This is a genomic window from Chryseobacterium subflavum, assembly GCF_055762745.1.
Window position 1 is genome coordinate 648,364 of the sequence record NZ_JBVTMR010000003.1, and the last position, 115,343, is coordinate 763,706.

Below are 115,343 nucleotides of genomic sequence, written 5' to 3' on the forward strand. Positions count from 1 at the left end.
ATTATTCAGGCTAATAACTTTCTTGCCAATGTAAAGCTGGAAACCGGAGACCTCCCTCCTATTCTGGACATTGAAAAAATTCCAAAACGAAAAACCAATAAAAAACTGGTTGAAGACCTTAAGGTATGGTGTAAAATCATAGAAGAGACATACGGTACAAAACCCATTATCTATACTTACTACCATTATTATAAAGATTTTCTGAAAGGTGAATTCGACGGATATCCTCTGTGGCTGGCAAATTATAATGATGTACCCACTCCGTCTCCTGATGACGCTTGGGATTTCTGGCAATTTACTGAAAACGGAATCGTCCACGGAATCAATACTAAAGTTGACCTTGATATGTACAATGGTAGTTCCTGGTCTTTGAAAAGAATGACATTGGATTAATTATTTCCCCAAAAACTTCATCATATCTTCATTCAGCTGTTGAGCTTCTTCAAACGGCACAAAATGGGTTGCATTTTTGTATATCCTTAGTTTTGCATTCGGAATTTCTCTGGCGATCAATTCGGTATGGTCTTTTTTTATCACATCATTTTCACCCGCTATAACCAACACGGGATTATGGATTTTATGTAAAGATCCTGTACTGATGTTAGGTTCCTTGAGCATAATCTTTAAAATCCTGGTCTGATTAAACTTTTGAGGGTTATTTTCAATTTCTAAAACCTGAAGTTCTGTTTTCATATGGTCTACAAGACGCTTATCTACACCGTCAGGCTGAATGTTAGCTCCGATAATCACTAATTTGTTCACCCGTTCAGGGTATTTCAGAACAAACTCCAGGGCTGTATTCCCGCCATCACTCCAGCCTGCTATATGTATCTTTTCAAGTCCTAAATAATCAATCACCGCTTTAAGGTCATCGGCAAATCCCGAATAAGTCAAATCTTTTTTCGATGAATCTGTACTTTTTCCCTGACCTCTTGTATCTAAAGCAATAACCTTGTAATGTTTGGAAAGAACAGGAATCTGCTGATAAAAATCTTTAATACTTCCTGAATTTCCATGCAGCAGTACCAGTGGTTCTCCTTCACCATATACCTCATAGTATAAATCTGCATTTTTCACTTTAACTATTTTACCTATGTCCTGATTTTTACCATAACCTGATTGATCTGCCTCACCAAAATATTTGCTAAGGTCGGGAATCAGATCAGCAAGACTCTCATCCTCCAATTGTTCTTCCATGTTTTTTCCTGTTTTATCTACTTTTACATCGATATTTATCGCAGGAGCAGCTAAGGTTACTTTTTGCCATTCCCCGTAAAACTTCCTCAGGAAGCCTGTTCTGAAGAGAGCTGCACTGATATTCACTTTACCGTTAAACTCCTGTAAAAACTGAATTCCTATAAAAAATTTACCCTGTACCCAAATATTACGATCATCAACACTCAATGTATATGTTCCGGATTGTATCATATCTTCTGTAAGCTTTACTGTAATCTCTTCATTGAGGATGTTCTTGTCCGGAAAACCATTCTTTTCACTATAAATACTGTAACGCATTAACACGGGCCTGTCGGAAACATAGCTTGCAATATTCAGGTTGATATTCTTTATTTTTGATCTTTTGTTTGCATTAAATTCCAATGCTGTTTCACCCAAAAAGTCTTCCTTTTTAAATTGTGGATTTACAGAGTACATAACACTTTTCGTCTTTGTATTGACACTCCAGTTTTTATCTACTAACTTTTTAGGGGACAATTTCACTTCCCGGATATGCTGTACTTTTTCCTTTAAAAAAATCTTTTGTGTACTGTTTTTTATAAAATCCTGAAAACCTACTATATAACTATCATATCCCGGAACTTCTATCCTTATCTTTCCTGAAGTATTCGCCTTGGAAAGGTCAATAGAAAAATTACCTTTCTCATCGGAAATTACACCTATATTTTCTTTTTCAACTCCTATTTTAACATAAGGAATAGGCCGGTTTTCATCTCTCGAAAGGACAGTTCCTGAAATTATCTGGGCATTAGCAAACACCACACAGAATAGGAACAATAAGGAATTAAGTTTTTTCATGGTAAAGGTTTGACACAAAAATCTTTATTTACAGGATTAAAAGCTCATAACATTTTATTAAATTTTATCTTTGTTTAGTTAAATTTTTCAAAAGCAATACGATAAGCTATCACAGTAAGACCGTAGAGCTTTTATTTTATAATTCAACATGAGACAGACAATTCCCACCTACGATCTCAGTACGATCTCCGATCATGGTTTTATTGTGGAAAGAATCACGGACCGAATCAACAGTTCGGAGGATAATCTTTTAGATAAAGGAATCCACAGGGATAGTCATTATATCTTTACATTTCTCCAAACCGGATATGTAAAAATGATGGTGGATTTTAAAATCATTGAGGCTAAAAACGGACATATTTACTGTGTTTTACCTGGTCAGGTCCATCAGGGCCTTCTTATGAATAATGCTTGTGGATGGTTCATTGCTTTAAACGTTGACCTGGTTCCTGACTTTGTCCGCTCAGCTTTTGAAGAATATCTCGTGGATATTATGCCTTTACCTGTAAGCAATTCCGAGTCTGAAAAATTCAACAAATTGGCTCAGGTTCTTTTTGAATCATGCACAGAAGAGATGATGGCCACAAAAGAAAATTTCTTTATCATAAAATCTTTGCTTAATGCTTATACCGGAATGTTTGCTTCTCACTTTCTGAATGAAAGCTCTCATAAAAAACAAAAAGAAAACAGAACATTAGAGTTGGCCAGACAATTCAGGATCCTGGTAAGAAAAAATTTTATTACACAGAAAAGCGCATCTGGGTATGCAGAAATCATGAACATTTCACCAGGATATTTAACTGAGGTAATCAGCAAGGCAACAGGAAAATCTCCATCATACTGGATTCAACAGGAAGTTTTGATAGAAGCTAAAAGATTATTGTTTTTCACCAATTGCACGGTTAAAGAAATAGCCTATCAGCTGGGATATAATGATCATACTTACTTTTCACGTCTCTTTTCCAGATCGGAAGGAGTCTCTCCATTATCTTTCCGTAATAAAAGCAAAAAGTAATTCGTAAACCACGAATAGTCCAATCAATTCCATAAAATGGCCATTGATATTTTTGTCATTTGCAGCTTCCTTTGCAATAAAATATCATTATGTCTAGTTTACCAAAATGGATCAACGACGCTGTTGAAAATCTATTACCATCAAAATTTAAAGACTGTACCGTTACAAAAGCTACCTATATTTCAGATGATCTTAAACAGATAACTTTTGAAACCGACCTTTCAGATGTTTACTTTGAGCCTGCATATGCGGTAGGCTTCCGTATCAATGACCGGGATTTCAGAAACTATTCCCCTTTTCATTTTGATAAAGAAAAAGGAAATTTTGATATCCTTTTCCATGTACATGACACCCAAGCTGCAGGATGTCACTTCATCAACCAACTGACAGCCGGGGATTCTATTAAAATGATTATACCGCGTGGAAAAAGATTCTTTGATCATGAGGCTAAAATTCATTTTTCAATCGGAGATGAGACTTCCCTGGGAAGTTCAATTGCCATCCGGGAGGCCGCAGAAAAAACTTCAAAATCCTTTGTTTGCCTGCATGAGCTTGAAGATCCTTTAAGCCTTGAAAAACTTGATTTATACGGCTACTATACTTCTAAAAACAACTGGATGGCAATATTAAATCAAATCAATGAATTTCTCCACGAAGAGCGAAAAGCCATTGAAAACCAAGAAGTCACGTTTTATTTGACAGGAAACGGAAAAACGATGTCCTTTTTACGCAGATATCTGAAAGAAAAAGGTGTTCATTCCACCAATTTAAGATCACAGGCTTATTGGATCGAAGGTAAAAAAGGATTATAAATTAGCAAACAAAATCTGTCAGCCCTTTACCTCATTCAAAAAACCAAAGAAAATATTTTATCCGGTAAAACCTTCAATATTTCGTATTTTCGCGCTACGAAATCTTTATAGAAATGAATTACGTTGCTGCTGAAAACCTTACCAAATCTTACGGACTAAAAGTTTTATTCAAAAATATTTCTTTCAATATTAATGAAGGAGACAAAATAGCCATTGTTGCTAAAAACGGAAGTGGAAAATCTACCCTGCTCAAGATCCTTATGGGAAAAGAAATTGCAGATAGTGGAAATGTAATTATCAATAAAGATATACAGGTTGTTTTATTTGACCAGGAAATTGATTATGATCCGAAACTTACCATTGAGGAATTCATGATGACCCTTGATTCAGCTCCCATTACAGCGCTTAAAAATTATCATCAGTCACTCCACTCAACGGACCTTGATTTTATCGAAAAGGCTCTTGCGGATATGGAGGCCCATAAAGCCTGGGATCTGGAAAATGAGATGAAACAAATCCTTTCCCAACTTAAGATCACAAATCTCGAAGCCAGGATGGGAACACTTTCCGGAGGACAGATCAAGCGCGTTGCACTGGCCAAGCTTTTAACGGAAACCAGAGCAGAACATCGTCATACATTACTGATAATGGACGAGCCAACCAACCATTTGGATGTAGAAATGGTAGAGTGGCTTGAAAATTATCTTAATAAAGCCAAGATTACTTTACTGCTCGTAACCCACGACCGTTATTTCCTTGATAGTGTCTGCGGTATTATCTGGGAGATGGAAGACGGAAACCTTTATTTCCATAATGGTTCTTATGCTACCTATCTGGAAAATAAGATGATCAGAGAGGATAATCTTAATGCTACCATTGACAAGGCTAATAATCTTTACAGAAAAGAGCTGGAGTGGATGCGAAGACAGCCTAAGGCAAGAACCACGAAATCTAAAAGCAGAATTGATGCTTTTTACGAAACCGAAAAAGTAGCAAAAACAGACACTTCAAAACAAGGTCTGGAATTGGATTTTGAAATGAAACGCCTTGGGAATAAAATTCTAGAATTAAAGAATATAGATAAAAGTTTTGGTGAGAAGGTTTTACTAAAAGATTTTAGCTATTCTTTCCAACGTGGGGAGAAAGTTGGAATCGTAGGTAAAAACGGAGCGGGAAAATCTACTCTTTTAAATATTATCCAGGGGCTTGAAAAAGCAGATAAAGGAGAAATAGAAACAGGGGAAACCATTTCTTTTGGTTATTTTTCGCAAAAAGGGCTCACTTACAAAGAAGATGAGAGAGTCATTGACTTTATTAAAGAAATTGCCGAGTTCTATCCTTTAGCCAACGGAAAAAGTCTTTCGGCATCCCAGTTTTTAAGGTTGTTTTTATTTGATGATCAAACGCAATATTCTCCTATTTCAAAATTATCCGGTGGGGAAAAAAGAAGATTGCACCTGATGTATATCCTGTATCAGAATCCTAATTTTTTGATTTTTGATGAGCCTACGAATGATCTTGATCTTCCAACATTAACAGTCCTTGAAAACTTCCTTCAACAGTTCCAGGGATCTTTGATTATAGTTTCCCACGACAGATATTTCATGGACAGAATTGTAGATCATGTTTTGGCTTTTGAAGGCAATGGAAAAATCAGAGATTTTGTAGGGACCTTCTCAGAATACAGGGAAGCCAGAAGTCGCGAGGAAGCATTAGAAAAAAATACAGCTGTAAAGACTGAGCCGGTTAAGGAAACTGTTCCTGTAGTGGAAAATACACCACCTTCCAGTACGAAACGAAAATTAAGTTTCAAAGAGCAGAGGGAACTTGACACGATTGAAAAAGAAATGCCTGAACTTGAAGAACAGCGCTCCAAAATTCTGGACAAACTTAACAATGAAGTAGATTATGAGAAAATAGCTAAACTTTCTTCAGAGTTGGAAACGGTTTCAGAAAAACTGGAAAACCATGAAATGAGATGGCTGGAACTTCAGGAGCTCCTTTAAAATAAAAACGATGAGTTATGAATGAGTTCAAAGAGTTAGAGAGTAGGATAATTTTAGTGTTAAAGAATATCAACCATAAACTCTGAACTCATTCACAATTGATCTTTATAGTTTAATTACTTTTTCTTCTTTTGCACTTTCTAAAGAAGCATCAATGATTTTCATATTCTGAATGACTTCTTTTCCAGGAGATGGCAATCCATATCCAAACACGATATGTTCGTAAATCTGCTGATAGTAATTCATATAATCTCCAGCTTCACTTGAGGTAAGCACTCTTTCTGTTTCTGAACGATCATTCAAAAAGTTTAAAATTCCATCCGCTTCTTTCAAAGGCTGTGTCCAGTCTTTTCCGTATGTGGGGGTAGCGCCTGCTACCAATTCATTTTCCTGATTATCGGTTCTCTCCTGCAGGAAAGTTCCCCGGTCTCCATGAATGGTATAGGCATAATGGCCTTCTTTACTGAAAACAGAAGATTTAAGCCTTACTCTCAAAGCGTCTTTATAAAATAACAGAATCTCAAAATAATCGTTGGCAAACGTCGATCCTTTCATAGAAAATACATCTGCAAAAAGTTTTTCAGGATATCCAAAATATTGTACAGCCTGATCTACCAAATGAGCTCCTAAATCATGAAGTGACCCGGCTCCCAATTGATCGGGACTTTCTTTATGTTTTTTTCCGCTGGGTGTAGTGCGGAACCGGTCAAAACGAATCTCAACCTCTTTAATGTTTCCTAATTTTCCTTCATCCAGAATTTTTTGAACCTGTAAAAAATCCCGGTCGAATCTTCGGTTTTGGTATACACTAAGAAACAGTCCTTTTTCTTCAGCCAGCTGTACCAGTTCTTCCGCTTCAGAAACATTTACGGTAAAAGGTTTTTCCACAATAATGTTCTTACCCGCTTCCAATGCTTTTTTGGCATATTCATAATGTGTCTGAACCGGTGTATTGATAATGACCAGCTCTACATCTGCATGCTGAAGCATTTCTTCTACTGAACGGTAAATGGTTACTTCCGGATATTGATCCTTAGACTCTTCTTTACTTCTTTCAACCACAGCAGCAATAAAAAATCCCGGATGCTCCTTCAAAAAGGGTGCATGGAAAATTTTTCCACTCATTCCAAAGGCACAAAGCCCTGCTTTTACCAATTGCATATTATAATTTTTAACAAATATATTCATAAAAACTTCTCTATTCCCCTATCTAAAGGAACTATAGAAATAATCCATCTCACCAAGTCGGAAAATATGATTAAAATCATAAAACTATTTTTATCTATTCTAAACAAATACTTACATTTGCGGCTTATTTAAAACTGTTCTATATAAAAATAAAATGAAAAGACAATTACTTTCTTTAGGTCTTCTATTTACTGCTGTTTCAGTGAGTTCACAGATGAAAAATGCTGAAGCAGATACCATCAGAATTCAAACCATTGAGGACATCAATCTTCATAAAACAGGAAATCCTAACCAGGCAAGAACATTATCTACAAAATCAAACCTGACAGTAATGGAAAACCCTCAGCCCATAGCTATTGTAACTCATGAAATTATTGAGCAGCAACAAGCAAAGCAGCTAAGTGATGTTATTAAAAATGTGAATGGTATTTATTTGACATCTGCAAGAGGAGGATCTCAGGATAGCTTTGGAGGAAGAGGTTTTATATTTGGAAATGATAATATCTTCAAAAATGGAGCAAGAGTAAACAGTGGAGTTTTTCCTGAAGTAAGTGGACTTGAAAGAGTTGAAGTTTTAAAAGGTGCAAATGCTATGTTATATGGTAATGTAGGGCCAGGTGGAATTGTAAACCTTATAACTAAAAAACCAAGATTTGAATTTGGTGGATCTGTCGGATTAAACGGTGGAAGCTGGAATTCTTATAAACCTGTATTTGACATTTATGGACCTTTAAGCCAAAAGGTAGCCTTCAGAGTCAATGGAACTTATGAATATGCCGAAAGTTTCAGAGATATGGTAGAATCTAAAAAGCATTATTTCAACCCGTCTTTTGTTTTTAATTTGAGTGAAAACACACAACTAATTGTAGAGGGTGATTATTTATATCATAATTTCACTCCTGATTTTGGAATTGGAAGTGTTACTGATAAAACCACTGGAATATCCAGGTTAGCTACTGAAGTTGACCGCAGGAGTTTTTTAGGTGCCAACTGGCAATATCAAACCAACCAACAAGCCACTACAGACGTTGTTTTAAACCATCAATTGAACAGTAAATGGAGTCTAAATGCAGTTGCTTCTTACCAGAATTATACAAAAGATTATTTTTCAACAGAAAGAATTCAATGGCAGTATGAATCCGCAAAAGGAAATTTTGACCCATCCTGGAACAGAACTTTGGGAAGAAATTATACTGAACAAAATTATACTTCATTACAAGTTAACCTAAATGGAGAATTTAAAACCGGAAATATTATCCATAAGGTTCTATTTGGAGCAGATGGAGACTATGGTTTAGCTGATACTTATGCTTACAACTTTACTAATCCTACGAGCATTAACTATGGAACATTATATTTAAATAATTCTTCCACATGGTCTAATGAAGGTGTTATGCCTGAAACTTATAGATCATCAAGAAACAGAATAGCAACGAAAAGATTTGGTCTTTATGCACAAGACTTGATCAGCCTTAGCAAAGAGTTTAAAGTATTGGCAGGAATAAGATGGTCTTATTTAAAAAATGAAGATACAGAAGTAAAAGATTTCTTAAAAGGAACAGAAACGCCTACAGTAAACAGCGGTTTACAAGCTCATGCCTTATCGCCAAAAGTAGGATTAATCTATAATCCTAATGATAATTTATCTGTTTTTGCAACGTATACTAATTCATTCTCACCTAATTCAGGGTTTGATGTAAACAATCTATCTTTAAAAGCATCAACAATTGATCAATACGAAGTAGGGGTTAAGAAAAATTTATGGAACAATGCTATCGCTGTAAACTTAACAGCTTATCAAATAAATAACAGGGATGCTTACACATCTCCATATCTTGCAGATAATAAGGTGGCATTATATAAAGTATATGCCGGCAATATAAGAAGTAGAGGTGTTGAATTGGATATCACAGGAAACCCAACAAAATACCTGTCTTTAATAGGAGGTATTTCTTACAATAATACTGTGTATACAAAAACTCCAGATAACGGATTTGTTGAAGATCAAAGATTGGTAAGAACTCCTGCCCTTACAGCAAATGCGTCTATTTTTTATACCTTCACGGATTTTGCAAAAGGCCTGAAGCTAGGAGCTACAGCATTCTATACCGGAAAAAGACAAGCAGGCTGGAATGATGTAAAAGGGCAATTACAACAAACAAGAATGATTGATATCAACGGATTCACGACGGTTGATATAAGTGTCGGTTACAGTTGGAATAAGTTCTCTATTCAGGGTAAAGTGGGCAACCTGTTTGATGTCATAAACTACAATGTTCATGAGAATTATTCAGTGAATCCGATCACACCTAGAAACTATTATTTTACGTTGACTTACAGACTCTAGAATTCTTAATATAAAAATTCTTTCAATAAAAGTGGGAACTGCATTTTTGCAGTTTCCACTTTTGAAATTAAAAAAAATAAAAGCAAAACAATAAAATATGGATAAAATAAAAGATACCAGAAGTTTCATGAGGATTACGCATCGTTACTTAGGATACTTCCTTGCGGGAATTATGGCTGTTTATGCGATAAGCGGTGTATTGCTGGTTTACAGGGATACAGGCTTTTTAAAAAAGGAGAAAAATTACGACAAAATTGTAGCTAAAAACCTTTCTGAAAAGGAATTGGGAAAAGAATTAAAAATTAAAAACTTAGAAATCGAAAATAGAATCGGAAACATCGCATATTTCAAACAGGGAGCCTATAACCTGACAACCGGGGAGGCAAAATACGTAAAAAAAGAGCTGCCATTTGTCCTGGATAAAATGACAAAACTTCATAAATCCCAGTCAAAAGAGACACTATCACCTCTTAACACTTTTTTTGGAATTGCCCTATTCTTCTTTGTGATCTCAAGCTTCTGGATGTTTAATCCAAAAACAAAAGCATTCAAACGCGGAATGCTTTTTACTGCTCTAGGACTGGTTGTTTCCATTATATTACTTCTTGTCTAAAATTATATTTTATTCAATAAAACAAGGAAATTAATTTGATTTTCATTTTTCTTAATTTAACATTATTTTAGTAAAATTAGCTAAAAATGAGTACTATGGCACATTTATTGATTTTCACCACCCATAGAATAAATAAGCATTAATTATTAAAATTATAAATTATGAAAAAACTAATTTTAGCAGGAATAGTAGCGGTAGCAGGATTAACAACAACAGCCAATGCTCAGATTCAAAAAGGTAACTGGATGGTTGGTAGTAGTATTGTAGCTAGTAATTTTGGTCTTAATACGGGAGGAGGATATAACATCTCTTTACAACCGAAAGCGGCTTATTTCATTGAAGATAACGTAGCACTTGGAGGATATGTTGATTTAGGATTTAACAAAGTTGCAAAAGGATCACCAACAAACTTTGTGTACAAAGTAGGGGCTTTAGGTCGTTACTATGTATCACCAGGTGAAAAAGGTATAGATAATCTTTTACATCACGGACGTTGGTTCTTCGAAGGTAACGTTGGTATTGGAGGAACGTCTACCGAAGGAGGAAACTCTACCACTGGGTTAGATTTCGGTGCAGGTCCGGGATACTCTTACTTCATCACACCTAACATCGGTGTTGAAGGACTTGTTAAATACAATGGTGTTGCAGGTTTCGGTAAAAACGGTTTAACTTCTACCCTTACCTTCAACGTAGGATTTAGCATTTTCTTACCTACATCTAAAGGAAAACAAATCATAAACGACGTTAAAAACTAGTCGTTAAGAAAATTATTTTTCTTAAAAAAGATAAAAGCACCTCGAATAATTTCGAGGCGCTTTTCGTACAAATTAAAACTAAACTATAAAAAATCAAATAAATCATGTATTCGGTTGAGGCGTATATCTTAAATACGGCTTTATTTCTGTAACGCCTTTAGGAAAAATTTCCCGGGCTTCTTCTGTTGATATAGACGGTGGAATAATAACATCTTCTCCATTTTTCCAGTTTACAGGGGTAGCCACTTTATGGGAATCCACCAATTGAAGAGAGTCAAGAACCCTTATAATTTCATTAAAATTCCTTCCCGTAGAAGCAGGATAAGTTATAATCAAACGTACTTTTTTATCCGGATCAATGATAAGCAAAGAGCGTACGGTTGCAGTTGCTGAAGCATTAGGATGGATGAAATCATACAATTCCGAAATTTTCCTGTCTTTATCTGCAATAATAGGAAATTGCACATCCGTATTTTGAGTTTCATTAATATCCCGGATCCAGTTCTGATGGTCTTCTACTCCATCTACACTCAATGCAATTACTTTGGTTTTCCTTGCCTCAAATTCGGACTTTAGCTTTGATGTAAAGCCAAGCTCCGTAGTGCAAACCGGAGTATAATCTGCAGGATGCGAGAATAAAATCCCCCAGGAATCTCCCAGATAATTATAAAAGTCAAGATCACCGGCAGTAGTTTCTGCCTGAAAATTGGGTGCGGTATCTCCTAGTTTGATTGACATAACATTATCGTTTATTAGTCTACAAATTTAGTAGACTTTTTGAAACTGGCAAAATTTTTGATGAAAAATTACATATTAAATTAAAAAAAATTAATACATGGAGAAAATTGGTTTAAGCTATGTTGAAGTGGTCTACAGAGTTCTACAAAGCTGGTATTTAAAATTTGCAGAACTGACCCCTAAATTGATTGTGGGCATACTGGTTTTTTCTTTCTTCCTATTTTCAAGTAAATATTTAAGTAAACTTGCCGTAAAGCTCTTTCATAAATTATTTCCTAAAAGTGAAAAAGAAAGTTCATTGGTAACTTTACTGGCCGTATTCCGGTTTATCATTATGCTAATGGGTAGTTTTATTGCATTAGAAATAATGGGTTTCAGCAGTTTTCTATGGAAATTCATCGGAAGTCTGGGAGTTGCGGGGGTTATCGCCGGGGTTGCTTTAAAGGATCTGGTGTCCAGTATATTTTCAGGAATGCTTATCGGAATCGATAAAGCCTTTAAAGTAGGTGATTATGTATCTATCGGGAATAACTCAGGGACAGTACAGGAAATTGGTTTTCTGACAACAAAGATTATAACCGATGACGGTAAAAAGGTTTATATTCCCAATCAGGTCATTTTTAATTCTCCTTTTTCAAATATCACTGCTTCTCCGCAGAGAAGAATAATCCTAAATTTTGAAATTCCGGCTGATGAAGATATCAACAAGGCGCAAATGGGAATTCTGGAAGTAATAAAAGGATTAGAATATGTGGACAAACTGGATACTGCTGAGGTTGTATTTACCGATCTTAAACAAGGCATATTCAATTTACAGGCTAAATTCTGGATGACCATCGGAGCCAACATTACCCGCGTAAAGAGTGATGCATATATGAAGATCAAGCAACGTCTTGATTCGGATAACATCCTGTTAGTAACCCCGACCAGCATCAATATTACAGGAGGAGAAAGCAATAGCAGTCCTACATCAAATCAGGACAAATAGAAAATAAAAAAACCGCTTTTTCAAGCGGTTTAAATTTTTATAATAAGTAGCTAGCTTATGCTAATACTTCTTTTACTTTGTTAGCAGCTTCCTCTAAAGTAATTGCAGAGTGTACCGGAAGACCAGACTCGTCAATTAATTTCTTAGCTTCAACTGCATTGGTTCCCTGTAATCTCACGATCAATGGAACTGGTAGGCTTCCCATCGCTTTGTAAGCATCTACAACACCCTGAGCTACTCTATCACATCTTACGATACCTCCGAAGATATTGATTAAGATTGCTTTTACGTTCGGATCTCTTAAGATAATTCCGAAAGCAGTCTGTACTCTCTGAGCATCAGCAGTTCCTCCAACGTCAAGGAAGTTAGCAGGATTACCACCTGATAATTTAATGATATCCATAGTCGCCATCGCAAGACCCGCACCGTTTACCATACAAGCAACGTTACCATCTAATTTTACGAAGTTAAGACCAGCTTCACCAGCTTCAACATCCATTGGATCTTCTTCTCTGGTATCTCTTAGCTCAGCTAAATCTTTGTGACGGAACAATGAGTTGTCATCTAAAGTTACTTTAGCATCTACTGCGATAATTTTATTATCAGAAGTTTTTAAAACAGGGTTGATTTCGAAAAGAGAAGCATCAATTCCTGTATATGCGTTGTAAAGAGAACCGATGAATTTTACAAATTCTTTGAAAGCATTTCCTTCAAGACCTAAGTTGAAAGCAATCTTTCTAGCCTGGAAACCTTGAAGACCTAAAGCAGGATCAATGATTTCTTTGTGAATCAAATGAGGTGTTACTTCAGCAACATGTTCGATATCCATACCACCTTCAGTAGAATATACGATTGTATTTTTACCTTCAGCTCTGTCTAATAAAATAGAAACATAGAATTCTTTAGTTTCTGTTTCACCCGGATAATATACATCCTCTGCAACCAAAACAGAATTTACTTTTTTACCCTCAGCAGAAGTTTGTGGAGTTACCAACTGCATTCCGATGATGTTCTGAGCGTTTTCTTTAAGCTTATCCATGTTTGGAGAGAACTTTACACCACCACCTTTACCACGACCACCTGCGTGGATCTGAGCTTTTACTACCCACCCTTGAGCGCCAGTTTCAGCAGTTAGTTTTTCAGCAGCAGCTACAGCTTCATCTACGTTGTTTGCAACGAAACCACGTTGGATAGCTACTCCATACTTTGATAAAATCTCTTTTGATTGATACTCGTGAAGATTCATATTATTTTTATTATTTTATTTTAAATTATAAAGGTTGACAAATTTACTAAAAAGACATGGAAGTTCAAGATTCTAAGTCCAAAAATTAAATGGTAAGCACCTTGATTTTTAACAGGTCCTGATATTTTCTTTATTCTTCGGTTATTTTTTCTGATTGAGATCCTATAAAAGGGATTTTCGGAGCCAGGAAATATCCTGTTAAGCTCGCAAAAAGTATCGGAACAAAATAAGTAAATCCTGTTAAAGTCCCAAGAATAATAGTTGTACTCATAGGCGTCCTGGTCACACAAGCGTTAATTGCAGCCATGCAGCTTACAATTGCCAGTGTGGTATCTACTGATGGAAAAAGATGATGTATGATCAGCCCCAAAGTAGTTCCCACAAAAAACAAAGGGATAATGAACCCTCCTCTCCAGCCCGAAGTCACTGTGATTGCTATCGCTAATATTTTAAAGACCAGAATTAAAAGTAAAAAGTTCAGAGAAAAATTCCCTCCGATCAGCTCATTAACTTCATGGTGTCCGAAGTATCTGGTAATGGGAAAGTAAAACGCAATAATACCCAAAACAATTCCACCTACTAATGTTTTTACATAGATGGGAAAGTTTCTGTACTCGAAGACTTTTTTGAAAAACTTAACTACAAAAATAAACAGCCATCCTACAAATGTTGCAACAACAGCAAACATACAAGCGTACATAAAATCGTAAACTCCGGAATAGTGATACGCTTTCAGGTTCCATGTAGCACCTATCCCGAGATGAATAATCAATGCAAACATTACATAGCTGAAACAGCTTGCGACCAATGCAGGAATTATTGCTTTATAATATTCAACAGCATGTTTATGATGTAAAATTTCAAGTGAAAAAAGACTTCCACCGAGTGGTGCACCAAATAATGCAGTGAAACCGGATGCCATCCCTGCAATACTTAAAGATCTCAACTCCTCGCCCTTCAATCTGAAAATCTTCCCTAGCCAGGTTCCTGTAGATCCTGTTACCTGAACCAGGGGAGCTTCAGGCCCTAAACTACCTCCTGAAGCTACACAAAAAAGTGACGACAAGATCATGGAAGGGTTATTTTTAGGATCGAGCTTTCCTTTATTAAATCTGATATTATTAACAATCAGATGAATTTCACCCGGATCACCGATGAAGTGAATAACCAGACCGGCTAACAATCCGCAAACGGCCATTGTTGGAATCACCATCCAACCTTGATACTGAGCTAAAAAGTCAGTAAAATATTCTAATACAATCCAATACAGTCCAGCAATGACTCCACCTACCAATCCGGTAAAAGCCCACATAAAAAATGTCCGGCTGAATACAAATGGATTAAATCTGATGGGCTGATCTAAAAGATTAAACGTTCTGATTAACCTTCGCCTTCTGTTGATTTTCATTGCGTTTAGATCCTATTTTTAGCAAAATAAAAAATAAGCATTCCCCAGCTAAGGATCATTAACAGCCCTCCAAGTGGAGTAATCGGTCCCAGGAATTTCAGATTAGCTCCCAAATAGTCCTGCAAACTCAGGAAGTATATACTAAATGAAAACAGCATTGTTCCTGCAATCATCAAAATAGAAACCCATTTTTCTGAAGAGGTTTCAAATTTCAAAATAAATCCAATGATCAACAGAAAGAAAGCAGCATACATTTGATATCTTACTCCTGTTTCAAAACTTTCCAGCCTTTCAACTGACAATATTTTCTTTAAAGCGTGCGCACCGAACGCACCTAAAATAACCGATAACATGCCATAAACGGCACCAAATACTAAAGTAATTGTTTTCATTATATCAATTTATGAGATCAGATCTTCAATTAATCTGTCTTATTTATAGTTTAAAATTTTAAACACCAAAGACAAAGCTCCGATAGCTATTAACATCCAGGCCATATTTTTACTTCTTGCAAAACCGGGGTTCCGGGTTATTTTCAGAAAAATTCCGAAAACTAAAATAAATGCTGACAATATGATTCCAAACATATTATTGGGCTCTCATTCTGTTAAACTCTGTGATAACCTCATGATGGGTAACTGTTTTGTCTTTGAAATAGGTAACAAAATGCTGCTTTTCCTCTTCCGTTGCTCCCATCTGATTCAGAATATTCAATAAATGCATCTTCATATGTCCTTTCTGAATTCCCGTGGTCACTAACGAACGCAGTGCCCCGAAATTCTGTGCTAATCCTGAAACAGCAAGTATACTCATTAACTCCTGAGCAGATGGCTTACCAAGAAGAGCTAATGAAAACTTGACTAACGGATGGAGGTTAGTCAGTCCGCCAACAACACCTACAGATATAGGAAGATCGATCCAAAATCTGAAAATTCCGTTATCAGTGGTGCAATGAGTCAAAGACCTGTACTGACCGTCTTTTGCAGCGTAAGCGTGTGCACAGGCTTCTGTTGCTCTGAAGTCGTTTCCCGTAGCAATCACCACCGCATCCACTCCATTCATAATTCCTTTATTATGAGTGGTTGCACGGAACGGCTCAATTTCAGCAATCGTTACAGCCTGTTTAAATTTTCTGGCAAATTCTTCGTTGGAAATCCCGCTATCATCTTTAAGATCATCAATTTTACAAGAAACCTCAGCACGAACCACACAGTCGGGAGTAAAGTTGGAGAGAATATTCATTACGATCTGTAAAGAATCTTTTTCCTCTTTGGTAAAGTCTTCTTCTTTAGCAACTTCTTCTTTCAATGTTTTCCCAAATTGCTCCAGACAAGAATTTATAAAATTGGCTCCCATTGAATCCACTGTATCAAAACTTGCCTTCAATTGGAAGTAATGGGCCATGTCAGCAGTCTTATCCACCAGCTTAATATCCAGAATTCCACCACCACGATTTCTCATGTTAGCGGTTATTGCTTCCGTAGCCTCAAATAGTTTTTTCTTTAGTTTAAAATTAAAAAAATGCAATAGTTTATGAGATTCTCCATTAAAAATGAAGTGAGTATGCCCCAATTTTTCTGTATTAATAATGGTTGTTTTAAAACCTCCTTTATCGATCCAGAATTTGGCAGCCTTAGATGCAGCAGCCACTACAGAACTTTCTTCAACAGCCATCGGCAAAGCCACCAATTTTCCATCTATTAAAAAATTAGGTGCTATTCCGTAAGGCATATAAAAATTAGAGATCGTATTTTCCGAAAATTCATCATGAAGCTTCTGAAGTTCTGTATTATCGTTCCAGTATTGCTTTAATATTTTTTGATATTCCTGATCGCCGTCAAGATATTCATTGACTAGCCAGTCTATTTTCCCCTGTTTGGTCAATTTGGAAAAACCTTCAATCGGTTGATGATTCATAGTATAACTTTAAAGAACCGTAAATATACTGATTTTGATACTTTATTCTGTTGATAACTTTATGTTAAAAAGGGTGACATTTCTCAATTTTGGAATTACTTTTGAATTAAAATTCACAGAGTTAAATCGTCCTTATATCATAACATATGAACTTTGACCGCCTAAAAGAAAAACTCGAAATCCTTGCTGACGCAGCGAAATATGATGTTTCCTGCTCTTCCAGCGGAGGAACACGAAAAAATAAAAAAGGTGCTTTGGGAGACAGTTCCATAAGCGGGATTTGTCATACCTATACAGAAGACGGACGATGTGTCTCCCTGCTTAAAGTTCTTTTGACCAATCATTGTATTTATGATTGTGCATACTGTGTTTCAAGAAGCTCCAATGATATCAAAAGGGCAGCTTTTACGGTGGAAGAAGTAGTGGATCTTACCATTAACTTTTATCGGAGAAATTATATAGAAGGACTTTTTTTAAGTTCAGGCATTTTTAAAAATGCTGACACGACCATGGAACGTCTGGTGAGAGTTGCAAAAAAATTACGACTTGAAGAAAATTTCAATGGATATATTCACTTAAAATCCATTCCTGGAGCAAGCGATGAATTAATGCAGGAAGCAGCACTCTATGCGGACCGTCTGTCTGTCAATCTTGAAATTCCAACCGAAAGCGGACTCAAGCTACTCGCTCCTGAAAAAAACAGGGCCGACATGATAAGTCCTATGCGTTATATTCAGAAAGGGATATCCCAATATAATGATGAAAAAAAGATTTTCCGGAAAGTTCCGAAATTTGCACCAGCCGGTCAGTCGACCCAAATGATCGTAGGAGCTACCAATGAAAACGATCTTCAGATTATAAAAGTCGCGGATCATTTTTATAAAAATTACAACCTTAAAAGAGTCTATTATTCAGGGTATGTACCAGTACTAGAAGACAAAAGATTGCCTTCATTAACTACTGAAGTCCCAATGCTTAGAGAAAACAGATTGTATCAATCGGACTGGCTCATGAGATTTTACGGCTTTAAAGCAGAAGAAATTTTAGATCCCAATCTTCCTTTTCTCGATCTTGAAATTGACCCCAAATTAAGCTGGGCATTAAGACATCTTGATCAATTCCCTATCAATCTCCAGACAGCTGACTATCAAATGATTCTTCGAATTCCGGGAATTGGTGTAAAAACAGCTAAAAAAATAGTACAAGCAAGACGTTTTCAGATTTTAAACATGGATCATCTTAAGAAATTAGGAGCAGCTGTAAACAGAGCAAAATACTTTATTGACTTCAATGCAGGAAATGTTTTTTTGAAATATTTAACGAATCAAAATTTAAAGAAATTATTGATTGGAGGAAGCTCGTCGAAATTTCATAATAAATTTTCACAGCAACTTACCTTGTTTTAAAAAACAATGATTTTCTCCCTGTTTAAAGGCAAACTGTGATAAAAATCTCTAAAAAGTTTATAAATTTTACATCTCTATATTATTAAACTACCATATAAAATAAATGACTACCCTACTTTACGACGGAAGCTTTGACGGACTTTTAACTGCAGTGTTTGAAGTATTCGAATACCGTTATAAAGACGTTGAAATTTTCGGCAAAAATCAATATCATCAGGAAAACATTTTTGCAGAAACCCACGAAGTAGTCACTCAGACAGAAAAGGCAGAAAGAGTTTTCAAGAAGCTGGAAGAGAACATAGGGAGATCCGGAATCCATCAATTGCTGAAAGTTTTTCTATCAGAAGATCCGGAATCAGAAAGAATTATCCTTTCAGCCATACAATTATCTGTACAACATCCTCATGAAAATATTCTTCAGAATTATGCGGATAGTGATATTTTAAAAATATCGAAAATATGTAAATCCGTAGACAGAGAAAGGCATCGGATGACGGCATTTGTAAGGTTTGAGAAAATGCAGGATGGTGTTTTCTTTGCAAAAATAGATCCTGATTTCAACGTTATTCCCCTGATCAGAAAACATTTTAAAGATCGATATCAGGATCAAAAGTGGATGATTTATGACCTCAGAAGAAATTATGGAATTTTGTATGATCTTGAAAATTGTGACTTCTTTTATCCTGATGAAAAACTGGATCTTGATCAATATGAGCAAAAATTCCATGATGAAGAGAGCCAATATCAAAAATTATGGCAACGTTACTTTATAAAAACCAATATTACAGAAAGAAAAAATCTAAAGCTCCATATTCAGCATGTCCCGAAAAGGTACTGGAAGTACCTGACAGAAAAGAGGTAATGTAAAATAAAAACACCATAAGATGGCAGGAAAAACTTTATGTACAATTGCGTTAATCAGTATTATCAGCTGTATTCCTGATAAGAAAAGAAATGCAATATCTGAAATAGATAACGGGACAGGATCAGAAATTTTGGTTCATACCGATAAAAATACTATCAAAGAAAGATTTTCTGCACCTCAGGGATATGAATGGATTGATGAAAAACAGGAATCTTTCGGGTATTTTCTCGAAAATTTCACTTTAAAACCCTATAAAAGCAAGATACTTAGATATGACGGAAATCCAATATCTACCCAGCATCTGCATGAAGCAATTTTTGATATCGATACCGGAGATCAGGATCTTCAACAATGTGCAGATGCGGTGATCCGGCTAAGGGCAGAATATTTAGTTAAAAATAAAAGACAAGATGAAATTCAATTTCATTTTACAAATGGTGATCTGCTGAGCTGGAAAGATTATAAAAACGGAACACGGGCCTTTGTCAATGGCAATTCTGTTAATTTCAAAAAGACAGCCTCTTTCGATGACTCGCCTCAAAATTTCAGAAGTTATCTAAATCTGATCTTTAATTATGCAGGAACTATTTCATTAAATAAAGAAACAAAACCGGTTTTAAAAAGTGAGGATTTAAAAAGCGGAGACATTCTTATTACACCAGGAAGTCCTGGACATGTTGTATTGATAAGTGGCGCTTGCAGAAATAAAGAAGGGAAAAAGTTATTTTTACTAAGTGAAGGTTTCACTCCTGCCCAATCTATCCATGTTCTTTCCAATCCTTTTGATAAAAACAGATCTCCGTGGTACAACTTAGACGTAAAAGCTAACGAAACAAAAACTGCGAGATATATTTTTAAACCAACAAACTTTAGAAGTTTTTAACAATTTATATTCAAAAGTATTATCAACTTACTACTATAATCTGAACTTGTTTTTGTAAATTTGTGTTCGAAATTTTTTACTAGATGAAAGAAAGTGCTGTAAAAAAAATTGCAGTTCTTACTTCCGGAGGAGACTCCCCGGGTATGAATGCTGCATTAAGGGCGGTGGTAAGAACGGCAAATTATTATAATATCGAATGTTACGGAATAAGAGAAGGCTACAATGGGCTTATCAACGATGATTTCTTAAAAATGGGTCCTCGTTCCGTAAAAAATATAATCAACCAGGGCGGAACTATCCTAAAGTCCGCAAGATCCCAGGAATTCAGAACTAAAGAAGGACGTCAGAAAGCCTACAATAATTGCGTTAAACATGGTGTTGATGCAATTGTGTGTATTGGTGGAGATGGAACTTTCACAGGGGCGAAGATCTTCAATGAAGAATTTGGTATCAGAGTAATTGGTGTTCCGGGGACTATCGACAATGATATTTTCGGTACCGACAATACTATTGGATATGATACGGCTTTGAATACTGCCATGGAAGCTATTGATAAAATCCGTGATACAGCCACTTCTCACAACAGAGTATTCTTTGTTGAGGTTATGGGTCGTGATGCTGGGTTTATTGCATTAAACAGTGGACTGGCAACCGGAGCTTTGGATATCCTTATCCCTGAAAAAAAGGACAGTGTAGATGAGCTTTTTGCGACTTTCAGAAATGCTGAAAAAACCGGAAAAGCTTCCAGTATCGTAGTTGTTGCTGAGGGAGAGAAACTGGCGAATATTTATGAGCTGGCAGAGCAGACAAAACAGGAGTTTCCTGACTATGACATTCGTGTAGCTATTCTGGGACATATCCAGAGAGGAGGATCTCCGAGCTGTGCAGACAGGGTTCTTGCGAGCAGACTGGGATACGGAGCCGTGGTAGGATTAATGGAAGGTAAAACAAATGTAATGGCAGGAATGCGTTCTAACGATATGGTATACACTCCTATTGAAGAAGCCATTAAAAAACATAATGAAATCAATAAAGACCTTTTACTGATTTCAGAAATATTAGCAATCTAATTTTTATAATTGTAAAAATCAAAATATTATGTCAACAATTAAAGTAGGTATCAACGGGTTTGGTAGAATTGGACGTCTTGTTTTCAGAGCAATGACTGAAAGAGATAACATTGAGGTAGTAGGAATCAATGACCTTATCAATGCAGAATACATGGCTTACATGTTAAAATATGATTCTGTACACGGAATCTTTCCAGGAGAAGTATCTGTAGAAGGTAATGATCTTGTAGTAAATGGAAAGAAAATCAGAGTAACTGCTGAGAAAGATCCAAATAACCTGAAGTGGAATGAAATCGGAGCTGATTATATTGTAGAATCTACAGGTCTTTTCTTATCTAAAGATTCTGCTCAGGCTCACATTAATGCAGGTGCAAAAAAAGTAATCCTTTCCGCTCCTTCTAAAGATGATACTCCAATGTTCGTAATGGGTGTAAACCACAAAGAACTTACAGATGATATTAAAATCTTATCTAACGCTTCATGTACAACAAACTGTTTAGCGCCTTTAGCTAAAGTTATCCACGATAATTTTGGAATCGTTGAAGGTTTAATGACAACTGTTCACGCAACAACCGCTACTCAGAAAACTGTAGATGGTCCTTCAATGAAAGACTGGAGAGGAGGTAGAGCTGCATTGAATAATATTATTCCTTCTTCTACCGGTGCTGCTAAAGCTGTAGGAAAAGTAATTCCTTCATTGAACGGAAAACTTACAGGTATGTCTTTCAGAGTACCTACAGTAGACGTTTCTGTAGTTGACCTTACAGTAAGAATTGAAAAAGCTACTTCTTACGAAGAAATCTGCGCTACTATTAAGGCAGCTTCTGAAGGGGAACTAAAAGGAATCTTAGGATACACTGAAGATGCAGTTGTTTCTCAGGATTTCGTAGGTGATAAGAGAACTTCAATCTTCGACAAAGACGCAGGTATTATGCTTTCACCTAATTTCGTAAAGCTTGTTTCTTGGTATGACAACGAAATGGGTTATTCTAATAAATTAGTTGACATGCTTGTTCACGCTGCTTCTTTATAAGAATCAAACATTTAAAATAACACAAACCCCGCTCATGATGTGAGTGGGGTTTTTAGTTTACCATTTCCAAACAACTAATAAAGAAAGTATAAACCATTATTTTCCTGAAAACATTTCCTTTCCGTATTCAAACTTAAAATACAATTATTAAAAACCAAATAAAAACAAAATAATATATTATTTTATGCTTATTTTAGTTAAATAAATTAATGCATTTTACAAATAAAATTAATTACCATAACAGATAATCAAAATAAAATTTCTCAAACAGTTTTGAAAATCAAGTTTTCAGGGTTATTAGTTTATAACAAATTTTGCATTTTTTTCAACACAAAAAAATCCCCCTTTAGGGGTATTTTTAAGAAAATATTAACTATCTAAAAAAGACTATTTTCATGAAAGACGCTGAAAAAAAACATCCCTTGATTGAAGTTTGGGAAAGATATCCCGCTACAAGAAAGGAAAAAAAAGAAATACTGAAGACGCCCCCTATCGAACGTATCATTGGTGAGATGTTTGCAATCGGAGAATTTTATTATTATGTATTAAATCTTACAAACAGTACCCTCTCTCATCATCATGAAAATATTTTAAAATTACATGGTTTAAAAAAAAATCCTGAAAACCTTAAAGAAGTCATAGATCTCACACATCCTGAAGACATTCCTTTTGTAATAAAAGCGGAACAGGCCGTTGTATCTAAAATGATTGAAATTGGCCCGGAACATCATCTCTACTTAAAATCGAGTTACTGCTTCAGGATGAAGACTGCAAAAGGAAATTATGAGTTGTTCCATCACCAGGCTATTCCTACCCTAGAGGATGAAAATGGGAACCTCGTACAATCCATTAATATACATACCAACATTAATCATATAACAAAGCAAAATCCTTATACCGTCCTGATTTCAGGGATTGGCCCCAGAGCCGATTTTCACCAGATGACAATAGACAATCCCTCCTCATCAACCCATCAGACACTCGAAAATCTCACCAAAAGGGAAGTAGAGATCCTTTCTCTGATTGCAAAAGGATATTCGGGAACAGAAATATCCGAAATGCTTATTTTATCTCAGCATACTGTCCGTTCTCATCGAAAAAACATCCTTACAAAAACCAATTCAAGAAATGGTAAAGAGCTTTTGAAAAAGGCTTTTGAATGGGGCATTATATAACTATTATAAAAAGATATATTTGAAGTAAACATATACTCTCCATGCTGATAAATCTCACAGAGGTATTTCGGCGTAAAACTTGTACTTTTATAATTGATGGAAAGATCAATCGTACATCCCCGTTTTAAAAATTCACCTCATTTCAAAGATTTCTGGCAAAAGGGTAACGGAAAACTGCTTATTGAATTTTCCGGTGCAGAAGTGAGTTTCAGCGAATTTGAGCAATTTTCTCCCTATTATTATCACGTTGACGAAACCGGTGACCAGGTGGTAAAAGATGTCTATTTTACTAAAAAATTTCACGAAGCTACAAGGGAAATCGAGAAATACATCAGAAATGGAGTTTCTGAAAACGATCAGGTTCCGGACAGTGTTAAAAGACTTTTCAAAGAAGTTCAGAAAAAACCTGAATGGCTAAATGAAGAATTGCTGAAAAGTGGCGCTGAGCTTTGTATGCGAAGCGGACTAGATGCCCTCATCTCTCTTAGGGATTATTGCTTGATCGGAGGTTATGATTACTCCTACCTGAATAAACCCCTTATTGTAACAGAAGCATTGAAAAAAGGAGCCGTAAAACGTCTTTCTGAAACATTGGATTTCTGGGTGAATGTAACCCGTTACCATGCCCTGGATATTCATGCCAAAGGCTATGGATTTGCTATAAAAACACGTCTTATTCATTCATATGCAAGACTTTCGATCAAAAAGCATTATGCTGATTGGGATACGGAAAACTGGGGAGAACCTATCAACTCCTGGGATATGATGGCCACCTATATAGGTTTTAGTTTGGTTTTTCTTCACAGCTTAAAAAAACTGGGCAATAGCTTTTCAAATGAAGAGGAGCTTGGTATTTTTCACCTATGGAAATATGTCGGTTATTTGCTGGGCATTCCCGAACACCTCCTTCTTGATCATAAAAAACAGGCTACGGAATATTTTTACCTATGGTCATCCATCCAGCCTCCTTCGGATAAAGACTCTGTACTCCTTGCCCATTCATTACTCGATGAATCCCTGGAGAATCCTATATTAAAGTTCAGCTTTCAAAGAAGAAATCTACGGTATCTTCATATTTGCTGCACCTGGTTTTTACTGGACGATGAGGTTTGTAAGCGATTGAATATTCCTGATGTCTCCAATAAAAAAGTTTTCCCTCAGGTAAAAAAAGCAACTAATATTATATATAATACTTTAGTAGGACGAAAAGCAAGAATTGAAGCGGGTAATAAAAAACACCTTAAAGTTCTGGAAGACTATTTAAGAATAACATCGGGCTCCAACTTCCATTAAGTTGATCTGCTTTTTTAGTTTGCTATTATTTCATTCATAATAAGATAGGCACTATTTTACCAAACAGAATTATTGTTTTTTTAACTTTAAAAAGACGCTTTGAAATTGAAAAATATTAGCTTTTGATTCCAAAATTATGTACTTTTGAGAAATTATTTTTTAGAAATGAGTAACATTGACGATAAGAAAAAAGCACTGGCTCTAGTGCTTGATAAATTAGATAAAACATACGGAAAAGGAACTGTAATGACTTTGGGAGATAATTCTGTTGATAATACAATAGAAGTTATTCCTTCCGGATCCTTAGGATTAGACATTGCATTGGGAGTAGGAGGATATCCAAGAGGAAGAATCATTGAGATTTATGGACCTGAATCTTCCGGTAAAACAACTTTAACACTTCACGCTATTGCAGAAGCTCAAAAAGCAGGTGGAATTGCAGCATTTATTGATGCAGAGCACGCTTTCGACAGAACTTATGCTGCAAAATTAGGAATAGATTTAGAAAACCTTATTATATCTCAACCGGACAATGGTGAACAAGCCCTGGAAATTGCGGACAACCTTATCCGTTCAGGAGCGATTGATATTGTAGTAATCGACTCAGTTGCCGCTCTTACTCCTAAAGCAGAAATTGAAGGAGAAATGGGTGATTCCAAAATGGGTCTGCATGCAAGATTAATGTCTCAGGCATTAAGAAAACTAACTGCAACAATTTCAAAAACAAAATGTACCGTAATTTTCATCAACCAGCTGAGAGAGAAAATTGGTGTAATGTTTGGAAACCCTGAAACGACAACCGGTGGTAATGCCTTGAAATTTTATGCTTCAGTAAGAGTAGATATCAGAAAGGCAAGTGCACCGATCAAAAATGGTGACGAAGCAATCGGAAGTCGTGTAAAAGTAAAGATTGTTAAAAATAAAGTAGCCCCTCCATTCAAACAAGCTGAATTTGACATCATGTACGGAGAAGGAGTTTCTAAAACAGGAGAAATTCTTGATCAGGCTGTAGAGCTAGGAGTGGTAAAGAAAAGCGGTTCATGGTTCAGCTATGATGAAACAAAATTAGGACAAGGCCGTGATGCGGTAAAAGACGTTCTTAAAGACAATCCTGAACTTTCTGAAGAACTGGAGAATAAAATTAAAGAAGAATTGAAAAATAAATCAAAATAATTTTTCAAATCAAAATCAATAACAAAGACAGCCTTCAAGCTGTCTTTTGTTTTTACTCTATTTCCTACCCTCACAAGTGAGAAATACTCTTTGGCGCGCCGGTATTTTTGTAAGATATTGATGAGATTTACTAAAAAAATCTTTTAATCTTTTAATCTTTTAATCTTTTAATCTTTTAATAAAAAAAATCGGCGGAACATTTCGTCCGCCGATTTTTTATCGTTAAGGTTTATCATCCGTCAGTTCAAAGCCCCAATCTTTTCCTTTTTGGGTTGCAGAGACTCCTTTTGTCATCCATACCGGAGCTTTAGCTCCTTTAAGATAATAATCAAAAAACTGCTGCTCGCGGATTTGTATATCTTTCCTGTTCTGTCGTTTTACAAGATTATGGTCGTCACCATTATAGTTAAGAAGCCAAACGGGTTTTCCCAGACGTCGTAATGCCGTAAACATTTCAATTCCCTGATACCATGGAACTGCTCCATCTTTATCATTACTCATAATGACTACCGGAGTTTTCACCTTATTAATCGTGAAAAGCGGTGAATTTTTAATGTAAAGATCTGGTGCCTCCCAAAGATTTTTCCCTAATCTGCTCTGTGATTTTTCATACTGAAACTGCCTGTTCATTCCTGAGGTCCATCTGATCCCTCCATATGCAGAGGTCATATTGACAACAGGAGCACCACTCCACGCAGCAGTATACATATCTGTGTGAGCAATAAGGTAAGCAACCTGATAACCGCCCCAGCTTTGTCCTTGGATTCCGATTTTAGTACCGTCTACCCATGAATTCTGCTTTAATTTTTCAACTCCGGAATTAATATATTCCATTGCGGATTCCCCCGGAAAACCATCGGTATATGAAATATCCGGTGTAAAAACCAAATATCCGTTGCTCACAAAGTAAGAAATATTTAATCTTGATGGTGTCGGAGCAGGAGCAACATAACGGTTCAGATTGTCCGAAAGCTTCTCATAGAAGTAAACAATCATAGGATATTTCTTGTTGGGATTGAAATCTTCAGGCTTGTACAAAACTCCTGTAGATGAATTGCCTTTTGGTGTTGTCCAGTTGACCAATTCATTCGTCCCCCAATTATAAAGAGCTTGCTGTGGGTTTGTATTGCTTAATTTTTGTTGTTCCAAGAAATCTGATGTTGCGAAAATATCAGGCGATTCTGTATAGGATTCTTTTACCAAAATATATTCTTCCGCATTTTTAGCTTTTTGAATGCTTCGATACCCCCAGACATTTTCCATTTGGATTTTTACAGGATCAGCGTCTGACTGAATGGTTGTTCTGAAAATTCCGTTTGCTTTGGATGTATTATCAAAAGCTGATAAATAAATGGAAGATTTCCGGTTCAGGCTTTTTACATCTTTATCTAAATCGTATGTGTCGAATGTTATTTTATGTTTGCGCCCGAAGCCATTCGTGATATTCCTTGGCTTTTTTGAGCCGTTCAGGAAGAATTCCCAAAGATCGTAGCGATCTCTTATAATTACAGATTCATCTTTATCCGTCCATGATGCGATACCATAAGAATTTGGAAAATCCGGCATATCAAATTCTTCATCAACAAAAGAAACCGGCAACCCGCTATTGAGAGGAAGAGTTTGTTTTGTTTTAATATTGTAACTCAACCACATTCCTTTTTCTTTGTTGAAAATCACAAGAAATTTTCCAAGCGGAGATATGGCAACTGCCCCGTCAAGATTTTTTATAATTTCTGTTCTTTCGCCCGTCTTATTATCAATCAGAAAATAGGTTTTCTTTGTAGAGCCTTCCCATTGAGAGGAAATACGGTTATTGATACTGGTAATCCCTAATGCAAATTCAGCATTTCCTTCGTTCACCAATCTTAAAGTATCTAAATCTTCTCCATCAATATTTCTGAAGAAACCAGGCTTTTCTGTCTGCATTACTGCGGCATAGGATTTCTTCAGATCGTTTTTTAATTCTTTTAACTGTACCGTCTGAAGATAATCATCTTTATAATTCCAGATGTCCACAACAGCATGATTGTTGGCAATCATCGCAGTATCTTTTGCAACAGGTTTTGGCGCAACACCGAAATACAATTGTTTTCCGTTTTTGCTGAATAAAGGCAACCTGTTTTCAGAAACTACCCAATTCTTTTTCATCTGTTCATTTTCATTGCTTATAACCTCCTTCTTATTTCCTTTAAAATTAAAGTAATACAGCTGATATAATTTCACCAGGTCATTTTGTGCAGAAGCAGTTCCCACAAATGCCAGTTGGTCTCCTTCTTCATCGAAAGACAACTGTGAAAAATCGCCCTCCATTTCTGAAACCTTAGATACAGTCCCTTTTTGCAGATCAACTATCTGTACGGTTTGAAATGCATATTTCTTTGGCTTTGATTTGTCAGTTTCTTTTTTATCTGCAGATTTTTCACTCTCAGAATCCTTATCTTCTTTTTTCTCTTTTTTAGCCTTTTCTTCCGGCTTTTTAGTTACAAAAACCAGTTGTCTTCCGTTTTTACTGAACTCATAACGCACTACATTATCATATGTTGTACTTTTTCCATCCAATAAATTCCGTACCACCAATTGTAATGGTTTTACATTTTTATCTTCATCATTATTTTCATCTCCATCTTCTTTATCAGAAGCATCATCCGAGGATTTATCTTTTGTATTTTCCAAAAGGTATGCAACAAAAGAACCTGCTTTTTCAGGAACTTTAAATGATTTCACATTAGGAATTTTCTCAGTTTTATCATTGAGAAAATCAACTATTGCAAGACTATCTTTCGTTAATTTATTTTTTTTCAGCTTTTTATCTTTTACCGCCTTTATATCTTTATACTGTGGACGGATTTGAAAAACAGCAAACCTGGAATCATTGGTAAAATCCAATTTTGTTGCTCTTGCAAACTTCTTTGAGGTTTTATTTTTAACTGAGTGCAGAAAAAGGTTAGAATTTCCCTCCTGAGCATCTACGGAATAGGCAATCCATTTTCCATCATTTGAAATTTTTTTTGTCCCGATATTTTGCCAGCTGTCGTAAACGGAATGATCTAGAGGTTTTTTCTGTCCATACATAAAACAGGTCATGATGAGCAGAATAAAAACTGTACATTTCAACTTCATTTTTTTAATAATTTTAAAGATTTAAAAGTAAGATATTTCTTTGACAAAATTACATGAAGCTCCTGTTTCATTATAAGTTCAAGAGTGTCATTCTGTCACTTTCTTCCTCATGGTATTTTTTTTGAGAAGAATTATGCAAATCAAAACTAAATTATTATGACTAAAGGAAATATTAATGTTTCTGTGGAAAATATTTTTCCACTTATCAAGAAATTTCTTTACAGTGATCACGAAATATTTTTAAGAGAATTAATTTCCAATGCCACTGATGCTACTCTAAAATTAAAACACTTAACAAGCATTGGTGAAGCTAAGGTGGAATATGGAAATCCTAAACTTGAAGTAAAAATCAATAAGGAAGAAAAGACTCTTCATATTATTGATCAGGGGATAGGAATGACGGCCGAAGAAGTCGAAAAGTATATTAATCAGGTGGCTTTTTCAGGTGCCGAAGAATTCTTGGAAAAATATAAAGACAGTGCAAAAGATTCAGGAATTATCGGACATTTCGGTCTTGGATTCTACTCTGCTTTCATGGTTGCTGAGAAGGTAGAGATTCTTACAAAATCTTACCGAGATGAACCTGCTGTTCGTTGGATATGTGACGGAAGCCCTGAATTTACACTTGAAGAAACTACAGATAAAACTGAAAGAGGAACCGAAATTATCCTTCATATCGCAGAAGATTCAACCGAATTTCTGGAGGAATCAAAAATCCGCGAGTTACTATTAAAATATAATAAATTCATGCCTGTTCCGATTAAGTTTGGAACAAAGACCCACACTCTCCCATTACCGGAAGGTGCTCCGGAAGATGCTGTTGCTGAAACAGAGGAAGTGGACAATATCATCAACAACCCGAATCCGGCATGGACAATTGCTCCTACTGATCTCACGAAAGAGGATTATGTAAAGTTCTACCACGAATTGTATCCAATGCAATTTGAAGAACCCTTATTCAATATTCACCTGAATGTTGATTATCCTTTCAATCTGACAGGGATATTATTTTTCCCAAAGCTGGCTAACAACCTGAATATTGAAAAAGATAAAATCCAGCTGTATCAGAATCAGGTATTTGTTACCGATGAAGTAAAAGGAATTGTTCCGGACTTCTTAATGCTTCTTCGTGGTGTCATTGATTCTCCTGATATTCCATTGAATGTTTCACGTTCTTATCTGCAGGCTGACGGTGCTGTAAAAAAGATTTCTTCTTATATTACTAAAAAAGTAGCAGATAAAATGGCTTCCCTTATCAATGAAAGCCGTGAAGACTATGAGAAAAAATGGAATGATATCAAGATCGTAATTGAATACGGAATGATCTCTGAAGAGAAATTCTATGAAAAATCCGATAAGTTTTCTTTATATCCTACAGTTGATGGAACTTACTTCCTATGGAATGAATTGACTGAAAAAATCAAACCTGCACAAACTGATAAAGATGGTAACCTGATCATTCTTTATGCTTCCAACGCAGATGAGCAACATAGCTATATCCAGTCTGCAAAAGATAAAGGGTACGAAGTGCTTCTTTTAGATTCTCCTATTGTACCTCACCTTATTCAAAAGCTGGAAAGTACTAAAGAAAAGGTTTCATTTGTAAGAGTAGATGCGGATCACGTTAACAATCTGATCAAAAAAGATGAACCTGTAATCTCCAAGCTTAATGATTCTGAAAAGGAATCATTGAAAAAGAATGTAGAGGAAACCATCAGTGATGCAAAATTCACGGTTCAACTGGAAGACTTAGACAGTACGGATGCTCCTTTTACGATTACACAGCCTGAATTTATGCGAAGAATGAAAGATATGCAGGCAACAGGCGGAGGTGGAATGTTTGGAATGGGAGGCTTCCCTGAAATGTATAATCTGGTAGTAAACTCTAACAGTGAATTCGCTGGTCAAATCTTAAAAACAGAAAACCATGAAGAGAAAGCAAGCCTTATTAAATACGCTTTAGATCTTGCAAAACTTTCTCAGAATTTATTGAAAGGAAAAGATCTTACAGATTTCATCCAAAGAAGTTACAAGCAGCTTGAAAAATAAAATAACAAAAGCGATACAGATCATCTGTATCGCTTTTTCTTATAAGACTATTCTATAATATTTGTCTAAATCCTAGTTAGTTCTTAGAAAACTAAGCTTCATCCTTGATCGCTTATTCTATACCATTTTTATTTTCTGATCTGTTCGATTTAAAGATTGCTAAAACAAGCATTATCATCAAAAGAATTACCTGAACAAAAAAGTACCTATCTTCCTTATCAAATAATTGAATAGTTGAAATAACTATTAAAAAAGTATAAGCAATAACAGCATTTTTATTACGTTCCCTCCAGGCTGACATAATAAGGATAAAGAAAATTATAAAAGAGATACATTCAAAAATGATACGCCATATACTATCCCTTGTAAACAGTGGAGTAAGTATTAACATAATCATTACTATTATTATAATATACTTATTAAATTTCATATTCTATCTTTATGGTTTCCCTCCCTCTCTTACGCAACCTCGATAATCTGTTTCTGCATCTGAATTACACACAATCATATTAGTAGTAGCTACTGCTCCTCCAATTACAGCCCCCGTTCCTCCTGAAAAAATCCCTACTAAAGCAGCTCCTCCCATTGTTATTGCATAATTCCTCATACATCTATTTGATGCTTTAACAAAACCTGCCTGACAGTCTTTTCCATTTGCCATACGAGTACTTTCATCATAATTCAATTGCAAATCTACCTCATTTGTCAGCATCCTTGTTCTTTCTTCTTCTGTATATTTTGAATAAAAATCAGCATTAGATTCTCTGAAGGCTAAACTATTATCATTCATTTTCTCATACATAGAGATCAATTCCCTGCTTCTTCCAATTTTTGCAGAATTATAAAGACTTTCAAGTTCTTCTACGGTCTTAACCCTATCAATTCCCGACTGAATCAATGAAAAATCTGCGTCTTTTTCATTATCCAACAGATTCTTGATTTCCGACTGAATGCTGAGCTGGGTAGATACATAATCTGATAAAGTTCCGGAATCTGATCTCGCAGTTCTTAAAACATTTTTTTGAATTGTCTTTGTGCTGGAATTCTGTCCCGTTGATAAATCTTCGTTTGAAGAACATGCCTGAAAAATCAGCAGGAATAGCACTCCTGCCATAAGTAATTTTTTTCTCATTGTGTTGTTTTTTTATTTGTTGTACTCCAAAACTATAAAAGTCAAAACATTCAAAATGCATAATCCTGTTGCAGATTTTTTGCATTTTTCATGTACAACACAGATACAAATTTGTGTGATTTTTTGCATATTTGTATAAAAATGCGAGATGCAAAAAGAAAAGCTACGATCAATCAGAAAGAAAAAGGGATATACTCAGCAACAAATTGCTGATATCATTGCTACGGATGTTTCCAATTACAGCAGAAAAGAAAGTGGAGATGTAAAAATCGTAAGGGCTGAATGGGAAAAGATTGCTAATTTCCTCGATGTTACTATGGAGGACATTTATGAAGAAGATGACGCCCAAATTGTTGTCAATAATGATCATCCAGTATTTAACGACAGTTCTGCATCGGGAGTGTATCAATATAACAACAATACGATTCCACTTTCCATTGTTGAAAACCTTCAGGAATATATTTCTTTATTAAAAGCCGAGAACCAGAAATTACAGGCAGAAATAAAAACGCTGAAAGCAAGAAAGTAAATTCTACAATTCACTTAAAGGATCCCAAAAAAGTTTCTTGAAATTTTTAATTCTAAAATTTTCAACCACAATACCCTCTGCTTCCAGCTTAGGCTGAAATTCTTTTACAGATAAAACTCCTGAACTGGAAATTACCCTATGGGCAGGAACATCTTTTGGGCATCCACCCATAGCCTTTCCAACATGACGTGAATGATTGGGATATCCTACTGCTTTTGCAATGGCTCCATAAGAAGATACTCGCCCTTTGGGAATAAGCTTTGTAATTTCATAAACCTGTTGTTTAAAAATTTCGTCCATACACGATCATTTATATTGGTTAAAATAATTGCATCATTTTTGAATGATAATAATTTCAATGATGTTTCTCATTAAAATTATAAAGTTATGAAAAAATCATTTTTCCGCATTCTGAATGCGATCAATAAAAAGATCTTACCCAAATTAAGCGATAAGGATCCTTCTTCATTAACGAAGTTACAAAAAGGAATTCTTGCATACCGTTATTTTGTGCTTATTAATTCTATGGATTAAATTCTATAAAAAGGAAAGCTTTTATATTTTGTTAAGCCCGATATGACCAATCAATTTCTGAAGCCTCGGAACTTTTAATGATTTTAGCTATTTTAGAATAATTTTTTTAACATCTAAAAAATAAAAAACGCTCCATAATATGAAGCGTTTTTCTTATTTTATGATCCAGGATATCCCGGAAATTTCATCTTAAGAATTCTCAAGAATATAGGAGAACATTAATGGTGCACAGATCGTTGCATCACTTTCAACGATGAACTTAGGTGTTGTAATATCCAGTTTACCCCAAGTGATTTTTTCATTTGGAACTGCTCCGGAATATGAACCGTACGATGTTGTAGAATCGGAAATCTGGCAGAAATAAGACCAAAACGGTACATCATGCATCTCCATATCCTGATATAGCATCGGTACTACACAAATTGGGAAATCTCCTGCGATTCCTCCTCCAATCTGGAAGAATCCTACACCTTTCCCTCCTGAATTTTTAGTATACCAATCAGCAAGATACATCATGTATTCAATTCCTGATTTCATTGTTGTTGCTTTAAGCTCTCCTTTTATACAGTAGGATGCAAAAATATTTCCCATTGTGGAATCTTCCCATCCCGGAACAACAATCGGAAGATTTTTTTCTGCAGCAGCAATCATCCATGAGTTTTCTCTTGGAATCTCATAATACTGCTCCAAAACTCCAGAAAGGATCATTTTGTACATATATTCATGTGGGAAGTATCTTTCTCCTTTAGAGTCAGCGTCTTTCCAAATCTCCACAATATGCTTCTGCAACCTTCTGAATGCTTCTTCTTCAGGGATACATGTATCTGTAACTCTGTTTAATCCTCTTTCCAATAAGTCCCATTCTTCCTGTGGCGTAAGATCTCGGTAATGCGGAACTCTTTCATAATGAGAATGCGCAACCAGGTTCATTAAGTCTTCTTCCAAGTTTGCTCCGGTACAAGAAATAAAGTCTACTTTATCCTGACGGATCATCTCAGCAAGAATCTTTCCTAATTCAGCAGTAGACATTGCTCCCGCTAAAGTTATCATCATTTTTCCGCCATCTTTAAGATGCGCAACATAACCTTTTGATGCATCCACCAATGCAGCTGCATTGAAGTGCAGGTAATATTTCTCTATAAATTCAGAAATTGGCTTGTTCATTTATTTTGATTTTTGCAAAGATAAAACTTAAAATCGGAATGTAGCGGCAGCACTCAGAGAAAGTCTTGTTAATCCTTCCTTTTGATCATCCTCCAGCTTAAAAGATCTTCCGTTAATTGTCATTTTGCTTAATGTACCGGCTGTAAGACCGATTTTAGGACCAATAAAAAAGTTATTCAAGACTGCATATTGGTAAGCAAAATTAGCTTCCAATCCCAAATTTGACCCCGTTCCTTTAACGCTACCGGTTTTTGTTGTATAGGTAATAGCTCCCAGTGCAACATCATAATAGAATTTATGTTTAAACTCATCGTTAAAGTTAGAATACATAAATGCTGGTCCAAAGAAATTGATATTGTCTTTGGTGCTAACATATCCTGAAATAGTTTGCCCATTATTATCTCTTACGGTAATTCTTCCATCACTGGATGCACTGTAATTGGAATATTTTAATCCTAAATGTATATTCCCCTTCACGTTATAATAAGCAGAAACATCAAAATTCATCCCGCTTTTTAACCCTTTAATGTAGTTTCTTGTATCCCCTGAAATATTCGATGGAGTTTTTGCTACCCTCCATGCATATCCCACGGATGGAATGATTGAAAATTTTTGTTGTGCCATGGACATAGCAGTAATCGAAAACATCCCTAAAAGTGTAATTTTTTTTATCATTTGTTTTAAATTTCGGCAAAAATAACATTTTTTCCGAAGTGCACAATCAGAATTTAAAACGTCTGTTTTCCTTTTTGTCTGAGAGTTTCTTTTTATTATCAAGCCTTTTCTGCTTTTGACCTTTGGAAGGTTTGGTTGCGAGTCTTTTCTTAGGAATTATTAAAGCTTTATTTACAATTTCTATAATTTTTTCAACTGCTTTATTTTTATTCATCAATTGAGTTCTACTCTCAGAAACCGTCAAAAACATCAAGCCTTCTGCATTGATTCTGTTTTTTAATTTATTTTGAATTAAAACTTTTTCATCTTCAGTAAAAAACTCAGATCCGTTTACATTCCAAAGTACGGTGACAGATGTTTCCACCTTATTTACATTCTGACCTCCCGCTCCACTGCTCCTGGAAGTTCTATAGCTTAGTTCTTTTGAAAAATCTTTCATGGTTTTGAAACAAGGGTTATAGATAAAAATTTCACGACAGCATTTTCATTAATTCTAGCCGGTTCACCTTACCATTCGGAGTCCTCGGTACTTCGTCCACAAAAATAATTTCTTTAGGTTTATGAAAGTTTTTTTCAAATGGTATTTGTGAAATCCTCTCAATCAATTTTTCCGAACGTTGCCCTTCGATAACCAATACTAATCTCTGGCCTAAAATTTCATCTTTTAATCCTAAAAATAAAACTTCGTTTGCAATTTCTTTTTTGACCAATCCTTCCAGTTCTTCAGGAAAAATTTTAGCCCCTCCGGAATTAATTACATTATCAATACGTCCTAAAAATCTGAACTGATTATAATTTTTAATTTCAACTAAGTCATTAGTTTGCAGGACCTCACTGTTGACATCCGGAGCAAATATCCGGAGACATCCCCGATCATCTTTAGAGATTTCAACATGTTCAAAAGCGGTAAAGTAATCTTCAGCCTTTGGCGACAGTTGCTTTAAGGCAATATGGGATAAAGTTTCTGACATTCCATAGGTTTCAAATATGTTTGTATTGAGGTGTGATATCCTTTTTTTCAGGCTCTCTGAGACGGATGCTCCACCAATGATCAGGTTCTTTATAAGGTGAAGTTTATCCACAGAGTTTTCCACCTGTAGAGGAGTCATTGCACAAAAATCTATTTCTGCAGTAATTTCTTCAAGTGGCTGTAAAGATGGTTCTTCCACAAGCAGCTTCATCTTTCTCTCAAAGGAGCGAACTACCATCATCTTACCTGAGATATATTCTACAGGTAAACAGAGCAAAGCCGTATCTCCTTCTTTTAACTGTAAAAAGTTACACGTCATCACTGCTGAATTCATCATTTTCCTTTTTTCAATTTCAAAAACTTTAGGCGCTCCTGTTGATCCTGAAGTTTGGACATCAACTGTTTCCGAACCGGAAGTCCATTTTTCCAAAAAAAGAATGACTTTTTTTTCGAATTCCGTATGTGGATATAAGTTATTAATTTTGAGATTATTGAAATCTATCACCATGTTTTCCGCAAATAAAATGTGATGTAAATGTAAAAAAAAGTTTAAAAAGTTCTTGTATGTAGAGAAAAAAGCTTTAAATTTGCACCACTAAAAACAACACAGACCCATGGTGTAGCGGTAACACTACTGATTTTGGTTCAGTCATCTGGGGTTCGAATCCCTGTGGGTCTACAACCACTCTTTCTTAAGAGTGGTTTTTTTATTATATATGTTTAAAATCCCATTAATAAAATACTAGTACACAACTACTTATTATTTCAGGATGTATTAAAATGATTTTTTTATGCCAGATTTTTGTGTATCAAGAAAAAATTTATAAATTTGCACCACAAAAAATAACACAGACCCATGGTGTAGCGGTAACACTACTGATTTTGGTTCAGTCATCTGGGGTTCGAATCCCTGTGGGTCTACAAGCCACTCTTAAAAAGAGTGGCTTTTGTTTTTCTATTATTGATCAAAATTTTTGGATAACAAACGTAACATATCCATCAAACAGCCATACTCTTAGATAAATTTTAATTTACCACTTAATATTGTCTGAAAAGCACAAAGAGACTTTAAATAAATACCCCTGATCTAATAGATCAGGGGTATTTATTTAATATTATTATCATTATTTAGCCAATTCTCCGGCAGGTTGTTGTTGGGTTACACAATGTACCATCCCACCATTTTCATATAGGTTTCTAACATCAATTCCAATCACTTTTCTAGTAGGATACTGATCCTGAATAATTTTGTTTGCTACTTTATCATTGGGGTCACCATAATTTGGAACGAGAACAATTTTATTGGCCACGTAATAGTTTACATACGAGCCCTTTTCATCCAGTTGTTTACCATAAGCTGTTTTCACCTTGTTTTTTGTAGCAGGCACATAAACTTTTTTATATTCTTTTCCCTCCACGTTTGTGGCAGTATACAATGTATTGATATCTTTATCCGACAGCCCCATTTCTGCAAGATCCTCTTCATCCATCGTAATCATGGTATCCTTGTCTATAAACTTCATAAATCCATCAATGTGCATATCAGTAACATCCAGTCCTGTAACGCCATCCAACCAAATCACCTTTGATACTCCATAATAGGTTTTAAACATTTCCTCAGCCTCCTGCTGTGTTATCCCTTTTGTCCTTACCGAACCTTTTTTCTGGCTGATCACGGAACTTTTACATGCCATTAAAACCCCATCTCCATCAGTTTCTATTGCACCTCCCTCATTTACCATTTCTTCATTCAGATCTATAACCTTTGCCCCGATGTCTTTTCCGATACGTTGTGGAATTTCATCACAATTTTCAAAATCAAACTTTTCTCCCCAACCATTAAATCCCCAATCTTCGATCAGGAGGTGTCTTTTATTATCTTTCACGAAAATAGGTCCATTATCCCTGATCCATACATCATCTGTAGGATAGATCTTAAAATCAATATTTTTCATCGGTATGGCATTCTCCTCTAAAATATTTAAAATCCTTTTCTTCTCTACCTCATCATAAGCAATAATATGGACCTTCTCATTAACCTGTAAAGCTTTGGTCATATCAATCCATGTCTGCTCGACCCTTTCCCTGTAAGCCTTACCATGCTGGTGATGATGTGGCCACTGTAGCCATGTTCCTTCGTGAAGGGATGACTCTTCCGGGAAATAATACGTTTGTGACATACAAAACACTGAGTTTAATGTTAAAAAAAATGCAAAAAATTTATTATTCATATTATTAAAATTTCTTTCCTATAAATATTCCAAAGTCAATTGTGGTTTCAAAATTATTTCCGGTCTGAGAAACGGTACTTCCGATTCCGAACTGCATCTTCTTTTGGGTTTCTATTCCCAATCTGATGACCTGATTACTCATCTGATGCTCCTTAATGCTAAAATCAGAATCTATAATCAACATACTATACAGGCTAAACCGCTCATTAATCCTGGGTGTATATTCCATTAATGTATAAAGCCCGAATCCCATTTCTTTCCCATCGAAAGAATAAGTCAGCGCCGGATATAAATTAATTCCAAAATCTCCTTTCTCTTTAATAAAGGCAAATCCAAGCGAAGGCATTACATCTTCAGCAGATACATGAACTCCCCCTGAAATTCCCCAGTTTCTTCCTATATAATAATTAAGATTCTGATATAACTCTGCATTCCATTTCTTTGACTCATATTCGTAGGAAACTGTACCTGAAGCGAAATAATTCCATTTTGTCTTAAAATCCTTATCAAAAATCCCTAAAACTTCTGTTTCCTTGATACCTGCATAACCTTGTACTGAAATTTGAGCTGTTGCTCCATATGAAAACAGAAAAGCTACGGGAAATACTATTTTTTTCATCATTATTGTTTTCTAAAGTCTTTACTTATAAATCATCTTTGTTATTGATGACTGCAAAATTATATCGTTAAAAAACAAAAAATTGTCCTAAAAGGACAACCTCATGAATACAACGGAAAATAAATGTGTGTAATAATTTCTCCTGTTGGGGACTGTGTATATTCTTCTATAACATCGGAATTATCCAGCATAAACAAAGACTCCGTCAGCCAAAATCTATAAAAAATCCTGTACGTTTCCAGAATACTATCAAAGCTTCCGTAATGGGTAAATTTGATATACTTGCCTCCAAAAATTTCTTTCTTTTGAAATCCTGATATCCCGGAAGAAATATGTGTTATACCTGCTCCGTATCTGCAGTGAGGTACGCTCGTAATAAGGGGCTGATCCCGAATAATCCCATAGGCAGAACCAGAAATTTCATTTTCATTCTCAATACTTTCCCACAGATCATTAATTTCCTGATTATTATAATCCATAGCTTTAATAAACCTACAGTATACAGAAACCGGATCTTTATATCTTATTTCATGTGGCAGATTTCCTTGGGTATTACCAATAAACTGACTAAACATTTCCTGTTTATTTTTCCTGGCTACTGCCGGTGAAATATGATATTGTTGTTTAAAAGCTTTAGAAAAGGATTGAATATTAAAATAACCAATTTGCCAGGCAATGTCAGAAATTGTATCGGTTGTATATATTAGCTTTTTATAAGCATTCTCAAGGCGGAGCCGTTTTTGAAATCCGGAAATGGTTTCATTAAAAATCCTAAAAAAGATCCTTTGGAAATTCCTATAGGAATAATGAGACATGCTCTCTATTTCATAAGCCGTGATCTCTCTGTCAAAGTTTTCCTCAATGAGGTCTACAATCTTTTGTATTTCACCAAAATGATTATGCATGAATGTATTTTATAAATTCAAATGGGTTTTTCAATTTATACAAAATGCCAGCCACATATGAATTAATAACCCTATGAATTTAGTAAAAACATCTTCACAAAAAAGGACAGATAAATATCCATCCTTTTTTATATTTTCTGTAAAAAAGCTAGCTGTTTTTAGGCTTGTACAATTTAAACAGTATGAAGAGGAAAATCAACCACACCGGGATCAGGATAACCTGGATCTCCATTCCTGTAATGCTCATTAAAACTAAAATAGCCAACAGGAAAAAGATGCATATGTAATTCGATACAGGATAAAATATAGAAGGAAATTTGGTTTTTGTTCCTGATTTATTTTTCTCAGTTCTAAATTTTAAATGGGTGTAACATATCATGAGCCAGTTGATGATAAGAGTGGAAACTACTAAGGCCATCAGATATTCAAATGCTTTTTCCGGAACCAGCTTGTTGATGATAATACAGATCCCAGCAAAACATGAGGAAACAAGGATTGCATTGGTAGGCACACTATTCTTATTTAATTTTGTAAGAAATTTGGGTGCATTTCCTTGTTGCGCTAATCCAAAAAGCATTCTGCTGTTACTGTAAACACTGCTGTTATAAACTGATAAAGCTGCGGTTAAAACAATCAGATTAAGAATATTTGCTATGAGAACATTAAAGTGTATTACTTTTCCAAAGATGGTAAATTCAAATCCATTCAGATTTTGGAAAACCATGACAAACGGGCTTGTTCCTTCTGTAATTTCTCTCCATGGACTTAGTGAAAAGAGAATAACCAATGCCCCCACATAAAAAATTAAAATTCTGTAAATAACCTGATTGGTAGCTTTAGGAATCGTTTTTTCCGGACTTTTAGCTTCTGCAGCAGTAATTCCAATTAATTCCAATCCTCCAAAGGAAAACATGATCATGGCCATTGCCGCAAAAAGTCCGGAATATCCATTTTCTGTTTTATTAAAAAAACCTTTTGGAAAAAATCCTCCGTCATTCCACAGATTTGAAATACTTGCCTTATCTCCTCCGGTACCACTAATCAATAAGTAAATACCAAAAACAATCATTCCTATAATTGCAACTACCTTTATAATAGAAAACCAGAATTCAGTTTCTCCGTACACTTTTACAGAGGCAAGGTTTAACGCATTAATGACGATAAAAAAGAACAAACTGGAAACCCAGAGCGGAATTTCAGGCCACCAAAAATGGATATAGTGTCCGATGGCTGTAAGTTCTGCCATACTCACCAGAATATAGAGAATCCAATAGTTCCAGCCTGAAGCAAACCCCGGAAAATTTCCCCAATATTTGTATGCAAAATGACTAAAGCTTCCGGACACAGGTTCCTGAACTACCATTTCACCAAGTTGGCGCATAATAAAAAATGCAATGATCCCTGCTAATGCATACCCTAAGATAACGGAAGGGCCGGCTAAAACAGCTGCAGGACCAATACCGAGAAAGAGACCGGTACCTATAGCTCCACCGAGAGCAATTAATTGAATATGTCTGTTGGTTAATCCCCTAACCAGATTCCCATCATTAGGTCCGGTTTTTTGTTCGTTGTTCATACAATGAATTAAGCCCTAAATATATAAAACTTTAAGAAATTTGCTTCTATAAAGCAGCATGAACATTCAAATCATTCAGTTTTAAAGAATTAAAAAGTAAAATACTCTGTTTTCTTACAGATATTCTTCCGGAACCGAAATATTATTCTTTTTCATATATTCCAAAAGAGACTGGTATTTGTCTTCATAATCATCCATTCCGCATTTATGTGAAATGCTGCAGATATCCGAAGGCTTAATTTCCAGAATCTGCGAGATTTTATTTAAGATATCCAGATTGATCTTCACTTTAGAATTCTCAATATCCGAATAAGCCTTTTGTGAAATCCCCATTTCAAAAGCCATATACTCCTGTGTCAAATCTTTAGTTCGTCTGATTTTCCTGATGTTCTGACCGCATACTTTCATTGTATTTGTTTTAGTAGTTTTTGGTATAGTTTAGAAGGATATCTACTAGCCTCTAACAAAGTTAATAAATACCTTTGGCAAAACATTATACACGTTACATGATATTTATTTCTTAATGGAATTTAGCTTCACAAATAAGAGCTGATCACTTATTAATGATAAATATTTTTCTCTACAACAACTATTGGAATTATGGAGACGCAAAAATTTAATTATGACAATACCATTGTCAGAGCATTTCTCTATGCTACTATCGCATTTGGTCTGGTCGGTTTTTTACTGGGACTTACGGCAGCACTAATGCTTTTCTACCCTGAGCTACCTGAATTTTTATTCGGAACCGATGACACAACGATTCAGAGTTTACGAAGCGGCAATATCCAGGGGCTGATCAATACACAGGGAGCAATGGGATTCGGAAGAATACGGATGCTGCATACGAGTGCCGTAATTTTTGCCTTTGTATGTAATTCATTTTTCTGTGGTGCCTATTACAGTATGCAGCGTTTACTAAAAACCAGAATGTATAGCGATACACTTTCGTGGATCCATTTCTGGTCTTGGCAGATTATGATTATCAGTGTGGTTATTACATTCCTGATGGGAATCAATACTTCAAAAGAATATGCGGAACACGAATGGCCAATTGATATATTAATTGCTTTCTCATGGATCATTTTTGGGTTCAATATGTTTGGAACCATTGCCAAAAGACGGGTACGACACCTTTATGTAGCCATCTGGTTTTATATTGCTACATGGATTGCTGTTGCCATGCTTCATATTTTTAATAACTTAGAAGTTCCGTTATCTTTCACAAGCTGGAAATCTTATTCTGTATATTCAGGAGTAAAAGATGCCCTTGTCCAGTGGTGGTATGGTCACAATGCAGTAGCATTCGTATTAACAACTCCGGTTTTAGGACTGATGTATTATTTCATGCCTAAGGCTGCTAACCGTCCTGTATTCTCATATAAACTGTCTATTATCCATTTCTGGTCTCTGATATTTGTCTACCTGTGGGCAGGTCCTCACCACCTTCAGTATACGGCACTTCCTGCATGGGCACAGGCAGTAGGAACCGGGTTCTCTATCATGCTTATCGCTCCGTCATGGGGAGGAATGCTTAACGGTCTTCTTACTTTAAGAGGAGCATGGGATAAAGTAAGAGAAAATCCTATCCTTAAGTTCTTTGTAGTCGCTGTGACCTGTTACGGAATGGCAACATTTGAAGGACCGCTTTTAGCCACAAAATCTTTAAATAAAATCGGACATTACACGGACTGGGTAATCGGGCACGTACATTTAGGTGCATTGGGATGGAATGGTTTTATGGCATTTGGAGTTATTTATTATCTGATTCCAATTATGTGGAGAACGGAACTCTGGTCTAAAAAACTGGCTAACTGGCACTTCTGGCTGGGGACTTTAGGAATTATTTTCTATGCAGTACCAATGTATATTTCAGGATTTACTCAAGGTTTGATGTGGAAACAATTCAACCCGGACGGAACCCTATTGTGGAAGAACTGGCTGGATACGGTAACTGCAATCATTCCTTATTTCAAAATGAGATTTATTGGAGGTATCCTTTACCTTTCCGGCGCCATATTAATGGTTGTGAATGTTATTAAGACCATTAAGGCCGGATCATTCCAAAGAGAAGTTCCTGCAGAAGCTCCTGCTTTAGCAAATATCGGAAGCCAGAGAAAGGAAGGTGAAGGCGCTCACCTTTGGCTTGAAAGAACACCAAAATTACTTTCTATATTGGCTTTCATTGTAATTTCAGTTGGCGGATTGGTAGAAATAGTCCCTACCCTTACCATTAAGAGCAATTTACCACAGATTACGGCAGTAAAACCTTATTCTCCTTTGGAGCTGGAAGGTAGGGATCTCTATATCCGTGAGGGATGTAATTCATGTCATTCCCAAATGATCAGGCCTTTCCGTGATGAGGTAATGAGATTTGACGGTAAAAACGGGCAATACTCTAAAGCAGGTGAGTTCGTGTATGACAGACCGTTTTTATGGGGTTCAAAAAGAACAGGACCTGATCTCCACCGGGAGGGAAGCCGAAACCCTGACTCATGGCATTTCAAACATATGTACAATCCAAGAATTACATCTGCAGGATCCATTATGCCTCGTTTTCCATGGCTGATCACCAACAAACTTGACCGCTCTGAAATGATCAGCAAGATGGAACTGATGAAAAATACTTTTGACATCCCTTACACAAAAGCGGAAATAGATTCGGCAAACCAATGGGCAGATCATCAGTCCCAGGCTATTGTAAAAAGAATTTATTCGGAGGCAACAGACGTAAGAGACCAGGTTCAGAAAGATAAAGCAGCAAAAGGCTCTGCCTTTATCCCGCTTGAACAGAGAGAAATTATAGCAATGATAGCCTATCTCCAGAGATTAGGTACTGATATTAAAACCACGGACATTAAAACAGCAAGTGCGGATTAATTATTAAATACATGTAAAAATGAAAACACGGACACCCATTTCTATATACATCATTGTAACCGTAGCATTAACAGTTATGGCATTCGAAATGTTTGCTCACGATTCCGGTTATTTCAGTTCCCCATTCTTCTGGGCATTATTACTGATTGCCACCATTCTCCTTTTGATCATGAACTCGATTGGAGATCTGGTGGAAAATGAAAAATTCAGCAGATTGAGTTCGTATGAAAAACAAGAATACCTTAGGGATAAAAGTACTCCTTATTTTCAGAAACTCTGGAATTCTGCTTTTAAAAAGCAATCACAAACTGAGGAAAAAGACATTCTCATCGATCATGGTTTCGACGGAATTACGGAACTGGATAATTCATTACCCAAATGGTGGATCGGACTATTTTATTTCGGAATTATTTTCTGTGCTGTTTATATGCTGGCTTTCGCCTTTACTGATTATGCACATCCGGATGCAGAATATGATAAAGAGACTAAAGTAATGCTGGCTTCCATTGAAGAATACGAAAAAAATGCTCCCACCATTAATCTGGAAACAGCAAAATACAGCGCTGATAACATCGCAGAAGGTGAGCAACTTTTTAAAACCAATTGTGTAACCTGCCATGGTGATGGTGGCAGAGGAGGTATTGGTCCCAATTTAACGGATACATACTGGATCAATATTAAAGAAAAAAGCCTGTTTAAAAATGTTTTCTGGATGCTTGAGAATGGTTCACCGAACAATCCAGCTATGAGGCCATTTATTAAAGAAGGGACAATTACCGGAAGGGATGCTGAAAAAATTGCCGCTTATGTTTATCACATCAATCAGGAAACCACACCCATTACTGTTACTCAGGGTGGCGCTGCATCCCAAGGTGAAGAAGTAAAATGGGAGAATAATAATCAGTAAAAATATAAACTAAACTTTTCAACTATGTCTCGCCCCCTTTTGAAAACTAACTAACATTATATTATTTTCGATACCTTTTTCATACTTGAAAATAAACAAAAGGGGGCTTTTTTAAAGAAAAAAATCAATCCTTGCTTTGGCTGTTGTCTCAATTATTCACTTCACTTCGACACAACTAAAATTCCATAAATGGCAGCCAAGGCAGGATTTTTGCATTCTCCAGAGGGTACCACACCAGGTAATTTTTTAAATAGTATTAATTATCTTTGTTCTAAACCCTATCACATTTGAAACTGAAAATCAATAAAAGAAAACTCCTAAGACGCACTGCCATTACCATTATATCGATATTGGTATTTCTTACCTTACTTATTTTAAGCTTGAGACTTCCGGCAGTTCAAAACTTCATCAAAGACAAACTTATTGTTTATCTTGAGAAAAAAATCAAAACAAAAGTAAGCCTTGAAAGGGTCTATATAGGTTTCCCTAACAGCCTGGTTATGGAAAATCTTTATTTAAAGGGGCAGAATATTGATACACTTCTTGCTGTAAAGAAACTCGATGTAGGCCTGAACATGCTTAAACTTATTAATTCTACAGCAGATATTACTTCTGTTGATCTTGAAGGGGTACAGGCCAACGTGGTAAGAAAAAAAGACGGAAAATTCAATTTTGATTATATTATCGATGCCTTTGCCACTTCTGATAAAGAAGAAAGTCCTTCGAAACCGTTTATTATTTCATTGGATAAAATCAAATTAAAAGATATCGGGGTTACTTTTAATGACCAGCAATCCCGAAACGATATTAAATTATATTTTAAATCTTTTGACACCAGGGTAAAAACTTTTGATTTAAATAAAAATAGCTACGCCGTTAATGATATCAACCTCGATGGACTGAAGCTCAAATTAAAGCAGGATATTGTAGAAGAGGTTTCAAAAAAAGTTGAAAAGAAAGTAGATTCTCTTAACCAGAAAAAATCAATGAGTATTGGATTAAGAGGAATTAAGCTGACAAATTTTGATATAGATTATGGGGATGACAATACCAAAACCTTTGCAAAAATTGTATTTAAAGAATTAAGTACTAAGGTCAATAAGCTGGATCTTGATAACAACTCTTACAACGTAGCCAATCTGTTTCTTTCCGGAGCAGATATTAATGCCAATCTTTATCTGCCGGCTCAAAACGCCAATCCCAAAAACTCAAAAGAAGAGCCTAAGCCTTCTGCGAATGCTGAAAAAGCAATGAAAATACTTTTGGGGAAGATGGTTTTGAACGATGTGAAAGTAGCATACAATAATACCGCGATTACTCCTACAAAGCAGGGAATGGATTTTAACCATCTTAATTTTTCAAAAATGAATGTGGAGGTCCGTAGTTTCAAGATGGAAAACAATACGTTTGCAGGAACTGTAAGCTCTGCGGAAATTAAGGAAAGTCGTGGGCTGGATATACAGAAATTCAATACAGATTTTGTATATGGTGAAAGACAGGCCTATCTGAAAGACCTTTATTTGCAGACTTCAAAAACAATTCTAAGGGATGAGGTTGTTTTGGAGTATAATTCAATCGAACAACTCAGTTCAAACCTAGGCGCAGTAAAAATATCAGCTAACATTAAAGATTCCAAAGTAGGATTTGCCGATATTTTAAATCTGGTTCCAACTTTAAGGACAACGGTTCCGTTTAATAAATATCCTAATGCAATACTTGCAGTTAATGCAAATGTAAAAGGAAATGTAAATGATCTGCTGATCCAGAATTTTAAATTATCAGGGCTTGATCAACTAAGGGTTTCGGCATCAGGAAGAATTAAAAACGCCATGAATCCCGATCAGTTATATTATGATCTGAAAATTGGCGAACTGTCATCTTCTGCAAAAACAATCTTTAACCTGGTACCTAAAAATACTATTCCATCAAATATTTCCCTTCCATCAAATTTCAGCATCAAAGGGGCAGCGAAAGGAACCACGAAGATGGTTGATACCAACCTCAACCTGTATTCCACTCTCGGAAATGCTGCAGTTATTGCCAAGGTGGATATGCGCAGAAAAAATCAGGAACTCTATGATGTAAAGGCTAATTTGCAGGGAATACAGGTGGGAAAAATTATACAGAATAAGGACATTGGCTCGGTTACAGCACAAATCTCTGCAAAAGGAGAAAGTTTTGACTTCAAAAAAGCAAAAGCAGATCTTAAAGGACATGTTGCTTCAGCAACCTACAAAGGATACCAGTACCGAGATATGAACCTGACCGGAAAAATTGATAATGGAGCTTATAATATCCTATTGGATTCTAATGATCCTAATGCCAACCTGAAATTAACAGCCTCGGGAATATATAATGAAAAAAATCCTACGGTAAAGGTTAATGGAAATATTATCAAAGTAGATCTCAATAAACTAGGCTTCTACGATAAACAAATGATTATCGGTGGAAAAATAGAGGGTGACTTTACGAATCTGGATCCAGATCATCTTAATGGTTATCTGAATCTCCAAAATTTCGCGTTCTCGGATACCAAAGAAGTTTATCCTGTTCAGGAAGTAACGCTGAAAGCAAGTTCGGCAAATGATTCAACAAGCATTGTCCTCAATTCTCAGATTGCTGATGTCGAGCTCAAAGGAAAATACAGGTTAACGCAGATCTTCGGATCTTTGGCTCAGACCATTAACCAGTATTACCAGTTTCAGAAACCTGATAAATCTCAAAAGATCGATGCAGGGCAATATTTTACCTTTAATGCAAAAATTAAAAATGATGATCTGATCAGAAAGTTTGTTCCGGATCTTAAAAGTTTTGAAACAATCAATTTAGCTGGAAATTATAATGCTGACTCCCATAAAATTGAAATCGACGGACAAATTCCTCAATTACTATATGGTGAAAACTCCATTGAAAATGCCTCACTTAAAGTAACGAATGAAAACGAAGCCCTGCAATATAATTTGAATGTTGCCGGATTGAAAAGCTCAAGTTTTGCTTTAAATAAAATAAATATTGGCGGAGATATTTCTGACAACACTATTAATTATAACATCACGACCAAAGATCAGAAAGATGTGACGCAATTCCTGATAGCCGGAAATGCCAAATCACTGAATGACATTACAGAAATCTCGTTAAATCCAAACGGCCTCAAATTAAATTATAATGACTGGACCGTTGCGGAAGGAAATAAAATACAGATCAGTAGCAAAGGAATTGTAGCAGATAACTTCAGACTTTCCAACACGGGAAGCGAAATTTCCCTTCAGTCCGAAAGCACATCTCCTAACAGCCCTTTAAATATTTCATTAAAGGATTTCAAGATAGAAACAATCACAGAGATCGTTAAAAAGGATTCTCTACTGGCGAAGGGAACGATCAACGGTACAGCTCAGTTAAGGGATCTTACAAAGGACATGACATTTACCTCAGACCTCAACGTTTCTGATCTTTATGTATTTGGAAATCCAATCGGGAACCTTGCTGTAAAGGTTAACAGTACTTCACCTAAGCTTTTAAATGCCAATATCGCATTATCAGGCAATGATAATGATGTAAAGATCATTGGAGATTATAATACATCATCAAGCACATTTGATTTAGACATGGCTATCAATAAGCTTCAGATGAAAAGTGCCCAAGGCTTCTCAATGAATGCCATTACCAATACGGAAGGATACCTTTCCGGAAATCTTAAGATTACAGGAAGTACGGATAAGCCTAATATCCTCGGTAAGGTAAAATTTAATAATGTTGGGCTTGAGATAGCAAAGACGGGAAGTGATTTCAGAAAACTGAATGATGAGATCGATTTTACCAGCCGTGGAATTGAGTTCAATCAATTTAAAGTGAATGATAAGGATGGAAATGCACTTGTCGTAGACGGGCAGGTCCTTACACAAACCTATAGAGACTTCGGCTTCAATCTTGATGTAAACGCTAAAGATTTTAAGGTTGTAAGTTCTGAAAAATCCAATGATGCCATGATGTACGGGATTCTTGCTATCGACGCAGGACTGCATATCCGTGGTAATCTGGATCTTCCGAAAGTAGATGGAAGATTAGCCGTGGCGGATAATACTGATTTTACATTTGTCCTTCCTCAATCCAGCCCGTCATTGCAGGAAAGAGATGGAATCGTGGAGTTTGTAGATCAGGATCAGGTGGTTTTAAACAAAACAATCAAAGCTGACTCTTTGAAAGCTCAGAGCCGCATTAAAGGCATGGATGTAAGTGTCAATATCGAAGTAAGTAAAGAAGCAAAAATGTCAATTGTTATTGATAAGGCCAATGGTGATTTTGTAAAACTGCAGGGAGAGGCGGAACTCACCGGAGGCATTGATCCATCCGGAAAAACTACCCTTGTGGGTGTTTATCAGGTGGAAAAAGGATCTTATGAGCTTTCTGTAAGTGTACTTAAGAGAAAATTTGATATTCAGAAAGGGAGTACCATTACCTGGACAGGAGAGCCTACTGCAGCCATTATGGATATTACGGCCATTTATAAAACCGAAACGGCTCCGATTGACCTAGTTGAGCAACAATTCACGGGCGATGCTGCTACATTGAATCAATTCAAACAAAGAATTCCTTTCAATACGTTGTTAAAAATGAAAGGTGAATTACTGAAACCACAGATTACATTTGACATCACTACAGATAAGAAAAATAATGCTGTTTCATCTACTGTAACTGATGCAGTTGATCAGAAACTTACCCAGCTCAGAACCCAGGAATCGGAAATGAATAAACAGGTCTTCGCTTTGTTATTATTGAACCGTTTTATTGGAGAGAATCCATTCCAAAGCAGCGCAGGAATGTCTGCGGAAGCAATGGCAAGACAAAGTGTAAGTAAAATCCTTTCGCAGCAACTGAATAACCTGGCTTCAGGACTTATTAAAGGAGTTGATCTGAATTTTGGGCTGGAATCTTCCGAAGATTATTCTACCGGGCAGAAAAATACAAGAACCGACCTCAACGTAGATATTAGTAAAAAGCTACTAAACGATCGTCTTAAAGTAACGGTGGGAAGCAATTTTGGCCTGGAAGGTGATGCCAGACAAAATGAGAACACAACCAATATCGCAGGAAATGTTACTGTGGATTACAGTCTTTCCAAAGATGGCAGATATATGCTGAGGGCTTATCGTAAAGATGAATATCAGGTAGCCCTGCAAGGACAAATTATTGAAACAGGTGTCGGTTTTATTATTACATTGGATTATGACCGATTCCGGGATATTTTCAGGAAATCAAAACAGGACAAACCAAAAAAAGAAAATAAAAATAACCAAGTGGTAGAGTTTAAATAAATGGGAAATACATTCAAAATATATCTTACATCTTTATGTGCATCGGGATTCGCTGCCATTTCATTTTCGTGTAGCAATACAAAGTTTCTGAAGGAAGGACAAATGCTATACACCCGTGGTGAAGTAAAAATTGAAAATGATACCATCTCCAAAAAAGAGAAAAAAGAACTTCAGGCCGCTTTGGAAGAAAATCTGGTTCCCAAACCTAATTCAACCATTCTGGGTCTACGACCTAGGTTATATTTTTATAATATTGCCAGAGAACCTAAAAAAGAAAAAGGATTCAATTACTGGCTTAAATATAAGGTGGGTGAGAAACCTGTATTATTAGGAGACGTTGACCGTGAATTCAATAAAGACATTATTGTTAATTACTCAGAGAATAAAGGATATTTTAATGCTAAAGCCACTTATGATACCATTTCCAAGAACAAGAAAGCAAAAGTCATTTATACGTTAAAACCAGGAGCCCAATATCTGATCAGCAACGTAAAATTTCAAAAAGATTCTACTCTGGTTAATCGCGAAATTCAAAATTTAAAAGATAAAAGCTTACTGAAAAGTGGAAACCCATTCGATCTTGGTGTTATTAAGTCGGAACGTGACAGGATTGATAACGGATTGAAGGAAAAAGGATTTTATTATTTTCATCCTGATAATATTATTGTTCAGGCAGACAGTACAGTAGCCAAAAATCATAAGGTTGAGCTTAATGTAAAATTAAAAGATGATACACCTGAACTTGCAACACAACAGTTCGGTATCGATAAGGTTATTGTATTCCCCAATTATAATCTTCAGGATGTAAAGCAAGGAAAATACAGTGTCCCTATGAATCCGGATTCACTATCAAAATATGTTTATGATGATATCTACGTTATAGATCCGCAGCATAAATTCAAACCTAAGATCTTTGACAGAGCATTATATTTTAAAAAAGGAGATCTTTATAACCGGACAAATCATAACCTTTCATTAAACAGGCTGATTAGTTTAGGGGTTTTTAAGTTTGTGAAAAATGAGTTTATCGTTTCGGATTCTTTGCAACACAAATTTGATGCATATTACCTGTTAACACCTCGGGAAGTACAATCTTTACGCCTTGAGGCTTTAGGGAGAACCAATTCAGCAAGCTACGCGGGTAGTGAGCTCAACTTAAACTGGACCCACAGAAATTTTTTCAAAGGTGCTGAACAATTCAAAGCATCTGTATACGGAGCATTTGATGTACAGATGGGAGGGCAATCCGAAGCTAAGAATATGTATCGGGCGGGAGCCAATGTACAGTTGTCAATTCCTAGAATTGTCGCTCCTTTCCGCTTTAATTCTTCGAGTGCTTTTGTTCCAAGAACAAATATCAGTTTAGGATATGAATTCCAGAACCGTACGCAATATTACACATTGAACAACTTTACAGCATCTTTCGGCTATGTATGGAAGGAAAATGCTCGCAAAGAACATGATCTGAAAGTGATTGATATTACGTTGGTTTCCCCTGCCAATGTCACTGAATTATATAACACAGAGAGTGACAATTATCCTTATTTAAAAAGAGTGGTTGAAAAACAACTTATTTTTGGTCCTACCTACTCTTACACTTATACTAATACAATGTTGCCAAAAGCCAATACTATCTACTATAAAGGTACGCTAGATTTGGCGGGAAACATTACAGGTTTAGTTACCGGAGCTAATGCTAAAAAGGGTAAGCAAAAAGAAATCTTCGGTGTGCCATTCAGCCAATATGTAAAGATGGAAAATGATTTTAGATTCTATCACAAGTTCTCCGAGAAAACCAATTTTGCATCAAGAATTATTGCAGGTATAGCCTATCCTTACGGAAACTCACAGGAAATTCCATTTTCCAGACAGTTTTTTGTGGGAGGAAGTAACAGTATCAGAGCATTTAGGGCGAGAACTCTAGGTCCTGGTAGTTATGATCCAAGGAATTTAAACTCGAATTTTGCATTCGATCAGTCTGGGGATATTAAACTGGAGATGAATGCTGAGTATCGGGCTAATCTTTATAAGTTTCTAAATGTTGCAGCATTTGTAGACGCGGGAAATGTGTGGTTAATTAATGACAAAAAAAATCAGAGACCAGGAGGAAAATTCTCCAAAGATTTTTTAAGCGAAATAGCTGTAGGTGCAGGAGTTGGCCTAAGACTTGATTTCTCTATTTTAATTCTAAGGCTCGATTTAGCAATGCCGATACGTGTTCCTTATTATGAAAAGGGGGACCGATGGACTTTTAACAGAATTAATTTCGGGGACAGCAGCTGGAGAAAAGATAATCTTGTATTAAATATAGCAATCGGATATCCATTTTAATATGATCAATAATATAAAATTTTTCTGGGAAGTTTTAAAAGAAACGTTTAGTGAATGGAATAGTTCAACCGCATCAAGGGATTCGGCAAGCTTAGCTTATTACGCTATTTTTTCAATCCCGGGACTATTAATTATTATTATCTGGATAGCCGGAAACTTTTTTGGTGAAGAAGCCATCCGCGGGCAGATCAGTACTCAAATCAGCGGATTAATGGGGGAAGATGTTGCTAAAAGTGTAGAAAATATGATTGCCGGAGCATTGATCGATAAGCAGAATATTTTCATGAAAGCAGTGGGGATCGGTTCTTTGGTTTTTGGTTCTACTACTTTATTTTTTCAGCTGCAACATTCGTTAAACACTCTTTGGGATGTTCAATCAGCGCCCAAAAAAGCATTGATCAAATTCCTTCTTGATAGAGCGAACTCACTTGGAATGATCCTTATTCTTGGATTTTTATTAATGATCACGATGATTCTTTCATCAGCGATTAGCCTTTTTAATACATGGATCACCAATTATTTCGGGTTCGAGACGTATATGCTGGTTGAACTGGTCAATTTTGCCGTTGGCTTTGCACTCGTTATGCTTCTATTTGCTTTGATGTTCAAATTTCTCCCGGATGTACAGATCAGCTGGAAACCCGTATGGAAAGGTGCAATTTTAACAACTATTTTATTTACATTGGGTAAATTTTTATTAAGCCTGTACTTCAGTAATTTCAAACCGACTTCGACCTTTGGAACGGCAGGAACCGTGATCCTTATTATGATGTGGATTAATTATTCCTGTATGTTGATATTTTTCGGAGCTGAATTCACTAAAGTATACTCTTACAAAAAAGGCTATAAAATTGTTCCTTCCAAACATGCCAAATGGAGTGATGCAAAATTATATGAAGACAGTCACAGAGATGTATCAAAACAAAACCAACAAACTTAATAAAAAAGCCTCCCGAATCCGGAAGGCTTATATTTTACATTCTGTTTACGGTTCCTATTCCCAGTAACCCTAAAGATTTTTTTATAGTTTTTGCCGTCAGATCAGATAAATTTAAACGGGTTTGTTTTAAATCTCCTTCTTCAAGTTTTACAATCGGTGTACTTTGATTCTGATAAAATGAATTATAAGATTTTACCAAATCGTAAACATAATTAGCGACAAGAGCAGGACTTAATGCCTCGGCAGCTCTTTCTACAATAGTTTTATAATTCGCCAGTAACATGATTAGCTCTTTTTCAAATTCATTCAGCTCTACTGCAGAAGCTTCTTTATATTCATAGTTAGCTTTTGACAATAAGGACTGAATACGGGCATATGTATACTGAATGAATGGTCCCGTGTTTCCATTGAAATCAACACTATCCGCCGGATTAAATAGCATTTTTTTCTTTGGATCTACTTTAAGCATAAAATACTTCAATGCACCTAACCCAACAGTTTCATAAGAAGATTCTTTTTCTTGATCCGAAAGCGTTTCAAGTTTTCCTAATTCCTGAGCCTTTGATTTAGCTGTTTCGTACATTTCCTGCATCAGATCATCAGCATCCACTACAGTTCCTTCACGGGATTTCATTTTTCCTTCCGGAAGTTCCACCATTCCATATGATAAGTGGAACAGCTGATCAGCCCACACATAACCCAGTTTTTTCAATATCTTGAACAACACCTGGAAGTGATAATCCTGCTCATTCCCTACAGTATAAATTAGTTTCTGAATATCATTCTGCTTGAATCGTTCTACTGCGGTTCCCAAATCCTGAGTCATATAAACTGATGTTCCATCCGAACGCAATAAAAGCTTTTGATCCAATCCCTCATCCGTCAAGTCACACCAAACCGATCCGTCTTCTTTCTGATACAAAATCCCTTTATCAAGTCCTTCCTGAATAAGATCTTTACCTAAAATATAAGTATTGCTTTCGTATTGAACCTGGTCAAAATCAACTCCCAATCTTTTATAGGTTTCATTAAAACCTTTATAAACCCAGCTGTTCATTTCTGCCCATAAACTTCTTACCTTCTCATCACCATTTTCCCAATCCTGCAACATTTTTTGAGCTTCTTTCATCAAAGGAGCTTCTTTTTTAGCCTGATCCTCTCCTATTCCCTGTTCTACAAGATCAGAGATTTCTTTTTTATAGTTTTTATCAAATTCTACATAATAGTTTCCAACGAACTTATCTCCCTTGGTATGAGTGGTCTCAGGAGTTTCTCCATTTCCAAATTTTTCCCAAGCCAGCATTGATTTACAAATATGGATTCCCCTGTCATTAATGATCTGCGACTTGATCACATCATATCCGGCCTCCTTTAAAATCTGGGCCACAGAAAACCCTAACAAATTATTTCTGATATGCCCCAGGTGAAGAGGTTTATTGGTGTTTGGCGAAGAATATTCTACCATAACTGTAGCATTTTTCTTATCAATATTTGAAAAGTCTTCACTTATTGATTTGAACTGATCTACAAAGAATTGGTTTTTAACCTTTACGTTCAAAAATCCTTTAATAACGTTAAAGCTTTCAAACAAGTCGGTCTGTGCAGTAAGTGATTCTCCCAATTCTACTCCGATACTTTCAGGATTTTTTTTCAACTGCTTTACCAATGGAAAAGTGACAATTGTAAAATCTCCCTCATATTCAGTTTTATTTTCCTGAACTTCAAGGTTGATATCTTTCAATTGATATACATTCAAAATGACCTCCGAAAGTTTTTCCTCTATTATATCTTTAATATTCATGTAATTATTTTTATTTTTCCGCTATAATACTAGCTGTAACAAATCATGAGCAAATGAAACACTTCTGAGGTGATTCATTTCAAAATTTTGAAGTACAAATATACGGAAATAAAAAAACCGCCCGAAGGCGGCCTAACATGAATGTGAAATATATTAAGGTGTTAAAATTTATCCCAGAATAACTTTGTTTGTAACTGATCTCCTCCAATTGCAGCTGCTGCCTGATTATAATTACTTCCATTCAAAGTAGTTTCACGTACAGGATAAGTAAACCTGTTTGGCACAGGTGCTTTTGTTGCTGCAGGTAATCTTAAAGCAGGAGCATCATATTTTCTCCATACAGTCCAAGCTTCGAATCCTCTATTATACATCGCAATCCAGAATTGCTTACCAATTTTTTGCTTCCATGTGCCAGATGCTGTAGCATAATTTACATTAGCCTTAGCAAGATAAGCCGCTATATCCACAGAATCTATGCCCCAGTACTGCATATTTGCAGTAATCGCTTGTGTATAATAAGCCGCTGCAGGTAAAGGGACATTATAGCCTCTCTCTTTCGCTTCAGCAAGTAGAAATGAGATTTCGGAATAATCCATTAAATCTCCTTTAAGGTCAGGATTAAAAAAAACTTTCCCGATATGGCTGTAATCTGTATAGGTATTAAAACTTCCATAAATACCTCCAACATAAGGAGTTTTATTATTGTCAAAAAATACATTCCTTCTTGGGTCCTGTAAATCATTTAGGTAGTCTACCAAGGTATCCGCAGGAACAAAGTCCTGTCTTCCGCTTAAAACCAGATCAGCATACAATGGATTAGCATTAGCAATATTACTTTCGTACCTTAGAATAAAGTTATCCTGATTAGAAGAGATGAGCCCCTGTGTGAAAGCGGCTTCTGCTTCTGTCTTTGATAATGAAGGATCGGCATCTGCTATTCTCATAGCAAGTTTGAATCTTATTGAAGCAGCTAATTTTTTCCATTTGGTATGGTCTCCATCAAAAACAAAATCTTTTTCAAAACCAGTCGACTTAGGATCAATATCGCTATAAGCTTTTGTTATCTTTAATAACAGGTCTTTATAAATAGTAAAAGCATCATCATAAGCAGGCAAAGTTCCTTCTACCCCTTGTAATGCTTGTGAGTAAGGAACATTTCCAAATAGATCAACCAATTGCTGCCACGTATAAACCTCAATGATTGAAATGTAGGCAGTCTGATTTTTTTTCTGTCCCAATGTAAGTTTAGGATCTTTATTAATAGATTCCTTGGCTTGCTTTAAATTATAAAGAACTTTAGTATAAAGAATGTTCCAATGATTATCCGGAATACTTCTGTTTCTTATACTATAATTGGTTTCATCAACATATTGAGTCTGTGTCCATTGCTGAGCAAACAACCGGAATACATTTCGATTAACATTGGTATTACCCATTTGATCAAAAAGGCTTTTCACCCCATTTGTAAAAAGAAAACTCCCGGGAACTTCTGCTGGATTTTTCGGATCTTTATTTAAATTTTCGTAGTCTTCATTAGTACATGAAAACAGGGATAAGCTTAAGAATGAGCCTATAATTATTTTTTTCATTTTCTTAACTTTAAAATTCAACTTTTATACTTGCACCAATTTCTCTCATAGATGGATGTGCTCCATTTTGAAAACCTAATGCATTTCCTGAACTCATTAAGGCTTCGGGATCGGCGTACGGTAAATTCTTATGAATAATCCATAGATTCCGTCCAATTAAAGAAAGTGTCATGCTGTCAATGAAAGAATTTCCAAAAGTTTCTTTAGGTAATTTATAGGAAATTGTTACATTTCTAAGTTTTACAAATGAGCCATCATAAACATGCATTGCCTCTGGTCCACCATAGTAGCCATATGGATTTCTATAGTTTGTAAAGCCAGCCCTTATATCATTAGGTATTCCGTCAGCCTTCACTCCTGGCAAAATAACTCCACCTCCATTTGCAAGAGTATTTCTTAAAGGATTACCCAGATCATTAAGTCCTGCTGTTTCTTTGTACAATCCTGTAGCAAGACCAAACGCCATATCTTGCGAATACACATCACCTCCCTTCTTCACATCAATTAAAAAGCTTAAACTTAAATTTTTATACCGGATTGTATTGATAATACTTCCTCTCCAATCCGGCACTGCATCACCAATTTTTTCTTGTGGATTTGTGCTTATCATATATTTACCATTACTATCAACTACACGTTGCCCATTTAGGTAAACATAATTAGTTCCTCTGATAGTCCCAGTAGATTCTCCCAACATTGCTCCGGAAGTAACATTCCACATTGAAGCAAATGGTAAGAAATCTGTTTCTCCATAAATCTTAGTAACCTTTGATTTGTTTTTAGACCAGTTGGCAGTAACTTCCCAGGAAAATTTAGTAGTTTTTATTGGGACAACAGTTAACCTTGCTTCAATACCTCTGTTTTGAATATCACCTGCATTTATCCATCTGCTTGTAAAACCTGATGCTCCTGAAATATTGGTTGGGGTAATCAGATCCTTGGTTTTCTGTTGGTAAACCGAAACATCAAAACTTATTCTATTTTTAAAGAAACCCATTTCTAAACCTGCTTCCATCTCATCCAGCATTTCAGGTTTTAGATTTGGATTTGCCGCTACATCTCTTGCACTTGCATTGAAAGAACCGTTAAATGCAGGATTAAAAGCATAAGTATTTAATAAATTATAAGGTCCTGTATCATTCCCTACCACTGCATAATTTAATCGAACTTTACCAAAGCTAATTTTATTTTTACTAGCTAAAAGTTCAGAAAAAACAAAGCTTACAGAACCGGAAGGATACCAATATGTATTGTTACTAATCGGCAAGGTTGATGATCTATCTCTTCTAATAGATCCGTCTAAGAATAACATATTTTTATATCCTAAACTAGCCTGGGCAAAGATTCCGTCAACACTTTTATTTTCATCGAAATCGCCAACATTCACTTCTGTCAAGGGCTCCGCACTGTTTGTGATAGAATATAACCCAGGCACCTTTAGGCCTCCATTGGTTAGTCCTGAATTACCATACCTTCCGTTTCTTCTAAGATTAAAACCTACATTTCCATTCAGGCTAAAATCTGCTCCCAAATTTTTATTAATGTTTAAAATAGCATCATAATTCATTTCATAAACCTTGTGGGTCATAAAATAATATTCACCTTTACCTCCGTTACTGCGACGCCCCTGATTAGATGAACCGGTTGCTACTCTTTCCTGCCTAAGCTCGTCGAAAGTATCAAATGCATATCTTCCCATAAAACTTATCCAATCAGTAATCTTATAGTTAAATCCAAAGTTTCCGAAATATCTATTTCTTGTATCTGACTGATAATTCTGGTTTCTGTTAAAGAAATAATTATCAGTATATCCTACTTCTTGCTTTGTATAATCTTTAATATTCCAGGTTATATTTTGACCTGTAAGGTTGTAGGCTTCTCTTTGCTTATCCATGTCTACAGACATATTCCACCACTGCCTGAATCCCTGCATAGGATTTCTGGATTCATATCCTGTGTATACTCTTCCCCTCCCGTTAGTATTTATATAATTTATATTACCAAAAATATTAAGCTTCTCTGTAAAATTATAGTCCGCGGAAAAGTCAATTGTATTTTTTCTTATTTCGCTATTATCCAAAGCTCCCTCTTGTAGAAAATTGGTATACCCCAATCTATATTTTCCTTTTTCATTTCCTGCAGAAAAGGCAATGGAATTTTGATATGTTGCTGCAGTATTCCAGATCGAATTAGGATCTTTGCCTGCTACCCAGGGAGTAGGCTTAAGATATCCCGGTAATTGAGGATATTGGGAATCCCAATTATAAACATAAAGATTAGGATCAAAACGGGTTCCGAAAGAAGCATCATCATAGGTGTAAACAATATTATTCTCCACAACACCATTCCCTTTAATGTCACCACTATAAAAAGAATTCCCTGTATAGCCACCACCATATTCATGTTGATACTTTGGAAGTGTAGACTTATCTACAAATCCTAAAGTTGTTGAGCTGTTAAATTCTATTCCAATTTTTTTGCTCTTTCTTCCCTTTTTTGTCGTAATCATGACCACACCATTCATCCCCCTTGATCCGTACAAAGCACTTGCCGCCGCACCTTTCAATACATTGACACTTTCAATATCATTAGCATTAAGATCTGCTAATCCATTGGAATAATCATACCCTCCACCTCCGGAGCCAATCCCACTTTGATTAAATGTTTCATTATTAATTGGTGTTCCATCAATTACAATTAATGCCTGATTACTTGAGGTTAATGATTTAATGCCCCGTATAACCATATTGGTGGATCCTCCCATTGTGCCAGACTGAGTAATGTTTAAACCTGCAACTTGTCCTGCTAATGCATCTGAGACATTAGCTACAGGTACTGCGGAAATCTGGTCTCCCTTCACTTCCTGTGTTGAATATCCTAAGGATTTTTTCTCTCTTTTAATTCCAAGAGCGGTAACAACAACTCCTTCAATGTTTTGTGTTCTTACTGTATCACTTTTCCCTTTTTGTGCATATGATACAGCTAGGGATGAAGACAATATAAGTAAGAGAACACCAGCAGTAGTTTTCTTCATATATAATTAATTTTTTAGCCTCACAAATTTGTTAAACTTTAATTAACAAGACAAAAGAAAACGACACAAAATTACCGATTACTCAAAAACAATGAAATTAATCCATTATTTTGTTAATATTTTAAACCAAAAATTAGCAAATAAATAAATATAAGTAAGCTAAAAATTAGCATATCCCAGTAAAAAAGAATATCAAATTGGATATATACACTACAAAAAGAGCGAATATTAACATCTTTTATTTTAAAATAGTTATAATCTGGCAATATGATTTACATCTTGTATGTTTATTACTATTAATTGGTAAAAAATGAAATGGCCGGGATAAATCCCGACCATTTTGACACAAAGTATTGTTTAATATGAATCTTAAATATATTATTAAAACTTGTCCCAGAATAATTTTGTAGTTGCTTTATCGCCACCAATTTTATTCGCAGCTGCCTTCACATTTGCACCGTTTAATACATATTCCTGATCGGAATAAGGCATTCTGTATGGTACAGAAGACAAGTTTGATTTTGGAGGGTTCACAAGAATTGGATTATCTAAGCGTCTTGTAAAGTTCCAACTGGCAAATCCTTTATTAAACATGGCAATCCATGCCTGAACTCCAATCGATTGCTTCCAGTTAGCCGCATTGTAAGGATTAATTGCCAGATATGTTGCTATATTAGCAGTACTAACACCATTCTCTCTTAAAGATTCTGTAACAGCAGCTGTATAAAGATCTACTGCTGTACCCCCAGCTGAATAATTTCTGGCAGCTGCTTCCGCTTTAAGAAAAGCAACTTCTGCATAGCTCAATAAATTCGACGAAGCAGTTGCAGATCTAAAATAGGGACCTAATTGAGAAAAATTAGTATATGGATCATTTAACTCACCAAAAACACCTCCTTTATAAGCACCTGCAACTTTTGTAAACCATACATCCATTCTTGGATCTGATAAGTTTTTCATCGTATTCACTACCAATTCGCTAGGTAAGAAGTCATTTCTGTTGGAAGCCACTAAATTATCAAATACGGGATTTGAAAAAGTATTTCCATCATATTTAAACTTGTAGGCTTCATCATCTGAAGAAATAACACCACTAGCAATTGCAGATTCAACCGTAGTTTTTGATAATGTAGGATCAACATCTGCTAAATTCATCCCTAATCTTAGTTTAATAGAATTAGCAAATTTTTTCCATTTGGCCATGTTACCTCCGTAAACCAGATCAGCATAACCAGTAGATGCAGGCTTTATGGTAGCTGTAACAGCATCGATTCTGTTAATCAAATCAAGATAAATTGTTTTCGCGTCATCATATTTCGGAGTTAGAATTTCATCAGGCTTAAATGCTTCTGAATAAGGAACATCACCATATGTATCCACCAAATTTTCCCAGATAAAAATCTCTTCAATTTCCAGCGTTGCTAGTTTATTTGTTCTGATATCGTCTGTCTCCACCTCGTTTTTCAGATTCAATTTTGCTTGTCTCAGGTTATTAATACTGTAAACATACATCCTATTAAAATGGTTACGAGGCTGATTACGAGTCACTAAATTATACTGAGTTTCATCTGGATATTGAGTTTCAGCCCACTGCTGTGTAAAAAATCTGTAATTATTAAAATTTACACTTGGATTATCCATATAGTAGGAAGACTGATACATTGCAGTAGCTAGCAAATTATCAGATGGAAGAACTGAAGGATGCTTAGGATCATCGTTAAGAGACGTTAAATCACTTTGACATGAACTTAAAGTCAACCCAATACATACAGATACCAAACCTAGTTTTATAATATTTTTCATTTGTAAAGTAATTTAGAATTTAAATGTTACATTAACACCAATATCTCTTGTTGTTGGCATCGAACCGATAGACCACCCATAAGAGTTAAGGCCTCCACCTACCATCGCCTCAGGATCAGCATATGGCAAATTCTTGTGAATAATCCACAAATTCCTTCCAACTATTGAAATTTTAGCATCATAGATTTTAGTCCCTGCTAACAGAGATTTAGGAAGCATATATCCGATGCTTGCTTCTCTTAGCTTGATGAAAGATCCATCATAAACAAAGGCGCTTGCCGGTTGTGTTTTGTATCCCATAGATCCATTGTTATCAACCGGCGATAAAGCAATAGTATTTGGGCTGCCATCAGGAAGAACTCCCGGCAGAACAATAGGCTTATCCCTGTAATCTCCGACAGCTGTTTCTTTATAAAGACCTGAAGAAAGGCCGTAATACATATCCGTTGAAAATACATCACCTCCTTTTCGCATATCGATCAAGAAACTCAAGGAGAATCCTTTATAACTGAAGCTATTTCTAATTCCTCCAATCCAATCAGGTGTAGTGTTACCAATAATCTGATTAGGATTTTGTAAATATTTACCTGTTTTAGGATCAATAACTTTTTGTCCGTTTAAATATGTGTAATCAGCACCAACCAAGGTGCCCCAAGCTTCTCCTTCTCTTGCATTTAAAGAAACACCACCCTGGAAACTATTTACTAAAAGATTAGAAATTCCTGGATATATACTTACAACCTGGTTCTTATTTTTTGACCAGTTTGCATCAATATTCCATGTAAAATCTTTAGATTTTATTGGAACCAATCCTAGCTGTACTTCAACTCCACTATTATCAATTCTACCTGCATTGAATACTTTACCTAAATACCCAATAGCTGCCGATGTAGGAAGTGGTGAAAGAATCTGATTTATAGTTCTTGTTTTATAGTAAGCAAAGTCAAGCGTTATTCTATCCTTTAAAAAATGAGCTTCTGTTCCGATCTCAAATTCTTTAGCTCTTTGAGGTTGTAAATTAAGAAAAGGCTGATTGATAATCGGATTATATATTCCTATTCCAGATAAGATTCCAGAGGCTCTATAATTATTAACTAATTGATAAGGATCTGCCGTACCTCCTACCTCTGCGTAGTTTGCTCTTAATTTCCAAAAGTTCATCCAGTTTTTCGTATTAAGAATTTCCGACATGATTAAAGAGCCGGTTACTGAAGGGTAATTATATACATTATTACCAGCTAATAATGTTGAACTCTGATCTATTCTCCATGTTGCATCCACGTAGAATTTTTTATAAAAATCAAATGAAGCAGTAACGTATCCTGAATTAGTTTGTGTGGTATATTCAGTTTCATCTGATGCTAATGGTGATTTTTTGGAATTTGATAATGCATAGATCCCAGCAACGATTAATCCTCCCTCTGTTGAAGCATACACAGAATTATAGTAATTTCTTCGAATATTTCCACCCACAACCCCGGAAACATTAATATTATCAGTTATATCAAATTTATAATTTACCATTAAATCATAATTGGTCTCTGTTCTTAGCACATCACGTCTCGCGTAACCTGAACCAATAGAATTATTTGATTGCCCGAAAGCCTGTGGTAAAGATCCAACAGCTAATCTATTCTCTGCTAAAAGATTTGATCTGTCATATGAAACCTTTCCAGTAATAGAAATATTATCTAATAAATCATAATTTAACTGTGCGTAAGTAAAGTTTCTATATCTTTTATCTGATGTATAATTTTGATAGGCCTGGAAATATGGGTTATTCCAATATGCAGGTCGTCCATCAGCGGCTGATTTTCTACTCCAGGTAACATTTCCATAATTATTTGCAGCACTGGCAACACTAGGATCAACATTTGCAAAATAAGCCCTTTCTAGATCGGTCACATCTACGTTAGTTTGCCACCATTGTCTGAAACCTGTTGCTGTATTATTTGAATATCCTGTAATACTTCTACCTTTAGTATCCTGCAAAGTCATTGTAGAATAAAAAGTGGAATGCAATTTTGGAGTCAGATCGTAATTAATTTTTAGGGAAAGATTATTTTTGTTGAGATGAGAGTTAGGCATTAACCCATCGGACATCATATTTTCGTAGGTAAAGCTTATGTTTTTCCCCTTTTGTCCTTTTTCCAGTGTTACGCTATTAATGTATGTGGCAGGGTTCTCGAAAAATTTAATAGGTCCATTTTTTGCAGCCACCCATGGTGTCGCTTTTTTATAGTTAGGAGAAGTTGGATCAAAAGAATCCCATTGGTAAACCATTAGATTAGGGTCAAATTTTGGCCCCCATGATGCATCAGCTCCATAATTAGCATTATTAAGACCATCTGCTGCCTGCGATCCAAACTTTTGAGAATAACCTGCTCCATATCTTGTCTGATATTCAGGGAAGGTGGATTTATCAATAAATCCTACTTGTATAGCAGATGAAAGTGTAATTCCCCAAGACCCATCATCCTTTCCTTTTCCATTTTTGGTTGTGATAACAATAACCCCATTTAATCCTCTTTCTCCATATAATGCGGACGCTGCTGCTCCTTTTAATACATTAATCGATTCGATGTCATCCTGATTGATATCAGAAAGAGCATTACCATAATCAATATTTTTTTCCTGAGTATTGGAGTTATTAACAGGCGATCCGTCAATAACAATTAACGGGTTACCTCCTCCTAATGTTTTCATCCCTCTGATAAGCAGGTTGGAGGACCCTCCAAAATTATTATTGGTAGTAACGTTAAGACCAGCTACTTTTCCAGATAGCTGAGCTGCAATATTACCCGTATTTGTAGTACCATCGGAGAGTGCACTCGCTTTAATCTCCTGGGAAGCATACCCCAAAGACTTTTTCTCTCTCTTAATACCCAAGGCAGTCACAACGACTCCCTCAATGTCCTGGGTCTTTACCGTATCATTCTTCTTCTTTTGCTGAGCGTTTATAACAGCTAGGGATGAAGATAACACCAGTATAAGGATACCCGTAGTTACTTTCTTCATATCAAATTATTTTTAGCGTTACAAATTTGTAAAACTTTTTCTACAACACAAAAGAAATAGACGAAAAAGTAACGATTAGACAAAAATTAACAAAAATTAATGAATAGAAAAATGCCAAATATGTTAAAAACATGCATTTTAACAAAATATAGATAATTATAACATGTATTAATTACAAAAATAGAATCAGTCTATTAAAAAGCCATACTAAATCATTAATTGGTGATATTTATGTATGAAAAAATTCAAAATAAATACACAAACAACTGTATATCATATATTTAAGAAAGAACAAAAAATAAACACTAATCTTTATAAGCTATATATTAAGTACTCATTATGAAGTAATCAAACGATAATTATTATGCATTACATAATTTATTTTTCTCCCTATAACCTTAAATAATTCATCATTCTCTGAAATTTAGAATAAAAAAAACATTATAGTTTAAATCAGATCAGATGATTTGTAAAAAAAATAGCCGGAATAAATTCCAGCTATTTATCTATTGCATTTCTTAGTTTAAAATTTATCCCAGAAAAGTTTTGTTGTAAGCCTGTCACCGCCAATTGCAGCACTTGCTGCAGCGTAGTTCGTACCATTGGTTGTCGCCTCTGCAGCCGGATACTGAAGTCTTACCGGTACTTTTCCATTAGCATTTGGAATTGCAGTTGCAGGCGCAATCAACTGTGGATAATCTAATCTTCTATAGAAATTCCACGAAGTTACTGCTTGATTATACATAGCTACCCACGCCTGCTCACCAATAGACTTCTTCCAGTTGGACGCATCATAAGGATGAGCAGCTATATATGCAGCTGCGTCAGCACCCACACCCCATTCAGTAAAGGAAGCAGTGATTGCTTCACCATATAAAGTAGCAGGATTTCCTCCTATACCCCATCTTGCAGCAGCTTCAGCGAGATAGAAGGCAACCTCTGTATAGCTTAAAATAACACCAGGAGTAGTTGCAGTATAGGCAAATTCACCAGCATTCGAGAATTCAGAAAACTCACCAGGTGCCCCAATAACCTGACCTACATAATTACCATCAACATCAGTATAGTACTTAGCAATTCTCGCATCATTAGAATTATTCATATAATCTACCAACGTTTTACCTGCAATAAAGTCATCTCTTGAGCCTGTTTCTTGAAACATAGGGTTCTCATTTGGAGATGCTGCTAAATATTGAAATTTACAATCATCCAGAGAAGAAGCCAGTACTCCACCAGTAATCGCCTTGTTAACTGTTGATTGAGCCAAGGCAGGATTAACATCAGCAAGAGCAATTCCCAACTTTAAAAGCAGCGAATTTCCAAACTTTTTCCATTGCGCGTTATTCCCTTTATAAAAGATATCTCCGGAAGCAAACGAACTCCCTCCAACAACTAAATTACTTAAATCACTTTCTAATTTACTTATCAGAGAAGAATAAATATCAGATGCTTTATCATATTTAGGAAGAGGATATACATCAATATTTAAAGCTTGCGTATAAGGAATATCTCCGTAAGTATCAACCAATACCTGATAAGTATAGATCTTCATCATATCCACTATAGCTAGTTGATTTGTTTTTTTTGCAGGCCAGGTAGACAATTCCGAAGGTGGTGGTACATATGCTTTAATTATCTGCTCTGCCTGGTCTAAATTTTTCAAAACATTTACATAGTTATCAGTCCAGACATTATTGGATACATTCCGATTGGTAAAATCATAATTACTTTCATTCACATAAATCGTTTCCTGCCAATATTGCATCGTCAATCTGAAATTATTCTCATTTACACTTGGCGTATTCATGTAATCACTAAGTTCTTTTTGTGCAAAAGTAACTAAAGACTCCTGAGTCGTATTATAAGCTGCATGTGGATCCAAATTTACATCATCTCCCGTTGTACATCCTACAAATAAAAGAGCTAATATTGGTGTTATTATATATTTTTTCATATTCTTTAAAAATTAACTTTTACATTAAACGAAATGTTTCTTGTTGCTGGCATAGGACCAGATTGATACCCTTGAATATTACCTGAAGACAGCCCTGCTTCCGGATCTGAATATGGTAAATTCTTATGCATAATCCATAGATTATTCCCAATTAAACTCACTGACATTCCCTGTATAAATTTAGAATTGAAAAAATCTTTATCAAATCTATAGGTGATAGAAACCTCTCTTAATTTTATAAAGCTGGCATCATAAACAAAAGCAGCTCCCGGAAGATCTGTTCCCAGTACCTGGCTTGATTGTGATTTATCCAATCTTATTGTATTTGGAATATAGCTACCTGGGTTATTAGGATCTTGCATTACACCTGGTAGTATGACCCCTCCACCATTTGCTAAAGTATTTCGAATTGGATTTCCAAGATCATTTATTCCTACAGAATCAGGATAAACACCTGTTCCATATCCATAGAACTGATCTAATGAATATACCTTACCTCCTTTTTTCCAATCAATTAAAAAACTTAATGAAAAGTTCTTATAGCTAATTGTATTATTCAAACCTGCAGTCCACTTAGCCTGAAAACTTCCCTGATTATATGTCGGCGTATCCGTAACTAAATAAGCTCCATTTGCACCAACAATTGGTTGTCCATTCGAATCTCTCACATAATCAGAAGTCCAGATTGAGCCATAATCTCCATTTAAAGGAGCATTAATACTTACACCGCCCTGTGATCTACCCATCGTTATATTTTCAATTCCCGGGCTAAGAGCCGTAACTTTTGTCCATGGATTTGACCAGTTTAAATTAAGATCCCATGAAAAATTACTTGTTTTAAGTGGTGTTGCATTAATGGATACTTCAAAACCTTTTGTCGTTAATTCTCCTGCATTTTGAGTTTTAGCAATAGCTCCGTTTGCAAAAGATACTGGTAAAGGTAAAATTTGATCGAAGGCTTTATTACGGAACCAGGCAACATCAAAGCCTAGACGGTTTTTAAACATTCTTGCCTCAATTCCGAATTCTATATTTTTCAAACTCTGAGACCTCAATTCAAAATTTCTTAACGTTGTATTGTATGCATAAACAGGAATATCTCCATAAGAAGGCTGGCTGAAATATCTATTCAACAGTTGATCAGCTTGAGTATCTGAACCCACTTCAGCATAAGCAGCTCGAATCTTACCAAAGTTAAGCCATTTAGCATTGATAAGATTAGAAAATACAACACTGGCAGATAATGATGGATACCAGTACACTGCATCATTTTCAGGCAATGCCGTAGACTGATCTCTCCTGTATGTCCCTTCTAAATAATAGGTATTTTTATAACCTAATGAAATCTGAGCAAAAGCACCATAAACATATTTGGAAACATCTGAAATCAATGGTCTAACTGGGGAAGATGCTGAATTGGCGATTGTATAAATACCTGGAATGTATAATCCTCCTGAGGTCGATTGTTGATTTGAATATACTTTCTGAACATTAATATTTCCTCCTAACAACGCATTAATATTGAAATCATCGGTAATATTCTTTTTATAGGTACCAATGAAATCATAATTTGTTTCAGAAAATTTATATTGACTTGTGGCATAACCTGAAGGTTGATCAACAGTCCCATTGAGTCCAAAATCATTTCCAATATAAGACCCTACAGCTTTCCTATCTTCCGTTATCATTGTATAACCATCTCTTCCCATACGGAACAGTAAATTGATGTCCTTTGTAACATCATAATTTAAACTAAAATTTCCAGCAAACCTATCTCTTGAATCATTCTGATAATTCTGGTATCGCTGAAAATAAGGGTTATCCCAAAAAGCCGGAGTTAAGTCCGTAATACTTTTCATGTTCCAAGTATAATTTTTATACGATCCCATATAGAGATTTCGCAAATCATTTATATCAACATTTGTTGGCCACCACTGTCTAAAATTGGTCATAATATTATCATTATACCCCGTAGTATTACGCCCAACTGTCTTTTGAGTTACATAATTTGCATAAAAATTTGCCGTTAGCTTATCTGTGAGTTTGTATGATGCATTTCCACTAAAGTTATTTTTTATCAGTGAGCTATTAGGCATAATATCTGTGGCATCAGTATTTGCATAACTCAATCGGTAAGTTGCTTTTTCGTCACCTCCACTAAAGGAAAGGGTATTTACATAATTGGTTCCGGTATTAAAAAATTTAATAGGACCATTTTTTGCGATTTGCCAAGGGGTTCTTTGTCCTTCAGTTGGAGAACCTGGTATAAATGCACCATATTGCCAAACCATGGAACCATCATATGCTGATCCGTAAGAAGCATCATTTCCGAAAACAACCCTTGGACTTCCCTGATATAAAGCACTGCTAAAACTGTTACCTGTATAACCTTGCCCATACTGTGTTTGGTATTTAGGGAAAGTAGATCTGTCAACCGTTGACATAGTAATGGAACTTGAGAACTCCATTCCTATACCTTCCTTATTTTTCTTTCCTCTTTTAGTTGTGATAATAATAGCTCCATTTTGGGCCCTGGAACCATAAAGAGCAGTCGCTGCAGCTCCTTTAAGGACATTTAAAGTTTCTATATCATTTGGATTAATATCCGCAACTGAGCTTCCGTAATCATACCCACCGCCACCAGTCGCCTGATTGGCCGTGTTTATATTTTTATTTAAGATAGGAACCCCGTCTACAACGAAAAGAGCCTGATTATCACCTAAGAGCGATTTATAACCTCTTGTAACAACGTTTATAGACCCCCCAAAGTTTGTACTCTGTTTGATTTCCAGACCTGCTACTTTACCCGATAAGTTGTTTAGGAAGTTGGTGGTAGGATTTTTATTTACAGCATCTCCTTTTACTTCTTGAGTTGCATAACCGAGAGATTTCTTTTCTCTTTTGATACCGAGGGCTGTCACTACAACACCTTCAATATCTTGCGTTCTTACAGTGTCACTTTTCTTTTGCTGAGCATTGGCAACAGCTATAGATGAGGACAATACCATAATCAGAACACCTGATGTTATTTTCTTCATATTAAATTGATTTTTGTGATAATACAAATTTGTAAAACTTTCTTAACAACACAAAAGAAAATAGTAAAAAATTAACAATACTTCAATAATCAATAAAAATAAACATCATTAAATAGTTAATTTTTGTTAAAAATTAACTATTTAATAAAAACCACTTAACCAATAGCTCAAATAATTATTGAAATACAACAAGTCTACAAAAACACTATACTAAATCAATAAAAAGTGATATAAATGGAATAAAAACACAAGAAATACAAAATAACTATTTAATAAACAAATACTTATAAAACAATTAGAAAAAATAAAAAAAAGAGTAATACAATTTAAAAGATAGAAAAATAAGCAATCATACAGATCCAATGATTTGCATAATAATATTTTTTTTCAATTAATTTATTAATATTAGCATAAATTATGAAAATAATAAACTAAAAAAACCGCCAAAAGGCGGTTTTAAATATATCAAAAAATGTTCTTAAATTAATTTTGATTCCAGAATGGAGTATATTGATTCTTAACAAATACTTGTGCACTTGTAATATTTGGTACATGCGCGGAGTTTGCAGCATATTCAGAGAATGGATATACTAATCTGTAAGGCTTGTTAGGGTACTGTGCTGTTGTTGCCATTGGCGTGTACGGATATCCTGTTCTATTGTATTCAATAAACATTTCTGTAGGATTAATATTCGTTAAAGCAATCCATTTTTGCGTCATAATAGCCTCCAACTTCTGAGCATCACTACCCATCCACCCAAGTCCTGGCCTTGTACTAATGCCAGTTAAATAAGTTGCCATCTGACTAGTATTTGCTCCTAACCAGTTTGCATTTGATGTAATTGCATCAGTAAATTTAGCTTGACCTACTATTCCAGTAAAAATGGTAGGCCAACGAAGAGCTGCTTCAGCTTGCAGTAAATCACTCTCTGCTTTGGAAAAGAGTACTCCCCCTCTCGCATTATTATTAGTAAGTATCGTAAGCCAAGAAGTTGTAGCAGCAGAAGTAAAGTTACCTACTCCTAATTTAGAAGTATTAACATTATTAACTGGCACACCCGGTTGCCCAGGTATATTCCCTTGTCTAATCCCTTTTAAACCAACAAAAGGATTCCCATTTGCGTCAACAGAATTTACATTCGTAAACAATCTACTTCTTCTAGGATCTTTAAGCCCCGTAAACTTTGCATAATCACTGCTATTCAAAATAACATTTCCTTCTAATGCATTTGCCATATGCTCGGAGACAACTATAAAACTATAGTTCTGTACTGATGTATTTGCCGAAGTCCTAGCCCACGTAAGAACATAAGGATTCATTTGATCATCATTTCCAGAAGAGTATCCAGGATTAACAGTCACTTCCGATTCAATAAATCCACCATGCTGATCCGGATTCGAAGGCGAAGTTCTAGCAGCAAGCGCTTGCAATTTCTGGTTTCTATAAGTCTGCAAATCTCCCGTAACTTTAGACATCCTAATCAAAAGCCTCAGCATTACTGTATTAGAAAATCCTTTCCATTTATCCATATCTCCTTTAAAAACTATATCAGGAGCAGTTATTGGCAAAGCATCTGGATGCGCCGCATCCAGCAGAGCATTAGCTTCTTCTAGTTTAGAAATTAAGCTTTTGTAGATATCTACATCATTATCATACACTGGCGAGGTATTTACCTGTCCTTTGAAAGCCTCACTATAAGGAGCATCTCCATACAAATCTACAATATACTGCATATAGTATGCCTTCATAATTTTAGCAACAGCAATATAATTATCTTGTTTATGATCAGGATTTGCAAATTTTTCCATCTGGTCGAAATTAGCAATCCTAGGATACAATCCCCAGATTCCAGTATAAAAAGTATTATCTACACTATTAAGATTAAATTCTCTCTGAAAAGGACTGGTGAAAGTATAAGCATTTCCAGCCCAGCTGTTCATCATTAAATTACCAAACTGCACCATTGTACCAGCCTGAGTTCTATAAGCAGTACTAATAGCACCTGGAAGCATAAGTTCCGGAGTAATATCTTCCGCTTGAATTGCATTCGGATTGTCATTGACATCCAAATAATCATTGGAACAAGAGGTTGCTGTAAGACCTAATGCTGCAACTAAAAGTATTGTTAAAAATTTATTATTCTTCATGTTATTCAAAAATTAAAAAGTTACATTTAGGTTAAAACCAAAATTTCTTATACTAGGATACTGTCCATTAAGAGCAATACCAGCTGCATTTCCAGAAGTTGAAGCCGTTTCAGGATCTGAATAATTTCTGTTATCCTTAGCATAAATGAAGAAAGGATTTCTTGCATAAACACCAATTGATAGCGAATTAACAAATGTGTTGCTTAAGATTGATTTTGGAAGGTCATAACTTAAGGCAATTTCTCTTACTTTTAATGCCGTCCCATCAACAACAAATTCTTCCCCAACAGACCTGTATGGCCCAGTGAAATACGCATTTACACCAGTATATGAAGGATCATTACCTACCGGCGTTGTATTAGGAACATACTGCCCATTCACTAACTGAACAGAATTCGGAACCACATACCCTTTTGATCTGTCAAAATCAGCAGTTTTCTCCGATGAACCCATACTTCCTAATAATGACTTATTGAAAGCAACAAAGCTATTCCCAGTTCTATAATCAGCCACCGCACTCAAGGTTATTCCTTTAAATTTGAATGAAGTACTAAATCCTAAAATATAATCCGGATTTACTTTACCTAATACTTCAAAAGTAGAAGTCGCCAAAGGAGTACCGTTTGCATTTACTATAATATTTCCATTAGGATCTCTTTGATATTTAGTTCCCTTAATTACCGGGAAATTTTCTCCTTTAACAGCAAAAATACCCACACCAGGCGTTCCATAGGTTGATAATGCTACTTCATCAGCACCATCAGCCAATCCTAAGATCTTAGTTTCATAAGTAGTATAAGACCCTCTTACTTTCCATTCAAAATCTTTCGTTTTGAATGGCGTAAATCCTAAATCCAATTCAAACCCCTGGTTTCTGCTATTCCCAATATTATCTTGGAATGCTACAATACCAGAAGCTAGAGAGGTAGTAATTGTTGTAATCAAGTTATCTGTATCATTTCTATATACGGAGCCATCAAAGGTAATACGATCATTAAATAATCCTAAGGACAATGACGCCTCTTTAGATTTAAGGAATTCAGGCTGAATCCCTTGATTATATAAAGTTGTAGCTGGTAGATAAGATGATAAACTATTAAAAGGATATCCAGTCGGGAAAACCCCAACACGATCCAATCCATAAACAGGCACAGTTCCCGCGTTACCCACTTTACTATAAGATAAACTCACTTTAGCATAATTCAACACCTTTCCTTTAATGGAGGCAAACGCTTTAGTAGGAATGAATGATGCACCGAAAGAATAGTATGGGTAACCTTTATTACTAAAGCCCAATTTCTCTTTGTTAGGACCTACCGGATTTTGACTTAAAACAGAGTTTTTCTCATATCTGAAAGTAGAGTTGAAATATAAGAAATCTTTGTAGCCCAAATCCAAGTTAGCAAACCAAGCATAAGATCTTTGCTGGTTCTTACTATTATCAAGGTTATAAAATTTATCCGGCTGTAGTACATTATTAATATGATACCAACCTGGTACCTGCAAATTCTTACCCCCAACAGAAGTTATTGAAGAAGAAGTATCCTGAATATTATGCCCAACATTAAATTTCAAGTTCAGATCATCAGTAAGGTCATAATTAAAATTAGCCATCAAATCTCCATAATATCTAAAGCTAGATGCAACGCTTTTATAATATTCAGAAACAACCGGCTCCGGACCATAATCTGTAGGATGGGTTCCGTCGATAGGAGTTCCAGTTCCGTCATATAATCTATCGTATGCGAAATCATTTAAATGACTTTCCGTTACAGTAGACCCCATTACCGCAGTCCCAGCATAAGTAAAGGATACATGATCATTTAATTTATATTCTAAATTAATCAAACCAGAAAATGTTCTGTCTTTTGTATCCGTTCTATCATTTTCAATTGTCCAATATGGATTAGTTGCATATATTGTATAACTGGCATCCGGTAAAGCATTTTTAAATTGCCTTACGTCTACATTGGTAGGAGTTTGTATTAACTGACCATATAAACCCGAGGAAGTTGTTGATGTTTTCAAGTCCAGGTAATTGATATTACCATCAATTCTAAATTTACCAAGCTGCTTACCTGCTTTAAAAATAAAATTATTTCTTTTCAAATTATCACGCTCAACTACGAAGTCATTTTCCGCTCTGTTTAATGACAAGAAAGCATAAGAATCAGCTCCACCAGCTGTAACCGATAGTCCATTCTGGATCAGTACACCTGTTTTAAAAAACTTGCCAATATGATTATTCTTTGGACTAAAAGTCTCAGTCTTCCAAACATTATTAGCATCAGGCATACCCACTATTAAAGTCTGACCTCCTAATGCTGATGAATAAGCAGGCCCCCAGTTAGAGTTCTCATAAGGAGTCCAGTTTGTTCCCCCAAAATCAGTAGTGTCAAATGTATCACCAGGATACCCTTGTCCATATTGCTTTTGGTAAATAGGCAGTTTAAAAACAGAAGAAAAGTCTATTGAGTTAGTAAGACTAAATTGAAGTTTTTCTGATCTACTTCCTTTCTTGGTAGTAACAACAATTACCCCATTACTTCCTTTTTCACCATAAAGAGCTGCTCCTTGCATCCCTTTGATAATATTCATATTATCAATGATTTCAGGAGGTAAATTTTGCAATATCCCTAATGTAGAAATTACACCATCTATAACAACTAATGCCTGGTTATTTCCAGAAATTGATCTAGGCCCTCTTAAAACAACTCTAGTAGTTGAGTTTACCGAATTATTCGTTGTATTAATTTGTAAACCAGATACTTTACCTGTGAGAGATTGCACTGCATTCGGGTTATTCGCCTGTGTAATCTCCGCATTATTTACAACCTGATTAGCAGATGTAATCGCATCCTGTCTTTTCTTTAATCCAAGAGCTCCGGTCACAACGACTTCCCGTATGTCCTGAGTTCTTATAGTGTCAGTCTGCTTTTTTTGCGCGTTCACGACCATAAAAGAGGAAGTAAGAACTATAGCCAAAACACTTGTAGTTAATTTCTTCATATTTAAACTGATTATTTTTTTTATTAAATGCAAATATGTAAAACTTTCTTAAAATAACCAAATAAATTGTTAAAAAGATTTAAAATAATAAATGATCAAATACACATATGAATTATATTTAAAGATTTAATAAAATTAAGCTAAATTTAACATAAATCACTAATTCGTGTTATTTTTTAAATATGATAAAAATTTTATAACTCAACTAGAAATATTAAATAAATAAGATAAATATACTGCCATTTACACATATTGCCCCAAAATATATTTTTCTTTATTTTTACAAAATATTATAGTGTTTTATATATTATTTTAATGGATTTATTACAAAGTTGGTCAGAGAGTTACATAGAAGCAGGATGTGATGAAGTTGGAAGGGGGTGCTTGTCAGGGCCTGTGGTTGCTGCAGCTGTCATCTTAGACCACAGCTTCAAACAAAGCTTAGTAAATGATTCTAAAAAATTGAATTTTAAAACCAGAATGGATCTGGATAATTATATAAAAGATAATGTTAAAGATTATGCTATCGCAGAATTACCTCCAGCATTCATTGACTTACACAACATTCTTAATGCCAGCATCCATGCAATGCATCTGGCATTAGATAAATTAACAACAAGACCGGAACTAATTCTGGTGGACGGAAACAAGTTCCATCCTTATAATTATATTCCACATCAGTGCATCATTAAAGGAGATTCTAAAATCCTTTCAATTGCTGCAGCTTCTATCTTAGCTAAAAATTACAGAGACCAGCTGATGATTAAATTACATGATGAGTTTCCCGAATACGGATGGGATACTAATTTTGGATATGCTACTAAAAAACATCAGGACGCACTTATAAAATTTGGCCCCACAGTACACCACAGGCAATCTTTCAGACTTAAATATGATTAAAGAGGTGCAATAAAAAAGAGGTGCAAATAATTTGCACCTCTTTTTTATTATCATGATAAGATTATTTCTTCTTATTTCTCTGTTGTTCCTGAGCTCTTTGTTGTTCCTGAGCCTTCTCCATCATCTCCCGCATTCTTTTCTGGAATTTACCTTCAGTTTTTGGTTTTTCCTTATTCGCCTGGATCTGGGCATGAATTTTCTTTTCATCCAGGATCACATATTTAATAACAAGGATAATCAAGATGTTAATTGCATTGGATACAAAGTAATACCATGAAAGACCAGATGCAGAAGTATTCAGGAAAAATAAAAATGTAATTGGGAAAATGTACATTAATACTTTCATATTTGGCATTCCCTCCTGTTGAGGTTGCTGGATATTTCCTGATGTCATGATAGTATAGATTAAAATTACCACCGTACACGCTAAAGCAAAAACACTCAAATGATCTCCCAGGAAAGGAACTTTAAATGGTAATCTGATTAAATCATCATAAGCGGTCAAATCTTTTGCAAACCAGAAACCTTTTCCTCTTAAATCAATAAAGTTCGGGAAGAAACGGAATAATGCATAGAAAATAGGAATCTGTACCAACGCCGGCAAACAACCCGCCATTTGATTAACACCAGCCTTTCTGTAAATTTCCATTGTAGCTTGTTGCTTCTTCATCGGATCCGCATCCTTTAACTTCGCATTAGCCTCATCAATTTCAGGACGAATTACCCTCATCATAGCACTCAATTTATGTTGCTTGTACATAATTGGCGATAGGATAAGTTTAACAATGATCGTCATAAAGAAGATCACCCAGCCTGCTGTTAATCCCCAAGATGCAATAATATTATACATTGGCATGAAGAAATAGCGGTTCATCCCACCGATAAATGACCAACCCAAAGGTAATATCTCATCAAAGTTTTTATCATATGATTTTAATAACGGTAAATCTAATGGCATAAAATACCATGTAAAATCCTGATTCAATTCACTCCCTGTCATCTGAACAAATCCTTCATAGTTGAATTTCTTCAAATATTCACCCTCTTCTATTGATTCCTGATTTCCTTTACTTTGTGTAAATCCGTTTTTAGCTTCAATCACAGAAGAGAAGAATTGCTGTTTTACACCAATCCAGTTAAGAGTTTCTTTCTCTTCTTCCATGGTCGTTCTTCCATCATAATCATAGCTCTTATAGTTATTAAATGCATAAGAAAATTCTGAGTGGGATTGTTCCTGAGCTCTACCTTTTTCTAAATTTCTCACATTATAATTCCAAAGAAAATCAGCCTTGGTATCAGAAGTTACTGAAGCCAACCCCTGAGTTCTTACTTTAAAGTCTAATGTATATTTAGGAAGTAATGTATAAATAAACTGAATAACAGCACCATTGTAATTAGCTGTCATCGTTACAGCATTTCCATTCACTGTCGGAGAGAAAACCAGGTCTTTCGTATTAATAACCTTACCCGTTTTATCCTTAAACTGAAAACCGTAGTTTGAGTTATTCTTATTGATTAAATAAAGAGGGAGATCAGCCTGATCACTTTTGTGATCATACGCTTTGTATTTTAAAAGTTCTACTTTAGAAACTTGCCCTCCCAAGCTGGAAAATTCCAATTTCAATTCATTATTTCCTAAAGTAGAAACCTGAATAGCGTTAGGAGTTACATTTGGATTGATATTACTTGCCTGAGTTTGTTTTACGGCAGTTTTTACCTGTTCAGTTTTTTGTTGCTGAGCTTTCAACTGTTCCTCTTTCTGCTGTTTATTCTGAAAATAAAACATGAATCCGAAGAGAACCAAACATAAAACCGCAAAACTAATCATTTGACTTTTATCGAGTCCGTTGTTCTGTTGCATTTTGATTTTATTAAAATTATTTTTTCATAATCCACCGTAAAATTCAACATTAAATTCCACCCTGGATTTCGAGCTGACAAAAATACTGATTTTTTATCAAAACTCTATCTTTTACTCTATTACAATATGATAAACTCAGGCTGATAATAATCAACCTGAGTTTAAATATGACGTTTAATCGATATAAATTCCTTTATTTCTTCTCACATGCTTTAATAAAAGCTCTGAATAACGGATGCGGTGTTGCAACCGTACTCTTATATTCAGGATGATACTGCACTCCTACATAGAACGGATGATCATTAAGCTCAAGAGCTTCAACCAGTCCGGTTTCAGGATTAGTACCTGTTGCAAAGAATCCGTTTTTTTCAAATTCTTGTAAATAATCACTGTTGAATTCATAACGGTGACGGTGTCTTTCAGCTATATTCTTACTTCCATAGATATTGGAAAGTTTAGAGTTATTCTTCACAGAACACTTCCAAGAACCAAGACGCATCGTTCCTCCTTTATCAACAACATTCTTTTGCTCTTCCATTAAAGAAATCACAGGATGCTCTGTAGCAGTATCAAATTCCATAGAATTTGCTTTAGAATACCCTAAAATATTTCGTGCAAATTCAATAGTCATAATCTGCATTCCTAAACAAATTCCCAACATAGGAATTTTATTTTCTCTTGCATATTGAGCTGTCAATACTTTACCTTCAATACCTCTGTCTCCAAAACCAGGAGCAATAAGAATTCCATTAACTCCTTTTAAAGTTTCTTTGATATTTTCCTGGGTGATATCCCCACTATAAACCCATCTCACTTTTACTTCCGTCTCAAGATCTGCTCCGGCATGCTTAAATGCTTCAGCGATAGAAATGTAAGAATCCTGAAGAGAAACATATTTACCTACTAAAGCAATTTCAACAGTCTTTTTTGGATTCTGGAATTTCTTAAGGAAACTCTTCCAATCTTTAAGATCCGCTTCTTTATCACTCTTAAGATCCAATTCTTTTAGAACTACATCATCAAAGTTCTGTTTCTGAAGGTACATAGGGACTTCATAAATAGTTTCCAAATCTTTGCACTCAATTACATTATCCAAAGGAACATTACAGAACTGAGCTAATTTAGCTCTCTGATCTTTTGGTATTTTATGCTCTGTTCTGCAAACCAAAACATCTGCCATAATTCCGCTTTCCATCAATTGACGTACGGAATGCTGAGATGGTTTTGTCTTTAATTCTCCACTGGAAGCCAGATATGGCAACAGGGTTAAGTGAATTACCATAGAATTCTTTTCTCCCAATTCCCATTTTAGCTGACGTACAGTTTCAATGTATGGCAAAGATTCGATATCCCCTACAGTTCCTCCGATTTCAGTAATAATGATATCGTAGTTCTGCTTGGATAAAATTTTAATCCTACGTTTGATTTCGTTAGTGATATGAGGAATTACCTGAACTGTTTTTCCTAAAAAGTCGCCTTTTCTTTCTTTTTCAATTACAGTCTGGTAGATTTTTCCTGTAGTAACGTTGTTGTTTTGAGAAGTGGGAGCATCTAAGTATCGCTCGTAATGACCTAAATCCAGATCCGTCTCCGCACCATCTTCGGTTACATAGCATTCTCCGTGTTCATAAGGATTCAAAGTTCCTGGGTCAATATTAATATAAGGATCTAGTTTTTGGATCGTTACATTAAAACCGCGTGATTTCAGCAATAGTCCCAGAGAAGCAGAAACAATTCCTTTTCCCAAAGATGAAGTTACACCTCCTGTCACAAAGATGTATTTAGTATTCTTTTTACTCATTAGATTAGGTTTGTGCAAAGTTATGGGAAAAAGAAATACGAGGCAATTTATTTGCTAAGAAATAAAAAAAAGGTTCCTCAAAATTACTTGAGAAACCTGTAACCAAACCAAATTATATTTAAAAAAATTATTGCTTTATTAATTCAAAATACAAATTAACATCTACATCCTTTGCAACACCCGCTCCTGTTGGATCATATTTAATATTATAATCTAAACGGTTTACTGTAAATTTTGTTTGAAAGCCTAAAATTTCTTTCCCTTGCTGATTTTTTGTTACACCACCATACGTTACCGGAATGCTGATTTCTTTTGTCACATCTTTAATGGTAAGTTTTCCTTTAAGGATGTAGGTATTATTTTTATCTTTCGTAATAGATCCGCTTTCGAATGTCATGGTCGGAAATTTCTCTGCATCGAAGAAGTCTGCACTTTTCAAATGCTTATCTCTCATTTCAACGCCTGTGTTTACCGATCCGGTTACCACATTAAAATTGAAGGTTGCCTTATCCAGATCTTTCCCTGAAGAAACCACTGTACCATCGAATTTATCAAATCTTCCTTGCACAAAACTAATCCCCATATGCTTGATATTGAAGTTAACTGAAGAATGCATAGGATCTACTTTCCAGGTTGATTGTGCAAAGCCTGCGATGCTTAAAAAAGCAAACATAAAAGCTAATAGTATCTTTTTCATTGTAATATATTTTATTTTTTACCCATCAAAGATAAAGTGATAAACCCATTCATCTCTTGACCTATGATAATTTTTTCTTTGATTTTATTTTCACATACATAAAATGAATAGCAATAACAATCAGAAAAACGACAACTGCATTCATATACAAAAGTACATTCAGAAGTTTCGCGTTTGTTTTTTCAGAAAAATAAGTGAAAGGATTAGTTCCTGATATCATCAGCATAAAAAGATAGAGTACTTCAAATAAAATAGCAATCCTAACCACCGATTGATATGTGCTTTTAAATAGGATAACCGTTACAAGTCCCACTCCGCTGCTTATTATACACCCAATAAGAACAGCCAACGAAAGCATTCCAAAATCACCGCCGGGTAAATGCAAATATCCTACGAGCCAATCTGCAAGCCATGTAGTAAGGATTGTCATTATAAAGAATATAACCACGCTTTTTATTAAAATATTTTTCATACTAGAAAATTAACCAAAAATTCAGAAGTAAAATTCAAAAAAAATTTTGAACTTCGCAGTATGGCAAAACTTAAAACAGCATATTTCTGTCAAAACTGCGGAACCCAATACTCACAATGGATGGGTCAATGCAAAAACTGCGGGCAATGGAATACATTAGTTGAAGAGGTCGTGGAAAAGGTATCCAGCAGAAGTCTTCCTTCCTCGAAAACAAAGCAACACGTCATTAATATCATTGAAGTTGAAGCAATTGAAGAACCCAGGATTAAAACACCCTCCGAGGAGCTCAACCGGGTAATGGGAGGTGGAATTGTTTTAGGTTCTGTTACTTTGATCGGAGGAGAGCCGGGAATCGGAAAATCGACATTGCTTTTACAGCTGGCATTAAAAATGAAGAAGAAAATATTTTATGTTTCAGGAGAAGAAAGCGCCTCACAGATTAAAATGAGAGCAGACCGGTTATCTGAAGTTCAAAACCCAAATTGCTTCCTTTACACCGAAACTTCACTGGAAAAAATATTACATGAAGCCAAAAAATTAGAGCCTGATTTTATCATTATCGACTCCATTCAAACTTTACAGTCCCAATTGATAGAAAGCTCACCGGGAACCGTTTCCCAAATCAGAGAATGTTCGAATGAGATCATTAAATATGCTAAAGAGAACAATACTCCAGTTTTTCTGGTAGGTCATATTACTAAAGACGGACAGATTGCCGGTCCAAAGGTTTTGGAACATATGGTAGATGTAGTTTTAAATTTCGATGGGGATAGAAATCATCTTTTCAGATTATTACGGGCTAATAAAAACCGTTTTGGCTCCACCTCGGAAATTGGAATCTATGAAATGATTTCCCAGGGTTTAAAAGAGATCAAAAATCCATCTGAAATTTTAATTACAAAAAAATTCGAGGAGCTTTCCGGAAACTCCGTAGCTGTAACGCTTGAGGGAAATCGCCCTATGTTATTGGAGATTCAGGCACTGGTAAGCACGGCTGTTTATGGAACACCTCAGAGGAGTTCTACCGGATTTGATGCTAAAAGATTGAATATGTTGCTTGCCGTATTGGAGAAGAGAGCCGGATTTCAGCTTGGTGCTAAAGACGTTTTTCTCAACATTACAGGAGGAATAAAGACAGATGACCCGGCCCTTGATCTCGCTGTAGTAGCCTCTATCCTTTCATCTAATGAAGACATTGCAATATCCGAACATTTTTGTTTTGCCGGGGAAATCGGACTTAGCGGCGAAATCAGACCTGTTGCTCAAATTGAACAACGCATCTCGGAAGCTGAAAAATTGGGATATGAAAAGATCTTTGTCTCCAACCTCAACAAAATACCTAAAAGAAAATTCGGGATTAAAATTGAGGAAGTCAGTAAAATTGAAGATTTCCATGAACGAATCTTTTAATTAAAAGACAGTCCTAAAACATCCTTATTTAAATTTACCAAGAAAACGTACTAGTTTCCAATTTATCGCCAAAATCCAGGCAGGGATTAAATAAACATCATCACTCTTTATCAATATGAATATTCGATAGAGAGTGATGATGTTATTAAAAACAATCTTCAACCGTGGTTTCTTAGATCAATTTAATAGCAACAAAGCGCTGAAATTAAATATTTCGCAGAAATTTCTATCATCCATTGAAAAAAAATCACCACATGTTGATATTTTATATATATTTGTATATCACCATACTAAATCACATAAAATGAAAACAAAATTCACTATTTTCGTGTTGTTTTGCGCCGGCATGCTATTTGGGCAAAACAAAATTTTTCAAACAGCTATTAATGAGAATAATTTAAAAAGTAACCAAAAAGTAAGCAGGGAGCTATCCTCTTCTTATTTAGTTACAAAATACTATTCCCAAGCTCCCTTTAATTTAAAATCCGATTTACAAATCAACCTCCCGACCGGTAAAGAGATCACAGCCAAATTCAGCCGTTCTTTAACGTACAGCAATAAGAGTGAATCTTATATTTACACTATTGAAAATGATCCCAAAGCCGAACTTGTACTTTCACAATATGATCGCGTGGTAACAGGAATGTACGCTTCAGGCACAGGTGAAAAAGTAATATTCCACCAAACTGATGCAAACGTTTTTGCATTATCCGAAGTGAGCGATTCGACAATCCTCAATCAGGACTCGATTGATGATTATGTAATGGACAAAAACGAAAACTTTAATAAAGCAAATTCCAACGTTTGCTTATCAACAACCCCTGTATGCTCTGCTACCAGAGTAGATGTGATGGTAGTTTTCACTACCGCAGCAAAAAACGCATGGGGCGGGCTTTCACAGAGTAATTCGTTTGTAGCAACTGCTATCACCAATTTCAATACTGCATTAACCAATTCCGGGGTTTCCAATGTCACCATTAATCTTGTATACTCAGGAGAGATCAGCTACACTGAATCCGGAAGTTTGAGTACGGATCTTCCAAGGCTCAGAAATAATAATGATGGGTATATGGATGATGTACATACACTAAGAACCACCTATGGAGCGGATCTATGCGCTTTAGTTACCTCAACACCAACTAACACTTGCGGCTTAGGCTATGTAAATACAAGTTCTACCAACTACAGCAGTAATTCAGGGTTTTGTGTAAGCCTATACAATTGTGCTGTATCCAACTACTCACTTGCCCACGAACTTGGACACAATATGGGATTAAGACATGACTGGTACGTAGACACCAGCACCACACCATGTGATCATCATCATGGATACACCAATAAAAAAGCAATAGATCTTGGAACTTCGAGCACTTCTTCTCAAAGATGGAGAACTATAATGGCTTATAATGATGAATGTTCCTCTAAAGGATTCAACTGCACCAGAATCAACAGGTGGGCAAATCCGGACATTAACTACAATAGTGATCCTACGGGGGTAGCAATAGGAAACACCAAGCCGGCTAATGAAGCTTTTGGATTTGCACGTTTCGCTTGTGTCGTTTCTAATTTTATGCCTGAAACACAATCTTTCCTCGCCACAAAGGAAGCTATTCATGAAACACAAGAGTTCTTACTATATCCTAATCCTGCTCATGATATGATTCAGATTTCAGGAAACAGAACCGGCAAGTATTCTTTTAAAGTATACAATTCTGCAGGCCAAAACGTAATATCAACTACGGAAACTACCATCCACCTCAAAGGATTAACTTCCGGAGAGTACTTCCTAAGTATTTATGATGACAAAAATTCTTTGATAGAAAGTAAAAAGTTTATTGTTAGATAATTTCTTTTAAATAGTTAGTTTATAAACCTTCAAATACCTTAACTTTATTTGAAGGTTTTATTTTTATAACCTGATATCCTATGAATTATTTAGCACATTCTTTTCTCTCTTTTACAGATCAGCAAATTGTCGGACAGTTTCTCGAAGATTTCATCAGAAACAAAGAGCGGTTCTCATTTCCAAAAGAAATTCAGGATGGGATTACCTTACACCGAGCTATCGATACCTTTACAGACTCCCATCCGGCTATTCATGAAGCTAAAAAAATATTCAGCCCTTTGGTTAGACTATATGCAGGAGCATTTGTAGATGTATCTATGGATCATTTTCTGGCTAATGACTTTACTCTTAACTCACTGCAAGGCTGGAAAAACCATTCCCTCCGGGTTTACAAGGCTCTTAATGAAAATCAAGAATGGCTTCCTGAAAATTTTAAGAGAATGTTAGTAAAGATGGAAACAGAAGATTGGCTATATAATTACAGAGAAGATTGGGGAATAAAATTCAGCATTCAAAATGTTCTTAATAAAGCACAATATCTGGAGAAAGATATTCCTGTATTCGAAGCATTTTTAAAAAATAAAGATCTTCTTCAGGAATGTTACAATAATTTTTTTCCGGATTTGCTTGAGCACACAAGAGGAATCAATACCCTATTACAAATAGACAAATAACGCTTAAAATAAAAAAGCACTTACGTGAGTAAGCGCTTAATAATCTTCTGTATTTCGCTAAAAATAATTTGATATGAAGATTATATTTTAATTAGTCAATTTTATTGCCAAAATGTTACAAACAAACATTTGTTAGTTACAAAATAAAAACATTTATCCCATTTATGCAAAGAAAAACTAATATTGAAATCCATACAAAAAAGCACTTACCATTAAGATAAGCGCTATATATATGTCGAATTTGTGTTGTTAGAATTTTTTGTGCCTGATCCTATCCGGAGTTTGTGGGAACTATTTCTCCAAATAGCAATAAAATAAAAATATAATGTTCTGTTTTACTATTTCCAATTTTTATAATTACGTTGAATCCATCGATAGCCCAATTGTGTCATTTGGAGGATTACCTATTTTCAGAATCCGGGTTAAATAATCTTTTGCTTCATCTGCATAAAAAACACCTGATGTCTTTATTGTATTAACCCCTACTTGTTCTTTAATTAAAGTACATGCGGGATAAAAATGCAAAAAAAAATTACTTTCTTTATTTTCCATATGCAATATTGTTATTTCTAACAACTAAGAATTAATACAATTTTTAAAACTTCTTTAAATCCAATGCAAAATATATAATATATATAATTTTATAAAAAATTAACATATCTAAACCCTATCAAATATAAAAAAAATTATTTAATAAACACACATAAAGATCAAATATTAAAAAATATTAATAATATTAATTAGTCACTATTAATAGATTTAACAAAATATAGAAAATCCTTAATTTGCAAATATTTAAGACCTTTAAATATCTAAAATAAATGTTAAAAAAAATAAAAATCCTTTATTTTAATATTTCTCAAATATATAAATTTAATATTTATCACGCAATGGTGTATTAATTTTCATCAAAAAAGAATATTATTAGAAAAAATACACATGTACAATTACATATACACTTGAAAGCGTATTAAATACATCATTGGAACTGTTGATACAGATATCGATTGGGATAGGATAATTTTTCACTTTTCCTTTTCCCATTCAAAATAATATGGACAATGTTGATCTGATCATCAAACAGATTATACAAAAAACTAACTGCAGCTTCAACTTTCTTAGGCATATTAACAGATTCCGTTTCCAAAAAAATATTCACAGACTCATTATCCTCTTCATATCCCAGATAATTTACCCTTAAGAACTTACCGTCGGACTTTAGTTTCAGATATTCTGCACTATAATTTTTTAAAGCGTCATCTAACTGAACCTTATAATTCGGATCATTAAAGTGGAAAGACTTGTTGTATTTTTTACCTAGGGCATTTTCCAGATCATCCAGAAAAAAACGCCCGGTAACCTCGAATGTCTTTGATTTTGTATTATAATTGATTTCAACGGAACCTACATGATAGGGATGCTTTATAATAGTAAAAGAATACAAAAAAACAAGAGGAATAAACAGTATCCACAAACCTTTCATAAAAACAGACTTAATTATTTTTCGAAATTAATCATTATTTTCGTACGTTTTACAGTACATTATATCATGCAGGACTTTTTATTCTATTTAAAACTTGGTTGGGAACATATCATTTCTTTAGATGCGCTTGATCACCAACTTTTTGTTTTAGCTTTAATTGCGGTTTATTCTTATAAGGATCTCAAGAAAATTCTAATCCTGGTGACAGCATTCACAATAGGTCATTCCATAACATTAGCATTAAGTATCCTTGATATAGTAAGAGTGCCTTCAAATTGGGTAGAGTTTTTAATTCCGCTAACAATAGTCCTTACAGCATTAGGTAATATTATTATGAAGAATAAAAAGCAGGCCCTGGACAAAACAAATTATTACCTGGCTTTATTTTTCGGACTTATTCACGGAATGGGATTTGCCAATACTGCAAGAGTGATGATTGCAAAAAGCCAGAGTATTGCGATTCCTCTTTTAGGATTTAATATTGGTTTGGAAGTAGGACAGATTGTAATTGTTTGTGCTATTTTAATCTTGCTGTTTATTGCATTAACATTATTCAAAATTAATAGAAAAGATTGGATACTCTTTATATCGTCCGGTGTTTTTGCCCTGGCATTAAAAATGACAATAGAAAGAATTCCATTTTAAGACTTATTGATTGATATTTTTTCAAGTAGTTATTGTTATATTTGAAAATTATTAAATCATTTCGGTCATGAGACTAAAAGTAACCCTACTTTCTGTATTCACATTTGCAGGTTTAGCAGCCCAAAATATTCAAAATAACCCGGGAAGTAATCACGGAAATAAGTTTGAACAATTAGGAACCATTTTACCTACTCCAAATATTTATAGAACTGCTTCCGGATCTCCGGGACATGGTTACTGGCAAAACAGAGCAGATTATAATATTTCCGCCTATCTGGACGAGGATAAAAGAAACCTGAAGGGCTCCGAAACGATTACTTATTATAACAATTCTCCTGACGACTTAGATTATATATGGTTACAATTGGACGAGAACGAGGCATCAAGTATCAACAAAGCCAATTATCCTACTTCTACAACCCTTCCTAAAACCATAAATGACCAGAAGTTAAAGATAACGGAACTTCCGGAAAAGGACAATGGTTACGGCGTTCATCTGGAAAAAGTAACCGACGAAACCGGTAATGCATTACGGTATACTGTAAACAAAACCATGATGCGTATTGATTTGCCTAAAATCCTGAAAAAAGGAGAAAAATTCACGTTAAAAATAGACTGGAATTACAATATCACCAACAGAATTAAAATGGGTGGCCGTGGTGGTTATGAAAACTTTCCTGAAGATGGAAATGATTTGTACACAATGACACAATGGTATCCAAGGATGTGTGTGTACAGTGATTTTCATGGATGGCAGAATCACCAGTTTACAGGAAGAGGAGAATTCGCCCTGGCCTTTGGAAATTTTAAAGTTTCAATGAATGTTCCTGCAGATCATGTTGTAGGAGGTACCGGAGAGTGTAAGAATTATGAACAGGTATTATCTTCAGACCAACTATCCCGATATAGAAAAGCCCAAAGCTCATCAGAGCCTGTAGAAATTGTAACGCTCGATGAAGCGAAGAAAGCAGAAAAAAACAGATCGAAACAAAGAAAAACCTGGGTTTTTGAAGCCAATAATGTAAGGGATTTCGCATGGACGTCATCCCGAAAGTTCATCTGGGATGGAATGGGCGTGGTAATACCGGAAAACAATAATAAGGTAATGGCTATGAGCTTCTATGGAAAAGAGGCTTACGGACTTTACAGAAAATTCTCTACAAAAGCTGTTGCACACACAATAAAAACTTATTCGGAATTCACTATCCCCTACCCTTATCCGGTTGCTCAGTCTGTAGAAGCGGCAAATGGTATGGAATATCCTATGATCTGTTTCAATTTTGGAAGAACTGAGAAAGATGGAACTTACTCAGAAGGAACAAAAAATGGTATGATCGGAGTAATCATCCATGAGGTGGGACATAATTTCTTCCCCATGATCATTAACTCGGATGAAAGACAGTGGACCTGGATGGACGAAGGATTGAACACCTTCACAGAATATCTTACGGAAGAAAGATGGGATAACAAGTTCCCTTCAAAACGTGGACCGGCGTGGACTATTGTGGATTACATGAAATTACCAAAAGATCAGCTGGAGCCTATTATGAGTAACTCTGAAAACATTGTTCAGTTTGGCCCTAATGCCTACTCAAAACCGGCAACTGGCCTGAATATCCTTCGTGAAACCATTATGGGCAGAGAACTTTTTGATAAGGCCTATAAAACTTATGCAAAAAGATGGGCTTTTAAACACCCGGAACCTGCCGATTTCTTCAGAACAATGGAGGATGCAAGCGGAGAAGATCTGGATTGGTTCTGGAGAGGATGGTTTTACGGGACAGATCCTGTTGACATAGCTATTGATAAGGTAACTATTGCCACTCCCGATTTAGAGGCCGTACCTGCACCTAAAGAAGTAAAGTACAAAGTCGACAAGGCTCTTGTTAATGACTTTGAAGACCTTTCCAAAATCAGAAACAGAGAAGATAAAAATATTACGTTCTATGTAGACAAGGATAAAGAAGCTCAGGATTTCTACTATCGTTACGATCGTGGCCAGGAAAAAGTGGATCAGAATAAAGAATATTCCCTTACACAGGACAATGATATGGCTCTTGATAAACAGCAAAAAGAAAAGTTCAAAAACATTCAAGCTTATCAAATTGACTTCATAAACAAAGGAGGACTGGTGATGCCAATCATTCTGGAATTTACTTTTGAAGATGGAACGAAATTATACGATAAATCTTCCGCTCAGATCTGGAGGCTCAACGAACAAAAGGCCACAAAGACTTATTATTTTGAGAAAAAATTAAAATCTATTCAGCTGGACCCAATGCGTGAAACAGCAGATATTGACACTTCAAATAATTTCTGGAGCAATGATGGTAGTACGTCTGAGACTTCCAGATTCCAGGTATTCAAACAAAAACATGAAGGGGCAGTAAGAGGCGGTGCCAATGGAAAAGTAAATCCGATGCAGGCCGCAGGAAAAAATAAAAAACCGCTTTAAAAGCGGTTTTTTATTTTCCCAAATGCTCTTTCAGTATCTTTTTATAAGTTCTTCCCAGAGGAATTTTATCTCCATTTTTAAGGTAGACGCTTTTCACATCATAAGATTCAATATGAGAAGCCAATATGATATAAGATTTATGCACTCTGATAAATCCAAAAGCCTGAAATTTTTCTTCAAAATTTGACATCCTGTCGAGGATCATATATTTTTTCAAAGAGGTTACTAAAATAATATACTCCCCAAATCCCTGTACCCAAAGAATATCTTTAAGAAAAACCTTATTCATGATATAATTGGATTTAAACATGATGAAATCTTCTTTTTCTGAGTGTTCTGCAGAATTTTTAAACTGTAAAAAATCTTTGGCTTTGTTGATGGCTTTCCTGAAGGTTTCAAAATCTACAGGCTTTACAAGATAATGCACAACATCAAGCTCAAAAGCTTTTACCGCATGTTGGGTCTCCAGGGTCATAAAAATACAGAGAGGTTTATAAGGAAGCTGTTGCAATAGCTCTACTCCATTAATACCCGGCATATTAATATCAAAAATAACAAGATCCACCACATTCTCTTTTAAATATTCCAATGCCTTCTCCGGTTCCTGAAAAGAGCTTTGGAGATCTACACCTTCTATTTGATCACAATATTGCCGGACAAGTTGCAACGCAGGATATTCATCATCCACATTAATCACGGAAAGATTAGCCATTCAGATCAATTTTTAAAGTTGTTTTGTATCTGTTATTTTCAATCATTTCTGAGGAAAGGGTATATTTTCCCGGATAGTATTTTTCCAGTATCTGGGTGATTGCTTCATTTCCCAACCCGTAATATCCGGTTTCTCCCAAAGCTTTTTTTTCCGGAACAGAGTTGATCATTTCGAAGAACAAATCACGGTCGTTAATAGCATATATAACTTTTATGAAGCTATTGGGATCCAGACCGATTCCTGAATGTTTCAAAGCATTTTCAAAGAAAGTCAAAAAAACGGAAGGTGGAATTTCAATTAATTCCAGTGTTTCCTCATTCCGGATATCAAAATCTATATTCAGTTGGTTATCATATTTCAACTGGTACAACATGGTAAGAGAATGAATCGACGAAAATTCCTGGGCCAGACTAATCCTTTCTTTTCCGCTGTCATAGATAATATATTGAAGGAGCTTACTGAGCTGCAGGATGGAATCTGAAGTTTTTCCCGATGGGATAAAACTGTTCGCATATATATTATTTAAAGTATTCAATAAGAAATGAGGATTCATCTTTGATTTTAAAAGATCAAAATAAAGCTGTTCTTTTTGTTCCCCAAGATCCACAACATTCTGCTCTATAAGGAATTTATCTTTTGTAATCCCTAAAAAGGAGGCAACAAGAATCACAATTCCCTGCGCCGTATATACATTAAAAAGAAAGTTGGTGTTGGAAAGAGTTTCACTAAAATTCATTTTAAAAATGGTAGGCTGTAGCAAAATCCTGAAAAGACTTGACATCAAAAAACAGATCAAGGCATACAGGATAAACTCCGGATATTTATTCGATAGGTAAAAGTGAGGAACCAGATAATAATACACCAGATAATAAATCCCAATATTAAAAATCATTACGGATAAAACACTCCAAATAAGCTCCGGGGTATCAAGAAAGTAATTTTCCGTAAAAAAAGTGATTAAAATAAAGACAAAAAAGAAGAAAACATGCTGAAACCTCAAAAGAAAACCCCAACGGTAGTCCATCAGTTTTTTCAGAATCTTATCACTAAATAAAACCCTGAAAAACAACAGTATAAGTATAATATTTACAATTAAAAACATTCTAAAAACGTGATTTCTTGGGTTCTCAAATATAAGATGTTTTTTAACAGAAAATGCAGTTCGCTGATAAAATAGGTCATTGATTGAAAAATTAAAAACCCGGTAAATCGAATAAATATATTTGAGAAGTAACAATATTAACCCAATATTATATGAAAATTAAGAGAAAATTAATTTTTATTTTTTTATTAGTGCTTCATCATTTTTATCAAGGTCAAAGCACTGATACCTACAATATGTGGTTCCAATATATCATGACTGCAAAGGTGTCTGACAAAAGTACTTTAACAGCCCTTACACAATACCGTTCTTTTGACCTGGCTTACGACAAAAGACTCTTCCTCGTCAATGCATATATGGATTATGAAGTAACCAAAGGAGTAAGACCTGCCGTAGGAGGTATGTTTCTCATTTTGGATTCCTACCAGACAGAAGATCAGAAAAAGACCCGCTATGAGAAAAGAGCCTTTCAACAGGTAACCCTGGACCATGATATCGGCAGATCTTCCGTTTCCAGCAGATTCCGTGTAGAAGAGCGTTTCCTGAATAATCCTGACGAATTTGTATTAAGGGTCCGGTATCTCATCTCTATGAGAATCCCTTTCAACAGAAAGGGTGAAAAAGAAAGACTGTATGGAATTCTAAAAAATGAGATAAGGATGAACATCAAAAAGGAAGACCCTTTCGACAGTAACCGTATCACCGCAGGGCTTGGAATAAAAACAGGGAAAAACTCGGCAATTGAACTGGCTTTCATTAATCAGTTATCTCCGGGCAGAACCAGTAATTACGGATACATAGGGTTCAGAAACAGTTTTGATTGGAGAAAAAAACAAAAATAACCAGACATCAATTTAAAAAATTTAATATTTAATATAATGCTATGCTAACATTTCTTGGGTTTCTGATGATCTTTATTTTCATGGTTCTCATCATGAATAAAAAAATGACACCACTTACTGCTTTGGTAATTGTTCCAGTAGTGATTGCTCTTATTGCAGGATTTGGCGATGAGCTGGGTGACATGATGAAAAATGGGGTTAAAGAAATCGCACTTACAGGCGTAATGCTGATTTTTGCAATTCTCTATTTTAGTTTAATGATCGATACCGGATTATTTCAGCCTTTAGTTAACCTTATTTTAAAAGCAGTCGGAGATAACCCAATCAAAACAACCATCGGAACAGCGATCCTTACAACATTAGTTTCTCTGGATGGAGATGGCTCTTCTACTTATATTATCGTAGTGGCAGCCATGCTTCCCCTATATAAAAAACAGGGACTGAATCCCCTGATCCTTACCTGTATCATAATGCTTGCAGGAGGTATCATGAATATCCTTCCATGGGGTGGTCCCACAGCAAGGGTTATGAGTTCCCTCAAACTGGGTCACACAGAGATTTTCGTTCCCATGATTCCGATTATGGTCCTTGGTATTTGCTGGGTGATCTTTGTGGCTTATATTTTAGGACTGAAAGAAAAAAAGCGTATTGCAAAATATGGAAAATACACAAAGTACAGCAATAGCGATATCGCAGGTGAAACGGATCCGGCCCTTCTTCGCCCTAAACTGATCTGGATTAATCTTGCCCTTACCATCGTATTGCTAACGGTAATGATTCTAGATATTGTTCCTTTGGGAATTGCCTTTATGATTGCTTTCTGCATAGCTTCTGTTATCAATTACCCTAAATTAAAAGACCAGCAGAAACTCATGTCCAAACATGCGGGAAATGCATTATCTGTGGCAGGAATGATCTTTGGAGCAGGGATTTTCACAGGGATCCTCAATGGATCGGGTATTATGCAGGCTATGGGAAATAGTATGATAGAAATTGTTCCGAAAAGCATGGCAGGCTCTTTAAATATTATTACTGCTGTCTTCAGTGTTCCCCTTACCTTTTTCCTGACTAATGATGCTTATTATTTCGGGATATTACCCATTATTGCAGCAACCGGACAACAACTGGGAATCCCACCTGATATTCTGGGAAGAGCAAGTCTTGTCGGACAGGCTTCTCATCTTCTGAGCCCATTGGTTCCGTCAACTTACCTATTGGTCTCTCTCGCCGGTGTGGAATTTTCTGATCATTTGAAATATACATTGAAATGGGCTATCGGATCTTCCATTATCATGTTATTAGGAGCTTTGCTTCTTGGGATAATATAAAATTTATATATATTTATATTGAATTGTCCGTTTATCCAGCAAAAAAAAACTCAAATGAATCTTTTCCATACAAAAAAAACATTCACCAGCCGATATTTAAAGAATCTTTCTTTGTATGTTTTCGTGGCTATTATCTGTGGTGTTTTTACAGGACAATACCTTCCCGAGATAAGCAGTAAATTAGGGATAATCAGCCAGTATTTTTTTTTGGTTCTGGAGTCTATCATCCTGCCTATTATTTTTATGGCAGTTATTTACGGGATCTGTCACCTGGCAGATATAAAAAATGCGGGGAGCATTGTATGGCAAACAATTCTCTACTTTTTTATCATCAGCTCTGTGGCTATTACCATAGGATTTATTTTTGGACTTGCCATTCAGCCCGGTTCCCATACGGGAATTCAGATCGTTAAAACAAAAGTAATTCTTCCCAGTAGGTTTGAAATCAATGACTCCTCCCTATCTTCTGTGATGTATCGCAACAGGTACGCTATTTTCCTTATAGCTTCAATCATTATCGGCATATGCATGAACCTTTCAAAAAGACGAAAGAGTTTCCTGAATATCCTTGATAAAGGACTTGTTGTTTTTTATCATATTATTAAATATTTATATATCATTCTTCCGGTTATCATTTTCTGTAACATTGCTTACGGTATTTCTGTATATGGAATTAATACCCTGCTGCCATTAAGCAAAGTTGTGGGAACCGTATACCTTGCCGATATTGCTTTTATCTTCGGAGTTTTAGGACTGGTTTCTTATATCTTTAAATTCAATTTGCTCAAATTTTTGGTAAGCATTAAAGAAGAGATCATTTTGGTTATAACCACTTCTTCTTCCAAAACAGCTTTTCCGATCATTTTTGACAAGATGGAATCTGAGGGATACAGCAAAAAAATTTTAAGATTTATTATTCCCCTGGGGTACAATTTCAACCTCGCAGGTGCCTGCATTTATATTTCTGTAGCCTGCTGTTTTCTGATTCAGTTTTATAATATTTCATTAAGCCTCAATGATTACTTATGGCTTTTTGTTATCATTTCTGTTACATCTAAAACAGCTTCCGGGGTTCCGGGATCAGGTTTTCTTGCTCTTATTTTTACTTTGAACAGGTTTGGAAAGATCCCTGCGAATGATATTGCATTGCTTTATAGTGTAGACCGTTTCATGAACGAGGCGAGGTCAGTAACCAATTTTATTGGTATTGCCGTTTCCGGAGCCATTATTTCAAAAATAAATCAGCCCGTAGAAAAAAACGCCCAATAAAAATGAAGCGTTTTTTATATTACTTGTGTTTTGTTTCTTCAAGCTGATTCTTTCAATTTCCCCAATTATTTCTTGCCCAGATCACAAGTGCCGGCAACATATCTCCCCCTGAAGCCACAGAATGAAGATCAGATCCGAAAAGTTCCCAGTCGGTTTCATTGCCATGATGAACGCCTATGGCATACATCTGTCCATTGGTGAACCAGCTATATAACGGTGATCCAGATGCACCACTTGCCTCGTCTGCATAGCTTTCTATCTGTGTACTATCCACACTATTTCCATCCGGAAGCTTTACATCATCTCCGTCATCATCATCCACAACACTGATGCTGCTCTGATAAGTAGGTCGGTTTTCTCCTTTATCATAAGGATATCCCGTCATGGTCCACACATTCATATCTTCCCAATCGTCGTTATAACTTTTTGCCCCGAAATAACCTGTTGTATCTCCGATATTATCATACAGTTTCACCACCATAATATCATTTCCCACGTCACTTTGGTAAGCCACATAGCTTTCTCCATAAGTATAAAATGAATTTCCATAAATGGATCGTCCATCGTAATATGCAGGAATCACTTTGATCATCCATGATGCATAAGGCTTTTGAGGCCTCATATGTCCGGAGGTCATTAGAATTTTTCTGCCTACCATAAATCCGGTTCCCCTGCCCTGATAATTCCATGATGAGGCACTGGTTAATTTGGTATATACTTCTACCCTGCACACACAGCATTCCGGATAGGTATTAGGATAAATATTTACCCTGTCATCATTTCCGAAAATAGTTACGTGATTGGCACTTTTCGTAACCAATCTGTTCAAACGGTTTCTCTTCACAGACTTCGTATTCGGAAAAACCACTTTAGGATGAAGTCCCAGTATATGAGTTTCCGGCACAAAAGCTTCAGCTTCGGTCACTTTTATTTTCTTAGTTTTAATTGTAGCACGAAGCTTTTCTACGGTAATGATCTCTTCGGATTTCCCGGGAATACCCCAGTCAAAAGGTGAAATCTGGTCCAGCTGGTAAAATTCCCGGTTCAGCTTTGATACTGAGATTTTTGCTGAGTCTTTTTTTCCGGTTAGTCTGAAGTTTTTGGCAGAATCCGTAATAAATAAATTGCGATCCGGTTCTTTAGTCGGAAGCGGATTCTCATACTCCAATAGCAATTCCCGGGGAACCGGTGAATCAGCCGGAGCATCCCGAAAGATTTTTTTTAATTTTTCCATTGTTTCAGTTTTTATGATATTTGGTCTCACAAAGTTGAAGGAATGCATCACCAAATACCATAGTAATATCCCTGTTTTTGCACAGTATTAACCCTGCTGCCCTTTACAGTATAATCCACTGGTTATCAAAATACAAAATACCAAAAACTATCTACAAACAACATCATTTTGATTGAATAAAAAGCTTATATTTGATCATGTCAAAAACTCCTGATTGACAATAAATGTTCAGGAACATCAGAAAAACAAAATATTAACTTATGAAAAATGCTAAATTATTAAGCAGAGATGCTCAGAAAACCATCCACGGTGGAGCTGCAAGACTTGTTTGCTGCGAACGTGATGAAAACGGAAAATGTACATTATGGATCGGACCGGGACAATATTGTCCTTAGTCTCATAAATTGATCAGTAAAGTAAGCCGGAATTTTTCCGGCTTTATTTTTTTAATCTGCCAAAATTTCACACCAAAAATAAAATTCTGCCATTTTTAACCATGAAGCATCGCCTGACAAGTACCAACCTCATTTGGCACACATTTAGAGAATTTGAAAGCAGAAATAATTAAAAAAACAGATATATTATGTCAGTAAACTTTAAACCATTAGCAGACAGAGTTTTGATCGAACCCATCGCTGCAGAAACTAAAACAGCTTCAGGTATTATTATTCCGGACACAGCAAAAGAAAAACCACAAGAAGGTACAGTAGTAGCAGTAGGTCCTGGAAAAAAAGATGAGCCTACAACTGTGAAAGTAGGTGACAAAGTTCTTTATGGAAAATATTCAGGTTCCGAATTGAAATTGGAAGGAAAAGATTACTTAATCGTAAAAGAAGGAGACTTACTGGGAATTATCGGATAAGATTCCAGATATAAGACACCAGATTTCAGATTTAAAACTGAATAAAAAATAATTTTCAAATAATGCTTGGCGTCTAACATCTGACGTCTAACATCTAATATCTAAATAAAATGGCAAAAGAAATAAAATTCGATATCGAGTCAAGAGACGCTTTAAAAAGAGGGGTTGATGCATTAGCAAATGCAGTAAAGGTAACTTTAGGACCAAAAGGTAGAAACGTAGTGATCGAAAAATCTTTCGGTGCTCCACACGTAACGAAGGATGGTGTTTCTGTAGCGAAAGAAATCGAACTTGAAGACAAGGTAGAAAATATGGGAGCTCAAATGGTAAAAGAAGTAGCTTCCAAAACTAATGATATTGCAGGAGATGGTACAACTACCGCTACTGTATTGGCACAGGCTATCGTAAGAGAAGGTCTTAAGAACGTAGCTGCAGGTGCCAACCCAATGGATCTTAAAAGAGGGATCGACAAAGCAGTAACTGCAGTTGTTGAAAACCTAAAATCCCAGTCTCAGGAAGTGGGAGATTCTACAGATAAAGTGAAGCAGGTTGCTTCTGTATCTGCCAACAACGACGAAACTATCGGTGCTTTGATCGCTGAAGCTTTCGGAAAAGTAGGTAAAGAAGGTGTAATCACTGTAGAAGAAGCTAAAGGTATCGATACAACGGTAGATGTTGTAGAAGGTATGCAGTTCGACAGAGGATACCAGTCTCCTTACTTCGTGACTAACCCTGAGAAAATGGTAGCTGAAGTAGAAAACCCATATATCCTTTTAGTAGAGAAGAAAATCTCTTCAATGAAAGAATTGCTTCCTGTTCTTGAGCCAATCGCACAAGGTGGTAAGTCTCTATTGATTATCTCTGAGGAAGTGGAAGGCGAAGCTTTAGCAACTTTAGTGGTAAACAAACTAAGAGGTTCTCTTAAAATTGCTGCTGTAAAAGCTCCTGGATTCGGAGACAGAAGAAAAGCAATGTTAGAAGATATCGCGATCCTTACAGGTGGTCAGGTAATTTCTGAGGAGCAAGGTTTCACTATGGAAAACATCTCTCTAGATATGTTGGGAACTGCTGAGAAAGTAACAATCGATAAAGACAACACAACAATCGTAAACGGTGGTGGTGACGAAGCGAAAATTAAAGGAAGAGTAGCTCAGATCAAAGCTCAGATGGAAACTACAACTTCTGACTACGACAGAGAGAAACTTCAGGAAAGATTAGCTAAGTTAGCTGGTGGTGTTGCAGTTCTTTACGTAGGAGCAGCTTCTGAAGTGGAAATGAAAGAGAAAAAAGACAGAGTTGATGATGCACTTCACGCTACAAGAGCAGCTGTTGAAGAAGGTATCGTAGCTGGTGGTGGTGTTGCTTTAGTAAGAGCCATCTCCGCTTTAGAAAACCTTTCAGGAATCAACGCTGACGAAACTACAGGGATCAAAATCGTAAAAAGAGCGATCGAAGAGCCATTAAGACAAATCGTTGCCAACGCAGGGGGTGAAGGTTCTGTAATCGTTGCTAAAGTAGCAGAAGGTTCCGGAGACTTCGGATACAATGCTAAAACTGACGAGTATGTAAACATGCTTGAAGCAGGAATCATCGACCCTACGAAAGTAACAAGAGTTGCCCTTGAAAATGCAGCTTCTGTATCTGGAATGCTTTTAACAACTGAGTGTGTAATCACTGAAGTGAAAAAAGACGAACCTGCTATGCCAATGGGAGGTGGAATGCCAGGAATGATGTAACAACGTGTCGTTGAGACAATTTAATATACTAACCGTTCTACTTTGTAGGGCGGTTTTTTTATACAGAAAATCCAAGGAACTTCTCATTGAAATTTTATTTGCAATTGTATACATGGTATATGGATGTAATATGTAAATTTGGATCTTAGTGGCAATCCGATGAACCAATGACAGACAAAACTTAATAATGAATTGAATGATAAAAAAAATAGTAATCTTGGTAATAATCTGGTTAGTTTTTGTTTTTGTCGACTACTTTTATCTTCCCTATTTTATTCAACCCTTTTCTTGGTTTTTAGTATGTATAATCTTGCTAATTTTAACAGTAAGACAAATAATAAAATTAATTAGGGAAAGAAAGTACATAAAGACAAATAGAATAGTAAATCTTTCAGTAACATTAATTTTATTAGTTCTAACGTCTTACAATTTCAACAAAATCCCAAACTCCATTATTGAAAAAATTGACTGGCGTATTTCATATAATAAGCGCAATCAAATAGTAAAAGAAGTTTTGACAGAAAAATTGAAACCAAATACAAAAACGAATAATGGTATCTATAAACTTTCATTTGACTTCCCGATTATTTCAAATGGAGGAAATGATATTTGGATTTATCAGAATAAAACTGAAGGCACAAAAACTATCAAATTTTGGATTTCTCGTGGCTTTTTCGAATCACCACAAACTTATTTTATATTCACAAATGATAAGGAGACACAAAAGCAATATGAAGAACTAATAAAAGTAAAACCAGAATATAATTGGAAATTAGAAAAAAACTGGTACCGGATAATGGAAAGGGATTAAAATTTCTTTCTTACAGATAAAATTATATTGGACAATTTATATACATCGTTCTACTTTGTAGAACGGTTTTTTGTTTCTCGAAAATAACATTGTTAGTATAATTAAACGTACATAATATTTCTGTAATTCGTAGATTTGGACCATCTACAATATCATGAAAAAAATATTCCTCATAAGCATTATTCTATTTTTAGCACAATTACAGGTATTTGCCCAAAATAAATTACCCAAAAACTTAAAACAAGTTGTAATGTATTTAGATAAAGACTGCCCGGATAGTATTAAAATACAAATTAAAAATACTCATCAAGACAGTTTAATTTATACTGTTTATCCATTTGCAAAAACAAAACCGTATAAAAACTATGAAACAATTTTTAATTGGACAAGTGAAAATGGTAATCCAAAAATCACTAAATATTTAGATAAAAAAGGAATTTTTGATCATCACTCTCAAGTCTTGCTATATAGTTTTAAGCAATATCTTGTAAATGGTAAAATCAAAGAAAAAGATATTCTTAACAAGTATATTAAACTTCAAAAACAACTAGATGATAAAAACAAGATAAAATATATTACAGACACCATTGACAAAGTTTACATTCCCAAAGACTTGGAGGATTGCTTTGCTCAGATCAATACATTTTGGAATGATAGTATAAAAGCAAAAGTTAAAACCTTGGAAGAAAAAGAGTTTACCGGTAAAGTTCATTTAGGATTTGGAATGTGGATGAGGAATAACTGGCAGCTTTGGGGAGGCTCAAGACTATCAAAATATTTTAATGATTTAAATATTTATCATCCGGATAATATGTCGGGAATTATTTTGGTAAGTTATCACAGACATTTAAACAATAGAGAGATTAGGCTCGAAGAGCAGGTAAAATACTATCAGGATTATTGGGAGAATGCTAAAAAGACCGAATTGAAAGGAAAAACAGAAAGCTTTTCAAAATATAAAATTGGTGATACAATTAAGTTCAACTATCAAAAAGGATTTGTGAGTAAGGAACAGGAAGATAAATATGATAATGATATTTGTATTGCAACAGGAATAATTACCGAACGTAATGAAAAGGACTTTCTCATTAAAGTAAAAATCATTGAAACTTGCGACAAAAAAGGAATCATCTATTATGACAATGATGGAGATATGATATATGATCCAAAAACCAAAAGGTCAAGCAGACCTTCAAAAAGAATTATTAAAAAAATTAAACGTAATAAAGAACAATGGTTTGACTATAAAAGTTGGGAACCCTTTGAATAATAAAAGCACCATAAATAATAAGTCTTTGCATTCATTTTCTCTATAGAAGAGTATGTTCACATTCTTGAAGCAAGGATCATTGACCCAACTAAAGTAACGAGAGTTGTCCTTGAAAAAGCAGCTTCTCCCGCAACTTTACTTATATTTGTTTCGAAACCACATTAAATATACATAACCTGAAGATTAATGGAATGAGAAAAATATTTTGGGTGTTAATTGTTGTTCTTTTTACGGTGAGCTGCTCCAAAAGTAAAAAACAAGAAGAAACAGAACTAAACAAAATAGTGAGTGCTGTTTTGAAATACGAATCCAATCGTAATCCTTCAAAAGAGAATCCCTATTTAGTTGATCCTAAATTGCTACAATTAAAAATCTACACTCCCAGTCCAAAAGAAATGCTGGGAGAAGAGCCGGGACCGCCACCGTTTTTTAATAAAAGTGTTGTTCACTTACTTGATTTAAAAAATAGTAAATCAGGAGAAAGAAAATCTGATTCGCTGCATTTATTAATACAAAATAAATATATCCTGGATTCTTTGAAGATTGATGATAAAATAAATTCCAATATAAGGCTTGCTCATAAGGAAGAGGTTGATCATCCTATAAAACTGTATCAATTCTCAAATCCGTTATATTTCAATGATAGATTTGCTTACATAGAATATAAGTATCATGACACTTCTTTTGTAATTGGTTTTGGTTATCTGCTGGAAAAGCAAAAAGATGGAAGCTGGGAAGTAAAAAGGGTAACTAATACTTTTATGACGTAAAAGGCTGCAACCATCCCGAAAACAACTCTGCCATTCTAATACATTTACTCTTACCCCAGACTTATGAAATTCAAATTTTTAGTTCTATTTCTAATCATATCTATAAAAATTTTTGCAACTGGCCAGCAGTCTAATTTTATCACAATAGACGGAAAAAACCATAAATTACTGAATGATCCTTTAGAAGGATATTTTGTGAAACATCCAGAAGATCATCCTGTTTATGGAGAAAAGTTTGTAAGAAAGAATGAAAACGGAGATGAAACATTTTTAATGACTACCTCAAACCATCGTGGGTATATTGCCTATTTTGAAATAATAGATAATGAGTTATTCCTGATTGATCTTACAATAGCAGATCCGGACAGTGATTCAGAAACACAAATTTCTGTATTCAATAAAATCTTTCCTGATAAAAAAACTAAATTGAATTATTCAGGAATTCTTACCGTACCGAATGGAGATTTTATTGATTCTGATAATTTTGGTTTTTCAAGCTACTATTCAAGTTATCTGATTCTTACTTTAAGTAATGATATTTTAATCAAAAGCAAAGAGTTACAAAAAGAGGATTACATAAAGTTTAAAATAAATCAGTTCAAAGCATTTCAAAAAACCGAGGAATATAGAATTGAATATAAAAACTATCTCAAGCGTCACAAAGAAGACAAAGAATGGGATCTATCCCATGAAAACACAAAAGAATTATCAAAAGAGGAAATTAGACAAATAAGGAAACAGTATGCAAAAGAACCTTCAAAAGATGAGATTGATGGTTTCTTATTTATGATGTCGAATTTGGAAAAAATATATGTTGATTATTAATTAACTTCATAGCATGAAAACAAAATTATTACTTCTTTCATTTTTTGGCTCATTGCTAACGCATGCACAAATGCTCAATTTTAAAAATCTCAGGAATATGTCCATTGGCAGAGGTGCTATAACCAGTGTAATCGTGAATGATAATATTTATGTAAGCAATGGGTATCAGGAAAAAGCAAGCGATGCCAAGTATATTGAGAAATACAATATTACCGATAACAAATGGAGTGTTTTCAATTCTACCCTACTTCCTAAAAGATTTGCTAATTCAGAAACTTACAATAATAAAATTTATATTTTTAACGGTTGGGGAAATAGCCATCTTGAAATTGTAGATCTTGACACCAATACCATCACGAAGGGTGCGACCAATCGTTCCTATACAGGAAATTCAGGTTCTGCAATCTATAATGGCAAAATATATGTGTTTGGTGGCAGCGGATTAAACGGAGCCGCAACCACTGTATTTTCTAATAAATTCCAGTATTATGATATTGCTTCAAACACCTGGAATTCATTACCCAATATGCCTACGGCCAGGGAAACAAAGGGGAAAATTGTTAATGATAAGCTGTATGTAATTGGCGGTTTTAATGGCACTCCATCCCGCCTGATCAATGTTTACGATCTCAAGACTAACCGTTGGATCGATCAATATACGATGCCTGTTGGTATATCCGGACATTCACTAGCTGTATCCGGCAATAAAATTTTTATTGTTGGGGGCTATAATTATCAAAATTTCATTGCCTATTTTGACACGACAACCAATAAAATCCATCGGTTATCCTCCAATATGATTCCGAGAAGACATGCTACAGCGGAAGTATATAATAATAAATTATATATAATCGGTGGAAGTACAACGTCTCTAACCAGTTCAGCTATTAAAAGCATACAAGTGGCAGATATTAGTGAAAATATACTTTCTGGAGATACACCTGCGGAAGATCAGGCATTGAAAACAAAAGCCTATGTCAATTCTTATAGAGACGGCTTTATAATCAGTAATAAAAATAATAGCAATCAATTTGAATACTCCATTTTCTCAATAGATGGAAAATTAATCTCTAAAGGTTTTACCAACTATAATCAAAATATAGATTTATCAAAGTTCCGAAAGGGAAATTATATTTTCCGTTTTAAAAATGAAAAAGGGGAGTTAGAAAGCATTAAAATTGTGAGATAATGGATCTTTGCTGAAAACCTCTCGATTTGAAAATGCCATTAAAATAGTAAATAGAGAAATTTATTCTGAACATTAATAGTGCAAACAATTAAAAAAACAATTAAGAGCATTGTATTAGGTTTCTTTACTACAACAGTTGAATTAAAGGATTATAATACATTTAACTATGAGTTTTCCGGAGATTTGCAGCACACTGAACTTACCGGCGTTTATGAGGTAAAAGGAAACGATCTTTATTTAAGATTCAATAAGAATAAAGGAGAGGTAGAATCCGAAATTGATTCATTAGCAATAACAGATATATTGTCGGGTAATTATCATAATTATGATTTAAAAACTGATAACAATATTAATTATCATTTAAAATATAAAATTAAAGGAAACAAATTGTTTTCTTATAGGATTAATAATACAGGACTCGTTAAAAAAGCAAAAGTATATGGTACCCAAAAGAAATTTTTGTTTTTTGGTACCAGGTGGAAAAATAAAAGAAGCTATCTTAAAAAATTTAATTAATTGAATTCCTGGCTATTCATACTTTATCACTATGAAATATTTTACAATTATTTTAATGCTCGTATTAGCAAGTTGCAATAAAACAACGACTCAGCCTATTGTTGATTATAGTACCAATCATGCAGAAAATGAGCGCATGCTTTCGTTTTTGAAGGAACTTAAAAGGCAAAATAAACACACCTTAGTGCTTATAAATCAAAAAGAATCTGATCTCAAAAGGCTGACAGATCTTATTCAGAGGGATAAGATAAACAACGTTAAGGTAATAAAGGACAGCTCAGAAATAAAACGATTGAATTACTCCTACAACACAATAAAGACCATAATTTTCGCTACAAAAAAATAAGAAGGATTATATAAAAAAAGATACTGCTTAAAAAACCCGATCTCATTAATCATCCTGATTTTCAGAACAGTTTTTCTTGTCCTTTTAAATTTATGAATGTATTATTGCAAAAAAATTATTATCATGTACATTCAGGTTTCTGAGGATTTCAAAAAGAAAAGTAAATCTGCTGTTTCAGCCATTGTTGTATTCATCCTCATATATCTTCTCATGTTCCTTTTTACCATAGCCTTGGCAGTAGGATGCATTATCGGAGGGATCGGATTAATTGCTGTAAAACCCATGTTTATTACCATCATGCTGGGAGCAGGGCTTGCAGGCACAGGAGTTTTCGTATTCTTTTTTATTATTAAATTTTTATTTAAGAAACACATTAACGACAGAAGCTTTCTGACTGAAATCAGAAGATCAGATGAACCTGAGCTTTTTAAAATGATCGATGAAATTGTAAAGGAGGCTGAAACTGATTTTCCTAAAAAAATATATTTAGCATACGATGTCAATGCAAGTGTTTTCTATGACTCCAGCTTTTGGAGTATGTTCTATCCTATTAAGAAAAATCTGACCATCGGACTTGGGCTGATTAATACTTCGACAAAACAGGAATTGAAAGCTGTCCTTTCCCATGAGTTTGGGCATTTTTCCCAACGCTCGATGAAAGTTGGAAGTTATGTGTATAATGTGAATCAAATTATCTTTAATCTGGTTAATGATGATGAATCGTACCGTAACTCTATTGAGAAATGGGCAAATATGAGTGGTTACTTCTCAATTTTTGCAGCATTAGCACTTTTTATCACAAATAAAATCCAGTGGGTGCTCACCAAAATGTATTCTTTTGTGAACATCAGACATATGGCACTTTCAAGAGAGATGGAGTTTCATGCAGATGAAGTAGCCGCGAATATTGCAGGATCACTGGCTTTGGAGGAGTCTTTATTAAGAATGGAACTGGCTCATAATTCATACCAGAATGTTATCAATTTTTATGACGCAAAGGTTTCAAAGAACCAGGCAAGTCCAAATATTTACAAAGAACAATTTTTTGTAATGAATTTCCTCGCAAAACAAAGTGAACTCGAAACCCAATATGGGCTTCCTTATGTAAAACTTTCTGAATCCGGACTTTTCAACAAGTCAAAACTGAATATTGAAAATCAGTGGGCTTCACATCCCTCCAACGAAGACAGAATCATAAGGCTTAGAAATCTTAATATCATAAAAGATAATGAGAGTACACCGGCTAAAAACCTTTTCAGGGATTTTGAAAAAACAGAAGAAAAGTTGACCGCAAAACTTTTTTCCAGAGTAAAGTACCAGAAGGAAAGAACCGAACTTAATTTTGAAACATTTACTACAGAATTTGAAGAACAATATAACAGAGATTCCTTTGATAAAATCTTCAATGGTTATTATGATAATAAAAACCCTGATTTCACTGTTACGGAAAATTCCAATGACAATCTTTCTTTCGAAGAGCTTTTTTCAAAAGACAAAGTAGAACTTGTTTATACTTTGCTTGCTTTGGAAAATGATAAAAAAACAATAGAAGCCATCGCTAAAAAAGAAATCATTCTAAAGACTTTTGATTATGACGGGAAAAAATATAATTCCGGAGAAGCAGGAAAACTTGTTCCACAATTGAATGATACCATCTCTGAAATCAAACAACAAATCCACCAGAATGACTCGGATATTTACACCTACTTCCTGAAATCTTCCACTGTTCTTAACAGAAAAAATGAATTTGAAAATGGCTACCGTAATTTTGAAGAATATGATGGTAAATATGAAGATAAATATATCTTATATTCTGAATTAATCAATGCAACATCATTTATTAATGAAAAAACTCAATTTGAACAAATCAAAAAGAATTTTACCAACCTGAAACCTCTTGAAACAAAATTAAAAAATGAAATTCTCCCATATTTAGAGAATACACAAGTAGTTGATGATATTGAAGAACAAACCTTAAAAGATCTTAAGTATTACATCGAGAATGAACTCGTCTATTTCAGCAGCGATCAGTATATCACGGCTAATTTGCAACTATTAATAACGGCAATAAACATACTTCCTTACTTTCTCCATAGACAATATTTTCTGATAAAAAAGGAATTCCTGACGGTTATAAAGGATATTGAAACTATCAAATCAGTTTCAGAACCAATCACTATATCAACCACTTCCAATTTTGCCCCGTAAATTAATGTTCATACAATGCTCTTAAGTCTTCAGACTTCAAAGAGGATTATTTATTCAATCTAAAACCGCCTTGTTTTTTCAAAGTGGTTTTTTTATTTACAAAATTAATTTATCTTTGCAACTAAGATATTTAGCAAATAAGAATAATGGAAATTAGTGAAGAAGCAATTCAACTGAGAAAACTTAGTCAACAGTTTGCCTATACTTCGATCCAAATGCACGAAAGTATCGGTAGAAAAATAGGCCTTAGCGGAACCGATCATAAGTATCTGGGATTTCTTGTGCAAAAGGGATCAATGACTGCCGGAGAACTGGCTGTCATCACAGGATTGACAACAGGTGCCATCACGGGCCTGATCGACAGGTTTGAAAAGAAAAAACTCGTCCGCCGCCAACCGGATAAGGATGACAGGCGAAAAATAATCATTGTCCCGGACAACGCCAGAATAGCCCAACTTATTATTCCTCAATATCAGGATTTCCAGGATAATACAGATCAGCTTTTTGCCTCTTTTTCACCGGAAGAATTAAAAACCCTGGAAAAATATTTCCGGAGTGCCCTGGAAATAATGAATACCAAAATTGAAAAAATAAAATCTTAAGTAAAATATGAGTATCATGGAAATGAATAATAAAGAACCTGAAAATAAAGTTTTAGACAAAGGGCCGTTTTATCATGGAACAAAGGCGGATCTGAAAACTGGAGACCTGCTGACCGCCGGATTCGCATCTAATTACTATCCGGAAATTATTATGAATCACATTTATTTTACCGCTTTAAAAAACGGAGCAGGACTTGCCGCCGCATTGGCAAATGGAGATGGTAGTGAAAGGATATACATTGTGGAGCCAACCGGTGAATTTGAAAACGACCCTAATGTAACAGACAAAAAATTTCCAGGTAATCCTACCCGTTCTTACCGCAGCAAGGAACCTTTAAAGATTATCGGCGAAGTAAAAGAATGGATCAAACTAACAGATGATGAACTTCAGAGATGGCGTGAAAACATTGCAAAAATCCGTGAGAACCCTGATGCAGAAATTATAAACTGACAAGCAGCACTACTTGATCTTTGACTTCAGGTCATCACTTAACTCGCGGATAACACCTATTTTGTCCTGTTGGATTTTTTTCCCCAGCTCTTTTCGCGGGCAGTTGGCATTGTATTTTGCTCCCCAATCCATCAGTTCAATGACGATTGGTAACAAATCTGCCCCTTTTTTTGTGAGGCTGTAGATAAATTTTGATTTGTTGAGCGGTGATACTTCCTTAACAAGGATTTTCTCTGCTTCCAGAACACTCAATCTGTTAACCAGTATATTTGATGCTATCCGCTCTTCAGAATGTAAAAATTCGCTGTACGACATTTTACCTCTCAGCATAACATCCCTGATGATTAAAAGTGACCACTTATCCCCGAAAATATCAAGGGAACAACTAATTGGGCAATCTGATCTCTGTTTATCCATATAAAAATAAGTTATTGCAAAATGCAATAACTTTTATATCTTTGTTATTGCATTTTGCAACAACAAAGATAATCACAAATTTTAATACAATGGAAAATCAAACAAACACAAGGCAACTTCTTGAAACTTATTACAAGGGATTTGCAGCAAAAGCCAATTGGGAAAGTACATTAGCCGACGATTTCGAATATACAGGCGGTGACATGACCAACACAACTCCTGTTGTTGGAAAGCAGGCTTATATTGAAATTATAAAGCGGTTTTCACAACGTTTTGAAGCCATGAGAGTGAAACAAATGGTAATTGAAGATGATAAAGCCAGTGTCATCGGAAATTATGATTTCCAATTCCCGAACGGTGCTAAAATTAATGGTAATGTTTCTGAAAACTGGACCGTGAAAAATGGGAAATTACAATCTCTAACCCTGTATTTTGATACCTTAACTTTTATGGAGAATATGAAGCCATAAACCATCCGGCTTTCATGGATATTTTATATCAAAAAAAAACCATTCTATTTTCAGGAGTGGTTTTTTGTTATATTTATCGTTGTTAAAAAGAGACCAATGAATGTAAAATTTGATACCTTGATCTTATATGTTCAGAACATTCCATTGATAAAAAAATTTTATACTGAAAATTTTAATCTCCCAGTGATTGAGGAAGACGCCAGCTGGCTGCTCCTTAATGCAGGATCGGTCCAAATCGGATTTCATAAAATTGGAGACCGTTATCTGGAAAAAATTAATGCAGGTCATCAATTCGATAATAATACAAAGATCGTTTTTGAAATTGACACAGACATCGAACAGGCAAGAGATGAGTTCGTATCGAAAAATATCCTGATGAAAGAAATTAAAACCTTTGAAAACTATGATTATTGGTTATGTGACGGAACTGATCCTGAAGGAAATGTATTCCAGCTAAAGTCTAAACAGTAATTACACAACCTCTTTAAATTCTCCGTTTTCATGAAAACAATAATCATCATGTGCTGTCTTGTTGTACTGTGGGTTTATATGTATTATCCGGTTTTTGACAGTGAAGGGATATCTTATTTTATCATTTTTTCCTGTTTTACAGTTCTTTGTTTTTCCATTGCTAAAATATATTCTTCTGACACTAAGACAGATTATGAATCAATTGAAAAGGAAACCGACAGATTAGAGAAATTAGATGGGAATTTTAAATACACTGCAGATGGTTTTTACCATAAGCACAAAAATCAGCCAGAATTTATCCGATGGGATGAAATTGTTTCTGTCTATTCATTCAGCATCCCTTTTTTTGACGACAGACAGACAGGCCTTGAAATCATAACCGACAAAAATCAGTATGAATTCGATCAGGAAATACCCGGAATCACAAAACTGACGCACATGCTCGAGCAAAACCTTCCGGATTGGGATTCAAATGCACCGACTCTTAGGATCAATAATTACGGGCTTGAAAAAGCAAAGCTATACGAACGGAAGATATAGTTGTAAAATAAGAAATAAGAAATAATAACATCACATGGATAAATATATCCCGGCATCTTTGATCTCCTGATTTTCACGTATATTTATCAAAGCATCATCAATCACAAAATGTACTATGAAAAATATTGTAGCAGTATCAGTTATTTTATTAATGCTATCCTGTGAAAGCAAGGAAGCAAAAAAAGAAAGGATTTTTAAAGAGTTCCAGGAAGAGGCAAAGGCCATGAAGAAAAATCAGATCGATCTGTTTGTGGGTTCAAAGCCCATACCTTTTTCAGCTAAAACGATCAGTGGGACTTCTTTTAATTCACGGGATTACCTGGGGAAAAACCTTGTTATTTTTATTTACGATAAATCTTATCTGAAAAAGAGCGAATCCTATGATATGGCGGAAGAATTTAATGCTTTATACAGTAAATACAATAAGGAAGCTCATTTTATTGGTATTGTAGAAGGGTTTGTGGAAAATGAAAAAGAGTTTAAAGATTACCTTGCCCACTCGAATGTTCTTTTTGAACAAATTGACAATACAAAGTCGTACAATAAATCTGAGAAATTAAATTATAATGTATTTTGCAATCCGGCAAAAGTACTTATTGGCATAGATGGCAAAGTCCTCCATTCTTCATGCGGAGGAGGAAATATTTCGGCTATTGCCCAAAAACTTGACAGCATAAAAAGCCAATAAGAAATAAGCTCATTGATGAATCAATAAAACAAAAAGATGGAAAACACAAATTACGAAAGGGTTTACAACATGTCGTTCGCCGGGGTTTATCCTCACTATATTACCAAAGCAGAAAAGAAAGGGCGCACAAAAGAAGAAGTACATGAAATTATTTTTTGGCTGACGGGCTATACTGAAAAAGATCTTCAGGAAATAATTAAGAATAAAACTAATTTCAGGGATTTTTTCGAACAAGCCCCACAAATTAATCCCAGTGTTACTTTGATAAAAGGAGTTATTTGCGGATACCGTGTGGAAGATATTGAAGATGACCTCATGAGAAAAATCCGTTATCTCGACAAGCTGATTGATGAGCTCGCCAAGGGAAAAGCAATGGACAAAATTTTAAGAAAATAATTATCTTAAAAGTCTTAACTCCACTTTAAGCTACTATAAAATTTTAATTTCTCCATAAAATAATCTACATTTGCATTATAATTAAATGAATATTCATTTAATTATAATGAGCTGAAAATAAATAAAATGAGAAACAGGGATCTTACTAAAGAAAATACAATTAAACAAAAAGCAATAGAAATTATTGTACAAGATGGATTGGACGGCTTTACAATTAATAAACTCGCAAAAGCATGCAACATTTCTGTGGGAACACCTTATGTATATTATAAAGATAAAGATGATCTCATTGTAAAATTGGTTATTGAGGAAGGAAACAAAATGGAAACCCTCATCAATGAAGGATTCGATCCTAAATCCAGTCTGGAAGAAGGGTTGCGCGTACAATGGGCAAACAGATACAACTATGCTATTAAAAACCCTTTGCTCCTACCCTTCTTTGAGCAAATCAATAATTCTCATTACAGTCAGCAATTTGCTCAAATGTTTAATGAGAAACCGGGAATGTTTATGAGTGAATTTAAAAATAACCTTTTGAACTTTATTTCAAATACGATACAGCGGGGAGAGATTGATGATACCCCATTTGAAATTTATTGGTCAATTGCATTTGCTCCTCTGTATAATTTACTACGTTTTCATCAACAGGGAAAAAGCATCAGCGGATTACCTTTTGCTCTCACAGATGAAATGGTATGGACAACTTTTCATAAAGTGTGTAAAGCTTTAAAAAAATAATTAAATCAAATAATAATTACAATGACACATTCATTTTTAATGATAGGTCAGTCTAATATGGCCGGACGTGGATTTCTAAAAGATGTTCCTCCAATCCTTGATGAAAAAATTAAAATGCTAAGAAATGGGAGGTGGCAAATGATGGCAGAACCTATCAATTTTGACAGACCAACTTCAGGAATCAGCCTGGCTACAACATTTGCTTCATCATGGCGGTTATTCCATAATCAGGAAGATGATATCGGATTGATTCCTTGTGCTGATGGCGGAACAAGCCTGGATGACTGGTCAGTGGAGGGAGCATTATTTCAAAATGCTATTTTTCAAGCTAAAGCGGCACAAAAAATCAGCACATTAAGTGGCATTCTTTGGCATCAGGGGGAAAGTGACAGTCATGGACAAAAATACAGGTCATATACCGAAAAATTAAGCTACATCATAAATACTTTGAGAGAAGAGCTTAATACTCCGGAAATTCCATTGATCGTTGGAGGATTAGGAAGCTTTTTAACGGAAGGTATGTATGGACAATACTTTAGTGAATACAGTAAAATTAATGAGGCTTTAGTTCAATATGCGAAAGATAACGAGCATGCCTATTTTGTATCTGCAGAAGGTTTAACAGGTAATCCGGACAATATCCACTTTGATGCTGTTTCTCAAAGAAAATTGGGCATCAGATATTTTAAAGCCTTTCAGCAAAAAAACAATATTATAGGAATATTGTCTGATGAAGAGCAGATAATGAACAAGATTCACAATCGTCCGTTAACAAAAAATGAAAAATACGAATTGCTTCAATATGATTTTGCAATGGGATTGGTGAGTGCGAATGAATTTCAGGTACAATTTGCCCAACTTAAGTAACATTACTTTTTAGCTATCATAAAAATGGAACCGGTTTTTTAACCGGTTTTTCAATTTGAAAAAATTCAATCAGTATTTTACTTATTTTTAGTGCTTAATTATACAGTAAAAAAACACCATAACAATAAAACAATAATTATGAGCTTAAAAACATTAGTCACGAAAAGTGTTCAGTACAACAACTGGGTGGTGAACAAATATATTGACTGGCTTTCTACCAAATCGGATGAACAGCTTAATCAGGAAACGATTTCCAGTTTCCCTACCATCCTGAAGACCCTGCATCATATCTGGCAAACTCAGGAATATTGGTGGAGCCATATCAATGAAAATAATGACTTTGATTTCGCTAAAATTTCCAACACCAATACTAAAGATGAAGTTTTCAGTGCAATCAAAAATAACTCTCAGAAACTTGTAGATTATGTAGAAAGCCTATCCGAAGAGGATTTAGCAAAAAATGTAAAAATAGAGTCTCAATGGTTTCAATGTGATTTCTCTAAATATGAGTATATCCAGCATGCAGTTATCCATGGAACTTACCATAGAGGACAGATTGTAACCATGGGAAGGAACATAGGTATCACAGACGCCCCCATGACAGATTATAATTACTGGAATATTTATAAAGATCAGCAATAATTTCAACCTTAGCATATTTAAAATTATTATGTCATTCAATTTAGATAAAGCAACAGAAATTCTTGAACGTACCCCCGATGTTTTAACCTCATTACTGGAGGGATTAAGTGATGAATGGATCTATACCAACGAAGGAGAAGAAACATGGAGCCCTTTTGATATAATCGGCCACTTGATCCACGGAGAAAAAACAGATTGGATGATCCGGGCAGAAATAACCCTATCTGACGGACCGGAGAAAACTTTTACTCCGTTTGACAGATTTGCACAGTTTGAAGAGAGCAAAGGCAAAACACTATCCCAATTACTGACAGAGTTCCGTGATCTGAGAAAGAAAAACCTCATCACTTTACAATCTAAGAATATAACTGATGAAGATCTTGACAAAACCGGAATTCACCCGGCATTTGGTGATAGAACTTTAAGACAGTTGTTATCAACATGGGTTGCTCATGATCTTGGCCATATTGCACAAATATCAAGGGTAATGGCAAAACAATACAAGTATGACGTTGGCCCATGGAGAAACTATCTGCCTATATTGGACCGGTAATATCGGATAGTATTTGGAAATATATTACCATTAATAAACTGTCAATACATTACAATGGAAATCATCAGAAAGTTGTTGACTTCAAATAAAATTTATAAAATCACAAACCCATAATATGGAAAAATATGCATCATCATCGGATGGACAAAAAATTCATTACAAAGAAACAGGCACCGGAGATACAGCCTTAATCCTGGTTCACGGATGGCTGGGAAATGCGGAATGGTGGGAAAACCAGAAGGAATATTTTAAAAATAAATACCGTATTGTTCAGATGGACCTTGCAGGCCATGGAAAATCTGACAAATCCAGAAAAAACTGGTCGAGTGAGCAATATGCAGAAGATATTAAAGCCGTTGCCAGCCAGATCGATTCAAAAGACATTATATTAGTTGGCCACTCAATGTCGGGAGCGTATGTTCTGGAAGCTGCCCTGAAAATTCCCAATTTAAAGTCAGTGATTTTGGTGGATACCATAAAAAACCTGGACGAAACTTTCCCAATGGAACAGGTGGAAGAGGTTCTATTTGTTCATTACCGGAATGATTTTAAAAATGCGGTCGAAAATATTCTTCCCCAATTCCTTTTTGTGGAAAAAACTCCGGAAACAGTAAAGGAAAGAGTACAAAAAGAATTTCTTCAGAATACGGGAGAGATGGCAATAGAACTGCTCATTCCCTTATACAAAACCGATTTCCGGAAAGCCGCATCGCAGATTAAAGTGCCCGTAAGAGCAATCAACTCCGATGCTTCACCTACAAATGCTGATGCCAACCGCCAATACTTACAGGATTTCGATTATGTAAATATAAGTGATGTAGGCCACTACCCTATGCTTGAAAAGCCTCAGGAATTTAATATACTCTTGGAAAATATATTGGAACAAACAAACTGAGCATCAAAATTAATACTAAAAGATCACTAACAATCCATTCAAATAAAGTCTTGAATGGATTGTAATTTTAGAGCACAGAACGCGCTACAGAAACAAGTTCTACCCTATGAAATACCATTTGTAAGCATTCTTTAATTAGCAATCGAAAAGTAGTAGCGTTCCTTATAGGATGATCTGTCCTAAAAAAAAATCTTTTCCATTCAAAAAGGACCGATTTATACAATTTTCAATGTCCTCTATGAAATAATTTTGTTTCATAATACCATACTTTATTATGAAGCTTTTTATTTTATATCTCTACATCATGATCGGAAGCGGAATATTATTTGTTAACCTTTACAATTCCCTTGTCGATGCCCCGAACTGGGGTAGAAACATTCCCGATTCCCTTGAAACGGCAAAAAATTATTTTCAGCAGAAAACACCGGCAAATTTCTTTAAAATAACAGGACCTCTCCACCACCTCATCGGATTAGCGGTGATCATTTTTTTGTGGAATCCATATCCTCAGATCCGGGGGTATATAATTTCGGCATTCATCCTTTTTGTTCTTGCTGATGTATTTACAGTAATGTATTTCTTTCCGAGAAACAATATTCTTTTCGGACAAAAACCTGTCGATCCCAAAATTGCTTTGCAAACGTGGAAAGAATGGAGCCACATGAATTGGATCCGTTCATTGATACTTCTTTCCGGAGTTGTAATTGCGTGCATTTCTCTATATAAAATATACCGGTAAAACATCCTGATACTCTTAATTAATTTCAAAAATCATTTCCCATTTCAAAAAACTTCCCGAAATTAGCAGCCTGTGCGTTAAATACTAATTAATGAATTAAAAACAAGTAAACAAGACATACAGTAAAACTTAGCATAAGTTTTCTTCGGGGCAGGGTGAAATTCCCTACCGGCGGTTATAGTCCGCGACTCCTTTTTCATTAAAGGACTGATTTGGTGAAATTCCAAAACCGACAGTTAAAGTCTGGATGGGAGAAGAAAATGAAACGATCAATAAGCTTGCCTTATGGACTTATTGGTGCGTATTTCATTTCCATGTACCGAAGTGTATTTTAACTTTTAAAGTAAAATAACATGGAAAAATTATTAGAAAAATTC

At 35.3% G+C, this 115,343-nt stretch carries 95 protein-coding genes, 2 tRNA genes and 1 riboswitch (2 of these 98 only partly in view); of the genes, 59 read left to right on the forward strand and 38 right to left on the reverse strand.

Going from position 1 to position 115,343, the window contains the following annotated elements; genetic code table 11:
- Nucleotides 1–393: the 3' portion of a glycoside hydrolase family 25 protein gene (locus tag AC0INN_RS16475; protein WP_172280408.1), read on the forward strand. 471 nt of this gene lie to the left of the window's left edge; the window shows 393 of its 864 coding nt (coding positions 472–864); the start codon falls outside the window, past its left edge; its stop codon occupies nt 391–393.
- Here AC0INN_RS16475 and AC0INN_RS16480 read toward each other — a convergent pair whose 3' ends face one another.
- Nucleotides 394–2,034: an alpha/beta fold hydrolase gene (locus AC0INN_RS16480; RefSeq protein WP_306614117.1), complete on the reverse strand. Its 1,641-nt coding sequence runs from the start codon at nt 2,032–2,034 to the stop codon at nt 394–396. It lies immediately after the preceding gene.
- A gap of 148 nt (nt 2,035–2,182) precedes the next feature.
- Between AC0INN_RS16480 and AC0INN_RS16485 the strand changes: the two genes are divergently transcribed.
- The 3 genes from AC0INN_RS16485 (at nt 2,183) to AC0INN_RS16495 (ending at nt 5,867) form a co-directional block, all read left to right on the forward strand.
- Nucleotides 2,183–3,049, forward strand: coding sequence for a helix-turn-helix domain-containing protein (locus tag AC0INN_RS16485; protein ID WP_306614119.1), 867 nt, complete (start codon nt 2,183–2,185; stop codon nt 3,047–3,049).
- Nucleotides 3,050–3,138: 89 nt separating this feature from the next.
- The gene (locus AC0INN_RS16490; RefSeq protein ID WP_306614121.1) at nt 3,139–3,861 is read left to right on the forward strand and encodes an SIP domain-containing protein; all 723 of its coding nucleotides are present in this window, start codon (nt 3,139–3,141) and stop codon (nt 3,859–3,861) included.
- Nucleotides 3,862–3,974: 113 nt separating this feature from the next.
- Nucleotides 3,975–5,867 carry an ABC-F family ATP-binding cassette domain-containing protein gene (locus AC0INN_RS16495; protein ID WP_172280415.1) on the forward strand — a complete coding sequence of 631 codons (1,893 nt, stop codon included), beginning with the start codon at nt 3,975–3,977 and terminating at the stop codon, nt 5,865–5,867.
- Between the two features lie 105 nt (nt 5,868–5,972).
- On the opposite strand, the gene AC0INN_RS16500 is transcribed toward AC0INN_RS16495, so the two are convergent.
- Complete coding sequence (locus AC0INN_RS16500; protein WP_273649394.1) at nt 5,973–7,028, reverse strand: Gfo/Idh/MocA family oxidoreductase; 1,056 nt, start codon at nt 7,026–7,028, stop codon at nt 5,973–5,975.
- Nucleotides 7,029–7,209: 181 nt separating this feature from the next.
- On the opposite strand from AC0INN_RS16500, the gene AC0INN_RS16505 reads away from it, so the two are divergent.
- The 3 genes from AC0INN_RS16505 to AC0INN_RS16515 all read left to right on the forward strand — a co-directional run bounded on the left by AC0INN_RS16505 (nt 7,210) and on the right by AC0INN_RS16515 (nt 10,770).
- Nucleotides 7,210–9,402 (forward strand): TonB-dependent siderophore receptor, encoded by a 2,193-nt coding sequence (locus tag AC0INN_RS16505; protein WP_273649396.1) that lies wholly within the window; start codon nt 7,210–7,212, stop codon nt 9,400–9,402.
- Between the two features lie 97 nt (nt 9,403–9,499).
- Nucleotides 9,500–10,015, forward strand: coding sequence for a hypothetical protein (locus tag AC0INN_RS16510; protein WP_273649398.1), 516 nt, complete (start codon nt 9,500–9,502; stop codon nt 10,013–10,015).
- A 161-nt stretch (nt 10,016–10,176) separates the two neighbouring features.
- The gene (locus AC0INN_RS16515; RefSeq protein ID WP_172280422.1) at nt 10,177–10,770 is read left to right on the forward strand and encodes a hypothetical protein; all 594 of its coding nucleotides are present in this window, start codon (nt 10,177–10,179) and stop codon (nt 10,768–10,770) included.
- 102 nt (nt 10,771–10,872) lie between these two features.
- Here AC0INN_RS16515 and AC0INN_RS16520 read toward each other — a convergent pair whose 3' ends face one another.
- On the reverse strand, nt 10,873–11,508 hold the full coding sequence (locus AC0INN_RS16520; protein WP_172280423.1) for a peroxiredoxin: 636 nt from the start codon (nt 11,506–11,508) through the stop codon (nt 10,873–10,875).
- 97 nt (nt 11,509–11,605) lie between these two features.
- Here AC0INN_RS16520 and AC0INN_RS16525 point away from each other — a divergent pair, with 97 nt between their 5' ends.
- The gene (locus AC0INN_RS16525; RefSeq protein ID WP_273649401.1) at nt 11,606–12,496 is read left to right on the forward strand and encodes a mechanosensitive ion channel family protein; all 891 of its coding nucleotides are present in this window, start codon (nt 11,606–11,608) and stop codon (nt 12,494–12,496) included.
- A gap of 55 nt (nt 12,497–12,551) precedes the next feature.
- Here AC0INN_RS16525 and sucC read toward each other — a convergent pair whose 3' ends face one another.
- The 4 genes from sucC to AC0INN_RS16545 form a co-directional block, all read right to left on the reverse strand.
- Nucleotides 12,552–13,742: an ADP-forming succinate--CoA ligase subunit beta gene (sucC, locus tag AC0INN_RS16530; protein ID WP_076390839.1), complete on the reverse strand. Its 1,191-nt coding sequence runs from the start codon at nt 13,740–13,742 to the stop codon at nt 12,552–12,554.
- 130 nt (nt 13,743–13,872) lie between these two features.
- Nucleotides 13,873–15,150, reverse strand: coding sequence for a chloride channel protein (locus AC0INN_RS16535; protein WP_273649405.1), 1,278 nt, complete (start codon nt 15,148–15,150; stop codon nt 13,873–13,875).
- 5 nt (nt 15,151–15,155) lie between these two features.
- A complete protein-coding gene (locus tag AC0INN_RS16540) occupies nt 15,156–15,542 on the reverse strand; it encodes a DUF423 domain-containing protein (protein ID WP_273649406.1) in 387 nt (128 codons plus the stop codon).
- A gap of 196 nt (nt 15,543–15,738) precedes the next feature.
- Nucleotides 15,739–17,067: a hydroxymethylglutaryl-CoA reductase, degradative gene (locus AC0INN_RS16545; RefSeq protein WP_172280431.1), complete on the reverse strand. Its 1,329-nt coding sequence runs from the start codon at nt 17,065–17,067 to the stop codon at nt 15,739–15,741.
- Between the two features lie 146 nt (nt 17,068–17,213).
- Here AC0INN_RS16545 and AC0INN_RS16550 point away from each other — a divergent pair, with 146 nt between their 5' ends.
- From AC0INN_RS16550 to recA, 8 genes are all read left to right on the forward strand, one after another.
- Nucleotides 17,214–18,473, forward strand: coding sequence for a putative DNA modification/repair radical SAM protein (locus tag AC0INN_RS16550; RefSeq protein ID WP_273649409.1), 1,260 nt, complete (start codon nt 17,214–17,216; stop codon nt 18,471–18,473).
- 103 nt (nt 18,474–18,576) lie between these two features.
- Nucleotides 18,577–19,335 (forward strand): TIGR03915 family putative DNA repair protein, encoded by a 759-nt coding sequence (locus tag AC0INN_RS16555; RefSeq protein WP_273649410.1) that lies wholly within the window; start codon nt 18,577–18,579, stop codon nt 19,333–19,335.
- Nucleotides 19,336–19,357: 22 nt separating this feature from the next.
- Complete coding sequence (locus AC0INN_RS16560; RefSeq protein WP_273649412.1) at nt 19,358–20,221, forward strand: DUF4846 domain-containing protein; 864 nt, start codon at nt 19,358–19,360, stop codon at nt 20,219–20,221.
- 83 nt (nt 20,222–20,304) lie between these two features.
- Complete coding sequence (gene pfkA, locus AC0INN_RS16565) at nt 20,305–21,291, forward strand: 6-phosphofructokinase (RefSeq protein WP_172280439.1); 987 nt, start codon at nt 20,305–20,307, stop codon at nt 21,289–21,291.
- 28 nt (nt 21,292–21,319) lie between these two features.
- Nucleotides 21,320–22,324: a type I glyceraldehyde-3-phosphate dehydrogenase gene (gene gap, locus AC0INN_RS16570; RefSeq protein WP_273649415.1), complete on the forward strand. Its 1,005-nt coding sequence runs from the start codon at nt 21,320–21,322 to the stop codon at nt 22,322–22,324.
- A gap of 395 nt (nt 22,325–22,719) precedes the next feature.
- Nucleotides 22,720–23,499 (forward strand): response regulator transcription factor, encoded by a 780-nt coding sequence (locus AC0INN_RS16575; RefSeq protein WP_172280443.1) that lies wholly within the window; start codon nt 22,720–22,722, stop codon nt 23,497–23,499.
- A 96-nt stretch (nt 23,500–23,595) separates the two neighbouring features.
- On the forward strand, nt 23,596–24,792 hold the full coding sequence (locus AC0INN_RS16580) for an oxygenase MpaB family protein (protein WP_306614130.1): 1,197 nt from the start codon (nt 23,596–23,598) through the stop codon (nt 24,790–24,792).
- A gap of 165 nt (nt 24,793–24,957) precedes the next feature.
- Nucleotides 24,958–25,965, forward strand: coding sequence for a recombinase RecA (gene recA / locus AC0INN_RS16585; RefSeq protein ID WP_172280446.1), 1,008 nt, complete (start codon nt 24,958–24,960; stop codon nt 25,963–25,965).
- Nucleotides 25,966–26,187: 222 nt separating this feature from the next.
- Here the strand turns inward: recA and AC0INN_RS16590 are convergent, their stop codons facing one another.
- Nucleotides 26,188–29,085, reverse strand: coding sequence for an alpha/beta hydrolase family protein (locus AC0INN_RS16590; protein ID WP_273649420.1), 2,898 nt, complete (start codon nt 29,083–29,085; stop codon nt 26,188–26,190).
- A gap of 156 nt (nt 29,086–29,241) precedes the next feature.
- On the opposite strand from AC0INN_RS16590, the gene htpG reads away from it, so the two are divergent.
- Nucleotides 29,242–31,134, forward strand: coding sequence for a molecular chaperone HtpG (gene htpG, locus AC0INN_RS16595; protein WP_273649422.1), 1,893 nt, complete (start codon nt 29,242–29,244; stop codon nt 31,132–31,134).
- Nucleotides 31,135–31,573: 439 nt separating this feature from the next.
- Here htpG and AC0INN_RS16600 read toward each other — a convergent pair whose 3' ends face one another.
- Nucleotides 31,574–32,266, reverse strand: coding sequence for a hypothetical protein (locus AC0INN_RS16600; RefSeq protein ID WP_273649423.1), 693 nt, complete (start codon nt 32,264–32,266; stop codon nt 31,574–31,576).
- Nucleotides 32,267–32,414: 148 nt separating this feature from the next.
- Between AC0INN_RS16600 and AC0INN_RS16605 the strand changes: the two genes are divergently transcribed.
- A complete protein-coding gene (locus tag AC0INN_RS16605) occupies nt 32,415–32,795 on the forward strand; it encodes a helix-turn-helix transcriptional regulator (RefSeq protein WP_172280454.1) in 381 nt (126 codons plus the stop codon).
- A 3-nt stretch (nt 32,796–32,798) separates the two neighbouring features.
- On the opposite strand, the gene AC0INN_RS16610 is transcribed toward AC0INN_RS16605, so the two are convergent.
- On the reverse strand, nt 32,799–33,095 hold the full coding sequence (locus AC0INN_RS16610; RefSeq protein WP_172280456.1) for an MGMT family protein: 297 nt from the start codon (nt 33,093–33,095) through the stop codon (nt 32,799–32,801).
- An 87-nt stretch (nt 33,096–33,182) separates the two neighbouring features.
- Here AC0INN_RS16610 and AC0INN_RS16615 point away from each other — a divergent pair, with 87 nt between their 5' ends.
- Nucleotides 33,183–33,329, forward strand: coding sequence for a hypothetical protein (locus AC0INN_RS16615; RefSeq protein WP_172280458.1), 147 nt, complete (start codon nt 33,183–33,185; stop codon nt 33,327–33,329).
- A gap of 189 nt (nt 33,330–33,518) precedes the next feature.
- On the opposite strand, the gene AC0INN_RS16620 is transcribed toward AC0INN_RS16615, so the two are convergent.
- The 4 genes from AC0INN_RS16620 to AC0INN_RS16635 are packed head-to-tail and all read right to left on the reverse strand — an operon-like array spanning nt 33,519 to nt 36,646.
- Nucleotides 33,519–34,493, reverse strand: a complete 975-nt coding sequence (locus AC0INN_RS16620) for a deoxyhypusine synthase family protein (protein ID WP_273649427.1) — start codon at nt 34,491–34,493, stop codon at nt 33,519–33,521.
- Nucleotides 34,494–34,520: 27 nt separating this feature from the next.
- Nucleotides 34,521–35,168: a hypothetical protein gene (locus tag AC0INN_RS16625; protein WP_273649429.1), complete on the reverse strand. Its 648-nt coding sequence runs from the start codon at nt 35,166–35,168 to the stop codon at nt 34,521–34,523.
- Nucleotides 35,169–35,214: 46 nt separating this feature from the next.
- Nucleotides 35,215–35,607, reverse strand: coding sequence for an alternative ribosome rescue aminoacyl-tRNA hydrolase ArfB (arfB, locus tag AC0INN_RS16630; RefSeq protein WP_273649431.1), 393 nt, complete (start codon nt 35,605–35,607; stop codon nt 35,215–35,217).
- A 31-nt stretch (nt 35,608–35,638) separates the two neighbouring features.
- Nucleotides 35,639–36,646, reverse strand: coding sequence for an AMP-binding protein (locus tag AC0INN_RS16635; protein WP_273649433.1), 1,008 nt, complete (start codon nt 36,644–36,646; stop codon nt 35,639–35,641).
- A 100-nt stretch (nt 36,647–36,746) separates the two neighbouring features.
- Between AC0INN_RS16635 and AC0INN_RS16640 the strand changes: the two genes are divergently transcribed.
- Both AC0INN_RS16640 and AC0INN_RS16645 read left to right on the forward strand, forming a co-directional pair.
- Nucleotides 36,747–36,817: transfer RNA gene (locus tag AC0INN_RS16640), tRNA-Gln, on the forward strand.
- Between the two features lie 171 nt (nt 36,818–36,988).
- Nucleotides 36,989–37,059 (forward strand) — tRNA-Gln (locus tag AC0INN_RS16645).
- Nucleotides 37,060–37,262: 203 nt separating this feature from the next.
- Here AC0INN_RS16645 and AC0INN_RS16650 read toward each other — a convergent pair.
- The 5 genes from AC0INN_RS16650 to AC0INN_RS16670 all read right to left on the reverse strand — a co-directional run bounded on the left by AC0INN_RS16650 (nt 37,263) and on the right by AC0INN_RS16670 (nt 41,877).
- Nucleotides 37,263–38,318 (reverse strand): agmatine deiminase family protein, encoded by a 1,056-nt coding sequence (locus AC0INN_RS16650; protein ID WP_273649435.1) that lies wholly within the window; start codon nt 38,316–38,318, stop codon nt 37,263–37,265.
- A gap of 55 nt (nt 38,319–38,373) precedes the next feature.
- Nucleotides 38,374–38,988 carry a hypothetical protein gene (locus AC0INN_RS16655; RefSeq protein ID WP_273649437.1) on the reverse strand — a complete coding sequence of 205 codons (615 nt, stop codon included), beginning with the start codon at nt 38,986–38,988 and terminating at the stop codon, nt 38,374–38,376.
- Nucleotides 38,989–39,089: 101 nt separating this feature from the next.
- On the reverse strand, nt 39,090–39,893 hold the full coding sequence (locus AC0INN_RS16660; protein WP_273649439.1) for an AraC family transcriptional regulator: 804 nt from the start codon (nt 39,891–39,893) through the stop codon (nt 39,090–39,092).
- Between the two features lie 148 nt (nt 39,894–40,041).
- On the reverse strand, nt 40,042–41,469 hold the full coding sequence (locus tag AC0INN_RS16665; protein ID WP_273649440.1) for an amino acid permease: 1,428 nt from the start codon (nt 41,467–41,469) through the stop codon (nt 40,042–40,044).
- A gap of 114 nt (nt 41,470–41,583) precedes the next feature.
- On the reverse strand, nt 41,584–41,877 hold the full coding sequence (locus tag AC0INN_RS16670) for a helix-turn-helix domain-containing protein (protein ID WP_172280476.1): 294 nt from the start codon (nt 41,875–41,877) through the stop codon (nt 41,584–41,586).
- Nucleotides 41,878–42,069: 192 nt separating this feature from the next.
- Between AC0INN_RS16670 and ccoN the strand changes: the two genes are divergently transcribed.
- From ccoN to AC0INN_RS16695, 5 genes are all read left to right on the forward strand, one after another.
- Nucleotides 42,070–44,349, forward strand: a complete 2,280-nt coding sequence (ccoN, locus tag AC0INN_RS16675) for a cytochrome-c oxidase, cbb3-type subunit I (RefSeq protein WP_273649441.1) — start codon at nt 42,070–42,072, stop codon at nt 44,347–44,349.
- A 19-nt stretch (nt 44,350–44,368) separates the two neighbouring features.
- On the forward strand, nt 44,369–45,256 hold the full coding sequence (locus AC0INN_RS16680) for a cbb3-type cytochrome c oxidase N-terminal domain-containing protein (RefSeq protein WP_273649443.1): 888 nt from the start codon (nt 44,369–44,371) through the stop codon (nt 45,254–45,256).
- Nucleotides 45,257–45,543: 287 nt separating this feature from the next.
- Nucleotides 45,544–50,568 carry a translocation/assembly module TamB domain-containing protein gene (locus tag AC0INN_RS16685; RefSeq protein WP_306614138.1) on the forward strand — a complete coding sequence of 1,675 codons (5,025 nt, stop codon included), beginning with the start codon at nt 45,544–45,546 and terminating at the stop codon, nt 50,566–50,568.
- The gene (gene tamL, locus AC0INN_RS16690) at nt 50,569–52,899 is read left to right on the forward strand and encodes a translocation and assembly module lipoprotein TamL (RefSeq protein ID WP_273649446.1); all 2,331 of its coding nucleotides are present in this window, start codon (nt 50,569–50,571) and stop codon (nt 52,897–52,899) included.
- A gap of 1 nt (nt 52,900) precedes the next feature.
- Nucleotides 52,901–53,839, forward strand: a complete 939-nt coding sequence (locus AC0INN_RS16695) for a YihY/virulence factor BrkB family protein (RefSeq protein WP_172280484.1) — start codon at nt 52,901–52,903, stop codon at nt 53,837–53,839.
- A 34-nt stretch (nt 53,840–53,873) separates the two neighbouring features.
- On the opposite strand, the gene argS is transcribed toward AC0INN_RS16695, so the two are convergent.
- From argS to AC0INN_RS16740, 9 genes are all read right to left on the reverse strand, one after another.
- The gene (gene argS / locus AC0INN_RS16700) at nt 53,874–55,640 is read right to left on the reverse strand and encodes an arginine--tRNA ligase (protein ID WP_273649448.1); all 1,767 of its coding nucleotides are present in this window, start codon (nt 55,638–55,640) and stop codon (nt 53,874–53,876) included.
- A gap of 161 nt (nt 55,641–55,801) precedes the next feature.
- Nucleotides 55,802–57,229: a SusD/RagB family nutrient-binding outer membrane lipoprotein gene (locus AC0INN_RS16705; RefSeq protein WP_273649450.1), complete on the reverse strand. Its 1,428-nt coding sequence runs from the start codon at nt 57,227–57,229 to the stop codon at nt 55,802–55,804.
- A 10-nt stretch (nt 57,230–57,239) separates the two neighbouring features.
- The gene (locus tag AC0INN_RS16710; protein ID WP_306614142.1) at nt 57,240–60,263 is read right to left on the reverse strand and encodes a SusC/RagA family TonB-linked outer membrane protein; all 3,024 of its coding nucleotides are present in this window, start codon (nt 60,261–60,263) and stop codon (nt 57,240–57,242) included.
- 381 nt (nt 60,264–60,644) lie between these two features.
- Nucleotides 60,645–62,066: a SusD/RagB family nutrient-binding outer membrane lipoprotein gene (locus AC0INN_RS16715; protein WP_306614144.1), complete on the reverse strand. Its 1,422-nt coding sequence runs from the start codon at nt 62,064–62,066 to the stop codon at nt 60,645–60,647.
- 12 nt (nt 62,067–62,078) lie between these two features.
- The gene (locus AC0INN_RS16720) at nt 62,079–65,084 is read right to left on the reverse strand and encodes a SusC/RagA family TonB-linked outer membrane protein (protein WP_172280494.1); all 3,006 of its coding nucleotides are present in this window, start codon (nt 65,082–65,084) and stop codon (nt 62,079–62,081) included.
- Between the two features lie 523 nt (nt 65,085–65,607).
- Nucleotides 65,608–67,038 carry a SusD/RagB family nutrient-binding outer membrane lipoprotein gene (locus AC0INN_RS16725; protein WP_273649455.1) on the reverse strand — a complete coding sequence of 477 codons (1,431 nt, stop codon included), beginning with the start codon at nt 67,036–67,038 and terminating at the stop codon, nt 65,608–65,610.
- Between the two features lie 5 nt (nt 67,039–67,043).
- Nucleotides 67,044–70,076 (reverse strand): SusC/RagA family TonB-linked outer membrane protein, encoded by a 3,033-nt coding sequence (locus AC0INN_RS16730; RefSeq protein ID WP_306614149.1) that lies wholly within the window; start codon nt 70,074–70,076, stop codon nt 67,044–67,046.
- A 483-nt stretch (nt 70,077–70,559) separates the two neighbouring features.
- Entirely contained in the window at nt 70,560–72,224 is a 1,665-nt protein-coding gene (locus AC0INN_RS16735) for a SusD/RagB family nutrient-binding outer membrane lipoprotein (protein WP_273649460.1), read from the reverse strand.
- 12 nt (nt 72,225–72,236) lie between these two features.
- Nucleotides 72,237–75,233 (reverse strand): SusC/RagA family TonB-linked outer membrane protein, encoded by a 2,997-nt coding sequence (locus tag AC0INN_RS16740; RefSeq protein WP_273649462.1) that lies wholly within the window; start codon nt 75,231–75,233, stop codon nt 72,237–72,239.
- A gap of 315 nt (nt 75,234–75,548) precedes the next feature.
- Here AC0INN_RS16740 and AC0INN_RS16745 point away from each other — a divergent pair, with 315 nt between their 5' ends.
- Entirely contained in the window at nt 75,549–76,133 is a 585-nt protein-coding gene (locus AC0INN_RS16745; RefSeq protein ID WP_273649464.1) for a ribonuclease HII, read from the forward strand.
- Nucleotides 76,134–76,194: 61 nt separating this feature from the next.
- Here the strand turns inward: AC0INN_RS16745 and yidC are convergent, their stop codons facing one another.
- The 4 genes from yidC to AC0INN_RS16765 form a co-directional block, all read right to left on the reverse strand.
- Nucleotides 76,195–77,994: a membrane protein insertase YidC gene (gene yidC / locus AC0INN_RS16750; RefSeq protein WP_172280506.1), complete on the reverse strand. Its 1,800-nt coding sequence runs from the start codon at nt 77,992–77,994 to the stop codon at nt 76,195–76,197.
- 193 nt (nt 77,995–78,187) lie between these two features.
- Nucleotides 78,188–79,795 carry a CTP synthase gene (locus AC0INN_RS16755; RefSeq protein WP_273649467.1) on the reverse strand — a complete coding sequence of 536 codons (1,608 nt, stop codon included), beginning with the start codon at nt 79,793–79,795 and terminating at the stop codon, nt 78,188–78,190.
- A 127-nt stretch (nt 79,796–79,922) separates the two neighbouring features.
- Entirely contained in the window at nt 79,923–80,492 is a 570-nt protein-coding gene (locus AC0INN_RS16760; protein ID WP_273649469.1) for a YceI family protein, read from the reverse strand.
- Between the two features lie 61 nt (nt 80,493–80,553).
- Complete coding sequence (locus AC0INN_RS16765) at nt 80,554–80,964, reverse strand: hypothetical protein (protein ID WP_273649470.1); 411 nt, start codon at nt 80,962–80,964, stop codon at nt 80,554–80,556.
- Between the two features lie 60 nt (nt 80,965–81,024).
- Between AC0INN_RS16765 and radA the strand changes: the two genes are divergently transcribed.
- The 3 genes from radA (at nt 81,025) to AC0INN_RS16780 (ending at nt 84,894) form a co-directional block, all read left to right on the forward strand.
- Nucleotides 81,025–82,374 (forward strand): DNA repair protein RadA, encoded by a 1,350-nt coding sequence (gene radA / locus AC0INN_RS16770; protein WP_172280513.1) that lies wholly within the window; start codon nt 81,025–81,027, stop codon nt 82,372–82,374.
- 304 nt (nt 82,375–82,678) lie between these two features.
- Nucleotides 82,679–84,220 carry a M12 family metallo-peptidase gene (locus AC0INN_RS16775; protein ID WP_306614156.1) on the forward strand — a complete coding sequence of 514 codons (1,542 nt, stop codon included), beginning with the start codon at nt 82,679–82,681 and terminating at the stop codon, nt 84,218–84,220.
- Nucleotides 84,221–84,300: 80 nt separating this feature from the next.
- On the forward strand, nt 84,301–84,894 hold the full coding sequence (locus AC0INN_RS16780; RefSeq protein WP_273649472.1) for an acyl carrier protein phosphodiesterase: 594 nt from the start codon (nt 84,301–84,303) through the stop codon (nt 84,892–84,894).
- Between the two features lie 357 nt (nt 84,895–85,251).
- Here the strand turns inward: AC0INN_RS16780 and AC0INN_RS16785 are convergent, their stop codons facing one another.
- Both AC0INN_RS16785 and AC0INN_RS16790 read right to left on the reverse strand, forming a co-directional pair.
- Nucleotides 85,252–85,446: a hypothetical protein gene (locus AC0INN_RS16785; protein WP_273649473.1), complete on the reverse strand. Its 195-nt coding sequence runs from the start codon at nt 85,444–85,446 to the stop codon at nt 85,252–85,254.
- A 427-nt stretch (nt 85,447–85,873) separates the two neighbouring features.
- Nucleotides 85,874–86,377 (reverse strand): DUF6702 family protein, encoded by a 504-nt coding sequence (locus AC0INN_RS16790; protein WP_306614157.1) that lies wholly within the window; start codon nt 86,375–86,377, stop codon nt 85,874–85,876.
- Between the two features lie 66 nt (nt 86,378–86,443).
- On the opposite strand from AC0INN_RS16790, the gene AC0INN_RS16795 reads away from it, so the two are divergent.
- Nucleotides 86,444–87,022, forward strand: a complete 579-nt coding sequence (locus tag AC0INN_RS16795) for a HupE/UreJ family protein (protein ID WP_172280522.1) — start codon at nt 86,444–86,446, stop codon at nt 87,020–87,022.
- 67 nt (nt 87,023–87,089) lie between these two features.
- Nucleotides 87,090–89,477: a M1 family metallopeptidase gene (locus tag AC0INN_RS16800; RefSeq protein ID WP_306614159.1), complete on the forward strand. Its 2,388-nt coding sequence runs from the start codon at nt 87,090–87,092 to the stop codon at nt 89,475–89,477.
- Between the two features lie 10 nt (nt 89,478–89,487).
- Here the strand turns inward: AC0INN_RS16800 and AC0INN_RS16805 are convergent, their stop codons facing one another.
- A complete protein-coding gene (locus AC0INN_RS16805) occupies nt 89,488–90,189 on the reverse strand; it encodes a LytR/AlgR family response regulator transcription factor (protein ID WP_273649476.1) in 702 nt (233 codons plus the stop codon).
- Entirely contained in the window at nt 90,182–91,213 is a 1,032-nt protein-coding gene (locus AC0INN_RS16810) for a sensor histidine kinase (RefSeq protein WP_273649477.1), read from the reverse strand. Before AC0INN_RS16810 ends, AC0INN_RS16805 begins: the two co-directional genes overlap by 8 nt.
- Before the next feature lie 230 nt (nt 91,214–91,443).
- Here AC0INN_RS16810 and AC0INN_RS16815 point away from each other — a divergent pair, with 230 nt between their 5' ends.
- Genes AC0INN_RS16815 through AC0INN_RS16825 form a run of 3 tightly spaced genes read left to right on the forward strand, consistent with a single transcriptional unit; the run spans nt 91,444 to nt 94,730 of the window.
- Nucleotides 91,444–92,133: a DUF2490 domain-containing protein gene (locus AC0INN_RS16815; protein ID WP_273649479.1), complete on the forward strand. Its 690-nt coding sequence runs from the start codon at nt 91,444–91,446 to the stop codon at nt 92,131–92,133.
- A gap of 41 nt (nt 92,134–92,174) precedes the next feature.
- Nucleotides 92,175–93,461 (forward strand): CitMHS family transporter, encoded by a 1,287-nt coding sequence (locus AC0INN_RS16820; RefSeq protein WP_172280530.1) that lies wholly within the window; start codon nt 92,175–92,177, stop codon nt 93,459–93,461.
- Between the two features lie 54 nt (nt 93,462–93,515).
- On the forward strand, nt 93,516–94,730 hold the full coding sequence (locus AC0INN_RS16825; RefSeq protein WP_306614163.1) for a cation:dicarboxylate symporter family transporter: 1,215 nt from the start codon (nt 93,516–93,518) through the stop codon (nt 94,728–94,730).
- 52 nt (nt 94,731–94,782) lie between these two features.
- On the opposite strand, the gene AC0INN_RS16830 is transcribed toward AC0INN_RS16825, so the two are convergent.
- The gene (locus AC0INN_RS16830) at nt 94,783–95,964 is read right to left on the reverse strand and encodes a trypsin-like serine peptidase (RefSeq protein WP_273649483.1); all 1,182 of its coding nucleotides are present in this window, start codon (nt 95,962–95,964) and stop codon (nt 94,783–94,785) included.
- A 260-nt stretch (nt 95,965–96,224) separates the two neighbouring features.
- Here AC0INN_RS16830 and AC0INN_RS16835 point away from each other — a divergent pair, with 260 nt between their 5' ends.
- The 12 genes from AC0INN_RS16835 to arr all read left to right on the forward strand — a co-directional run bounded on the left by AC0INN_RS16835 (nt 96,225) and on the right by arr (nt 107,550).
- Entirely contained in the window at nt 96,225–96,359 is a 135-nt protein-coding gene (locus tag AC0INN_RS16835; RefSeq protein WP_262888827.1) for a hypothetical protein, read from the forward strand.
- A gap of 188 nt (nt 96,360–96,547) precedes the next feature.
- A complete protein-coding gene (locus tag AC0INN_RS16840) occupies nt 96,548–96,826 on the forward strand; it encodes a co-chaperone GroES (protein WP_029295711.1) in 279 nt (92 codons plus the stop codon).
- Between the two features lie 110 nt (nt 96,827–96,936).
- Nucleotides 96,937–98,562, forward strand: a complete 1,626-nt coding sequence (groL, locus tag AC0INN_RS16845) for a chaperonin GroEL (protein WP_172280536.1) — start codon at nt 96,937–96,939, stop codon at nt 98,560–98,562.
- Between the two features lie 196 nt (nt 98,563–98,758).
- A complete protein-coding gene (locus AC0INN_RS16850; RefSeq protein WP_273649484.1) occupies nt 98,759–99,373 on the forward strand; it encodes a hypothetical protein in 615 nt (204 codons plus the stop codon).
- Nucleotides 99,374–99,527: 154 nt separating this feature from the next.
- Nucleotides 99,528–100,643 (forward strand): DUF6794 domain-containing protein, encoded by a 1,116-nt coding sequence (locus tag AC0INN_RS16855; protein ID WP_273649486.1) that lies wholly within the window; start codon nt 99,528–99,530, stop codon nt 100,641–100,643.
- Between the two features lie 191 nt (nt 100,644–100,834).
- Nucleotides 100,835–101,413, forward strand: a complete 579-nt coding sequence (locus tag AC0INN_RS16860; RefSeq protein ID WP_273649488.1) for a hypothetical protein — start codon at nt 100,835–100,837, stop codon at nt 101,411–101,413.
- A 63-nt stretch (nt 101,414–101,476) separates the two neighbouring features.
- On the forward strand, nt 101,477–102,238 hold the full coding sequence (locus tag AC0INN_RS16865; RefSeq protein ID WP_273649490.1) for a hypothetical protein: 762 nt from the start codon (nt 101,477–101,479) through the stop codon (nt 102,236–102,238).
- Between the two features lie 13 nt (nt 102,239–102,251).
- Entirely contained in the window at nt 102,252–103,427 is a 1,176-nt protein-coding gene (locus tag AC0INN_RS16870; protein ID WP_306614169.1) for a T9SS C-terminal target domain-containing protein, read from the forward strand.
- 78 nt (nt 103,428–103,505) lie between these two features.
- A complete protein-coding gene (locus AC0INN_RS16875; RefSeq protein ID WP_306614171.1) occupies nt 103,506–103,943 on the forward strand; it encodes a hypothetical protein in 438 nt (145 codons plus the stop codon).
- A gap of 469 nt (nt 103,944–104,412) precedes the next feature.
- A complete protein-coding gene (locus AC0INN_RS16880; protein ID WP_306614173.1) occupies nt 104,413–106,497 on the forward strand; it encodes a M48 family metallopeptidase in 2,085 nt (694 codons plus the stop codon).
- A gap of 146 nt (nt 106,498–106,643) precedes the next feature.
- On the forward strand, nt 106,644–107,099 hold the full coding sequence (locus AC0INN_RS16885) for a MarR family winged helix-turn-helix transcriptional regulator (protein ID WP_306614175.1): 456 nt from the start codon (nt 106,644–106,646) through the stop codon (nt 107,097–107,099).
- 16 nt (nt 107,100–107,115) lie between these two features.
- Entirely contained in the window at nt 107,116–107,550 is a 435-nt protein-coding gene (arr, locus tag AC0INN_RS16890; protein WP_228456995.1) for an NAD(+)--rifampin ADP-ribosyltransferase, read from the forward strand.
- Nucleotides 107,551–107,559: 9 nt separating this feature from the next.
- On the opposite strand, the gene AC0INN_RS16895 is transcribed toward arr, so the two are convergent.
- Nucleotides 107,560–107,967, reverse strand: coding sequence for a winged helix-turn-helix transcriptional regulator (locus AC0INN_RS16895; protein ID WP_273649500.1), 408 nt, complete (start codon nt 107,965–107,967; stop codon nt 107,560–107,562).
- A gap of 89 nt (nt 107,968–108,056) precedes the next feature.
- Between AC0INN_RS16895 and AC0INN_RS16900 the strand changes: the two genes are divergently transcribed.
- The 12 genes from AC0INN_RS16900 to ribB form a co-directional block, all read left to right on the forward strand.
- Nucleotides 108,057–108,437, forward strand: coding sequence for a nuclear transport factor 2 family protein (locus tag AC0INN_RS16900; RefSeq protein WP_273649502.1), 381 nt, complete (start codon nt 108,057–108,059; stop codon nt 108,435–108,437).
- 96 nt (nt 108,438–108,533) lie between these two features.
- A complete protein-coding gene (locus AC0INN_RS16905; RefSeq protein WP_273649504.1) occupies nt 108,534–108,908 on the forward strand; it encodes a VOC family protein in 375 nt (124 codons plus the stop codon).
- 30 nt (nt 108,909–108,938) lie between these two features.
- Nucleotides 108,939–109,448, forward strand: a complete 510-nt coding sequence (locus tag AC0INN_RS16910; RefSeq protein ID WP_273649506.1) for a hypothetical protein — start codon at nt 108,939–108,941, stop codon at nt 109,446–109,448.
- A 115-nt stretch (nt 109,449–109,563) separates the two neighbouring features.
- On the forward strand, nt 109,564–110,136 hold the full coding sequence (locus AC0INN_RS16915; protein WP_273649508.1) for a peroxiredoxin family protein: 573 nt from the start codon (nt 109,564–109,566) through the stop codon (nt 110,134–110,136).
- A 36-nt stretch (nt 110,137–110,172) separates the two neighbouring features.
- Nucleotides 110,173–110,532 carry a DUF2200 domain-containing protein gene (locus AC0INN_RS16920; RefSeq protein ID WP_273649510.1) on the forward strand — a complete coding sequence of 120 codons (360 nt, stop codon included), beginning with the start codon at nt 110,173–110,175 and terminating at the stop codon, nt 110,530–110,532.
- Nucleotides 110,533–110,658: 126 nt separating this feature from the next.
- Nucleotides 110,659–111,270: a TetR/AcrR family transcriptional regulator gene (locus AC0INN_RS16925; RefSeq protein WP_273649511.1), complete on the forward strand. Its 612-nt coding sequence runs from the start codon at nt 110,659–110,661 to the stop codon at nt 111,268–111,270.
- 21 nt (nt 111,271–111,291) lie between these two features.
- The gene (locus AC0INN_RS16930) at nt 111,292–112,137 is read left to right on the forward strand and encodes a sialate O-acetylesterase (protein ID WP_273649513.1); all 846 of its coding nucleotides are present in this window, start codon (nt 111,292–111,294) and stop codon (nt 112,135–112,137) included.
- A gap of 138 nt (nt 112,138–112,275) precedes the next feature.
- Nucleotides 112,276–112,779 carry a DinB family protein gene (locus AC0INN_RS16935; RefSeq protein WP_273649515.1) on the forward strand — a complete coding sequence of 168 codons (504 nt, stop codon included), beginning with the start codon at nt 112,276–112,278 and terminating at the stop codon, nt 112,777–112,779.
- A 28-nt stretch (nt 112,780–112,807) separates the two neighbouring features.
- The gene (locus AC0INN_RS16940) at nt 112,808–113,332 is read left to right on the forward strand and encodes a DinB family protein (RefSeq protein WP_306614180.1); all 525 of its coding nucleotides are present in this window, start codon (nt 112,808–112,810) and stop codon (nt 113,330–113,332) included.
- A 115-nt stretch (nt 113,333–113,447) separates the two neighbouring features.
- Nucleotides 113,448–114,227 (forward strand): alpha/beta fold hydrolase, encoded by a 780-nt coding sequence (locus tag AC0INN_RS16945; RefSeq protein WP_273649519.1) that lies wholly within the window; start codon nt 113,448–113,450, stop codon nt 114,225–114,227.
- Between the two features lie 274 nt (nt 114,228–114,501).
- Nucleotides 114,502–114,966, forward strand: a complete 465-nt coding sequence (locus AC0INN_RS16950; RefSeq protein WP_273649521.1) for an anthrone oxygenase family protein — start codon at nt 114,502–114,504, stop codon at nt 114,964–114,966.
- Between the two features lie 137 nt (nt 114,967–115,103).
- Nucleotides 115,104–115,229: riboswitch (FMN riboswitch) on the forward strand.
- A gap of 90 nt (nt 115,230–115,319) precedes the next feature.
- Nucleotides 115,320–115,343 carry the 5' end (the start) of a 3,4-dihydroxy-2-butanone-4-phosphate synthase gene (gene ribB / locus AC0INN_RS16955; protein ID WP_172280579.1) on the forward strand. It continues 624 nt past the right edge of the window, so the window shows 24 of its 648 coding nt (coding positions 1–24); it begins with the start codon at nt 115,320–115,322; the stop codon falls past the right edge of the window.

Excerpts from the sequence above, each read along its gene's own strand:
- AC0INN_RS16705 (WP_273649450.1), bottom strand. The coding sequence starts at position 57,229 with ATGAAAAAAATAATTATAGGCTCATTCTTAAGCTTATCCCTGTTTTCA.
- AC0INN_RS16555 (WP_273649410.1), top strand. The coding sequence starts at position 18,577 with ATGACTACCCTACTTTACGACGGAAGCTTTGACGGACTTTTAACTGCA.
- tamL (WP_273649446.1), top strand. The coding sequence starts at position 50,569 with ATGGGAAATACATTCAAAATATATCTTACATCTTTATGTGCATCGGGA.
- AC0INN_RS16855 (WP_273649486.1), top strand. The coding sequence starts at position 99,528 with ATGAAAAAAATATTCCTCATAAGCATTATTCTATTTTTAGCACAATTA.
- AC0INN_RS16610 (WP_172280456.1), bottom strand. The coding sequence starts at position 33,095 with ATGGACGAAATTTTTAAACAACAGGTTTATGAAATTACAAAGCTTATT.
- AC0INN_RS16815 (WP_273649479.1), top strand. The coding sequence starts at position 91,444 with ATGAAAATTAAGAGAAAATTAATTTTTATTTTTTTATTAGTGCTTCAT.
- AC0INN_RS16920 (WP_273649510.1), top strand. The coding sequence starts at position 110,173 with ATGGAAAACACAAATTACGAAAGGGTTTACAACATGTCGTTCGCCGGG.
- AC0INN_RS16660 (WP_273649439.1), bottom strand. The coding sequence starts at position 39,893 with ATGCATAATCATTTTGGTGAAATACAAAAGATTGTAGACCTCATTGAG.
- AC0INN_RS16495 (WP_172280415.1), top strand. The coding sequence starts at position 3,975 with ATGAATTACGTTGCTGCTGAAAACCTTACCAAATCTTACGGACTAAAA.
- AC0INN_RS16940 (WP_306614180.1), top strand. The coding sequence starts at position 112,808 with ATGTCATTCAATTTAGATAAAGCAACAGAAATTCTTGAACGTACCCCC.
- AC0INN_RS16800 (WP_306614159.1), top strand. The coding sequence starts at position 87,090 with ATGAGACTAAAAGTAACCCTACTTTCTGTATTCACATTTGCAGGTTTA.
- AC0INN_RS16880 (WP_306614173.1), top strand. The coding sequence starts at position 104,413 with ATGTACATTCAGGTTTCTGAGGATTTCAAAAAGAAAAGTAAATCTGCT.
- AC0INN_RS16870 (WP_306614169.1), top strand. The coding sequence starts at position 102,252 with ATGAAAACAAAATTATTACTTCTTTCATTTTTTGGCTCATTGCTAACG.
- AC0INN_RS16650 (WP_273649435.1), bottom strand. The coding sequence starts at position 38,318 with ATGTCACAAACGTATTATTTCCCGGAAGAGTCATCCCTTCACGAAGGA.
- AC0INN_RS16695 (WP_172280484.1), top strand. The coding sequence starts at position 52,901 with ATGATCAATAATATAAAATTTTTCTGGGAAGTTTTAAAAGAAACGTTT.
- AC0INN_RS16780 (WP_273649472.1), top strand. The coding sequence starts at position 84,301 with ATGAATTATTTAGCACATTCTTTTCTCTCTTTTACAGATCAGCAAATT.
- AC0INN_RS16515 (WP_172280422.1), top strand. The coding sequence starts at position 10,177 with ATGAAAAAACTAATTTTAGCAGGAATAGTAGCGGTAGCAGGATTAACA.
- AC0INN_RS16745 (WP_273649464.1), top strand. The coding sequence starts at position 75,549 with ATGGATTTATTACAAAGTTGGTCAGAGAGTTACATAGAAGCAGGATGT.
- AC0INN_RS16560 (WP_273649412.1), top strand. The coding sequence starts at position 19,358 with ATGGCAGGAAAAACTTTATGTACAATTGCGTTAATCAGTATTATCAGC.
- AC0INN_RS16950 (WP_273649521.1), top strand. The coding sequence starts at position 114,502 with ATGAAGCTTTTTATTTTATATCTCTACATCATGATCGGAAGCGGAATA.
- AC0INN_RS16910 (WP_273649506.1), top strand. The coding sequence starts at position 108,939 with ATGAAAACAATAATCATCATGTGCTGTCTTGTTGTACTGTGGGTTTAT.
- AC0INN_RS16635 (WP_273649433.1), bottom strand. The coding sequence starts at position 36,646 with ATGGTGATAGATTTCAATAATCTCAAAATTAATAACTTATATCCACAT.
- AC0INN_RS16775 (WP_306614156.1), top strand. The coding sequence starts at position 82,679 with ATGAAAACAAAATTCACTATTTTCGTGTTGTTTTGCGCCGGCATGCTA.
- AC0INN_RS16830 (WP_273649483.1), bottom strand. The coding sequence starts at position 95,964 with ATGGAAAAATTAAAAAAAATCTTTCGGGATGCTCCGGCTGATTCACCG.
- yidC (WP_172280506.1), bottom strand. The coding sequence starts at position 77,994 with ATGCAACAGAACAACGGACTCGATAAAAGTCAAATGATTAGTTTTGCG.
- AC0INN_RS16900 (WP_273649502.1), top strand. The coding sequence starts at position 108,057 with ATGGAAAATCAAACAAACACAAGGCAACTTCTTGAAACTTATTACAAG.
- AC0INN_RS16765 (WP_273649470.1), bottom strand. The coding sequence starts at position 80,964 with ATGAAAAATATTTTAATAAAAAGCGTGGTTATATTCTTTATAATGACA.
- AC0INN_RS16820 (WP_172280530.1), top strand. The coding sequence starts at position 92,175 with ATGCTAACATTTCTTGGGTTTCTGATGATCTTTATTTTCATGGTTCTC.
- AC0INN_RS16520 (WP_172280423.1), bottom strand. The coding sequence starts at position 11,508 with ATGTCAATCAAACTAGGAGATACCGCACCCAATTTTCAGGCAGAAACT.
- AC0INN_RS16885 (WP_306614175.1), top strand. The coding sequence starts at position 106,644 with ATGGAAATTAGTGAAGAAGCAATTCAACTGAGAAAACTTAGTCAACAG.
- htpG (WP_273649422.1), top strand. The coding sequence starts at position 29,242 with ATGACTAAAGGAAATATTAATGTTTCTGTGGAAAATATTTTTCCACTT.
- groL (WP_172280536.1), top strand. The coding sequence starts at position 96,937 with ATGGCAAAAGAAATAAAATTCGATATCGAGTCAAGAGACGCTTTAAAA.
- AC0INN_RS16725 (WP_273649455.1), bottom strand. The coding sequence starts at position 67,038 with ATGAAAAAATATATAATAACACCAATATTAGCTCTTTTATTTGTAGGA.
- AC0INN_RS16670 (WP_172280476.1), bottom strand. The coding sequence starts at position 41,877 with ATGAAAGTATGCGGTCAGAACATCAGGAAAATCAGACGAACTAAAGAT.
- AC0INN_RS16840 (WP_029295711.1), top strand. The coding sequence starts at position 96,548 with ATGTCAGTAAACTTTAAACCATTAGCAGACAGAGTTTTGATCGAACCC.
- AC0INN_RS16605 (WP_172280454.1), top strand. The coding sequence starts at position 32,415 with ATGCAAAAAGAAAAGCTACGATCAATCAGAAAGAAAAAGGGATATACT.
- AC0INN_RS16835 (WP_262888827.1), top strand. The coding sequence starts at position 96,225 with ATGAAAAATGCTAAATTATTAAGCAGAGATGCTCAGAAAACCATCCAC.
- AC0INN_RS16600 (WP_273649423.1), bottom strand. The coding sequence starts at position 32,266 with ATGAGAAAAAAATTACTTATGGCAGGAGTGCTATTCCTGCTGATTTTT.
- radA (WP_172280513.1), top strand. The coding sequence starts at position 81,025 with ATGGCAAAACTTAAAACAGCATATTTCTGTCAAAACTGCGGAACCCAA.
- AC0INN_RS16850 (WP_273649484.1), top strand. The coding sequence starts at position 98,759 with ATGATAAAAAAAATAGTAATCTTGGTAATAATCTGGTTAGTTTTTGTT.
- AC0INN_RS16665 (WP_273649440.1), bottom strand. The coding sequence starts at position 41,469 with ATGAACAACGAACAAAAAACCGGACCTAATGATGGGAATCTGGTTAGG.
- AC0INN_RS16945 (WP_273649519.1), top strand. The coding sequence starts at position 113,448 with ATGGAAAAATATGCATCATCATCGGATGGACAAAAAATTCATTACAAA.
- AC0INN_RS16735 (WP_273649460.1), bottom strand. The coding sequence starts at position 72,224 with ATGAAGAATAATAAATTTTTAACAATACTTTTAGTTGCAGCATTAGGT.
- AC0INN_RS16540 (WP_273649406.1), bottom strand. The coding sequence starts at position 15,542 with ATGAAAACAATTACTTTAGTATTTGGTGCCGTTTATGGCATGTTATCG.
- AC0INN_RS16930 (WP_273649513.1), top strand. The coding sequence starts at position 111,292 with ATGACACATTCATTTTTAATGATAGGTCAGTCTAATATGGCCGGACGT.
- recA (WP_172280446.1), top strand. The coding sequence starts at position 24,958 with ATGAGTAACATTGACGATAAGAAAAAAGCACTGGCTCTAGTGCTTGAT.
- AC0INN_RS16680 (WP_273649443.1), top strand. The coding sequence starts at position 44,369 with ATGAAAACACGGACACCCATTTCTATATACATCATTGTAACCGTAGCA.
- AC0INN_RS16620 (WP_273649427.1), bottom strand. The coding sequence starts at position 34,493 with ATGAACAAGCCAATTTCTGAATTTATAGAGAAATATTACCTGCACTTC.
- AC0INN_RS16790 (WP_306614157.1), bottom strand. The coding sequence starts at position 86,377 with ATGAAAGGTTTGTGGATACTGTTTATTCCTCTTGTTTTTTTGTATTCT.
- AC0INN_RS16575 (WP_172280443.1), top strand. The coding sequence starts at position 22,720 with ATGAAAGACGCTGAAAAAAAACATCCCTTGATTGAAGTTTGGGAAAGA.
- AC0INN_RS16715 (WP_306614144.1), bottom strand. The coding sequence starts at position 62,066 with ATGAAAAATATTATAAAACTAGGTTTGGTATCTGTATGTATTGGGTTG.
- AC0INN_RS16490 (WP_306614121.1), top strand. The coding sequence starts at position 3,139 with ATGTCTAGTTTACCAAAATGGATCAACGACGCTGTTGAAAATCTATTA.
- AC0INN_RS16485 (WP_306614119.1), top strand. The coding sequence starts at position 2,183 with ATGAGACAGACAATTCCCACCTACGATCTCAGTACGATCTCCGATCAT.
- AC0INN_RS16590 (WP_273649420.1), bottom strand. The coding sequence starts at position 29,085 with ATGAAGTTGAAATGTACAGTTTTTATTCTGCTCATCATGACCTGTTTT.
- AC0INN_RS16580 (WP_306614130.1), top strand. The coding sequence starts at position 23,596 with ATGGAAAGATCAATCGTACATCCCCGTTTTAAAAATTCACCTCATTTC.
- ccoN (WP_273649441.1), top strand. The coding sequence starts at position 42,070 with ATGGAGACGCAAAAATTTAATTATGACAATACCATTGTCAGAGCATTT.
- AC0INN_RS16795 (WP_172280522.1), top strand. The coding sequence starts at position 86,444 with ATGCAGGACTTTTTATTCTATTTAAAACTTGGTTGGGAACATATCATT.
- AC0INN_RS16510 (WP_273649398.1), top strand. The coding sequence starts at position 9,500 with ATGGATAAAATAAAAGATACCAGAAGTTTCATGAGGATTACGCATCGT.
- AC0INN_RS16525 (WP_273649401.1), top strand. The coding sequence starts at position 11,606 with ATGGAGAAAATTGGTTTAAGCTATGTTGAAGTGGTCTACAGAGTTCTA.
- AC0INN_RS16545 (WP_172280431.1), bottom strand. The coding sequence starts at position 17,067 with ATGAATCATCAACCGATTGAAGGTTTTTCCAAATTGACCAAACAGGGG.
- AC0INN_RS16535 (WP_273649405.1), bottom strand. The coding sequence starts at position 15,150 with ATGAAAATCAACAGAAGGCGAAGGTTAATCAGAACGTTTAATCTTTTA.
- AC0INN_RS16500 (WP_273649394.1), bottom strand. The coding sequence starts at position 7,028 with ATGCAATTGGTAAAAGCAGGGCTTTGTGCCTTTGGAATGAGTGGAAAA.
- pfkA (WP_172280439.1), top strand. The coding sequence starts at position 20,305 with ATGAAAGAAAGTGCTGTAAAAAAAATTGCAGTTCTTACTTCCGGAGGA.
- AC0INN_RS16480 (WP_306614117.1), bottom strand. The coding sequence starts at position 2,034 with ATGAAAAAACTTAATTCCTTATTGTTCCTATTCTGTGTGGTGTTTGCT.
- AC0INN_RS16935 (WP_273649515.1), top strand. The coding sequence starts at position 112,276 with ATGAGCTTAAAAACATTAGTCACGAAAAGTGTTCAGTACAACAACTGG.
- AC0INN_RS16550 (WP_273649409.1), top strand. The coding sequence starts at position 17,214 with ATGAACTTTGACCGCCTAAAAGAAAAACTCGAAATCCTTGCTGACGCA.
- AC0INN_RS16825 (WP_306614163.1), top strand. The coding sequence starts at position 93,516 with ATGAATCTTTTCCATACAAAAAAAACATTCACCAGCCGATATTTAAAG.
- AC0INN_RS16760 (WP_273649469.1), bottom strand. The coding sequence starts at position 80,492 with ATGAAAAAGATACTATTAGCTTTTATGTTTGCTTTTTTAAGCATCGCA.
- AC0INN_RS16785 (WP_273649473.1), bottom strand. The coding sequence starts at position 85,446 with ATGGAAAATAAAGAAAGTAATTTTTTTTTGCATTTTTATCCCGCATGT.
- gap (WP_273649415.1), top strand. The coding sequence starts at position 21,320 with ATGTCAACAATTAAAGTAGGTATCAACGGGTTTGGTAGAATTGGACGT.
- argS (WP_273649448.1), bottom strand. The coding sequence starts at position 55,640 with ATGAATATTAAAGATATAATAGAGGAAAAACTTTCGGAGGTCATTTTG.
- AC0INN_RS16740 (WP_273649462.1), bottom strand. The coding sequence starts at position 75,233 with ATGAAGAAATTAACTACAAGTGTTTTGGCTATAGTTCTTACTTCCTCT.
- AC0INN_RS16720 (WP_172280494.1), bottom strand. The coding sequence starts at position 65,084 with ATGAAGAAAGTAACTACGGGTATCCTTATACTGGTGTTATCTTCATCC.
- AC0INN_RS16865 (WP_273649490.1), top strand. The coding sequence starts at position 101,477 with ATGAAATTCAAATTTTTAGTTCTATTTCTAATCATATCTATAAAAATT.
- arfB (WP_273649431.1), bottom strand. The coding sequence starts at position 35,607 with ATGAAAGATTTTTCAAAAGAACTAAGCTATAGAACTTCCAGGAGCAGT.
- AC0INN_RS16730 (WP_306614149.1), bottom strand. The coding sequence starts at position 70,076 with ATGAAGAAAATAACATCAGGTGTTCTGATTATGGTATTGTCCTCATCT.
- AC0INN_RS16925 (WP_273649511.1), top strand. The coding sequence starts at position 110,659 with ATGAGAAACAGGGATCTTACTAAAGAAAATACAATTAAACAAAAAGCA.
- AC0INN_RS16905 (WP_273649504.1), top strand. The coding sequence starts at position 108,534 with ATGAATGTAAAATTTGATACCTTGATCTTATATGTTCAGAACATTCCA.
- AC0INN_RS16710 (WP_306614142.1), bottom strand. The coding sequence starts at position 60,263 with ATGAAGAAAACTACTGCTGGTGTTCTCTTACTTATATTGTCTTCATCC.
- AC0INN_RS16805 (WP_273649476.1), bottom strand. The coding sequence starts at position 90,189 with ATGGCTAATCTTTCCGTGATTAATGTGGATGATGAATATCCTGCGTTG.
- AC0INN_RS16655 (WP_273649437.1), bottom strand. The coding sequence starts at position 38,988 with ATGAAAAAAATAGTATTTCCCGTAGCTTTTCTGTTTTCATATGGAGCA.
- AC0INN_RS16615 (WP_172280458.1), top strand. The coding sequence starts at position 33,183 with ATGAAAAAATCATTTTTCCGCATTCTGAATGCGATCAATAAAAAGATC.
- AC0INN_RS16810 (WP_273649477.1), bottom strand. The coding sequence starts at position 91,213 with ATGGACTACCGTTGGGGTTTTCTTTTGAGGTTTCAGCATGTTTTCTTC.
- AC0INN_RS16915 (WP_273649508.1), top strand. The coding sequence starts at position 109,564 with ATGAAAAATATTGTAGCAGTATCAGTTATTTTATTAATGCTATCCTGT.
- sucC (WP_076390839.1), bottom strand. The coding sequence starts at position 13,742 with ATGAATCTTCACGAGTATCAATCAAAAGAGATTTTATCAAAGTATGGA.
- arr (WP_228456995.1), top strand. The coding sequence starts at position 107,116 with ATGGAAATGAATAATAAAGAACCTGAAAATAAAGTTTTAGACAAAGGG.
- AC0INN_RS16625 (WP_273649429.1), bottom strand. The coding sequence starts at position 35,168 with ATGATAAAAAAAATTACACTTTTAGGGATGTTTTCGATTACTGCTATG.
- AC0INN_RS16860 (WP_273649488.1), top strand. The coding sequence starts at position 100,835 with ATGAGAAAAATATTTTGGGTGTTAATTGTTGTTCTTTTTACGGTGAGC.
- AC0INN_RS16895 (WP_273649500.1), bottom strand. The coding sequence starts at position 107,967 with ATGGATAAACAGAGATCAGATTGCCCAATTAGTTGTTCCCTTGATATT.
- AC0INN_RS16755 (WP_273649467.1), bottom strand. The coding sequence starts at position 79,795 with ATGAGTAAAAAGAATACTAAATACATCTTTGTGACAGGAGGTGTAACT.
- AC0INN_RS16505 (WP_273649396.1), top strand. The coding sequence starts at position 7,210 with ATGAAAAGACAATTACTTTCTTTAGGTCTTCTATTTACTGCTGTTTCA.